Origin of the sequence: Kocuria sp. KSNUG, from assembly GCF_049532735.1 — a bacterium.
GTDB lineage: Bacteria > Actinomycetota > Actinomycetes > Actinomycetales > Micrococcaceae > Kocuria > Kocuria rhizophila.
The window spans coordinates 1957730-2073072 of record NZ_CP150981.1 but is presented as its reverse complement, the minus strand read 5'-3'; the positions used below and the strand labels follow the sequence as shown (position 1 = coordinate 2073072).

Sequence of the window (115343 nt, the reverse complement as noted above, 5' to 3'; positions counted from 1 at the left end):
CAAGCCCATGTCAGTCGGTGCCCGACAGCCGCCCCGCGAGCAGCGCGCAGTGCAGCACGAAGGCGTCCCGGGGCAGCAGGGGGTCCCAGCCGGTGATGTCGCTGACGCGCCGGAGCCGGTACCGCACGGTGTTCGCGTGGACGAAGAGCTCGCGCGCCGTGGCCTCCAGGGAGTGGCCCACGCTGAGGTAGGTGGTGAGGGTGTCCACCAGGCCGGTGGAGGAGGCGGACAGCGGCTCCCACACGGCGTCGACCATGGCGGCGAGCGCCAGCGGGTCCCCGCTGATGGCCCGCTCGGGCCACAGGTCCTCGGAGTCCGTGGGCCGGGGCGCCTGGGGCCAGGCCGCCACCGCTCGCAGCCCCGCGTTGGCGCGGTCCGCCGACTCCTTGGCCTCGAACACGGTGGCCACGGGGGGACCGTGGACCACGGGACCCTCCCCGAACACGCTCGCGAGCCGGGACAGGGACCGGGCCCCGTCCTTGACCCCACCCAGGACGAGGACCAGCCGGTCGGTCTGGATGGCCACCAGGCACTCCGCGGCGTGGCGCTCGACGACGCGCCGGATCCGTTCCACGCCGGCGGGTCCGTTGGTGCTGGGCGCGCGTCCCACCACCACGGTGACGTCCCCCCGGTCCGTCCAGCCCAGCGCGGAGACCCGGGAGCGCAGGTTGTCCGAGTGGTCGCCGCGCAGGATGCCGTCCACCACGAGGGACTCGAGGCGGGCGTCCCACGAGCCCCTGTTCTCGGCGGCCTTGGCGTAGACGTCCGCGGCGGCGAACGCGACCTCGCGGGAGAACCGCAGCACGGCCTCGCGCAGTGCCACCTCGTCGTTGTGCTGCGCGAGCTCCGGGACCTTCTCCTCCACGACGTCCACGACGATCCGCAGCACCTGCAGGGCGTTCTGCAGGGTGATGGACCGGGTCAGCTCCGTGGGGGCCTGCTTGAAGATCTCCGTGAGCACCCACACCGGCTCCTGGGGGTTCTCGTACCAGCGCACGAAGGACGCGATGCCGCGCTGCGCCAGCAGACCCAGCTCGGACCGCTCGTCCGCCCGCAGCTCCGAGAACCACGGCAGGGTGCTCGCGAGCCGCTGCACCGCCACGGTGGAGACCTGCCCCAGGTTGGCCTTGAGGTTCTCCAGGGTCCTGGGGTGCGGGGCGGCCTGCTGCCGGCCGCGCAGGGGCCACGTCACCCGGCGGGAGGTGCGGGACTTGCGGGGTGCGGACCCGGAGGCGTCGGTGGGCATGAGACGAGGGTAGTCGATGCGTCACCGAGCCCGGCCAGGCACCGGCTCGGTCCCCGCCCGGGCACGGAACCTTTCCGAGGACGACGCCGCCCCCGCGCCATGAGGGGCGCGGGGGCGGTGGGTCGGTGGTGCGGGACGGCTCAGGCGTCGCCCCCGGCGTTGCCGGAGGTGCCGGCCGCGGGGTCCGTGAGCTTGTACCGCGTGAGCGCCTCGGCCGGGGCGGACCAGTCGATCTCGCCCCGCTTGGCGAGCATCTCCAGGGTCCGCACCACCATCGAGTGGGCGTCGATGGTGAAGAACCGGCGGGCACCGGCCCGGGTGTCGGCGAACCCGAAGCCGTCGGCGCCCAGGGAGGCCCAGTCGTTGGGGACGTACTGCCGCACGGAGTCCGGCAGCTGGGAGGCGTAGTCGCTCGTGGCGACCACGGGACCCGTGGCCCCGGCCAGAGCCTGGGTGATGTACGGGGTGCGTGCTCCGGACTCGGGATCCAGGAACGCGTCCTGCTCCGCAGCCATCGCGTCGCGGCGCAGGTTGGTCCAGGAGGTCACGGACCACACGTCCGCGGACACGCCCCACTCCTCGGCGAGGATCTGCTGCGCCTCGAGCGCCCACGGCACACCCACGCCGGAGGCCAGCAGCTGGGCGCGCGGGCCCTCGGTCTTCGCGGGCTTGAGCAGGTAGATGCCGTTGACGATGCCGTCCACGTCCACGTTCTCGGGCTCCGCGGGCTGGTGGATGGGCTCGTTGTACACCGTGAGGTAGTACATGACGTTGTGGTCCTCGTCGCCCGTGCCGTACATGTGCTCCAGGCCGCGCTTGACGATGTGCGCGATCTCGTAGCCGTAGGCGGGGTCGTAGTGGATCACCGCGGGGTTGGTGGACGCGAGGATCGGGGAGTGCCCGTCCGCGTGCTGCAGACCCTCGCCCGTGAGCGTGGTGCGACCGGCGGTGGCGCCGATGACGAACCCGCGGGCCATCTGGTCCGCCGCGGCCCAGAACTCGTCACCCGTGCGCTGGAACCCGAACATCGAGTAGAAGATGTAGACCGGGATCATGGTCTCGCCGTGGGTCGCGTAGGACGTGCCCGCGGCGGTGAAGGCCGCGGTGGCGCCGGCCTCGTTGATCCCGGGGTGCAGGATCACACCCTGGGCCGACTCCTTGTAGGCCAGCATCAGCTCGCGGTCCACGGAGAGGTAGTTCTGCCCGTTGGGGTTGTAGATCTTGGCCGTGGGGAAGAACGAGTCCATGCCGAAGGTGCGGGCCTCGTCCGGGATGATCGGCACGATGCGGTGGCCGAAGTCCTTCTCGCGCATCAGGTCCTTGAGGATGCGCACGAAGGCCATGGTGGTGGCCGCCATCTGCTTGCCCGAGCCCTTCTTGCCGGAGGCGTAGGCGCGCTCCGAGGGCAGCGTGATCTCCTTCTGGGGGTGCGGGCGGTCCGGGACAAAGCCGCCCAGCTCCTTGCGGCGCTCCAGCAGGTACTTGATCTCGGGGGAGTCCGCGCCCGGGTGGTAGTACGGGGCGTTGTAGAGGTCCGACTCGAGCTGCTCGTCCGTGATGGGGATGCGCAGGTGGTCGCGGAAGGCCTTGAGGTCCTCCAGCGTCAGCTTCTTCATCTGGTGCGTGGCGTTGCGCGCCTCGAAGTGCGGGCCCAGGCCGTAGCCCTTGATGCCCTGCGCCAGGATCACGGTGGGCTGGCCCTTGTGCTCGAGTGCCGCCTTGTACGCCGCGTAGACCTTGTTGTAGTCGTGGGCGCCGCGCTTGAGGTTCCAGATCTGCTCGTCGGTGTAGTCCGCCACGAGTTCCTTGGTGGCCGCGGACCGGGCGAAGAAGTGGTCGCGCACGAAGCCGCCGGACTCCGCCTTGAAGGTCTGGTAGTCGCCGTCCAGGGTCTCGTTCATGATGCGCACGAGCTCACCGGTGTGGTCCGCCTCCAGCAGGGCGTCCCACTCGCGGCCCCACACCACCTTGATGACGTTCCAGCCGGCGCCCCGGAAGAACGCCTCCAGCTCCTGGATGATCTTGCCGTTGCCGCGCACGGGGCCGTCGAGACGCTGCAGGTTGCAGTTGACCACGAAGGTCAGGTTGTCCAGCTTGTCGTTGGCCGCGAGCTGCAGCACGCCGCGCGACTCGGGCTCGTCCATCTCGCCGTCGCCGAGGAACGCCCAGACGTGCTGCTCGGAGGTGTCCTTGATCCCGCGGTTGTGCAGGTAGCGGTTGAACTGCGCCTGGTACACGGCGTTCATGGGCCCGATGCCCATGGACACGGTGGGGAACTGCCAGAAGTCGGGCAGGCTGCGCGGGTGGGGGTAGGAGGGCAGGCCGTTCGGGGCCTTGGTCTTCTCCTGGCGGAACCCGTCCAGCTGCTCCTCCGTGAGGCGGCCCTCGAGGTACGCGCGGGCGTAGTTGCCGGGGGAGGAGTGGCCCTGGAAGAACACCTGGTCGCCGCCACCGGGGTGTTCGGGTCCACGGAAGAAGTGGTTCAGGCCCACTTCGTAGAGGGTGGCCACGCCGGCGTAGGAGGAGATGTGACCGCCCACCCCGACGCCCGGGCGCTGCGCGCGGTGGACCATGACGGCCGCGTTCCAGCGCAGGAAGGCACGGTAGCGGCGCTCGATCTCCTCGTCACCGGGGAACTCGGGCTCCTGGTCCACGGGGATGGTGTTGACGTAGTCGGAGGTGGTGACCATGGGGACACCCACGGAGTGCGTACCGGCGTGCTGCAGCAGGGCACGCATGACGTACTGCGCCCGCGCGGTGCCCTGCGCCTGGATCAGCGCGTCGAAGGACTCGATCCACTCCTGCGTCTCCTGCGCGTCCGCGTCCTGGAGATTGTTCGTCAAGCCACTCAGAATGTGGTGATTGCTGTCGGAAGACACGAGAACCTCTCTATCGTCAGCTCCGTGTGCTCGGGGTGCCCGGTGGCGGAGCGGTGTGTCAGGCGTCGGGTGGACGGAAACGTCTCCGCCTCCGTGGTTCTTTCATGGTGTCACAGGCTACGGCCCGGGGGATTGCCCCGGCGGCGTTCTGCGCGTCACATCTGCGTGTCCCCGCTCTTCTGCCCGCGCTTCCCGGGGAGCGCCACGCGTGCGGATTTGGCCGCGAGCCCGTGCCGTGGCTTGAACGTGGCGCTAAAGCAGTGTTGTCTTTATTACGCACCGTCGACGCTCCCGTCACGGTGGGTACGGGCCCGGACCACCGACCGGTGGTCACCGGTGACCCGCACAACACAGCTGAGAAGGAGAGACACGGTGAGCGAGGCGAAAGCCCCCGAGGAGAGCATTGCGGAGCAGCTGAACCTGAAGGACGGCGACTACGTCCAGGAGTTCGGCTACGACGACGACGTCGATGCGGACCTGCGGGAGCGGATCGAGGCGGCCATCGGCTCGGAGCTGTTCGACGAGGACGCGCAAGAGGTCGTGGACGCCGTGGTGCTGTGGTGGCGCGACGGCGACGGTGACCTCGTGGACGAGCTCGTCGACGTGCAGACCACCCTCGACGACGGCGGCGTGGTCTGGCTCCTGACCCCCAAGGCCGGCCGCGAGGACCACGTCTCTCCCGCCGACATTCAGGAAGCCGCCTCCACCGCGGGCCTCCACGTCACCAGCGCGGCGCGCGTCTCCTCCGACTGGACCGTCTCGCGACTGGCCCCCAAGCGCAACTTCTGAGGTGCCCGGCCACCCGCCGTCCGCGCCGTGGGAAAGGACCACATGAGCGACATCGGATCCACAGCACCGGACTTCGCGCTGACCAACAGGGACGGCGAGATCCGCACGCTCGCGCAGTTCCGGGGCGCGCCGGTGGTGCTCGTGTTCTTCCCGTTCGCGTTCTCGCCCATCTGCACGGACGAGCTGTGCCACCTGCAGGACCACACCGACACCTTCGAGGAGTTCGGTGCCACGGTGCTGTGCGTGTCCACGGACAGCCACCACTGTCTCGACGCCTTCGCCCGGCAGGAGTCCTACGACTTCGAGATGCTCTCGGACCACTGGCCCCACGGTGAGGTGGCGCGGCGCTACGGCGTGTTCGACGAGCAGGAGGGGTGCGCCCGGCGGCACACGATCACGGTGGACTCCCAGGGCGTGGTCCGGGACGTGAGTGCTGCGGACATGACCGAGTCCCGCTCGTGGGATCGGCTGCGCACCGTCCTCGAGAACCTCCCCCGGTCCTGAGATGCCGGCGCGGGTGCTGCGTGCCGGGTACGGCACGCCCGTGGACCGGGACTTGTTCCCGGACCCCGATGCCCTGGACGCCCGGGCGGGTCTGCGCCCCGTCCACGAGCTGCTCGTGGGACGCAGGATCGCCGTCCTCACGGGAGCCGGAGTCAGCACGTCCTCCGGGATCCCCGACTACCGGGGGCCGGACGCGAAACCCCGCAACCCCATGACCTACCAGGAGTTCATGGCGGACGTGGGCAACCGGCGCCACTACTGGGCGCGCAATCAGTTCGGCTGGCACTTCGTGGCTCGCGCCGAGCCGTCGGCGGCGCACACGGCTCTGGCCACCCTGGAGGCGGCGGGCGCCGTGGACGGGATCATCACCCAGAACATCGACCGTCTGCACCAGAAGGCGGGATCACTCGCGGTCGTGGACCTGCACGGGACCTACGCGTGGGTCGTGTGCACTTCGTGCCGCTCGCGCTTTCCCCGGGAGGAGGTCTCGCGCTACCTCGACGAGCTCAACCCCGGGTTCTACGACGGCATGGATTCCGGGGCGGACGTCGAGTACGCACCGGACGCGGACGCCACCGTGGAGCACACCGCGGGGTTCCGGGTGTGGGACTGCCCGGTGTGCCAGGGGGTGCTGAAGCCGGACGTCGTGTTCTTCGGGGAGAACGCCACGGCACTGAACGTGGCGCTGGCCCGCCGGATGGTGACGCACGCGGACGCGCTGCTGGTGGCCGGCAGCTCCTTGACGGTGAACTCGGGCAGACGCTACGTCCGGCAGGCGGCCCGGGAGGGGAAGCCCGTGGTGATCGTCAACCACGGGGTGACCGGCGCGGACGAGCTGGCCACGCTCAAGGTGGATGCCCAGGTGGGGGAGTTCCTCACGGATCTCGCCGCCCGCCTGGTCCACTGAAGACGGTGCTTGCCCCCACCCGGAGGAGCGCATAGACTCGGACCACGAGACCCCGGGGGTCTGCGGAGGGGAAGCCGCGGACGTCGTCGGGGTCTCGCTCTGTCTCCGGTCTCCCGCCCCGTGCCGGCACGGCGGCGGCACCGACGTCGAAGGCCCCGCATCCGTGAGGACGCGGGGCCTTCGACGTACGGCGGGGTGCTCAGTCGACGGGGTCGATGACCGGCTTGGCGGCCTGGGCGCCGCGGCACTGCTGCGCCCACAGGGCCGCACCCACGATGCCCGCGTTGTTGCGCAGGGCGGCGATCTCCACCGGGGTGCGCAGTTCCAGGTAGGGGAGGAACTTCTCCGAGTTCTTGGACACGCCGCCGCCGATGATGAACAGCGATGGGGAGAACAGGAACTCCACGTGGGAGAAGTAGCGCTGGAGCCGCTTGGTGGCCCACTTCTTCCAGGGCAGCTGCTCGCGTTCGCGCGCGGCCGCGGAGGCTCGCGTCTCGGCGTCGTGGCCGTCGATCTCCAGGTGGCCGAGTTCCGCATTGGGGACCAGCTGGCCGTTGAGGATCATGGCGGAGCCGATGCCGGTGCCCAGGGTGATCACCATGACCAGCCCCTCCTTGCCCTTGCCCGCGCCGTAGTGGGCCTCGGCGAGCCCGGCGCCGTCGGCGTCGTTGAGCGCCTCGACCTCACGCCCCAGGGTCTCGGTCATCAACGCGTCCACGTCCGTGTTGATCCAGGACTTGTCCACGTTCGCGGCGGACAGGGCCACGCCGTTCTTGATGATCGCGGGGAACACGATGCCCACGTTGCTGTCCGGGGCCGGTGCCTCCGGCCGGGACTGCAGCTCGTCCACGATCTGCCGGACCACGTCCGCCACCGCCTGCGGGGTGGCCGGGTGCGGCGTGGGGATGCGGAAGCGCTCGCCCACGAGCTGCCCGGTGGTGAGATCCACGATCCCGCCCTTGGTGCCGGTACCACCAATGTCGATTCCAATGCCGTACTGCGAGACGACACCCTGCGGAGTACCTGAGCTCATGAACGGTCCCTTCGGTTCACGGTCTGACGCTGTTCCGGGGCGGCGGAGTTCTCCCGCCCGCCCCGTGCCTTCGAGTTTACGGGCCGACGTGGGCGGATCACGGGAGGGTGAGGATCTCCACGCCGTCCTCGGTCACGACCATGGTGTGCTCGTACTGCGCGGTGCGCATGCGGTCGTGCGTGGTGATGGTCCAGTCGTCCTCCCACTGGTCCCACGCAATGGTTCCCAGGGTCAGCATGGGCTCGATCGTGAAGATCATCCCCGGGACCATCTCGGTGCTGTAGGACGGGGCGGCGTCGTAGTGCGGGACGATCAGCCCGGTGTGGAACTCGCGCCCCACGCCGTGGCCGGTGAAGTCCCGCACCACGCCGTATCCGAAGCGCTGGGCGTACTTCTCGATGACCCTGCCGATCACGTTGATCTCTCGGCCCGGGCGGACGGCCCTGATGGCGCGGTTGGTGGCCTCGAGGGTGCGCTCGACGAGCAGCCGCGAGTCCTCGTCCACGTCCCCCACCAGGAACATGGCGTTGGTGTCCCCGTGCATCCCGTTCTTGTAGGCGGTGACGTCCAGGTTGATGATGTCCCCGTCCTCGAGCACCGTGGAGTCCGGGATGCCGTGGCAGATGACCTCGTTGAGCGACGTGCAGATGGACTTGGGGAACCCGCGGTACTCCAGGCAGGAGGGGTAGGCCCCGTGGTCGCACATGTACTCGTGGGCGATCCGGTCCAGCTCGTCCGTGGTCACTCCCGGCTTCGCCTCGGCACCTGCGGCCTGCAGGGCGCGCGCCGCGATCTGCCCGGCCTCGCGCACCAGCTCGACCTCCTCCGGGGTGTAGACGTTGGACGCGCTGCCCTCGTCCGGTTCGGTCCGCCCCACGTACTCCGGGCGCTCGATGCCGCGGGGCACGGGCCGCAGCGGGGAGAGCGAGCCGGGGCGCAGCGCGCCGACGGGTGCGGTGGATCCGGGAGCTGGGGCGAGGTTGTGACTGGTCACGATGGGTCGATGCCTCCTGCGGCAGTGGTGTGCTGGTGCGCTCCGGGGCGTCGCGGCCTCCCGGGGACCTGGTTCAGCAACTAGCCTAAGCCTTGGGTCCCGGGCTCGTTCCGCCCGGGTGTTCGCGACCCGCCGCCCGGCGGGCAGACGGCGCGCCGCGCCGGAGAGAGAGGCAGCACATGGCCGAGTACTGGTACAACCTCTACACCAAGCAGGTGGAGGAGGGCCCACAGGACGACTACCGCAAGCTCATGGGCCCCTACGCCACGCGCGAGGAGGCCTCCAGGGCCCTCGAGCACGCCGCTGAGAACACTAAGCGGTGGGACGACGAGGACGCCGCGTTCCAGGGCGACTGAGCCCGGGAGGGGGCGGGCGGCGTCGTCACCCGCGGTAGGTGTGCTCCTCCGCGGGGAACGCGCCCGAGCGCACGTCCGCCACGTAGGCGGACACGGCGTCGCCCGCGACCCGCGCGAGATCCGCGTACTGCCGCACGAAGCGCGGCATGTGCCCGGTGCGCAGCCCCAGCATGTCCTGCCACACGAGCACCTGCCCGGTGGTCACGTTTCCCGCGCCGATGCCCACGGTGGGGATCTCCAGCGCGTCCTCGACCGCGGCGGCGGCGTCCGCGGACACCATCTCCAGGACCACGGCGAAGCACCCGGCGTCCTGCACGGCGCGGGCGTCCCGGAGCAGCTGCTCGGCGGCCCCGCCGCGGCCCTGGATGCGGAAGCCGCCCAGCGCGTGCTCCGACTGCGGGGTGAAGCCCACGTGCCCCATGACCGGGATCCCGGCGCGGACCACCGCGGCGATGTGCTCGGCCACGGCCTCGCCGCCCTCGAGCTTGACGGCGTGCGCGCCGGTCTCCTTCATGATCCGCGCGGCGCTGCGCACGGCCTGGGCGGGTGACTCCTCGTAGGAGCCGAACGGCAGGTCCACCACCACGAGCGCGCGCTGCACGCCTCGCACCACCGCCGCCGCGAACACCACCATGTCCTCCAGGGTGACCGGGAGCGTGCTCTCGTGACCCAGCACGGTGTTGCCCAGCGAGTCGCCCACGAGCAGCACGTCCACGCCGGAGCGGTCGAAGATCCCAGCGGTGAGGACGTCGTAGCTCGTGAGCATCGAGAACTTCTCGCCCGAATCCTTGGCGCGCCGCAGGTGCACGGTGCGCACGCGCTTGACGTTGGCGAGGGCGGGTGTCGCGGGGGTCCCGGGAACGGGCTGGGCATCGGTCATCGCTCCAGCCTACCGGCCCTCGGGAGGGCGCCGCGGGCCGGATCGGCGGGGCGCACGACGCCGGTGGGCCACCTCCCGCACCCCGCGGCACCGCTGGGCGGGGGCCAAGTTCTACGGCCTCCTGCGTGGGCCGGGAGCACCCGGGTTCCCCGGTCGCGTGCACGGGCCCGGAGCACCCGGGTTCTGCGGCCGGTGGGTGCCAGGGTGACCCCGCACCGGGCGGCCTCGACGAGGCGGGTGCCGAGCCCGGAGCGTCCGGACCGGGATGTCGGAGCGGGCCGATACAGTGGGGCCTGGCTCCGTCGGGTGTGCGCACCCGGACGCCGAGCTGGTGAACCGCTGTGCCGCAGCCCCGAGGAATCCGAGGTGGACCCATGGACCGTCAGCAGGAATTCGTTCTCCGCACCATCGAGGACCGGGACGTGCGATTCGTGCGGCTCTGGTTCACGGACGTCGTGGGCACCCTGAAGTCCATCGCGCTGGCCCCGGCGGAGGTGGAGTCCGCGTTCGAGGAAGGTCTCGGCTTCGACGGCTCCTCCATCGAGGGACTGTCCCGCGTGTTCGAGTCGGACATGCTGCTGCAGCCGGACCCCTCCACGTTCCAGCTGCTGCCGTGGCGCGGTGAGGACGAGCCCACGTCCCGCATGTTCTGCGACCTCAAGACCCCGGACGGCGAGCCCTCGTCGGCGGATCCCCGAGGCGTGCTCAAGCGGGTGCTCGCCAAGGCCTCCGACATGGGGTTCACGTGCTACACCGCGCCGGAGATCGAGTTCTACCTGCTGCGCTCCCCGGAGCTGGACCCCCGAACGGGGGAGCCCGTGCCCGTGGACTACGAGGGCTACTTCGACCACGTCCCCGGCGGAGTGGTCCAGGACTTCCGGCGCCGCGCGGTGAGCATGCTGGAGGCCGTGGGGATCTCCGTGGAGTTCTCCCACCACGAGGCCGGGCCGGGACAGAACGAGATCGACCTGCGCTACGCGGACGCCCTGCAGACCGCGGACAACATCATGACCTTCCGCACCGTGGTCCGGGAGGTGGCACTGTCCCAGGGCAGTTACGCCACGTTCATGCCCAAGCCGTTCTCGCGCCACCCCGGCTCCGGGATGCACACGCACTTCTCCCTGTTCGAGGGGGACACCAACGCCTTCTACGAGGCCGGGGCGGAGTTCCGGCTCTCGGACACCGGCCGCCACTTCATCGCCGGACTGCTGCGCCACGCGCCGGAGTTCACCTCAGTGACCAACCAGTTCGTGAACTCGTACAAGCGGCTGTGGGCGGGGGACGAGGCGCCCTCCTACATGTCCTGGGGCCACAACAACCGTTCCGCACTGGTGCGCGTGCCCCTCTACAAGCCGGACAAGGTGCAGTCCTCGCGCATCGAGTACCGCGGCATCGACTCCGCCACCAACCCGTACCTCTCCTACGCGGCGCTGATCGGCGCGGGGCTCAAGGGGATCGAGAACGAGTACGAGCTGCCGCCCGTAGAGATGGACGACGTCTTCTCCATGAGCAGCGCCGAGCGCCGGGCCGTGGGGCACAAGCCGCTGCCGTCCAGCCTGCACGACGCCATCGGGCTCACCGAGGAGTCCGAGTTCATGGCCGAGCTGCTGGGGGAGCAGGTCTTCGAGTACTTCCTGCGCAACAAGCGCCGCGACTGGGACCAGTACCGCCAGGAGGTCTCCCCGTACGAGCTGCGCACCAACCTGGGCATCCTTTAAGGGCCGGCGATGAGCACCGGGAGCGGGGGAACCGCGGGACAGGGCGCCACGGCCAAGGAGCGCGTGGAACAGGTCTCCGCGAAGCAGCTGATCGGCGTGGGCTTCGCGGACGTGACCAACGCGAGGCGGTGGCTGGGCTTCCCCGAGCTCGACGCCGTGGACTTGCCGCGGCTGCTCGAGGGGCTGGCCCACGCGGCGTCGCCGGACGTGGCGCTGCAGCTGATCGTGCGCCTGATCGAGCAGCACCCGGAGGTGGCGCGGCGCGTGACCGGGGATCCCGCGGACTCCGAGACGATGTTCCGGCTGCTGGGGGCCTCCGAGGCACTCGGGGAGTTCCTGCTGCGGGCCCCCGAGAACCTCGACCTGCTGGACATCCGCCCCGAGGACCAGCCGGGCGCCGACCAGCCGGACGCACTGCGCCGAGAGCTGCTCGGGTCCGTGGGCGCGGATCCGGACGCGGAGACCCCCGTGGCCACCGTGACGGGCCAGGACGCGCAGAAGGCGTTGCGCGTGGCCTACCGCCGAGGTCTCGCCCGGGTGGCCATCCGCGACGTGGGCGCCCTGGACCCCGTGGCGTACATGCCCGCCGTGGGTCGTCAGCTCGCGGACCTGGCGGGGGCCGCGCTCGAGGCGGGACTGGCCGTGGCCCGCGCCCAGGTCCACGAGCGCTGGGACCCCGCGCTGGTGGAGCAGGTGCGTCTGGCCGTGATCGGCATGGGCAAGTGCGGCGCGCGAGAGCTGAACTACATCTCCGACGTGGACGTGGTCTACGTGGTGGAGACCCGCGCGTCGGACTCGGGCGAGGCACCCGACGAGAACACCGCCACCGAGATCGCCACGGAGCTCGCGCACCAGCTGGCCCAGGCCATGATGGCCACCGGCCCGGAACCCGCCCTGTGGGAGGTGGACGCGAACCTGCGCCCCGAGGGCAAGGACGGGCCACTGGTGCGCACGCTGGACTCCCACGTGCGCTACTACAAGCGGTGGGCGAAGTCCTGGGAGTTCCAAGCGCTGCTCAAGGCCCGCTGCGTGGCCGGGGACCGCGAGCTGGGGGAGCGCTACGAGGACGCCATCGCCCCCTTCATCTGGTCCTCCGCAGAGCGCGAGGGCTTCGTGGAGTCCGTGCAGGCCATGCGACGCCGCGTCACGGAGAACATCCCCGAGGCGGACCGGGACCGCCAGATCAAGCTCGGGCCCGGCGGACTGCGGGACGTGGAGTTCACCGTGCAGCTGCTGCAGCTCGTGCACGGCCGCGGCGACGAGACGGTGCGGACGCGCGCCACCACGGACTCGCTCGCGGCGCTGTCCTCGGGCGGGTACATCGGGCGCAAGGACGCCGAGGAGTTCGGGCGCAACTACCGGTGGCTGCGGCTGCTGGAGCACCGGATCCAGCTCTTCCGGCTGCGCCGCACCCACCTGATGCCCCGCGACGAGCGGGAGCTGGCGGTGATCGCCCGCTCGATCGACGGGGCCACGGAGGGCAGCCACCCCACGGCGGCCAAGCTCGTGGAGCAGTGGTCGGGGCTCAAGCGCAGCGTGCGCTCGATGCACGAGCGGATCTTCTACCGCCCGATGCTCGCGGCGCTCGCGAACGCCCCGGCAGACACCACGCTGACCACGGACTCCGCGCGGGACCGTCTGGCGGCGCTGGGCTACCAGGACACCCGGGCCGCGATGCAGCACATCGAGGCGCTGTCCCGCGGCGTCAGCCGGCGGGCCGAGATCCTGCGGACCCTGCTGCCGGTGCTGCTCGACTGGCTCGCCGAGGGCGTGGACCCGGACGCCGGTCTGCTCAACCTGCGCCGGGTGTGCGAGTCCCTGGGCACCACCCCGTGGTTCCTGCGCCTGCTGCGGGACTCCAACGCCGCCGCGGAGCGGCTGTGCAGCATCCTCTCCAGCTCCCGCTACGTCTCCGACTTGCTGGAGGTGTCCCCGGAGGCCACCGCCTGGTTGGGGGACGACTCCCTGCTGGCCACCCGCAGCCTGGAGGATCTGGGGGTGGAGATGCGCTCGCAGCTCACCAGGCACCGGGACCCGGACGAGGCCATCCGGGCCGTCCGCCAGATCCGGCGCCGCGAACAGCTGCGCATCGCGCTCGCGGACACGAGCGGCGTCGCCGACGTGGAGACCACGGTGGCTGGGCTCTCCGACGTGGATCAGGCCACCGTGATGGCCGCGCTGCACCTGGCCCAGAAAGAGTACGAGGCTGAGCACGAGGGCGCGCTGCCCGCCCAGCTGCTGGTCGTGGCCATGGGCCGTCAGGGCGGGCGGGAGATCGGCTTCGGCTCGGACGCGGACGTGGTGTACGCCTACGAGCCTGTGGAGGGCGCGGACCCGGGGGAGGCCCAGGCGGCGGCGGAGGCCGTGCTGAACCGCATGGTCAAGCTGCTCAAGCAGCCGTGCACCCCGCCCATCCAGGCCGAACGGGTGCTGGAGATCGACAACGACCTGCGACCGGAGGGCCGCTCGGGCGCCAAGGTGCGCTCGGTGGCCTCCTACGCGGAGTACTACGAGCGATGGGGCGAGACCTGGGAGTTCCAGGCCCTCACCCGCGCCCGGTTCATGGCCGGTTCCGAGGAGGTGGCCCGCGCGTTCTTCCGCGTGGTGGACCGTCACCGCTACCCGGCGGAGTTCACGGACCGCCAGCTCGTGGACATCCGCCGCATGAAGGCCCGGGTGGAGAGCGAGCGCATGCCGCGCGGCGCGGACCCGCTGCGCCAGGTCAAGCTCGGTCGCGGTGGGCTCTCGGACGTGGAGTGGCTCGTGCAGCTGCTGCAGCTGCGCCACGGCCACGAGGTCCCGGAGCTGCGCACCACGTCCACACTGCCCGCCCTGCACGCGGCGGTCGCCGCGGGGCTCGTGGGGCCCGAGGACGCCTCCGTCCTGGAGCACGCGTGGAAGCTCGCCACGGACATCCGCAACGGCAACGTGCTGCGTTCGGGGCGCGCCTCGGACTCGGTGCCTTCCCGGCGCGCGGACCTCGAGGCCGTGGCCCGCTGGATCGGCTACGAACCCGGCTCCGCCACGGTGCTGGAGGAGGACTACCTGCGCATCACCCGGCAGTCCCGCTCGGTCTTCGAGCGGCTGTTCTACGGCCACTGAGGCACGACGCCGCTCGGGGACGTCCCGGGCTCGGCTGCGGGACTCGCTCCGCCTGCCACGAATGGCATGGCCGGCGGACCCGGGGCCCGTACGGTCGAGGCCCGGCCGGTCGGGGTCTCTTCGGTCCTGGGCGTCCCCGGGACGGCATCGGGGGATCGGCAAGCCTCAGAGGGGAGCGGCATGGGCAGTGATGCGGGCGCAGTGGAGCTGCGGAGGGCGTGCGCCGCGGACGTTGGGCAGATCCACGCCGTGGTGGCCGCGGCCTACGAGCCGTACCGTGCACGCATGGACCGGCGGCCGGCTCCCCTCACGGCGGACTACGAGGCTCTCGTGGCGTCCGGATGCGTGACGGTGGCCGTGCGGGCGGGAGAGGTGCTTGGGGTGCTCGTCACGGTTCCGCACCCGGACCACCTGCACGTGGACAACGTGGCCGTGGACCCCGCCGCGCAGGGCACGGGCGTGGGACGGCGGCTGCTGGAGTGCGCCGAGGGCCAGGCGCGGGACCTCGGGCTCGACGAGCTGCGGCTCTACACGAACGCGGCCATGACCGAGAACCTGGAGTACTACCCGCGCCGGGGCTACCGGGAGACCGGCCGTCGCCTGGACGAGGGGTTCGAGAGGGTGTTCTTCTCCCGCCGGCTGCGCTGAGGTGCCGGCGCGGCACGGGGCCCGTGGCGCTGCGCTCACGAGCATTCGACGTGTCCTCGGATCTCAGGGCTGCCTGCCGTGTCGACGGCGCAGGGCCTGATGTCCACGAGACGGATGTGACTCTGCTCGGACCAGGCATGTGATGGTGCCCCAGGAGGGAGTCGAACCCCCGACCAAGAGATTAGAAGGCTCCTGCTCTATCCACTGAGCTACTGGGGCGTGCCGCGCGCAGCGACCACCCAGTTTAGCAACGCGGCGGGTGCCCGCCGCGCACGCCCGCGCGGTGCGCCCTGCACAGCCCCGACAACGACGCCGCCCGGCCGGGAGGTCTCCCCAGATCCGGTGCGCGGCGCTCGCGGCGGCCCCGGTGCACCGGACAGTGGGAGCACCCCGCACCGGGGTTCACCGACCGCACCGGGGACGCCCCGGGAGGTCACGAGACGAGGAGCACCTCATGAGCGAGCACGTCACCCTGCGCGGATTCGTGGGCAAGGACCCGGAGTCGCGACTGTTCGAGGACGGCACCATGGTGGCCAGGTTCCGCCTGGCCACCACCACCCGACGCTTCCACGCCGCCAGCAACACGTGGCAGGACGGGACCACCAACTGGTACACGGTGCGCTGCTTCCGCACCCTGGCCATGCACGTGATGGCCAGCGTGCGCTGCGGGCACCCCGTGGTGGTCACCGGCAAGCTGGGCATCAACGAGTGGCAGTCGGAGACCGGACCCCGCACGGTGGTTCAGGTGGACGCCGCCGCCGTGGGCCACGACCTCAGCTTCGGCACGGCCAACTTCTCCCGCTCGGGCGGGCGGGCCCAGCGCTCCGGCAGCGCCGAGGGCGCACAGGCCCGAGAAGACACCGGTGACGGTCCCGCGGATGGCGCGAGCGGCGTCGTCCAGGGCGAGAACGAGGCGGGAACCGAAGACCGGTACCGGGACGCACAGTCCCTGGGCCTGGGAGAGGACGGGTACGTGGACGTGACCTCCGGCGCAGTGATCGCCGTGGACGCGGACGACCACACGTTCGACGGTCTGGGAGCCCACGGCGATGGCATTGACGACACCGGCGGGACCCGGGATGCCGGTGGGGACGACGAGGACATCGCGCGGGAGAACTCCACGTCCGAGGACCGGGAGCCGGCCGCGGCCGCCTCGTGAGGGGCTTGTCACCGAGGGCCCAGGCGCGTTCCGGGTGGGCGGGGCTTTCTACGGGTGCACCATTCGCGGGGCGCGTCCGAGCCTGCGAGGCCGCCGCACACACGGGGTGTTCCGGTCCCGGCCGGAATGCCTCCCCGCCCACGGTGGCACCGGCCACACCGCCGCAGCCCCCGCGGGGATCGTGGCTCGCGGGGGCACGGCGGCGCGGTAGCCTGGAGGGCATGGCGGAATTTATCTACACCATGAACAAGGCTCGCAAGAAGGTGGGCGACAAGGTCATCCTGGACGACGTCACCATGTCGTTCTTCCCGGGCGCCAAGATCGGCGTCGTGGGCCCGAACGGCGCGGGCAAGTCGACCATCCTGAAGATCATGGCGGGGCTGGACCAGCCCTCCAACGGTGAGGCCCGGCTGAGCCCCGGCTACTCCGTGGGCATCCTGCTGCAGGAGCCCCCGCTGAACGAGGAGAAGACGGTCCTCGGCAACGTGGAGGAGGGCGTGGGCGAGATCAAGGCCAAGCTCGACCGCTTCAACGAGATCTCCGCGGAGATGGCCGAGCCGGACGCCGACTTCGACGCCCTCATGGAGGAGATGGGCAAGCTGCAGGAGGAGATCGACGCCGCGAACGCGTGGGATCTCGACTCGCAGCTCGAGCAGGCAATGGACGCCCTGCGCTGCCCCCCGCCGGACGCGGACGTCAAGGTCCTCTCCGGTGGTGAGCGCCGCCGCGTGGCACTGTGCAAGCTGCTGCTGGAGAAGCCGGACCTGCTGCTGCTGGACGAGCCCACCAACCACCTGGACGCCGAGTCCGTGCTGTGGCTCGAGCAGCACCTCGCGAGCTACCCCGGAGCCGTGCTGGCCGTGACCCACGACCGGTACTTCCTGGACCACGTGGCGGAGTGGATCTGTGAGGTGGACCGCGGTCGCCTCTACCCCTACGAGGGCAACTACTCCACCTACCTGGACACCAAGGCCAAGCGCATGGAGGTCCAGGGCAAGAAGGACGCCAAGCAGGCCAAACGCCTCAAGGACGAGCTCGAGTGGGTGCGCTCCAACGCCAAGGGCCGTCAGACCAAGTCCAAGTCCCGTCTGGCACGGTACGAGGAGATGGCGGCCGAGGCGGAGAAGACCCGGAAGCTGGACTTCGAGGAGATCCAGATCCCGCCGGGACCGCGCCTGGGCAACCAGGTCATCGAGGCCAGCGACCTCAAGAAGGGCTTCGGCGACCGCTCCCTGATCAACGGTCTCTCGTTCTCGCTGCCGCGCAACGGCATCGTGGGCGTGATCGGCCCCAACGGCGTGGGCAAGTCCACGCTGTTCAAGACCATCGTGGGCCTCGAGGAGCTGGACGGCGGCGAGCTCAAGGTGGGCGACTCCGTGCAGATCTCCTACGTGGACCAGGGACGCGCCAACCTGGATCCGGAGAAGACCCTCTGGGAGGTCGTCTCGGACGGACTGGACTACATCAACGTGGGCAAGGTGGAGATGCCGTCCCGCGCGTACGTCTCCGCGTTCGGCTTCAAGGGCCCGGACCAGCAGAAGAAGGCCGGTGTGCTCTCCGGCGGTGAGCGCAACCGTCTCAACCTGGCCCTGACCCTCAAGCAGGGCGGCAACCTGCTGCTGCTCGACGAGCCCACCAACGACCTCGACGTGGAGACCCTCGGCTCGCTCGAGAACGCCCTGCTCGAGTTCCCCGGCTGCGCCGTGGTGGTCTCCCACGACCGGTGGTTCCTGGACCGCGTGGCCACCCACATCCTCGCGTGGGAGGGCACCGAGGAGAACCCGGACAACTGGTACTGGTTCGAGGGCAACTTCGAGGCGTACGAGGAGAACAAGGTGGAGCGCCTGGGCGCCGAGGCCGCGCGCCCCAAGCGCCTCACGCACCGCCGCCTCACGCGCGACTGACGTCTTCGCCCGGTCCGCCGCACGACGACGCCGCCGGTCACCGCCCGCACCACGGTGGGTTCCAGCGATCCCCGCAGCACCCTGCATGCCAGGGAGTTGCGGGGATCGTGTCGTGAGATGAGGTGAGGGTGCGTTCGCAGGGGCCATGAGGCGCGCGGTTCCGTGCACCTCCCACGGTGACCTGGAACACTGGAGGCGCAGCACCCGCGTCCACCTCGGTGCGCGCCCAGCTGATCAGAGGAGCACCATCGTGAAGTTCGTCATCCTGATCCACTCGAACCCGCAGCCCTGGGCGCACCCCACGAGCGAGCACACCCGCGAGTACCAGGCCCTGCCGCGGGAGCAGCAGGACGCCCTCGGCGCCACGTGGGACCGCGTGGTCGGGGAGGCCCAGGCGAACGGGGAGATCGTGTTCGCGTGCCCCCTGGCAGACCCAGCCGCTGCCCGCGTGTACGTGCACCGCGGTGAGCCGGTGGTCACCGACGGGCCGTACGCCCGTGCGGAGGAGCACCTCGCGGGGTTCTTCGTCATCGACGTCGCCTCCCGCGAGCGCGCCGAGCAGATCGCGGCCGCGTTCTCGTGCCCCGGGGACACGGTGGAGCTGCGTCCGGTCATGACCCCGGGCCCCGGGGCCTGAGGACGCCCCGGGGCCGGCCGGGTGACCGGCAGCCCCGGGGAAGCGCGGGCGGCGTTGTCAGCCCTGCGCGTGGCTCGTTGCTCCGCCCAGACGCAGGAACGCGAGTCGCCCGGTCTTGCCCGGCAGGTCGATGGCCGGGCCGAGCTCGAAGCCGGTGGCCTCCAGTCGGGCCAGCGCGCGGTCGTTGGACACGTCCGGTTCGGCGACGATCCGCCGGGCAGTCCCGTGGCGGGCGATCTGCTCGAGAACGAGCCGTCCGAAGGCCCCGGTGAGCCCGGGAGTGCGGTGCTCCGTGGGAGCCAGCAGCACGTGGATCCCGAGGTCCCCGGGTTCCACCCGGTAGGCCGCGCCCACGGGATCGGCGTGCGGCTCGTAGCTCTGGAAGATCCCGGCGGGGGCGCCGTCGAGCTCCAGGAGCCACGCGTGGTGGGTGGGGGAGTCGGCCAGGTAGCCGTAGATCTCCGCGACCTGCTCACGGCTGAGGCCGGTCATGCCCCAGAAGCGCGCGCGGGCTGCGCTGACCCACTCGTGGATCACGGCGGCGTCGTGCGCGGGATCCACCGGGCGCAGACGTGCGTGCGGCCCGGAGGCGCGGTCTGCCGGGTCCTGCGCACTTCCGGGAAGCGTGCCCAGGTCGATCACGCCGCCCGGGGTGCCCACGGCGCCCGCCGGGACGAACGGCAGGGCCTGGTCCACCTCGCCGCGGGACCACCGGTGCACGGGAGCCTCGCCCCGCTGGCCGCGGTCCACGGGGTCGGGGGTGATCCACCACGACGCCGCCGGGTCCGCGAGGTCCCACAGCACCCGGGCCGCGGGCACGCGCAGGCACGCGGGGCCCGCACCGGGCAGGGTGCCGGCGGCGAGCAGGCAGTCGGTGTCCCCGCCCACCGGCACGGGAGCGGCCGGGGTCATGGCGGGGTCGGCGCGCCACGGGCTGAACGCGTGCAGGGTTCCCCACGGCGGCAGCACGGACCCGGCGGGCCCGAGGTGCTCCTGGGCCACCCGTTCCACGGCGGCCAGCGCGCACCCGGTCACGTCCACACCCAGCGCCGGTGCGCGGCGCACGATGTTCTCCACGGCGAGTCCTACGCGCCCGGTGCCGTCCAGGAACGGATCCCACAGGGCGGGCATGCCCGTGGGGCCGGTGAGCGCGGACAGCTCTGTGCCCGCCACGAGTTCCTGCACGAAGGCGTCGCGCCACACCGCGAACCACGAGGCCGTGGTGGAGCCGGCGGCCATGTCCCCGTCCCACGCGAGCAGCCGGGCGCGCACCCAGGAGGCCGTGTGGGAGAGCCGTCGCTCGGGCGCACCGGGGCGGGCCGCACCGGGCGAGTCGGGGGCCGGTGAGGCGACGGCGTGCGAGTCCTCGGCGGACCTCCCCTCCGTGGACCGCACTGGCTCCACGAAGAGACTCCGCAGCAGCCGCGGCCAGTGCGGCGCGGTGGTGTCCAGCTGCGCGGCCAGCAGGTCCTCGTGGCGGATGCTCCCGTGCTCCGCGAGCACGGAGTCCAGCAGGGCGGTGGCACGGTCCGCGCGGTGCGGGGAGGCGCACGCGAGCCGCGCCGCCGAGCCTTCGGCGTCCGACGGGCGCTGGTTCGCCCGCACCGTGATCCCGTGCAGCGCCCGGGGCGGTTCCGCTGCCCCGAGGAACGACCCGGCCACCGTGTGACGGCACGCACCGTCCGTATCCGCGGCAAGGACGTCGTTGCAGGGCACCGCCCACCCGGACTGCGCGGCCATCACGTCGTCCGCGGTGCGCGCGCCGAGCAGCTCCCGGCACGCGGCGAGCGCCCGGGAGGGCACCGGCACGGGGGCGGGGGAGACCACGGTGACGGTTGCGGAGGAGCCGGGGGCGGCGTCGTCGAGCAGGGACTCCTCAGCCTCGGTGCCCGGCAGCACGAAGCCGGCCGCGCAGGAGCGCACGGTGATGGTGAGCTCCACACCGTCGCGGGCTCGCAGCACGGCGCGGCGGGCCGCGAGAGGTTCGCCCGTGTCCAGGACGCGCCAGGCACCGTCCCGGGCCTCGACGGGCAGCTCGGTGAGCGTCTCGGTCACGGTCATGGCGGCGGTGATCGCCCACGCGGCCGTCTCGGTGCGCCCGAAGTGCGGCACACCCGGCAGCCCCACGAGGGCCAGACCGCGCACGCGGAGCCCCGGGGCGGAGAGGCACACGGGCTGGTAGGGACCGGACTCCTCGACGATCCGGTGGGGATCCGCCGCGAGCAGCGGCGCGCCGCTCACGGACAGCTCCCCGGGGACGAGCCACGCACTGGAGCCGGCGGCCGCGGGGGACTCGGCGTCCAGCACGGGAACCCACGCCTCGCCGAGCACGCGCCGCACGCGGCGTCGCCACAGCTGCTCGGGGAGGCTGCCGGTGAGCAGGTGGGTGTCCAGGTGCACCGCGATCGGTGTCCACGGATCCCACGCGCGCACGGGATCCTGGGCCAGACCCGCCTCGCGCACCTCGGGGGTGTCGGCCCAGACCTGCGCCAGTGCCTCGGAGATCCCGCGGGCGTACGCGGCGAAGAACTCTCGGTCCGCCGGCGACGCCGCCTCCCACCAGCGCCGCGCGGTGCCCACCACGTCCGCGGCAAGGCTCAGCGCGTCCGCGTCGAACGCGTCCGGACCCAGCAGCTCGGCGGAGCGGGCCTCGGCCCGGCGGCGCAGCACCTCGACGTGCCATGCACGGTCCAGGCCGGTGACGTACCCGTGGCCGTGAGCCAGTGCGGTGGGATCATCGGACTGGACGTGCGGCACTCCGGCGGGGTCGCGGACGACGCGCCATCCCGGTCCCTCGATCATCGAACTCCTCCTCGGGTGCGCTCGCGGAACGTGGCCAGCGGATTCTCCAGCCGGCCGGCATAGGTCAGGGACTCCGACTGGTTCGCCAGGTCCACCATCTGCTGCGGGTTGCGCAGCTGCAGCCGGTTCAGGCACGAGTGCGCGAAGCTCTCCCGGAACAGCTCCAGCTCCCGCCAGTGCTCGGGGAACCGCTCGCGGTGCTCGTCCAGGGCCTGCGCGGCGATCCGCCAGAACTGCGTCTCCTCCAGGATCCCGGTGGTGTGCAGCAGCACGGCCAGGTGGCGCAGCACGCCGTCGAGCACGTCCGTGTGGACGGCCAGCTCGCGCTCCTGAGGGTCCGTGACGGCGCGGACGCGCTCGATCTCCGCGGGCAGGGGCCGGTCGCTGAGCACCGCGACCTCCTCGCCCAGGTCCTTCCAGAACGCCCCCACGGGAAAGCCGTCCCGCAGCCGCAGGATCACGTTCTCACTGTGGGGCATCATCGCCGTGTCCTGGGACAGCAGCAGGTGGGCCACGGGCACGAGGTACACGTCCAGCAGCGCACGGACCCAGTCCTGCGCCGGGACTCCCGAGCGCTCGATCCACGCCCCGGCCAGCGGACGCCCCGCACGGTCCGTGTGCAGCACCCCCGCCAGGCTCGCGGCGTGCTCGTCCGGTGCCAGCAGGGGCAGCGGGGACTCGCGCCACAGCGCGGCCAGCTGCTTGGTGTGGTCCGAGCGCACCCCGCTGCGGTGGTGCGCGTCCCCGGTGTAGCCCACCGACGCGTGCTCCCGCAGCACCCGGATGCCCCGCTCCCGAAGGAACGGGTCCTCCTGCGTGATTGCGTGCAGCCAGTCGCTGATCGCGGGCATCGCGCGCATGTAGGCGGGGGACAGGCCCCTCAGGAAGCCCATGCTGTGCACGCCCATCGCGGTCTTGGCGTAGTCCCGGTGCGGGTCGGTCACGTCCAGGAACGTGCGCAGGGACTGCTGCGCCCGCCAGAGGTGGTCACCCTCACCCAGCAGCACCAGGTCCCTGCGCAGCACGTCCGGGAGCATCCCCGGCAGGATCCGGTGCTCCCACTGCCACGGGTGCACGGGGATCACGGTGTAGTCGTCCGGGTCCTCACCGGTGTCGCGGAGCACCGCGCGGAAGCGCTCGCGCTCGCCGGCCGTGAGGTGACGGCTCACGTGCTCCTCGTGGTCCAGCTCCGTGCCCAGGGCCACGGTGCACAGGGACCGGCGCGCGGCCAGCCACGTCAGCGGGGTGGGCTCGGCTGCCTCCGGCGCCCAGGCCTCCGCCTCCGCAGCACCCATGCCCACGCGGCCCGAGCTCGCGACGAACCCCGGGTGCCCGCGGTCCAGGAAACGCTCCACCTCGGGCAGCTCGCTGCGGGCCAGCTCCGCCGCGGTGGGCGCGGGAGCCGCGCGACGCCGCGCCATCGAGAACATCGTGGCGGAGAGGTCCTCCAGGTACAGCGGCAGCATCTCGTCACTGAGCCCCAGCACGTCCCTGAGGTCCAGCACGGCCTGCTGGGCGTCCGGCGCGGTGCCGCCCGCCGTCCGGTCGTCCGCGGATGCGGGCACGACGCCGCCCGGTCCCGGCGCCGCCGAGGTCGCAGCACCGCTGTCGCCGGGGCAGACGCCCGGTGCGGGCTGCGGGTCGATGCGGTGCACCGAGTCCGGGTCCACCTCCCAGTGCTCGAGGGGGTGCCGGGTGGCCTCGAAGTACCAGCGCGGGGCGCCCGAGGCGTCCGCCACCGTCCACCCGTCTCCGCAGGGTTCGGGGGTCAGCATCCGCTCGTGGCTGAACTCGGAGAACATCTTGGCGAGCACGTCCCGTTGCAGGGTCTGTGCCTGCTCCCGGCTCAGCGCGGGAGCGTCCGTGGGGTGCGGCGTCGCGCGCCGGAGCTGGTGGGTGGTGTCCTGCGGCTCGGTGGCACCGCTCATCGGGTCACCTCCGTGGTGTCGTGGTCGGCGCGGGTACGAGCGGCTGGCGCGGGGTGCGGGTTCCGCTCCCCGCCGTCCTGGGCCTGTGACGCGTCGGTACCGGCGGCAGGTGGCCGCGGGCCGGTGTCGCGCCGGGGACCGGACCCCGACGCCTCCGGGACGGACACGGCCCCGGGGAGGTCGCGGGCGTCGTCGTGCTCCCCGTCCTTCCAGGGTGCGGGGTCCGCGCGGTCGACGACGCTCACGCACGCCGTCTTGCCCGGCAGCGGGCACTCGCCGACCTCCCGGAACCCGGCCCATCGGTTGATCGCGCGGATCCTCTCGTTGCGCAGGTCCGGCTCCACGAGCACCCGTTGCACCGACGGGTCCGAGAACAGGAACCGGAGGGCCGCGGCCATGACGGCGCGCGTGGTGCCGGGCACGGGGCGGGTGGAGGGGGCGACGAAGAGGTGCAGACCGGCGTCGCCGTCGCGCACGGGCCAGACCGCGGCGAGCGGGCTGCGGGCGGGGTCGTACGTCTCGAGCAGGGCCAGCGGCTCGCCGTGCTCGCTCACGAGCCAGGCGTCCTCACCGGGAGCCGCGGCCATCCGGCGGTACTCGCGCGCGACCTCCTCCGGGGCCGCTCCCACGAGCTCCCACGCGTGGGCGCGCGGCGCGCTGAGCCACGCGTGGAGCAGCGGCAGGTCCGCGTCCACGTCCACCGGCCGCAGCGAGAACGTGCGCCCCTGCGTGTGGAGCGTCAGGGCGCCGTCGTGCCACCGGGAGGGGTCCACCCGGGGGACGGAGGGGGCCTGCGGGATCATCCCGAAGCTCTGGAACGTGGTGTGCGCCTCGGTCGCGTAGGGCTCCCGGCCCGTCACGTGCGCCAGGACGTGCGCGTTGCGCAGCGCACCCATGCCCAGGTCCGGTGCGGTGAGGGCGTGCGTGTGCTCGCCGTGGTTGAGCACGTGCACGGTGCCGTCCGCACTGGCTCTGTGGTGGCGCTCGGGGCTCAGCCGCCCCGCGGAGTCCAGGCAGAGCTGCTCGCGCACCGGCTCGAGCCAGTCCAGGGCTGCCGGGCGGTAGCCGGTGGCGGCCACCACGGCGTCCGTGACCGTCTCCCGCACCCGGTGGTTCTCGGTGCTGCGCCACTGCAGGACCGTGCGCCCGCCCTCGTGCCACGCGCCCGTGAGCTCGGTGGCCGCCACGAGCCGCACGGGTGCGGCACGGGGATCACCCCGGCGGACGTAGAGGGCCTCGTGGACCGCCTCGATCGTGTCGTCGGAGATCCCCCGGTGCAGCTGCGGCTGGGACGCGTTGAGCCGGTCCCGCTCGGCCTCCGGCAGGGACCGGAAGTGGTCCAGGTAGTCCGGGGAGGTCAGCTCCAGGGAGAGCTTGGAGTACTCCATGGGGTAGAAGCGCGGCGAGCGCGTGATCCAGTCCACGGCGGGACCGTCCGGGGTGGCGAGCAGGTCCAGGAACACCTCTGCCGCGGACTGGCCCGAGCCCACCACGCTCACGTGCCCCCGGCTCACCAGGTCCTCGCGCCGCGCGAGGTACTCACCGGCGTGCACCGTGGATCCGGAGACCTCCGTGAGCTGCGCGGGCAGCTGCGGAACCGTCCCGGTGCCCACCACGAGGTGACGGGTCCACCACGCGTGGCGCTCGCCGTGCGCCTCGACCTCCACGCGCCACGGGCCCTCCCCGGCCGGCCGGGTGACCTCCACGACCCGGTGGCCCCAGTGCACGCCGCGCACCCGCTCGGCGGCCCAGCGGCAGTATGCGTTGTAGTCCCGCCGCAGCGGGTAGAAGGACTCCCTCACGTAGAACGGGTACAGCTGGTTCGTCTCCTTGAGCCACTGCAGGAACGAGAAGCGGGACGTGGGATCCGCCATGGTCACCAGGTCCGCGAGGAACGGGACCTGCAGGGTGGCGTCCTCGAAGAGCAGCCCGGGGTGCCAGTTGAAGCCCTCGGCGGCGTCCAGGAACGCGGCGCGCACATCGGGCAGGGGATCGGCCAGGCACGCCAGGCCCAGACCGAACGGGCCCACCCCCACGCACAGCAGGTCCAGGGGGTTCTCCGGGGTGCCCCGGTCCGTGGTCGCTGCGGGGCGGGGCGTGGTGGGAGCGGTGTGTCGGGGGGTCATGCGCAGGCCTTTCCGGTGTGCTCGCGGGTCAGCAGGGACAGGGCGGTCTCGTGGACCAGGTCCAGGACCGCCCGGACGTCCTCGTCGGTGGTCTCGGGGTTCAGCAGGGTGAGCTTCAGGCACGGGCGGCCCTCGATCTCGGTCTCGGCAACGGTGGCGCGGCCGGTGTCCCACACGGCGCGGCGGATCGCGCGGACCCAGCGGTCGGGGTCCTCGGGCCCGTCCTCCCGGGCCGGGGGCTGCCACCGGAAGAGCACCGTGCTCAGGGACGGCTCGCACACCAGCTCAAAGTGGGGGTCCTCCCGCAGGGCGTCCGCCGTGCGCGCGGCGAGGTCGATCACGGTGTCCAGCAGCCGTCCGATCGCGTCCGGGCCCAGGGTGCGCAGCGTGACCCACAGCTTGAGCGCGTCGAAGCGGCGGGTGGTCTGCAGGGAGCGGTCCACCTGGTTGGGCTCGGGGGTGTCCGCGGGGTTGAGGTACGCGGCGTGGTGCGTGCAGTGGCGCAGCGTGCTCCCGTCCCGCACGACCACCGCGGAGCAGCTGACCGGCTGGAACCAGGTCTTGTGGAAGTCCACCGTGACGGAGTCCGCGCCCTCGATCCCCGCGAGCCGGTCCCGGTGGGCGGGGGAGGCCAGCAGTCCTCCGCCGTAGGCGGCGTCCACGTGGAGCCAGATCCGCTGCGCCGTGCACAGCTCGGCGAGCTCGGGCAGGGGGTCGATGACCCCGCGGTCCGTGGTCCCCGCCGTGGCCACCACGGCCATGGGAGTCAGCGACTGCGACTCGAGGTCGGCGACCACGCGCCGCAGGGCGGACACGGACAGCCTGCCGCGGTCGTCCACGGGCACGGGGACCACGCAGTCGTCGTCCAGGCCGAGCACGTGCGCCGCGGTGACCACGGAGAAGTGGCTCTCCGTGCTCGCCAGGATCCGCAACGACGCCGCCCGCACCGGTCGCGGGGCCGCTCCCGGAACGAGCGCGGAGCGTTCGAGGCACTCGTCGCGGGCCAGCATCAAGGCCTGCAGGTTGGAGGTGGTGCCGCCCGGGGTGAACATGCCGTCGGCGCCCTCGGGGAAGCCGATGCGCCCGGCGGTCCACGCGAGCAGCCGCCGCTCCATGACGGTGGCGGCCTTGGACTGGTCCCACGTGTCCAGGGACACGTTGACCGCTGTGGCCAGTGTCTCGGCGGCCACCGCGGGAACCGCCACCGGACAGTTGAGGTGGGCCAGGGTGCGCGGGTGGTGGAACCACACGGCGTGGCGCAGCCACGTGCGGTCCAGCTCGTCCACGGCGGCGTCGAAGTCCCGCAGGGGCGAGTCGAGGTCCACGTGCGCAAGCTCCGTCGCGATCTGCGCGTGGGATGCCGGCTCGTGGGGCTGCTCGGCCGAGGCCATGCGTGCGGCGCCGGCGGCCGCGGCCGTGGTGACGTCCCTCACGAGGTCGGCGACGGTGTCCTGGTGCAGAAGGGGTGAGCTCATGAAACGTGGCTTCTTTCCGTGGGGTGCACTCGTCGGGCGTAATAGGATACGAATGGGTAACCTATTCCACGACAGGTTAGGCTAACCTAAGAAGAAGTCGATGTGTACTCGCGCCCCCGGCAGCGGGAGAGAACGGGATGGACACCCTCCGTCCTCCGGTCGGGGCACCTGGCCCACGGGGCCCACGGGTGCGCACCGTTCCAGAACCCCGCACCGACACACCAGCCGATCAAGGAGAACCACCCCCATGCCCCACTGGGAACGACTGGCCGTGCGCGCGCTCGGGGCCTCGGAGACCGTGCTGAGCGTGGTCGCCCGCGAGGACGTGAGCGACACCTACACGCGCATCACCGTGCGGGACGAGGGCTTCCTGGCCCGGCACACCCCGTTCCCCACGCTGTGGCTGCGGCTGTGGTTCACCTCCGAGGGCAGGGACCACCAGCGGGCGTTCACCGTGATCAACCCCCGCCCGGAGCGGGGCCTGTTCGACATGGAGTTCGCCCTGCACGAGGGCGCGGCCTCCGACTGGGCCCGCACGTGCACCCCCGGGGACACCATCCGGGCCTCGCTGCTGGGCAGCACCCCGCCGTGGCAGCCCAAGCGGGCGCCGCGCCGCGCCTCCGCGGAGTCCCCCTCGCCGTCGCTCGACACCGCCTTCACCGGCCGCACCGTCATCGTGGGGGACCCGGCAAGCCTGCCCGCGGTCAACGCGATGCTCCCCGCCCTGGAGTCCCAGGACGTGGAGGTGTGGTTCGGCTACCGCAACCCGCAGGACGAGAACCTCCCGCTCGACGCCGCACCCCACCACACGGTGCGCCGGGTGCGCCACGAGGGGGAGGGCTCCACCATGGCGGATGCCGTCCTCGCGGACTGGGACACCCGCCGTCCCACGGCACAGGACCGGTTCTGGATCGCCGTGGAGGCCTCCGAGAACCGCCGGCTGAGCACCACCCTGCGGACCCACTACGGGGTTCCGCGCACCCACATCGACGCCACCGCCTACTGGAGGAACGCATGAGCACCCTGACAGCCCCCGAGCCCGTGGCAGCGGTGCGTTCCGGGAACCGACCCTTCTGGCTGCTGCTGTGGGCGCTGTACACCACGCAGTTCATCGGGGCGTCGTTCCTCTCCACCGGGCTGGTGGGCATCCTGCGGGACGGCGGCACGGACCTCGGGACCCTGGGCATGCTGCAGCTGCTCGCGCTCGTGTGGCCGCTGAAGTTCCTGTGGGCGCCCCTGCTGGACCGCTGGTCCCCGGCGCGCTCGCGTGGGCACTACCGCACCTGGCTGCTGGTGCTGCAGCCGCTCATGGTGCTGTCCCTGCTGGCCATGGCGGTGTTCTCGGACCCCCAGGACGGCCTCGGTGTGATCATCCTGCTGGCCGCGGCCTTCGTGCTGTTCTCCGCCACCCAGGACATCGCCGCGGACGCCCTGTCCGTGCGCGGACTCGAGCCCGAGCAGCACGATCTCGGTGCGGGCGTCCAGGTGGGGGCCAGCTACATCGGCACCGTGGTGGGCGGCGGCCTCGCGCTGCTCGTCTACGACGCGTGGGGCTGGCGTGCGGCGGTCGTGATGCTCGCGGCCTGCACCGCGGTGGCCATGGTCCCCGTGCTGCGCCACCGGGAGCAGGAGTACGCGCCCGTGGAGGCGCGGCCCGCGGCCCTGTCCCGGATGTTCGGCGTACTGTCCGTGCCGGGTGGGAAGCGCTGGGCGCTCGTGGCCGTTCCGCTCGTGGCCCTCGGTTCGGCGGCCGTGTGGTCGCTCGTCACGCCCGCGCTCGTGGACGCCGGGTGGTCCCTGGGTTTCATCGGCACCGTGACCTCGGTGATCGCCGCGGCTCCCGCCCTCGCGGCAGCCCTGATGGGTGGTCGACTGTGCCGCACCCGTGGCCGCGGCACCACCCTGCTGATCGGGGCGGCCATCCAGCTCTTCGGCGGGCTCTGCTTCATCCCCGTGGTCTGGTCCGGGGCGGAGCTCGCCCACGGGATGCAGGTGCTGCTGGGGATCGTGGGCGCGTGCTGCGTGCTCGCGGGCTACACGGTGATGAACACCGGCATCTACGCGGTCAACCTGGGCATCGCCCGCCCCGGTCACGCGGGCGCGGACTTCACCCTGCTGAGCTCGATCTCCATGCTGGGCGGCACCATCGGCGCCTCGGCGGGGCTGTTCATCGCCGGCGCCGGGGGCTACGGCACCGCCCTGGTCTTCGGGCTGGCCGTGGCCGTGGCCGGCGTGGTGGCGTGCCGCACCCACCCGCTGCTCTCCGCGAGGCGCTGACCGACGCCGCACCCGCCCGCGCCGCTGCTGGCCCACCGTGCGCGGGCCGCACTCCAGGAGGGGTGTGTGCGGGCCGCACCCCAGGAGGGGGTGTGCTCGCGCGGCACTGCTGGCGGCCGGCCCCGCGCGGGCCGCACCGCGGTGGAGCGTTTCCCGCACCGTACGAACGACGACGCCGCAGGGTCACCCCTGCGGCGTCGTCGTGCTGTGCGCGGTGCAACTCAGTGGAACTCGGGAAGCCGCATCATGCCCTCCTGCACGGTGGTGGCGATCATGGTGCCGTCCCGCGTGAACATCTTCCCGATGGACAGCCCGCGCGCGGAGGACGCGCTCGGGGAGGTCTGGGTGTAGAGGATCCACTCGTCCGCGCGCGCGAAGCGGTGCCACCACATGGCGTGGTCCAGGGAGGCCACGTTCATGCCGCGCTCGCCCCAGGAGCGGCCGTGGCGGCGCAGGATGGGCTCCATCATCGTGTAGTCGGACACGTACGCCAGGGCGGCGCGGTGGATCTGCGGGTCGTCCGGAAGCGGCGCGAGCGCCTTGACCCACACGGCGTTGTAGGAGTCCTGCGCGCCCTGCCACGGCAGGAACAGCGGCTCGGTGATGTAGCGCATGTCGAACGGGCGCTCGAACGCCTGGGCGCGCGCCTCGGGGATGTCCAGCGCGCCCAGGGTCTCCCGCAGGGACGGCAGGGTCTCCGGGTCCGGGACGTTCTCCGGCATCCGGTCCTGGTGCTCCAGGCCCTCGGCGGGCTCCTGGAAGGACGCGATCATGGACAGGATGGTCTTGCCCTCCTGGTACGCGTGGATGCGGCGCGCGGAGAAGGAGCGCCCGTCCCGCACGCGCTCCACGCCGAACGTGATGGGCAGCTCGATGTCCCCGCCGCGCAGGAAGTACGCGTGCAGCGAGTGGATCGCCCGGCCCGGGTCCACGGTGCGCATGGCCGCCATCGAGGCCTGCGCGAGCACCTGCCCTCCGTACACGCGGGCGCGGGGGGTGGTGATGGTGCGTCCCACGAAGATGTCCTCCGTGGTGCGCGCACCGCCGCCGTCGGCGAGATCGAGCATGCGGATGAGGGCTTCCACGGGGTCTTGCGTCGGATCCAAAGTCATGGGCCCACTCTAAACCGGGCGGTGGATGTGGTGTGATGGACGCATGACTTCCCTCGACGTCCCCGTGCAGATGCGATTCTTCGACCAGGACCAGTACGGCCACATCAACAACGTGACCATGCTGCGCTACTTCGAGGACGCCCGCGTGCGGCTCACCGCCTCGCCGATCGCGAAGGACCCGGACCACGGGATCCCCGAGGACACCACGTTCCGGGAGTCCGTGGGGGAGCTGCGCACGGTGGTGGCCCACCAGAGCGTGGACTACAAGGAGCAGCTGTTCTTCCGCATGGACCCGGTGTACGTGCGCACATGGATCTCGCGCATTGGCGGATCCTCGTTCACCATCTCCTACCGGCTGCAGGAGGAGGACGGCTCCCACGTGTACGCGGAGGGGGAGTCCGTGATCGTGGTGATGGATCCGGAGTCGGGCAGGAGCGTGAAGCTCTCCGAGGACCACCGCGCGCTGCTGGCCTCGCTCGAGGACGACGTCAAGTACTCCCACGGGCAATGAGCGCCCCCCGAGATCCCGGCGCGGCGGGCTTCGCGCTGCTCGACCGGCAGGACGCCGCGGACCTGGCCACCTACCTGAGCCGCGCCCGCTCCGTGGACCCGCAGGCGGCAGTCCGGCTGCAGGGCCTGGACCGCGTGCTCGCGGTGTGGGTCTCGGTGGTCCACCCCGCAGGACTGCTGGACACCGCGCCCGTGGTGCTGGGGCTGCGGACCATGCAACTGGCGGAGTCAACGGTGCTGGACCTCACCGTGGCGGCGTCGGCGGTCACGGACCGGCTGGCGCGGGTCGCGGGCGAGCCCCCGGCCGCCGGCGAGGAGGCGGTGTGGCTCAGCGCCCCGCCGCAGCAGGTCTCGGCCGCGTGGGCCGGGATCGTGGCACCGCGCACCGGCTGGAGCGCCGTGGGCTCCGTGGCGGCCCACCGCGCGCACGAGGTGGCCCGGCGGGGGATCCAGACCGTGGCAGACACCGTCCCGGCGGACTCCGGCGCGGCCGTGGTGCAGAAGGTGCGCTCCCGTGTGTGGGGCGCGTCCTCGGACTGGGGCCCGTTGGACGGCCCGGAGATTCCTGACGGCGCCGCCTTCGCCCTGGACGTGCTGGGCTTCCTCCCGTCCTCGGAACCCGTGGTGCGGGTGGCCGTGGAGCAGACGGGACAGTGGGCCCGGCTGAGCACCGGGGCGGGTCACGTGCTCGTCAAGCTGCCCCGCTGAGCCGCCCACCGCGCCAGGCGGAGCACACGCGAGCGGGCCGCGCTCGGGAGCAGTTCCCGGGCGCGGCCAGCTTCGCTGTGCCGGGCGGCCGTGGGGCCGGCCCGGTCGAGGAGTCACCCGGATCTCAGCCCGGACGGTTCACCATGGCGTGGGCGGCGCGGTCGAAGTAGTCCCACATGATGCCGTCGTGCAGCGGTGACAGCTCCAGGGTGTCCATGGCCGCGCGCATGTGCCGCAGCCAGGTCTCCCGCGCCCACGTGTCCACGGGGAACGGTGCGTGGCGCATGCGCAGCCGGGGGTGGCCCCGCTGCTCCGAGTACGTGGTGGGCCCGCCCCAGTACTGCTCCAGGAACATCCGCAGCCGCTCCTCGGCCGGGCCCAGGTCCTGCTCCGGGTACAGGGCCTTGAACTCCGGGTCCTCGGCCACGCGCGCGTAGAACTCGCGGGTGAGCTTCTCGAACGTCTCGTGCCCGCCCACCTGCGCGTAGAAGGAGTCCGACGACGCCGCCTCGGCCGCCTCCCGGGCGTCCCCCACCTGCTGCGGTGGCTGGGTCACGGACGGCCCGGCGGACCGGGAGCCGACCGCTCCGAGGGTGAACGTGCGCCGTCCGCTCGGGGCGGCCGCGTCCGGGGACAGCGGTCCGGGAGTGGAAGGATGCGGTTCCCCTGCGGGGTCGGGGTCCGGGCTCACCGCTCGGAGTCCGAACCGTCGGTCGGACGCTCGGCCCGGGCGGCGGCGTCGACCTGCTGTGCGCGGACACCGCGGCGGGCGGCGTCCTGACGTTCCAGCACGATCCGGCGCAGACCGCTGTGGGCGGGGTCCAGCCCGTCCAGGAACTGCTGGGCGGCGTCCACGGTGTCCGGCGTGGCGCTGCGGGGGAAGAGCCCCACGGCGATCTGCTGGGCCAGCTCGTGGGTGCGCTCCCGCCACACGCTGGTGACCTCCGCGAAGTAGCGGGAGGCGTACGGGGTGAGCAGGGCGTCGTCGTGCACCCGGAAGAAGCCGGCGATCGCGGCCTGCTGCTGGGAGTTGGGCAGGGCGCCCTGCTCCACGACCAGCCGCCAGGTCTCGGCCTTGGCCTCGGGGGTGGGCACGGCGGCGCGGGCGGTGGCGGCGGCGATCGCGCCGGTCTCGGTGTTGTCCTCGCGCAGGGCCGCCTCGATCTCGTCAGTTCCGGCGCGGCCCGCGGCCACGAGCGACGTGAGCACCGCCCACCGGGTGTCGGTGTCCAGCTCGACGCCCTCGGGCACGCCCTCGCCGCGGGAGAAGCCTGCCACGCGGTCGACCTGCGCCTCGGTGCAGGCGCGGCGCAGGAACGCGCGGAAGGACTGCCACTGGTGGTCGGAGCCCGCCGCAGACGCTGCCGTGAGGTCCCACAGGGTGTCCGCGGCCCGTGCGCGCACCTCGTCCGCGTGGTCCGGGGCGAGGTAGCGGTCCAGGGCGGTGTCCAGCTGGCGCAGCTGCACCTGCACGGCCGTGGAGTCGGTCTCGTGGCCCACGTTGGAGAGCACCAGGTCCACGTAGTCGCTCGCGGGGCTCACGCCGTCGTGAACGGAGTCCCAGGCCGCGGCCCACACGAGCGAGCGGGGCAGGGACTCCTCGAAGTCCCCGAGGTGGGTCATGGCGGTGGCCAGGGAGCACTCGTCCAGGCGGATCTTGGCGTAGGCGAGGTCGTCGTCGTTGAGCAGCACCAGGTCCGGGCGCTCACGGCCCACGAGCTGGGGGACCTCGGTGAGCTCGCCGTCCACGTCCAGCTCCACACGGAACGTGCGGGTGAGCCGTCCGGTGTCCTCGTGGTGGTCGTAGAAGCCCACGGCCACGCGGTGGGGCCGAAGGGTGGGGTGGCCCTCCTGGCCGATCTGCTCAATCGCGAAGGAGGTGATCACGCCGTCGTCGTCGGTCTCCACGCGGGGGACCAGCGTGTTCACCCCGGCGGTCTCGAGCCAGCGCTCGGACCAGTCGGTCAGGTCCCGCCCGCTCGCGGCCTCGAGCTCCACCATGAGGTCGGAGAGCTCGGTGTTGGACCACGCGTGCTTGTCGAAGTACCGCTTGAGCCCGGCCATGAACTCCTTCTGGCCCACCCACGCGACCAGCTGCTTGAGCACGGAGGCGCCCTTGGCGTAGGTGATGCCGTCGAAGTTCACGAGCACGGCCTCGAGGTCCGGGATCTCAGCCTTGATGGGGTGCGTGGTGGGCAGCTGGTCCTGCGCGTAGCCCCAGGACTTCTCCCCGGCCACGAACGTGGTCCAGGCGTTGGTGTACTGCGTGTTCTGCGCGCACGCCAGGGTGGACATGTACTCCGCGAAGGACTCGTTGAGCCACAGGTCGTTCCACCAGCGCATGGTCACCAGGTCCCCGAACCACATGTGCGCGAGCTCGTGGAGCACGGTGATGGCGCGGCGCTCCACGAGCGCCTGGGCCGGCTTGGAGCGGAAGATGTAGGACTCCACGAACGTCACCGCACCCGCGTTCTCCATGGCACCCGCGTTGAACTGGGGCACGAAGAGCTGGTCGTACTTCTCGAACGGGTAGGGGGTGTCGAACTGGGACTCGAAGAACTCGAAGCCCTGCTTGGTGACCTCGAACATCTCCTCGGCGTCCATGTGCTCGAACAGGGAGCGCCGCGCGTACAGACCCAGCTCGATGGTGCGGCCGTCGGAGGAGACCAGGCCGTCGTGGGTGCTGAGGTACGGGCCGGCGATCAGCGCGGTCACGTAGCAGGACATCACGGGGGTGGGGGAGAAGTCCCACCGGGCCACACCCTCGGAGACCGCCACGGGCTCGGGGCTGGGCTGGTTGGATACCACGGCCCACTCCGCCGGGGCGGTCACGCAGAACTGGAACGTGGCCTTCAGGTCCGGCTGCTCGAACACCGGGAACATCCGGCGCGTGTCCGCGACCTCGAACTGCGAGTAGAGGTACACCTGACCGTCGGCGGGGTCCACGAAGCGGTGCAGGCCCTCGCCCGTGTTCATGTAGTACATGGTGGACTCGACCACCAGCTCGTTCTGCGCCGCGAGCCCCGGGAGCTGGATGCGCTCGCCGTCGCTGACCTCGGCGGGGTCGAGGGCCGCGCCGTTGAGGGTGACGGACTCCACCGAGGTGGTGATGGCGTCGATGAACGTGCTCGTCCCCTGCTCGGCGGTGAACGCCACCGTGGTGCGCGCGCGGAAGGTCCGGGGATCCTCGGTGAGGTCCAGCTCCACTCGGTACGACTGCACCGAGACGACCTTGGCGCGCTCGGCGGCCTCCGCTCGGGTCAGGTTGGTTCCGGGCACGACGGCGTTCCTCTCCTCGACGACAAGTCCATGCGCACGCGGCGCATTCAGTCATTATGACAGCCGCCACACGTCCCGCTCGACCTCTTGACGGTGCGCACCGCTCCACCCGGGGGCGCGGGGCACGAGTCCGCGCACGGGAGTGTCTGCGACGACCGGGCGCGGCGTCGTGGCCCGCGCCCTCGGCGCTACAGTGGGGGTCACCACCGACCCGCGGCCGTTGCACGGCCGCGCCCATCGAGCCAGGAGTTGCTGACACCCATGCGCGTGCACATCGCCACCGACCACGCCGGCCTCGAGCTCTCGCACCACCTCATGGAGAAGCTCACCGAGCACGGGTACGAGATGATCGACCACGGACCGGTGGAGTACGACGCCGCGGACGACTACCCCGCGTTCTGCATCAGCGCCGCCCTGGGCGTCAAGGAGGACCGGGAGAACGGCCTCGACTCCCTGGGGATCGTGCTGGGTGGTTCCGGCAACGGTGAGCAGATGGCGGCCAACACGGTGGAGGGCATCCGTGCCGCCCTCGTGTGGAACCAGGACACCGCCAAGCTCGCGCGCGCGCACAACGACGCCCAGGTGATGGCGCTCGGCGGTCGTCAGCACGAGTTCGAGGAGGCCCTCGGGCTCGCCCTCACCTTCCTCGCGGAGCCGTTCTCGGGCGACGAGCGCCACGTCCGCCGGATCGCCCAGCTGGGCGAGTACGAGCGCACCGGGGACATCGCGGGCACGCTGTCCGCGGTCACCACGCGCCCCTTCACCGCGAACTGAGCGGGGTCCGCACCGGTGCCCGAGGGCCACTCCGTCCACCGTCTCGCGCGCCAGCTGGCCGATCTCTTCGAGGGTCAGCAGCTGCGTGTGAGCAGCCCGCAGGGTCGCTTCTCCGCGGGTGCCGCGCTGCTCGACGGCCGTGTGCTGACGCGTTCGAGGGCCCACGGCAAGCACCTCTACCTGGACCTCGCCGCGCCGGATGACCCCTCGGACGTCCTCGTGCTGCGCTCGCACCTGGGCATCTACGGCGCGTGGAGCTTTGCGGGGGACGAGACGTTCGCGGCGGCGTCCTCGATCGGCGCACCGCGCCGGCTGGGGGAGCGCGAGAGCGGCTCCGCGGCGGCAACCGTGCAGTACGACGACGCCGGGCGGGTGGTCCCCGACGCCCCCGTGGGTGCGGTGCGGGTACGGCTCGCGGGGGAGCACGGCTGGGCGGATCTGCGCGGCCCCGCACTGTGCGTGGCCGAGACCCCCGAGGAGGCCGGCGCGGCGGAGGCGAAGCTCGGTCCGGACCCGCTGGATCCGCAGGCGGACCCCGAGCCGTTCGTCGCGGCCGCGGGGAGGTCCCGACGGCCCATCGGGGTGCTGCTCATGGAGCAGCACGTGGTGGCGGGGATCGGCAACATCTTCCGGGCCGAGTCCCTCTTCCGCCGCGGGGTGGATCCCGTGGCCCCCGGCACCTCGCTCACGCGCGAGGACCTGCTGGGGCTGTGGGAGGAGAACGTGGAGCTCATGGCGGTGGGCGTGCGGGTGGGCAGGATCATCACCACGGACCCCGCGGACCGTCCCGGGGTGTCCGAGGCCGAGGCCTGGCCCGAGCACGCGAACTACGTCTACCACCGTCACGGGAAGCCGTGCCTGCGGTGCGGGGCCACCGTGCTGAAGAAGGACCTCAACGGCCGGGGGCTGTACTGGTGCCCGAGCTGCCAGGCCTGAGTCCGGGCAGGTCCGGGACCCGGGGGCGGGGGACGCGCGGGGACCCGGGGAGGTGCGCGGGCGCGGTGCGGTGACCGTGCGGCGTCGCCGGAATGCGGAGAACCCCGCAGCGCCGGGCGCTGCGGGGTTCTCCGAGGGTCTGGAGGGGGCGACGGGAATCGAACCCGCGTAGCCAGTTTGGAAGACTGGGGCTCTACCATTGAGCTACGCCCCCGGTGACGTGAAAAGAGTACACGAGGCCCTCCCCGCCTTCCACTCGCCCGCAGTCCCGGGCCCCGATTTCCGGGCGTGGCCCCGCGACACGATAGAGTGGAACGTTGTCGGCCCGCTGCACGTGGTCCGGCGCCCTCGTCCCGCGCTCGCGCGGGATCCCGCGGCCCGCCCGGCGAGCACGCGACCACGGGGTGTAGCGCAGTGGCTAGCGCGCCTGCTTTGGGAGCAGGAGATCGCAGGTTCGAGTCCTGTCACCCCGACGTCTGGGCCCCGCAGCACCCGTGCTGCGGAGCCCGTCGACCCACCGGACCGACCCCGGTCCGTTGCCGTAAGCACCCAACGACCCCAGGAGTACAGCGGAAGTGAAGAGCGCCGTCGAGAAACTCAACCCCACCGAGGCGAAGATCACGATTGACATCGCGTACGCGGATCTGAAGCCCTTCGTGCAGGAGACCTACAAGGAGCTGGCCAACCAGATCCAGATCCCCGGCTTCCGCAAGGGCAAGACGCCCTCCAAGCTCATCGACCAGCGCGTGGGCTTCGACTTCGTGGTGGAGAACGCCCTGAACGAGGGCCTCAACAACTTCTACCAGCAGGCCCTCTCGGAGAACGAGCTGACCCCGCTCTCCCAGCCGCAGGTGGAGGTGCTCTCCAAGCCCGAGGAGAACGACCGCGAGGCCGACACCAAGGTGGAGATCTCCGTGGCCATCCGCCCCGAGATCGAGCTGCCCGACTACAAGGGCCTCGAGGTCGAGGTGGAGGCCCGCGAGGCCACCGCCGAGGACGAGCAGAAGGCCCTCGACGAGCTGCGCGCCCGCTTCGGCACCCTGAAGTCCGTGGACCGCCCCACCGCCGAGGGTGACCACGTGACCCTGGACCTGCAGGCCCTGGTGGACGGCGACGAGGTCGACGCCGCCAACGACCTCTCCTACGAGGTGGGCTCCGGCACCATGCTCGAGGGCATCGACGAGGCCGTGACCGGTCTCTCCGCCGGCGAGGACGCCACCTTCGAGACCACCCTGGCCGGCGGCGAGCACTCCGGCGCCGAGGCCACCGTGAAGGTCAAGGTCACCGCCGTCAAGGAGCGCGAGCTGCCCGAGGCCGACGACGAGTTCGCCCAGCTGGCCTCCGAGTTCGACACCATCGCCGAGCTCAAGGAGGACCTGAAGAAGCAGGCCGCCGAGTCCGCCGTGGTGGAGCAGGGCATCGAGGCCCGCGACAAGGTCCTGGACAAGCTCGTGGAGCTCATCGAGGTCCCCGTGCCCGAGAAGGTCATCGAGGACCAGATCTCCCAGCACTTCGACTCCGAGCAGGCCCAGGCCTCCGCGGAGCCGGGCCACGACACCGAGGAGCACCGCGCCGAGGTCCGCAAGAACGCGGAGACCGCGTTCCGCAACGAGATCATCCTGGACGCCGTGGCCGAGGCCGAAGAGGTCGGCGTGGAGCAGTCCGAGCTGATCGACTACATCATCTCCATGTCCCAGCAGTACGGCATGGACCCGAACCAGTTCGCGCAGATGCTCGACGGTTCCGGCCAGGCCGGGATGATGGTGGGCGAGGTCCGCCGCCGCAAGGCGCTGGCCAAGGTCCTGGAGACCGCCAAGGTCACCGACACCAAGGGCAACACCGTGGACCTGTCCTCCTTCGTGGGCACCGCGGACGAGGACGCCGAGGCCTCCGACAGCGAGTGATCCTCCCCTCCGCCCCGGCGGAGCACGCGTAAGACGACGCCGCGGCCGCCCCTTCACCGGGGGCGGCCGCGGCGTTTCGCCGTGGGCGTGCCACCATGCGCCACCAGCGAACAGCCCCGGGAACAGGGGGTGGGCGGACACGGTGAGCACTACGCTTCTGACTCAGGAAATGTACGTGGGCCCCGCGCTCGTCCGGCGAGCCGCGGCGACCCTTCCAGAAGAAAGAGGGCATTCATGACCTCCACTCCCCACCAGCCGTACGGTGCCGCACCGGCCTCTCCGCGCATGGAGGACATGGCGCCGGGCGGTCAGGACGACTACGTCTACAACCGTCTGCTCAAGGAGCGCATCATCTGGCTGGGCTCCGAGGTGCGCGACACCAACGCCAACCTCATCTGCTCCCAGATGCTGCTGCTCTCCGCCGAGGACCCGGAGGCGGACATCTTCCTCTACATCAACTCCCCGGGCGGCTCCGTGACCGCGGGCATGGCCATCTACGACACCATGCAGCTGATCCCCAACGACGTGGTCACCGTGGCCACCGGCCTGGCGGCGTCCATGGGGCAGTTCCTGCTCTCCTCCGGGGCCAAGGGCAAGCGCTACGCGACCCCCAACGCCCGCATCCTCATGCACCAGCCCTCGGGTGGCATGGGCGGCACGGCCTCGGACATCCGCGTCCAGGCGGAGCTGATCCTCTCCATGAAGCAGCGCCTCGCGGAGCTCACCGCCGAGCAGACCGGGCAGACGCTCGAGACCATCCTGCGCGACAACGACCGCGACAACTGGTTCGACGCCCAGCGCGCCCTGGAGTACGGCTTCTTCGACCACATCGCGCAGTCCGCGAGCAACGTGACCGGCGGCGGCGGCACCATGAAGGACGCGCAGTAGTCGCGCCCCGCCCCGCCACGACACACCCACAGACTTCTCAGGACGGATTCATGAACCTCCCTCACGCCACTGCACCGCAGCTGCCCACCAGCCGCTACGTGATCCCCGACTTCGAGGAACGCACCCCGTACGGCTACCGCCGCCAGAACCCCTACACCAAGCTGTTCGAGGACCGCATCATCTTCCTGGGCGTCCAGGTGGACGACACCTCGGCGGACGACATCATGGCGCAGCTGCTCGTGCTCGAGTCCCAGGATCCGGACCGGGACATCACCATGTACATCAACTCCCCGGGCGGCTCGTTCACGGCCATGACGGCCATCTACGACACCATGCAGTACATCCGCCCGGAGATCCAGACCGTGTGCCTGGGCCAGGCGGCGTCGGCGGCGTCCGTGCTGCTGGCCGGCGGCACCCCGGGCAAGCGTCTCGCGCTGCCGAACGCCCGTGTGCTGATCCACCAGCCCGCCATGGAGGGCCAGGGCGGCGGCCAGGCCTCGGACATCGAGATCCAGGCCAACGAGATCATGCGCATGCGCACGTGGCTCGAGGAGACCATGGCGCTGCACACCAACAAGGGGGTGGAGGAGATCAACCGCGACATCGAGCGCGACAAGATCCTCACCGCCAAGGAGGCGCAGGAGTACGGGATCATCGACCAGGTCCTGGACTCCCGCAAGATCAACAAGCCCTCCACGGTGACCCAGGCCTGACACGGCCTGCCACGGCGTGGAACGCGGCCACGGTGGGCACTCCGGTGCCCGCCGTGGCCGCGTCCCGTTCGAGCGCCGGTGGGGTGCCCGTGACGCCGCGGTGGTGATTGGGCGCACTGCCCGCCCCTCGCCTAGAGTGGTCCCAGCACCCGCCACGACGAACTGTGAGGCTGACACATGGCGCGCATCGGAGAGAGCGTTGACCTGCTCAAATGCTCCTTCTGTGGCAAGAGCCAGAAGCAGGTGCGCAAGCTCATCGCGGGCCCGCGCGTCTACATCTGCGACGAGTGCATCGAGCTGTGCAACGAGATCATCGAGGAGGAGCTCACCGAGGTCCCGGAGACGGACCAGACGGAGCTTCCGCGCCCGCAGCAGATCTACGACCACCTCCAGGAGTACGTGATCGGCCAGGAACCCGCCAAGCGGGCGCTGGCCGTGGCGGTGTACAACCACTACAAGCGCATCCGCGCCGGGGTCTGCGGGCACACGCTCGCGATTGCCGGAGCAGAGGGGGACGAGGAGGCCATCGAGGTGGCCAAGTCCAACATCCTCCTCGTGGGCCCCACGGGCTCGGGCAAGACCTACCTCGCGCAGTCGCTGGCCAAGAAGCTGGACGTGCCGTTCGCGGTCGCGGACGCCACGTCCCTGACGGAAGCCGGGTATGTCGGTGAAGATGTCGAGAATATTCTCCTCAAGCTCATCCAGGCCGCTGATTTCGATCTCAAGAAAGCGGAGCAGGGGATTATTTACATTGACGAGATCGACAAGATTTCTCGTAAATCGGAGAACCCCTCGATCACGCGTGACGTATCGGGCGAAGGGGTCCAGCAGGCGCTCCTGAAGATCCTCGAGGGCACCGTGGCCTCGGTGCCCCCGCAGGGTGGGCGCAAGCACCCCCAGCAGGAGTTCCTGCACCTGGACACCACCAACGTGCTGTTCATCGTGGCCGGTGCGTTCGCCGGTCTCGAGGAGATCGTGCAGCAGCGCACGGGCAAGAAGGGCATCGGCTTCGGCGCACCCATCAAGGACACCACCGAGGTGGACATCGCCGGGCAGGTGCAGCCCGAGGACCTGCTGAAGTTCGGGCTGATCCCCGAGTTCATCGGGCGCCTGCCCGTGGTGACCACGCTGTCCAAGCTCTCGGTGGCGGACATGGTCCGGATCCTCACCGAGCCCCGCAACGCCCTGGTCAAGCAGTACCGCAAGCTGTTCCAGCTGGACGGCGTGGAACTCACCTTCGACCCCCAGGCCCTGGAGGCCATCGCGGAGCTCGCGCTCGAGCGCGGCACCGGTGCCCGCGGCCTGCGGGCGATCCTCGAGGACATCCTCATGCCCGTCATGTTCGACCTCCCGGGCCGGGACGACATCGCCGCCGTGCTCGTGACCGAGGACGCCGTGGCCAAGATCGCGGACCCCGAGATCTTCACGCACGAGATGATCGAGGCCGAGCGGCGTCGCCACAAGTCAGCGTGACGCGCCGCACGAACCAACGAAAGGAACTCTCATGGCTGAGAAGCAGCACGTCGACTTCTGGTTCGACCCCCTGTGCCCGTGGGCGTGGATGACGTCCCGCTGGATGGAGGAGGTCGAGCGCGTGCGCGACGTGGAGGTGGACTGGAAGATCATCTCCCTGGGCATCCTCAACGAGGACAACCCGGACAACCACCACCACGGCCGGCAGGACTCCATGTGGCTCGTGCGCGTGGTCGAGGCCGCCGCGCAGCAGCACGGGGACGAGTACCGCAAGAAGCTCTACGACGCCATGGGAACGCGCCGCCACCCCCGCGGGATGGACAGCCTGGAGCAGATCATCACCGAGTCCCTCGCGGATGTCGGGCTCCCCGCGGAGCTCGCGTCCGCCAAGGACTCCACGGACTACGACGCCGCCCTGCGCGCCTCCACGGACGAGGCACGGGCCGTTGCGGGCAAGGACATCGGCACGCCCGTGATCGCCGTGAACGGCACGGGCTTCTTCGGCCCCGTGTTCACGCCCGCGCCCAAGGGCGAGGAGGCGGGGAAGATCTGGGACGGCACCCTGGCGCTGACGTCCTACCCCGGGTTCTACGAGCTCAAGCGCGGCCGCGAGAAGGGCCCCGACTTCAGCTGAGGTTCCTGACCCGTTCCGCAGACGGCGGGCCCCGGACGATGTCCAGGGCCCGCCGTCGTGGTTTCGGGGAACCGGGTCAGGCCTCCTCGGTCTGCTCCAGCTCCACGTCGCTCACGCTGAGCTCACCCTCGGCGGGGGAGAGCGTGAGGTCCGCGGCGTTGCCCGCGGCCTTGAGGTCCTCCAGCCCGGCCCGCACCTGCTCCAGCTGGGCCGCGGGGGCGCTGACCGTGGCGGAGAGCACCGCGGTGCGCTGCTTGACCTTGGCCTCGGACTTGGACTTGCGCAGCCCGGACAGGGCCTCGCCCACCACGGTGAGCACCTCGGGATCGCCCTCGGCCGCGAGGCTCGCGTAGCCTTCGGTCACGGGCCAGGACGCGCGGTGCACCGAGCCGGTGCGCCACCAGGACCAGACCTCCTCGGTGGCGAACGGGATGAACGGCGCGAAGAGCCGCAGCACGGTGTCCAGGGTGGTGGCCAGCGCGGCGTGCACCGACGCCTGGGCCTCGGCCCCGCGGGAACCGTAGGCGCGGTCCTTCACGAGCTCCACGTAGTCGTCCGTGAACGTCCAGAAGAAGGACTCGATCAGCTGCAGCGCCCGGGCGTACTCGTACTCCCGGAACGCGGCGGTCGCCCGCTCCACCACCGTGGCCAGCTGAGCCAGCAGGGAGCGGTCCAGGCCGTTGGTCACCACGGAGGCGTCCGTGCCGGAGCCCAGCACGGAGGCCTCGGTGACGCCCTGGGCCAGCACGAACTTGGACGCGTTGAGCAGCTTGATGGCCAGGCGGCGCCCGATCTTCATCTGCCCCTCGTCGTACGCGGTGTCCGCGCCCAGGCGCGCGGAGGCCGCCCAGTAGCGCACGGCGTCCGCGCCGTACTTCTCCAGCACGTCCGTGGGGACCACCACGTTGCCCTTGGACTTGGACATCTTCTTGCGGTCCGGGTCCAGGATCCACCCGGACAGCGCCGTGTTGGTCCACGGCACGGTGCCGGCCAGCGTCTCGGCGCGCACCACGGTGGAGAACAGCCACGTGCGGATGATGTCGTGGCCCTGCGGGCGCAGGTCCATGGGGAACGTCTTGGCGTGCAGCTCCTTGTCCACGCCCCAGCCCGTGGCGATCTGCGGTGTCAGGGAGGAGGTGGCCCAGGTGTCCAGCACGTCCGGGTCCGCCATGAACCCGCCGGGCTGGTCCCGCTGCTCCTCGGTGTAGCCCGGAGCGGTGTCCGCGGCCGGGTCCACCGGCAGCTGCTCGGGGGAGGGCAGCACGGGGTGCTCGTAGTCCGGCTCGCCGGAGGCGTCCAGCGGGTACCAGACCGGGAAGGGCACACCGAAGAAGCGCTGGCGGGAGATCAGCCAGTCACCGTTGAGGCCCTCGATCCAGTTCTCGTAGCGCGAGCGCATGAAGGAGGGGTGCCAGGCCATCTCGCGGCCGCGCTGGATCAGCACCTCGCGGCGCTCGGCGTCCCGGCCACCGTTGCGGATGTACCACTGGCGGGAGGTGACCACCTCGAGGGGCTTGTCGCCCTTCTCGTAGAAGTTCACCGGGTGCATGATCTTCTTCGGCTCGCCGTCCAGGTCACCGGACTCGCGCAGCATGTCCACCACGGCCTTCTGCGCGGAGAACACGGTCTTGCCGGCCACCTCCGCGTAGCGCTCGGCGGGGGCGCCGTCCGCGATCCACTCGGGCTGCTCCGCCTGGAAACGGCCGTCACGTCCGATCAGGGCGCGGGTGGGCAGGTCCAGCTCACGCCACCACGTGACGTCCGTGAGGTCGCCGAACGTGCAGATCATGGCGATGCCAGAGCCCTTGTCCGGCTTGGCCAGCGCGTGCGCCTTGACCTCCACCTCCACGTCGAACAGCGGGGAGCGCACGGTGGTGCCGAACAGGTGCTGGTAGCGCTCGTCGTCCGGGTGGGCCACCAGGGCCACGCACGCGGGCAGCAGCTCGGGGCGGGTGGTCTCGATGAACACCTTCTCCCCGTCCGGGCGGTGGAACGAGACCCGGTGGTAGGCGCCCTCGCGCTCCCGGTCCTCGAGCTCGGCCTGGGCCACAGCGGTGCGGAAGGTGACGTCCCACATGGTGGGCGCCTCGGCCATGTAGGCGTTGCCGGCCTCGTAGTCCTTCAGGAACGCAAGCTGCGAGACCTTGCGGGAGTGCGCGTCGATCGTGCGGTAGGTGCGGTTCCAGTCCACGGACAGGCCCAGCGTGGAGAACAGGTGCTCGAACACCTTCTCGTCCTCCACGGCGAGCTCCTCACACAGCTCGATGAAGTTTTGACGGGAGACCACGTCCCAGTCCCGCTGGTTCTTGGCGGGCTTCTCGGGCGGGCGGTAGCCCTCCACGTACGGGCGGCCGGGCTCGCAGCGCACGCCGTAGTAGTTCTGCACGCGGCGCTCGGTGGGCAGGCCGTTGTCGTCCCAGCCCAGCGGGTAGAACACGTTCTTGCCGCTCATGCGCTGGAAGCGTGCGATCACGTCCGTCTGCGTGTAGGAGAACATGTGTCCCACGTGCAGGGAGCCGGACGCCGTGGGCGGGGGAGTGTCGATCGAGTACACGGACTCCCGGTCCGTGTCCTCGCGGAACACGTAGGTCCCGTTCTCGCGCCACTGCGCGGCGTACTTCTCCTCCAGACCCTCCAGGGCCGGCTTCTCGGGAACGCTCACCGTGGCGGTGGTCGCTGCGTGGTCGGGGGTCTCGGGCGTGTCTGTACCCGTCATCTCGTGTGCCATGCGCCCAGTCTCTCACGGGGTTTTTCCCGGCTTCGAATCCCCGGGGGACGACGCCGCCCGATCTCCAGGGCGCGTCAGGGCCCGTCCCCACGGTCGGCGGCAGGCACCAGCGTGACGTTGTCCGGCCCCGCCCCCGGGAACGCCCGCGGGCCCGCGGGCCCGCGGACCCGGCCGGGCGGCGTCGTGCTCCGTAGACTGCGGGGCATGACGCAGAACACGGAATCGGCATACGGCACCCCCGGTACGGCGGGGGCGGGCAAGGTGGCGGTGGTCTCGGGCGCGAGCACGGGGATCGGCGAGGCCACGGTGCGGCGGCTGCGCGCGAGCGGGTGGACGGTGTACGCCGTGGCCCGGCGGGCGGAGCGGCTCGCGGAACTCGCGGAGCAGACCGGGGCGATCGCCGCGCCCACGGACGTGACCGATCAGGGGCAGGTGGACGCGCTGCGGGACCGCGTGCTCGCCGAGCAGGGGACCGTGGACGCGGTGCTCAACATCTCCGGCGGGGCGCGCGGCACGGACTCCGTGGCGGACGCGGACCCGGAGGGCTGGCAGTGGATGTACGAGGTCAACGTGCTGGGTACCCTGCGGGTCACCCGCGCGTTCCTGCCCGCGCTGCGAGCCAACGGGCGGGGCACAGTGCTGAACCTCACCTCCCTGGCCGCGATCCGTGCGTACGAGGGCGGTGCCGGGTACAACGCCGCGAAGTACGCCGAGCGCGCGATGACCGAGGCGCTGCGGCTGGAGGAGGCCGAGCACAACGTGCGGGTCGTGGAGATCGCGCCCGGACTCGTGCACACCCCCGAGTTCTCCCTCAACCGCCTGGGCGGGGACCAGGCCGCCGCGGAGAAGGTCTACGCGGGTGTGGCCGAGCCGCTCACCGGCGAGGACGTGGCGGAGGTCTGCGCGTTCGCGGTGGAGCTGCCGCACCACGTGAACATCGACACGCTGACCCTCAAGCCCGTGGCGCAGGCGGCACCGCACAAGGTGATCCGCGCCACCTCCTGACCCGGGGTCCCGCGTGGCGGCGGGGAAGGTGCTGAGTGGCACGGACAGCCCACTTGCGACCAGTCGAGCGGGTGAATTAGGTTAGGCAAGCCTTATCAAATTCACCGCTCGAGGAGAGCCCATGTCCCGCGACTCGTCCCAGCCCCACCGCCAGCTCAGCCGCCGCACCCTGCTCGGCTCCGGCCTGGCCCTGACCGCCCTGGTGGGGCTCACGGCGTGCTCCACCGGCTCCCGGGACGGCGGCGGCTCGGACGCGGCACCGGGGGCCTCGGCGTCCTCCACTCCCACCGACACGTTCCCCGTGACCGTGAAGCACGCTCTGGGCTCCACCAGCGTGGAGAAAGCCCCCGAGCGCGTGGTGTGCGTGGGCGCGAGCAACACCCAGGACTTCGTGGCCGCGCTCGGCGTGGTTCCCGTGGGCATGACCAAGGTGGCGTGGGGCGGCAACGACAAGGGCTCCACCGACTGGTTCGACGCCAAGGTCTCCGACCTGGGCGGGACGGCGCCTCAGACCATGGACGAGTCCGACGGCGTGAACTTCACGGAGATCGCCCAGCTGAGCCCCGACCTGATCATCGCCGTGAACTCCGGGGTCACCCAGGAGGAGTACGAGCGCCTGACCAAGATCGCCCCCACGGTGGCCTACCCCACGGGCCCGTGGGTGAACTCGTGGCAGGACATGCAGCGGGTGACCGCCCAGGCCCTGGGGCGCTCCCAGGCCGGCAACGAGCTGATCTCCCAGACCGAGGAGCTCATCCGCACCCGCTCCGAGGAGCTCGGCGACGCCCAGGGCAAGAGCTTCATCTACGGGGACGTCTCCCAGGCCCTCGGCTTCTACGGCCCCTCGGACGGCCGCCCCCGCTTCTTCACCGAGCTCGGCCTGACCCTGGCGCCCGTGGTCACCAAGAACGTCTCCGAGAAGGAGTTCTGGCGCGAGTGGCCCAAGGAGCGCGCGGACGAGCTCGAGAGCGACCTCTTCGTGGCCGCGGCCGAGGACGACGCCCAGGCGGAGAAGTTCCGCACCGACTCCGTGCTCAAGACCATCCCGGCGATCGCCGCCGGCCACGGGCTGTTCCTGACCACCAAGCAGGACGTGCTCTCGGGCTACTCGTCCTCGCCGCTGTCCATGCCCCACGCCCTGGACACCCACGTCCCGGCGATCAAGAACGCCCTGGGGGCCTAGCCTCCGTGCCCGCCAGCACCTCCCTCACACGCCCCGGCGCCACCGCCGGTGCCCACGCCCCGGACTCCCGCGCGGGGCGCCCGGGGCGCCGGGTCCTGCCGTGGCTCGTCATGGCGGTCGTCCTCCTCGTGGCGGTGGTCCTGTCCATCTCGTGCGGCTCCCGTCCGATCGACCTCGCGAGCACGTGGCGTGTGGTGCCGCAGGTCTTCGGCGGTGATCCCGGCGCCGTGCCGGGCGTGCCCCCGCTCGACGGCGCCGTGGTGGAGTCCCGTGTGTGGCGCACCGCCGCCGGGGTGCTCACCGGGGCGGCCCTGTCCGTGGCGGGCGCCCTGCTGCAGGGAGCCACCCGCAACCCGCTCGGCGATCCGGGGATCCTGGGGCTCACCGCGGGGGCGTCCTTCGCGGTGGTGACGGGTGGCGCGCTGTTCGGGCTGTCGGGTGTGGCGAACCAGCTGTGGCTGGCCGCGCTGGGCTCGGCCGTGGCCATGGTCGCGGTGTACGGGCTGGCCACTGCCGCCCGCGGCGGGGCGCGTCCCGTGACCCTGGCCCTCACGGGCGCGGCCGTGTCCGCGGGGCTCACCGCGCTCACGAGCGCGATCCTGCTGAGCCACCAGGCCACGTTCGACACCTTCCGGCGCTGGCAGGTGGGAGAGCTCACCCGCCCGGACGGCACGTTCCTGGTGGCGGCCACCCCCGTGGTCGTCGTGGGTCTCGTGCTCGGGTGGTGCCTGGCCCGCTCCCTGGACACCCTCACGCTCGGGGACGCCCTGGGCCGGGGGCTCGGAACCCACCCGGCCCTGACCCGCGGGCTGGTCGGTGTGGCCGTGGTGCTGCTTGCGGGCACGTCCACCGCCCTGGTGGGCCCGCTCGTGTTCTGCGGGCTGCTCGTGCCCCACGCCGTCCGCGTGGTCGTGGGAGTCTCCTACCAGCGGGTGATCCCGGCGTGCCTGCTCGCGGGGCCGGCCATCGTGCTGCTCGCGGACGTCGTGGCCCGCGTGCTGGTCCCGGACCGGGAGATCCAGGTGGGGATTGCGCTCGTCGTGATCGGCGCCCCGGCCCTCGTGGCCGTGCTGCGCGGGAAGACGGTGGCGGCATGAGCGCGGCACTGCAGCTCCCGTCCCGCGCGGAGACGGTCGACGCCGTCCGCTCGGGCCGTACCCGCACGCGTCGCCGCACCCGGCGGGTCACCCTTCTGCTGCTGCTCGTGCTGGCCGTCGCGTCCTTCGCCCGGGTCGCACTCGGCAAGTACGTGGTGGCGGTTCCGGACCTGCTCGCGGTGCTGGCCCACGACTACGAGGGTCCGGCGGACTACATCGTGTGGCAGATCACCCTGCCCCGCACGGTCCTGGGAATCCTCACGGGCACCGCCTTCGGACTCGCGGGCCACCTGTTCCAGCGCGTGCTGCGCAACCCGCTGGCCTCCCCGGACATCATGGGCGTCTCCTCCGGCGCGGGACTCGGTGCGGTGGTCGCGATCACCGCGGGACTGTCCGGGGCCGCGGTGACGGTCAGCGCGCTCGTGGGAGGCTTCGGTCTCATGCTCGCGGTCATCCTCGCCGCCGGGGGCACGCACGCGAGCATCGGCAAGCTCGTGCTCACCGGCGTGGCCGGGGGCGCCCTCACCGGGGCGGCCATCAACGGCGTGCTCACCCGCGCGGACATCTACGCGGCGCAGGACGCGATGCAGTGGCTCACCGGTTCGCTCAACGCCGCCTCGTGGCAGGACATCGCGCAGGTGGGGCTCTGCCTGCTCGTGCTGCTGCCCCTGTGCGCGGTGCTCACGCCCGCCGTGGACGCCCTCGGTACCGGGGATGCGCTCGCCGCTGGGCTGGGCGTGCGGGTGCAGGGCGTGCGGCTCACGGCCCTGGCGCTCGCGGTGACCCTGGTGGCCGTGGCCGCGGCCACCGTGGGGCCCGTGGCGTTCGTGTCCTTCATGGCCGCGCCCATCGCGCGCGGCATCGGTGGCGGCGCCGGGCACGCGCACCACGCGGCCCTCGTGGGTGCGGTGCTCATGGTCGTCTCGGACTACGTGGCCGCCGAGGCGTTCCCGAACCTGGCACTGCCCGTGGGCGTGGTCACCGCGGCCACCGGCGCCCCCGTGCTGCTGTGGCTGCTCATCGGACGAGGAAAGGCGGAGGCATGAACCCCGAGGACAAGCTCAGGGACACCGCGGCGGGCCCGCGGCACGATGCCCGGCCCGCAAAAGCGGCGAGCGCCGCGCGGACCGGCCGGGCGGCCTCGTCCGAGGTGGCCGTGCGCGGACTGCGGGCGGGCTACGGCGGCGCGTCCGTGCTCACGGACGTGGATGTCACGTTCCCCGCGGGGCGCGTCACGGCGCTCGTGGGCGCCAACGGCTGCGGCAAGTCCACGCTGCTCCGCACGTGCGCGCGCCAGCTGGCACCCACCGCCGGAGAGGTGCTCGTGGGCGGAGAGGACGTCCGCGGCTGGCACCGCACCCGTTTTGCGCAGACGGTGGGCTTCCTGCCGCAGGACCCCGTGGCGCCGGAGGGCGTGAGCGTGCGGGAGCTGGTCTCACGCGGTCGCCACCCGCACCGCGGGGCCTTTGGGCGCTGGCGCGCGGAGGACGACGCCGCCGTGGCAGAGGCGCTCGAGCTCACCGGTCTGTGCGATCTCATGGACCGCCACGTGACGGACCTCTCCGGAGGCCAGCGACAGCGCGTGTGGATCGCCCTGGCCCTGGCCCAGCAGACCGAGGTGCTGCTGCTGGACGAGCCCACCACCTACCTGGACATCGCCCGGCAGGTGGAGATCCTGGACATCCTGTGCGAGCTGCAGCGTGCCCGGGGGATCACCCTGGTGATGGTGCTGCACGAGCTGTCCCTGGCCGCGCGCTACGCGGACGTGCTCGTGGCCATGAAGGCCGGCGAGGTGGTGGCCCGCGGTGGTGCGGTCGAGGTCATGACCGACGAGGTGGTCGGTCGCGTGTTCGAGATGGCCGCCCGCGTGCTGCACGATCCCGTGACCGACGCCCGCGTGGTGATCCCGCTGTCGGCGGGCCGGTCGCGAGCCACGGGGACGGCTGAGGCCGAGACCCCGGCGGATGCCGCGGCCGGAACGGCGGCTCGGACGGCGGCCGGACCCACGTCCGGGCCACGGACCGGGACGGCCCGGCCGCACCCGGACGTCCGGGACGAGAACGAGGAGAACGGGGAGGTGCCCGCATGACCCAGCTGGCGTGCGTGGACGCCACGGTCACCCGGCGCGAGGAGCTCAGCGAGCACCTCGTTCGGGTGCACGTGGCGGGGGAGCAGCTGAGGACCATGCCGTGGGGTGAGCAGGGCCCCGGGCCCCGAGCGGACTCCTACGTCAAGGTGCTCATCCCGCCCGGCGGTGGCGCGGTGGACGTGGACGTCGCGGACATGGCCCGCTGGCGCCGCGAATTCATGGCCGCCCCGCGCGAGGAGGCCGGCTGGATGCGCACCTACACCGTGCGGGACGCCACCACGGTGGAGCTCGCGGGGGAGCGGGTGCCGGAGCTCGCGATCGACGTGGTGCTGCACGGGGACCCTGAGCACGGCATGGGCCCGGGAGCCGCGTGGGGCGACACGGTCCGCGCCGGGGACTCCGCGCGGCTGCTCGTACCCTCCGGCGACTCCGCGTGGTGGGCGGCATGGGATGACGGCCGTGCGGCCGGTCAGGACGTGGTGATCGCGGGGGACGAGACAGCCCTGCCCGCGATCTCCGCGATCGTGGACGGCGTGGAGCAGCGGGTCCGGGTCAACCGCCCGGCGGGCGGGGCATACGAGCCCCCGCGCTCCATCACCGTGGCCGTGGAGGTCCCCGAGGAGGTCGACGCCGTCCCGGGTGCGGGTCCGCGGGCACTGGCCCGGGCGGCGTCGTGCGACGAGCACGGCGCCCACCGCGTGGTCCTGGACGGCGGCACCGAGCTGGTCTGGACCTGGCTGCCCCGCGGCACCCGCGAGCGCAACCTGGCCCTGGAGCTGTGGCTGTGGGAGCGGCTCGCGGAGCATGCCCGCCGGTACTGGGCGGTGGGCCACACGGAGCTGGCCTCGTGGCAGGACGAGTCCGAGTTCGTGTGGGCCACGGCGCGCCCCGAGGGCCGCGGCACGTACTGGTTCCTCGCGGCGGAGTCCTCGGCCGTGAAGTCCATGCGCCGGATGTGCGTGAGCGGCGGGGTGCCCAAGGCGGACATCTCGTTCATGGGCTACTGGAAGCAGGGCGCCGCGACCGAGTGAGGCCCGTCCGGGGGAGTGTGACGCCCCGTGACGGCCCGGGTACGAGGGCACGGACCCGCACGTAGCATGGCGGTTTCCGTTCCGCCGTCGCCTCAGGAGTGCCCCGCCCATGACCTACCCCCTGGGTCTGAACCTCACCGGCCGCCGGGTGCTCGTGGTGGGTGCCGGGCCGGTGGCCGCGCGCCGGGTGCCCGCGCTGCTCACCGAGGGTGCGGCCGTCGAGCTCGTGGCTCCGGACGCGCACGAGGACCTGCGGGCGCTCGCCGAGGCTGGGGAGCTGACATGGCACCGCCGGGGCTTCCGCCCCGAGGACGTGGCCGGCGCGTGGCTCGTGCTGGCCCACACGGACTCGCCCGCCGTCCAGGACCTCGTGACCCGCACCGCCGAGCAGCACCGGGTCTTCTGCGTCAAGGGTGGCGACGCCGCGGCGTCCAGCGCGTGGGTCCCGGCCGTTGCTCGCGCGCACGGGGTCACGGTGGCCGTCAACGCGGGCGGCGACCCACGCCGGGCCAAGGCCGTCACCGCGTGGATCGCGGCACGCCTGGAGACCGGGGAGATCCCGGTCAGGCCGCGGCGCTCGCGGGAGGGCGCATCGTTGCCAGGAGGGACCGACGGGCCCGCGGCCCCCAGCTCCGCGGGCCTGTCCCCGCACCACGGCGGCCCTGTGGCGCCGGGCCCCCGCCCTGGCCGGGCTGACGAGACATGCATCGGCGACGTCCCTGCGCAGCTCGGTTCCCGGTCCAGCGACCACCTCGAACCGGACGCCCAGCAGCCGGGAACCGTGGCCCTCGTGGGCGGTGGACCGGGGGACCCCGGGCTCCTCACTGTGCGGGGCCGCCACCTTCTGGCTGGCGCGGACGTGGTGGTCGCCGACCGGCTGGGCCCCACGGACCTGATTCCGGTGCTCGCGGAGCACGCGGAGATCATCGACGTGGGCAAGCGCGCCGGCTACCACAAGGTCACGCAGGACCGCATCAACCAGACGCTCGTGGACCAGGCGCGGGCGGGGCGCCGGGTGGTGCGGCTCAAGGGTGGGGACCCGTACGTGTTCGGCCGCGGCGGGGAAGAGGTGGAGTTCTGCCACGCCCACGGGATCGCCACCGAGGTGGTCCCCGGGGTCACCTCCGCGATCGCCGTGCCCGCGGCCGCCGGGATCCCCGTGACGCACCGGGACATGGCCCACGGCTTCACGGTCATCACCGCCCACGAGGAGCTGCGCCACGTCCCGTACCGCGAGGGGCACACCCTGGTCCTCATGATGGGGGTGCGGGGACTCGCGCGCACAGCGGAGACGCTGCTCGCCGCGGGCTACCCCCGGGACCTGCCCGTGGCCGTGGTGGAACGCGGTTGGACCCCCACCCAGCGCAGCACGCTCGCGCCGTTGGTGGACATCGCCCGCACGGCGGCGGAGCGCGGGGTGCGGGCGCCGGCCGTGATCCTCGTGGGGCGGGTCGCGGAACTCGGACGCACCGACCCGAAAACCTGACCGCGCCCGTGGGCCGCCGCGGACACCTGCTGCAAGCGGCCCCGGGTTCGTGGTGCCGGGGCCCACGCTGAGGGGCATCTCCCGGCACCGGTGGGGACGACGCCGCCCGGCGCGCTACCATGGTCTCGTGCGCCTCGTGCGCGCGGGCGCTGATCCGGCCATCACCGGGGAGCCCCTCCGGAAGAACGGAACCCCGCGGGGATCTCAGTAGAACCGGACGACTCGGGCCCGTGACAGCCCCCAATGAGCGGCTCGCGGCGTCGTCGGCATCCCCAGCGGCGCGGCGGACAAGCGAGGTGGTACCGCGCCACCGGCGCCCCGTGCGCCAGGGCGTCCTCGCATCCTGAACCACCGGCACCTCAGGATGGAGCACCGTGACCGACTCATTCGTGTACCCCAAGGCGAGCACCGACCCCGACGCCCAGGGCGTCCCCGCGGCCCCGCGTCTGCCCGCGGTCGAGGAGCGCGTCCTCGACTACTGGAAGCGTGACGACACCTTCCAGGCGAGCATCGACCAGCGCGACAGCGGCACGGACGGCTCCAACGAGTTCGTCTTCTACGACGGCCCTCCCTTCGCCAACGGCCTGCCGCACTACGGCCACCTGCTCACCGGCTACGTCAAGGACCTCGTGGCGCGCTACCAGACCCAGCAGGGTCGCCGCGTGGAGCGCCGCTTCGGCTGGGACACCCACGGGTTGCCCGCAGAGCTCGAGGCCATGAAGCAGCTCGGCATGACCGACAAGCAGGACATCGAAGCCATGGGCATCGACACGTTCAACGACGCCTGCCGCGCCTCCGTGATGAAGTACGCCTCCGAGTGGCAGGACTACGTGACCCGCCAGGCCCGCTGGGTGGACTTCGACAACGACTACAAGACGCTGAACCCGGAGTACATGGAGTCCGTGATCGGCGCGTTCAAGGCCCTGGACGACAAGGGCCTGGTCTACTCCGGCTACCGCGTGCTGCCGTACTGCTGGAAGGACGAGACGCCGCTGTCCAACCACGAGCTGCGCATGGACGACGACGTCTACCAGATGCGCCAGGACACCTCCGTGACCGTGGCGTTCCGGCTCTCCGAGGACACCGCGTGGGCCGCGCACCCGGAGGTCGCCGCCGAGCTCGCGGGCGCGGAGGCCATCGCGTGGACCACCACGCCCTGGACCCTGCCCACCAACGAGGCGCTCGCGGTGGGCCCCGCCATAGACTACGTGCTGGTGCCCGGTGCCGGTGAGCTGGCCGGACGCCGCTTCCTCGTGGCGGCAGAGCTCGCGGGCAGCTACGCCAAGGACCTCGGCTACGGGGACGCCGAGGACCCGGCCGCCGCCGTGGCCGAGGCCGTGACCGCGCACTACACGGGCGAGCAGCTCGCGGGCATCCGCTACGCCCCGCTGTGGGACTACTTCACGGACGACGAGCGCTTCGGCACCGCCCAGGCCTGGCAGATCCTCGTGGCGGACTACGTGACCACCACGGACGGCACGGGCATCGTGCACCAGGCTCCGGCCTATGGCGAGGACGACCAGCAGGTGTGCGCCGAGCACGAGATCCCCGTGGTGCTCTCCGTGGACGAGGGCGGGCGCTTCTACGACCTCTTCACGGACGAGTCCCTCGCCGCCGGGGCGCCGCTCGCGGAGCTCGCCGGGCACAACGTGTTCGACAAGGAGGTGGCGCGCACCGTGATCCGGGACCTGCGGGCCCGCGGCGCGCTGCTGCGCGAGGCCTCCTACGAGCACTCCTACCCGCACTGCTGGCGCTGCCGGAACCCCCTGATCTACCGCGCGGTGTCCTCGTGGTTCGTGAGCGTCACGGCCATCAAGGACCGCATGCTGGAGCTGAACCAGCAGATCAACTGGATCCCCGGCAACGTCAAGGACGGCCAGTTCGGCAAGTGGCTGGAGAACGCCCGGGACTGGTCCATCTCCCGCAACCGCTACTGGGGCTCGCCCATCCCCGTGTGGGAGTCGGACGATCCCAACCACCCGCGCCGCGACGTCTACGGCTCCCTCGCGGAGCTGGAGGCGGACTTCGGGCGCCTGCCCCGCAACGCCGACGGCGAGGTGGACCTGCACCGGCCGTGGATCGACGAGCTGACCCGCCCCAACCCGGACGACCCCACGGGGAAGTCCATGATGCGCCGCGTTCCCGAGGTGCTGGACGTGTGGTTCGACTCCGGGTCCATGCCCTACGCGCAGGTGCACTACCCCATGGAGAACCGCGAGTGGTTCGAGACCCACAACCCCGGTGACTTCATCGTGGAGTACATCGGCCAGACCCGCGGCTGGTTCTACACGCTGCACATCCTGGCCACCGCACTGTTCGACCGCCCGGCGTTCCGCAACGTGATCTCCCACGGCATCGTGCTGGGCTCGGACGGACAGAAGATGTCCAAGTCCCTGCGCAATTACCCGGACGTCAACGAGGTCCTGGACCGGGACGGCTCGGACGCCATGCGCTGGTTCCTGATGTCCTCGCCCATCCTGCGCGGCGGGAACCTGGTGGTCACCGAGCAGAGCATCCGTGACGGCGTGCGGCAGATGATCCTGCCGCTGTGGAACGTCTACCACTTCTTCGGCCTCTACACGAACGCCGCCCGCGGGGGAGAGGGCTACGACGCCCAGCCGCGGTACGAGGCCGAGCACGTGATGGACCGCTACATCCTGGCCGAGACCGGCGCCCTGGTCACGGACACCAAGCGGCTCTTCGACGAGTACGACATCTGGGCCGCCGCCGAGCGTCTGCGCGCCTACATGGACACGCTCACCAACTGGTACGTGCGCCGGTCCCGCGAGCGCTTCTTCGAGGAGGACACCGAGGCGTTCGACGTGCTCTACACGTGCCTCGAGACCGTGTGCCGCGTGGCCGCCCCGCTGCTGCCGCTCGTCACCGAGGAGATCTGGCGCGGGCTCACCGGCGGGCGCTCGGTGCACCTGACCGACTGGCCGGACGCCTCCCTGTTCCCGCGGGACGAGGCCCTGCTCACCGCCATGGAGCGCACGCGCGCCATCTGCTCTGCGGGCTCCGCACTGCGCAAGGCCAGCAGCCTGCGCGTGCGCCAGCCGCTCGCCGGCATGACCGTGGCCGTGCCCGGGGCACAGGCGCTCGAGGGCACGTTCCAGGAGATCGTCGCGGACGAGCTGAACCTCAAGTCCGTCACGCTGGTGGACGCGGACGAGGTCTCGGCCGCCGACTACGGCATCTCGCAGGAGCTCAAGGTCAACGCGCGCGCCGCCGGTCCCCGGCTCGGCAAGCAGGTGCAACAGGTCATCCGGGCCACCAAGGCGGGCGACTGGTCCGTGACCGAGGACGGCGGCGTCGTCGCCGGCTCGGTGGCGCTGGAGGAGGGCGAGTACGAGCTGGTCACGGTGGTCGACGACGCCGCGGCGTCCTCCGCGCGCGCCGTCACCGTGCTGCCCGGCGGCGGTTTCCTGGTGCTGGACACCGAGCTGACCGACGAGCTGCGCGCCGAGGGCGTGGCCCGGGACATGGTCCGTGCGATCCAGCAGGCCCGCAAGGACGCCGGGCTGGTGGTCTCGAACCGGATCCGCACCACGGTCCACGCCGACGCCGCGACGCTGGCCGCGGTGGACGCGCACCGCGAGCTCGTGCAGGGGGAGACCCTCACCCGGGAGCTGGAGCTGGTCGAGGCCACGGACCTGGACGTCACCGTGGCGGTGGTGGACGCATGAGCGGCGCCACCGAGCACGAGAACTTCGCGTCCGTCGAGGAGATCTACCAGGGACTGCTGGCCCGGGCGCCGGAGCACAGGATGGCGCCGCGCCTGGACGCCGTGCAGCTCGCGGTCTCCGCGCTGGGGGACCCGCACCGCAGCGCCCCCGTGGTGCAGGTGACCGGGACCAACGGCAAGACGTCGACGGCGCGCATGGTCGAGTCCCTGCTGCTCGCGCACGACCTGCGGGTGGGCCGCTACACCAGCCCGCACCTGGAGCGCGTGACCGAGCGGATCAGCATCGACGGCGAGCCCGTCTCCGACGAGACCTTCGTGCGGATCTACACGGAGATCGCCCCGTACCTGGACCTCGTGGACCGCCACCTGGAGGGCGAGGGCGCCCCGCGCCTGACGTACTTCGAGACCCTCACGGTGCTGGCGTTCGCGGTGTTCGCGGACGAGCCCGTGGACGTGATGGTCCTGGAGGTCGGGATCGGCGGCTCGTGGGACGCCACCACCGTGGCGGACGCGGCGGTCTCCGTGGTCACGCCCGTCGACCTGGACCACACGGACATCCTCGGTGACACCGTGGAGGACATCGCCCGGGAGAAGGCCGGGATCGTCAAGCCGGGCGGGTTCCTCGTGAGCTCCGCCCAGCAGCCGGGTGCGGCCCAGGTGCTGCTCGAGCGCGCGCAGGAGCTGGGAGTTCCCTTCCGCTTCGAGGGCGTGGAGTTCTCCGTGACCGCGCGCACCACCGCCGTGGGCGGGCAGGTCATCACCGTCCAGGGCCTCGCGGGCGAGTACCCGGACGTGATGCTCCCGCTGTTCGGCGCGCACCAGGCGCAGAACGCGGCGGTCGCGATTGCCGCGGTCGAGGCGCTGCTGGGCGGTGGCGAGAAGCCGCTGAACCCCGAGCTCGTGAGCGAGGGTCTGGGCGCGGTGTCCTCGCCCGGACGCCTCGAGCTCGCGCGCAAGGCCCCGCCCGTGGTCCTCGACGCCGCCCACAACCCGCACGGGCTCGTGGCCTCCGCCGCGGCCGTGCGCGAGGGGTTCACGTTCAGCAAGCTCAACCTCGTGGTCGGGGTGCTGGGGGACAAGGACGTGGAGACCATGATGCGGGTGCTCGCGGACGAGTACCACGAGTTCGAGCTGGAGCTGTGGTGCACCGCGTCCCACTCCCCGCGGGCGGTGCCCCCGGCGGAGCTCGCGGAGATCGCCGTGGACATGGGCTTCGACGAGGACGTGGTGCACGTGGCCGATCGCCTGGACGAGGCGTGCTCCGAGGCCATCCAGGACGCCGCGGCCCGCGAGCAGTTCGACGGCGCAGTGCTCGTCACCGGCTCCATCACCGTGGTGGGTGAGGCCCGTGCGCTGCTCGGCCTGTGACCCGTCGCCCGCACCCCTCGTGACCGCACCCCTGGAAGGAGCCGCATGGCCCGCATGACCAAGGCCCAGCGCGAGTGGCGCCCCGGCCAGCCCAAGAAGCCCCGCTCGATCCGCATGATGTTCGCGTCCTGCGTGCTGTGCATCGAGGCGTTCATCGTGTTCTTCGCCGCGCTCACGGCCTACGGGCTGTTCACGCAGGACTGGAGCACACCCCAGAAGCTGTGGCTCATGGGCGGCTCCGTGGTGCTTGCCCTGCTGTTCGTCCTGCTGTGCGCGGTGCTGCGCAGGCCGTGGGGCTACGCGGCCGGATGGGTGCTGCAACTCGTGCTGATCGCCACCGGCTTCGTAGTCCCCGCCATGTTCTGGATCGGGGCGCTGTGCGCGCTCGCGTGGTGGTACGCCGTGGTCAAGGGCGGGCGCATGGACCGGGAGAACGTGCAGCGCGCCGAGGAGCAGCGCCGCTGGGAGGCGGAGAACCCCCGGGTGTGAGCCACTCGGGCGGGCGCGGCCCCACGAGCGGTCCCGCGTTCGCTAGGCTCGGTCCCGAACCGGGTGCGGGGCCCACCAGGGCTCCCGCACCTCCACCCCGACACCAAGGAGACCCATGTCCCAGCGCACCCTCGTCCTCGTCAAGCCGGACGGCGTCGAGCGCGGCCTCACCGGTCAGATCCTGGCCCGCATCGAGGCCAAGGGCTACACCCTCGCGGAGCTCAAGCTCGTGCACGCCACCCGGGAGATCCTGGAGCAGCACTACGCCGAGCACCAGGGCAAGCCGTTCTTCGAGCCGCTCGTGCAGTTCATGCTCTCGGGCCCGGTGGTCGCCGCCGTGGTGGAGGGCGACCGCGTGATCGAGGGCTTCCGCAGCCTCGCCGGGGCCACCGAGCCCACCACGGCCGCCCCGGGCACCATCCGCGGGGACCTGGGCCGCGACTGGGGCGAGAAGGTCCAGAAGAACCTCGTGCACGGCTCGGACTCCCCGGAGTCCGCCGAGCGCGAGATCGGCATCTGGTTCGCCTGAGCCACACCCGCACCACCACGGCGCGTGCCAGACCCTCGGGCTTGGCACGGGCCGTTGGCCTGCGGGAACGACGACGGGGCGGCACCCACGCTGGGTGCCGCCCCGTCGTCGTCGTGCCCGGGACTCGTCAGCCGAGGATCGCCGGGGCGAAGCGGACGGCCACCACGCCGAAGACCACCACGAGCACCGCGGTGCCCAGCAGCCAGGCCCACGCGGTGGAGCCGGCGCCCTCCCGGCCGGCGCCACCGAGCATTCCGGCACGGCGCATCCGTGCCGTCGTGTGGGCCAGCAGGTAGGTCTGCGCGCACCACACGATCATGCAGTACAGGCACAGGGCGTTGATGTGGAACGTGGTCTGCCACCACAGCCACAGGGTGAACACGGAACCGGCGGCGATCCCGAGCCACAGCAGCCACCAGAACCAGCGGGCGTAGCGCGCCCCGGCCAGCACGCCCACCGCCACGGCGAGCACCACGGCGTAGGCCACGATCCCGATGAACGGGTTGGGGAAGCCGAACAGCTCCGCCTGCGGGGTGCGCATGACCGTGCCGCAGGCCAGCCACGCGTTGATGTCGCAGCTCGCCCGGTGCCCGGCGTCCTGGTACAGGGCCAGCCGCTCGGCCACGAGCTCCGCGGACGCCGCGAAGCCGATCAGGGAGAGGACCACGGCCAGCACCCCCAGGTGCGGTCCGAGCGCGTCACGGGTGGCGGAACCGTGTCCGAGGGGGTACCGCTCGGGTGTCCCGTGGCGGTGGTGGGTGCGGGGCGGGATGCTGAACTCACGCGCCCGATCGTAGACCACCGGCCGGGGGACGTGCCGCGCGGAGGTGCGCCTCCGGTGGCTCCCACCGCGGTGGAGCTGTGGCGTGCACCACCAGGATGCGCGGCCACAGGGGACGACTGTGAGATACTGGTGCGCGGTCGGTCCTCAAGCCGCACGTGAGGCACCGGCCCGGCAGGAGCACCGACAACCATCGGTACGGACCCGCGGCTCTCACAGGATCGAGCGCGTCCGCCACCGGTTCAAGTTCGCGGTCCCACGGACCGAGCGACTCGGGCATCCGCCGGCTCGCGGACAGCGCGCCCCACAGGCCGCGCCCGCGGGTACGACACCGACTTCCGGCGGCCGCGTGGAGAACACCGGCTCGACCGACCGAGCACACCTCGGGCCCGGGTGCGGACGGTGCCCCGAGCAGGAGCACAACTGCACATGGAACCTGAACAGGACACCACCGCACAGACCCCCGAGGCCACGGTGACCCCCGTGGACGGCACGAGCCAGGCGATCGCCACGGCCGCCGCCGTCGACGCCGGCGAGGTCCCCGCCGCTCCGGAGCCCGCCGCCGAGAAGGCGGCCGAGGAGACGAACGAAGCAACCGCGGCCCACCAGGCGGACGACGACGCCGCGGCGGGCCAGGACACCGGGTCCCAGAAGACGGAGACCGCGGAGCAGGACGGTGCCGCGGCGGAGAAGGCCACCGATGCCTCGGCCGAGAACACGGCGTCCGACGACGACGGCTCCGCGCAGGAGAGCACCCAGCCCCCCACGCAGGACGACTTCGGAGCCTTCGGCCCCGGTGCCTCGTTGCTGTTCCGCGCCCCGGACCCGGAGGAGATCCGCCGTGCGGCCGAGGCGCAGAAGGCCCGCCTGCGCGAGGCCGCCCAGGAGCGCGATGCCGAGCGCGCGGCGCACCGCGACGAGGACGAGGACGACGAGAACGGGAGCGTCTCGAGCAGGCGGCGCCGGCGGCGTCGTCGCGGGGACGAGGACATGGAGCTCGTGGACGACTCCGACGGCTCCGTGACGCGGGTGCGCGCCCCGCGCGGCGCGTCCGAGGGCACGGGCAGCGACGAGGTGGTCGGTGTCCGGGGCTCCACGCGCCTGGAGGCCAAGCGCCAGCGCCGTCGCGAGTCCCGCCAGTTCGGCCGCCGCCGCCACGTGATCACCGAGGCCGAGTTCCTGGCCCGCCGCGAGTCCGTGGAGCGCAAGATGCTGGTCCGTCAGAAGGAGGACCGCATCCAGATCGGCGTGCTCGAGGACGGGATCCTCGCGGAGCACTTCGTCTCCCACACCACGCAGGACTCGCTGATCGGCAACGTGTACGTGGGCAAGGTGCAGAACGTCCTGCCGTCCATGGAGGCCGCGTTCGTGGACATCGGACGCGGGCGCAACGCCGTGCTCTACGCCGGCGAGGTGGACTGGGACGCCGCGGAGCTGGGCAACAAGCCCCGCAAGATCGAGAACGCCCTGAAGCCCGGCAGCACGGTGCTCGTGCAGGTCACCAAGGACCCCGTGGGGCACAAGGGCGCCCGGCTCACCAGCCAGGTGTCCCTGCCGGGGCGCTACCTCGTGTACGTGCCCGGCGGGTCCATGACCGGGATCTCCCGCAAGCTCCCGGACGTGGAGCGCCAGCGGCTCAAGAAGATCCTCAAGGACCGGCTGCCCGAGGGCGCGGGCGTGATCGTGCGCACCGCTGCGGAGGGCGCGTCCGAGACCGAGCTGACCAACGACATCAACCGGCTGCGCTCCCAGTGGGAGCAGATCCAGGAGAAGGCGGGCTCCACCAAGACCCTGGCGCCGGAGCTGCTCTACGCCGAGCCGGACCTCACCATCAAGACGGTCCGCGACGTGTTCAACGAGGACTTCACCGCCATGGTGGTCCAGGGCGAGCAGGCGTGGGACAACATCGAGGCGTACGTGACCTACGTGGCCCCGGACCTGCTGGACCGGCTGCAGCGCTGGACGGAGGACGAGGATCTCTTCGAGCACATGCGCGTGGAGGAGCAGATCCAGAAGGCCCTGGAGCGCAAGGTGTTCCTGCCCTCCGGCGGCTCGCTCGTGATCGACCGCACCGAGGCCATGACCGTGGTGGACGTCAATACCGGCAAGTTCACCGGTTCCGGCGGCAACCTCGAGGAGACCGTCACCAAGAACAACCTCGAGGCCGCCGAGGAGATCGTGCGCCAGCTGCGGCTGCGGGACATCGGCGGGATCATCGTGGTGGACTTCATCGACATGGTCCTGGAGTCCAACCGGGACCTCGTGCTGCGCCGGCTCGTGGAGTGCCTGGGCCGTGACCGCACCAAGCACCAGGTGGCGGAGGTGACCTCCCTGGGTCTCGTGCAGATGACGCGCAAGCGCATGGGCACCGGCCTGCTCGAGGTCTTCTCGGAGCCGTGCGAGGAGTGCGCGGGCCGCGGCGTCGTTGTCCACGACCACCCCCTCAAGGGTCGCTCCACGGCCACCGCGCCGGACCACCGCGGCGGCAACCGCAACGAGCGCAAGCGCTCGCGGCAGAAGCAGAACCAGCCGCAGGACAAGCCCCGGTCCAACAACCGGGGTGGCGCGGACGACCAGCAGCAGGCCCGGGACGAGGCCGCCCGCACGGCGTTCGCGAACATCGCGGCCGCCTCCTCCCACGAGGACGACGACGCCCAGGGCGCCTCCCGCGGCGGAGCCGAGCACAAGGACTCGACCGGCCAGCACGCGGAGCACGGGAACCAGGGCCCGGAGCAGGCGTCCGAGCACGGTTCGGCGGACTCCGAGAGCGGGCGGCGTCGGAAGAAGCGCCGCGGCAAGCGCAGCCGCGGTCGCGGGAACCAGGGCGAGGACACCGCCACCGAGAACGGTGGGAACGGTGCCTCCGAACCCCGCGGCGAGCACGCCGCGGGTGACGCCGGGTCCAGCCTGACGATCCACGGTGAGGTCATCGAGCTCCCCCAGGGGCAGAAGGACGAGCGCGCGGAGCAGGAGGCGCTCACCCTGGACTCGCTCTCCGCGGCCTTCTCGGCCGAGGACTCCGGCGAGGACGCGTCGCAGGACCGCGCCGGGTCCGGTCGCGGCTCCGCACGGCGGGGCGGGGAGGGCTCGAAGGGCCGCGGGGGACGTTCTACGGGCCAGCGCGGCCGGGGTCGCGGCAACGGCGCGGCGTCGTCCGACCCCGAGCAGACCCGGCCCGAGCAGCCCGAGGGCTCCGCGCCGGAGCGGGACGCGCAGAAGCAGGCGCCGTCCGAGAGCGGAGCTGGAGAGCAGGCCCCGTCCGGGCGCGTCACGGCGGCACAGTCCGCCACTGACGCCGCTCCCGCCAAGCGGCGCCGCGGTTCCCGCCGCGCCGTGGCTCCCACGGCCGCACCGGGTGCCGGAAGCGTGGAGACTCGTGAGTACGACGCCGCCGAGCGCTCGGCCACGCGGTTCACCGCCGCGGCAGCGCCCGTGGGCTCGGCCTCCTCGGACGGTCAGCCCACCATCGTGGGTGTGGGCGTGAGCGCCCGGGACATCACGATGACCCCCAAGGGGGACTGAGGCCCCGCGCGGCGCTCCCGGGAGGGCCGCGGGGAGCACCCACCACAGGAGCGCTCGGACTCGTCCGGGCGCTCCTGTGGCATGATCGGGACCACGTGCACGGGGTGCCGCACGGCGGCTGAGAACACACCCGTAGAACCTGATCTAGCTCGTACTAGCGAAGGGAATGTCGTGAACCTCACGCCTTCTGTCCCCGCCCCCCGCGTCCTCTCGATCGCCGGCACGGACCCCACGGGTGGTGCCGGGCACGCCGCAGACCTGAAGTCCATCGCCGCCATGGGCGGCTTCGGGCTGAGCGTGGTCACCGCGGTGGTCGCGCAGAACACGCAGGGCGTGGTGGCCGTCCACACCCCACCCGTGTCCGTGCTGCAGGCGCAGCTGGACGCCGTGGCGCAGGACGTGGAGCTGGATGCCGTGAAGGTCGGGATGCTCGGCTCGGTGGACGTCATCGAGACGGTGGGGGCGTGGCTCGCGGCCCACCGTGTGCCCGTGGTCGTGATCGACCCCGTGATGGTGGCCACCGCCGGCGGGCGGCTGCTCGCATCCGACGCCGAGGACGCACTGCGCGGCATCCTGCACCACGCGGACCTGATCACCCCCAACCTGCCCGAGCTCGCCGTGCTCGCGGAGCGGCCCGTGGCCACCACGTGGGACGAGGCCCTCGAGCAGGGCCGGGCCGTGGCGGAGACGTTCGGCACGCGGGTGCTGGTCAAGGGCGGGCACCTGAGCGGGGAGTCCACCCCGGACGCCCTCGTGGTCCCGGGCCGGACCGATCCCGTGGCCCAGTACTCGGGGACGAGGGTGGCCACGCGCAACACCCACGGCACCGGGTGCTCGCTGTCGTCCGCGGTGGCCACGGTCGTGGCGCGCACGGGGGACTGGGCACAGGGCATCGACACCGCCCGCCGCTGGCTGCGCGGTGCGCTGCGTGCGGCGGACTCCCTGCACGTGGGCCACGGCAACGGCCCGGTCCACCACTTCCACCACGTCCAGGACCTCGTCACGGACCCCGCCTTCGTGGCCGCGGCGTCGTGCGGGGACACCGAGGAGCCCGGCAGCCGCTTCACCGACGAGCTCTGGGAGGCGAGCGCGCCGATCCGCGAGCGGATCGCGGTCCTGCCCTTCGTGGTGGGGCTGGGGGACGGCACGCTGGAGCGGGACGAGTTCGAGCGCTACCTGGACCAGGACATGCAGTACCTGGACGCCTACTCGCGGGCCCTCGCGCTGCTCGCGGCGGCGGCACCCGAGGAGAGCACCCGGGAGTTCTTCGCCACGGCGGCGGCCGCCGTGGTCACGGGGGAGTCCGCACTGCACCGCGCGCGGCTGGACGGGCGCGCCCCGCAACCGCCCTCCGGGACCACGAGCGCGTACGCGGACTTCCTGCTCGCCCGCACGGGGCAGGACGGGTTCGCGGTGGGTGCCGCCGCGGTCCTGCCCTGCTACTGGCTCTACGCGCACGTGGGGGCGGCGCTCACGGCGCGGGCACGCCGCACGGGGCTGCAGGGGCATCCGTACGCGGACTGGCTCGAGACCTACGACGACCCGCAGTTCCACGCCGCCACGGAGGTGGCCCGTGCCGCCGTGGACCGCGCCGCCGAGCAGGCGGACACCGCCACGCGCGAGGCCATGCGCCGCGCGTTCCTGCGCGCGTGCCACCTGGAGCTCGAGTTCTTCGCACAGACCTCGGCCGCCACCGCACGCCAGGAGGGCTGATCCCGCACGGCGGAGAGCCCGCGAGTGGCGTGACTTCCGGGGATCGGGTAGTCTGGACTGTCGGTGCCGGACACCGGTGTGCGCATAGTCGTTTTCATGCGCCCGGACTCGGCACACTCGGGTGAACTTCCTGTTCTCGGTGCGACAGCCACGCAGAGAGCGGGTCGGTCACAGACCACCGCGGCGTGATGTCTCGACATTCGCAGTCCGGCAGGAGCCCACCCGACCTTTACACGCAGTCCATAGATGTCGAGAGAAGTGAGTTCCCAAGTGGTGTACGCGATTGTCCGCGCAGGCGGCCGCCAGGAGAAGGTTTCCGTCGGAGACCTCGTGACCCTTGACCGCGTCGCCGGCGAGGCAGGCAGCACCGTAGAGCTTCCTGCGCTGCTGCTGGTCGATGGGGACAAGGTCACCTCCGACTCCAAGACCCTGGCCGACGTCAAGGTCACGGCCGAGATCGTCGAGGACCTGCGCGGTCCCAAGATCTCGATCATGAAGTACAAGAACAAGACCGGCTACAAGAAGCGCCAGGGCTTCCGTGCTGAGCTGACCACGGTCAAGATCACCGGCATCGACGCCTGATTTCCCGGTCCCCCATACATTTCCAACGAAGGTAGGCACACACCATGGCACACAAGAAGGGTGCGAGCTCCACTCGCAACGGCCGTGACTCCAACGCCCAGTACCTGGGTGTCAAGCGCTTCGGCGGCCAGTCCGTCAACGCCGGCGAGATCATCGTCCGCCAGCGTGGAACCCACTTCCACCCGGGCCTGAACATGGGCCGCGGCAAGGACGACACCCTGTTCGCCCTGGCCGCCGGTGTCGTCGAGTTCGGCACCCGTCGTGGCCGCCGCGTGGTCAACATCCAGACCGCCGAGTAGTCAGTTCTTCCGGACCCCAGGGTCCACCCGCCGTCACCGCAGCGTGACGGCGACCACTGGAGGGTGGGCGCGTCACGCGCTCACCCTCTAGTCTTTTCAGGACAGCCCCGTCTCCCCGCCCCGCGCGGGGGACCCCAGAATCCGAGGAGCCACGTGGCCAGTTTTGTTGATCGAGTCATCGTCCACGCCACGGGCGGCAACGGCGGCCACGGCTGCGTCTCCGTCAAGCGCGAGAAGTTCAAGCCGCTCGGCGGCCCGGACGGCGGCAACGGCGGGGACGGCGGCTCCGTGATCCTGCGGGTGGACGGGCAGTCCACCACCCTGCTGGGCTTCCACCACGCCCCGCACCAGAAGGCCCCCAACGGGGAGCCCGGCAAGGGGGACATGCGCCACGGCTTCAAGGGCCAGGACCTCGTGCTCTCCGTGCCGGACGGCACCGTGGTCAAGGACCGCGAGGGCAACGTGCTCGCGGACCTGCTGGGGGAGGGCAGCGAGTATGTGCTGGCCTCCGGCGGCATGGGCGGGCGTGGCAACGCGGCGCTCGCGTCCCCCAAGCGCAAGGCTCCCGGTTTCGCGCTGCTCGGCACCCCGGGTGAGGAGCAGGAGGTGGAGCTGGAGCTGAAGTCCATTGCGGACATCGCGCTCGTGGGCTTCCCCTCCGCCGGCAAGTCCAGCCTGATCGCCGCGATGAGTGCCGCGCGGCCCAAGATCGCCGACTACCCCTTCACCACGCTGGTCCCCAACCTGGGTGTGGTCCAGGCCGGCGACACGCGCTTCACCGTGGCGGACGTTCCCGGTCTGATCCCGGGCGCGTCCGAGGGCAAGGGACTCGGCCTGGAATTCCTGCGCCACGTGGAGCGCTGCGCCGCCCTGGTGCACGTGATCGACTGCGCCACCCTGGAACCGGGCCGCGACCCGCTGAGCGACCTCGACGCGCTGGAGGCGGAGCTCGCCCACTACGCGCAGGACATCGAGGACGACGACCCGTCCTCGATCCCGCTCACCGAACGGCCCCGCCTGGTGGTGCTCAACAAGGTGGACGTGCCCGAGGCCCGGGAGCTCGCGGACTTCGTGCGCACCGAGCTCGAGGAGCGCGGCTACCCCGTGTTCGAGATCTCCGCGGCGTCCCACGAGGGGTTGCGGGAGCTGAGCTTCGCGATGGCTCGCCTGGTCTCGGAAGCACGGGCCCAGGAGGAGGCGCGTGAGGAGCGGCGTCGCACCGTGCCGGTGCTGCAGCCCGAGCCCGCGCGGCGTCGTCGTGGCAGGGACCGCCACGAGTTCGTGATCACCCGCGAGGACCGTGCCGAGGAGCCGCTGTACCACGTGCGGGGCGAGAAGCCCGAGCGCTGGGTGCTGCAGACGGACTTCAACAACGACGAGGCCGTGGGCTACCTCGCGGACCGCTTCGCCAAGCTGGGCATCGAGGACGAGCTGTTCCGGATCGGTGCCAAGCCGGGCAACGCCGTGCTGATCGGACCCGAGGAGAACGGCGTGGTCTTCGACTGGGAGCCCACCATGGTGGGCGGCGCCGAGCTGCTGGGCGGACCCCGCGGTTCGGACCTGCGCCTCGAGGAGACCTCCCGACCCACCCGCCGCGAGAAGCGGGAACAGTTCTACGACCGCATGGACGCGAAGTCCGAGGCCCGCGCGGAGCTCGAGCAGGAGCGCCGCGCCGGGATCTGGACCGAGTCCGTGGATGCACGAGATCGCCGCCGCACGTCCGAGACGAAGGAGACGAACGAGAAGTGACCCACCACGAGAAGACCCACACCGAGACCATCGACGTCTCCGCCGTGGAGCAGCAGGCCTCGAAGTCCGCGATCCAGCTCAGCACGGAGAGCCGCGGCAAGAACCGGCGCTCGGCCATCGAGAGACGCGAGGAGCTGCCCAAGGCGCGGCGCGTGGTCGTGAAGGTGGGCTCCTCGTCCCTGACCTCCATCGAGAACTCGATCGACGAGAACGCCCTGCGCTCGATCGTGGACGCCCTCGGACGCATCAAGGCCCAGGGTGTGGAGGTGGTGTTCGTGTCCTCGGGCGCCATCACCGCCGGGCTGCAGCCCCTGGGGCTGTCCAGGCGGCCCAAGGACCTCGCGACCAAGCAGGCCGCGGCGTCGGTGGGCCAGGGTCTGCTGATCTCCCGCTACACCGAGCACTTCGCGCGCTACGACGTCACGGTGGGGCAGGTGCTCGTGACCGCCGAGGACCTCATGCGCCACTCGCAGTACAAGAACGCGCACCGCCAGATCGAGCGGCTGCTGGACCTGGGGATCCTGCCGATCGTCAACGAGAACGACGCCGTGGCCACCCACGAGATCAAGTTCGGCGACAACGACCGGATCGCAGCACTCGTGGCGCACCTGATCAAGGCCGACGCGCTGCTGCTGCTCTCGGACGTGGACGCGCTCTACACCCGCCCGCCCAAGGACGGCGGCGAGCGCATCCCCACCGTCACGGACCCCATCGCGGACCTCGAGGGCGTGGAGATCGGCACCGTGGGCCGCGCTGGAGTGGGCTCCGGCGGGATGGTGACCAAGGTGCAGGCCGCGCGCATCGCGGCGGCGTCGGGCATCCCGGCGCTCGTGACCTCCGCGGCGAACATCGAGAGCGCACTGGCCGGGGAAGACGTGGGCACGTGGTTCGCCACCACTGGCGGGCGACGCAACGTGCGCCTGCTGTGGCTCGCGCACCTCGCGGACATCAAGGGCACCCTCACCCTGGACGACGGCGCCGTGGAGGCCGTTCGCGGCCGGCGCTCCCTGCTCGCGGCGGGGGTCACCGCGGTAGAGGGCACCTTCAGCGCGGGAGACCCCGTGTCCATGGTGGACTCGACCGGCACCGAGGTGGGCCACGGGCTCGTGAACTACGGCTCGGACGAGATCCCCGGGATGCTCGGCAAGCGCACCTACGAGCTGGGGGAGGAGTTCGGGGAGGACTACGCGCGCGAGCTCGTGCACGTGGACAACCTCGTGAACCTGCGCCCCCGCTCCGCCCGCACCAAACTCACGTGAGCACCCCGGGCTGACACCGGAGACCCGCGGCGGCAGAGTGAAGGGCACTGTCCTGCCCGGTCCCGCCGCCGCTTCCGGACACCGCAGCCGCCGGACCCGTACGACACCGACCGCACCGCCCGCCACACACCCGCAGGAGGAACCATGGCCGAGAACACGTCCGTACTGACCGCCCAGGAGACGTTCGGGGACGATCCCGTCACCGGAGTGGGCCTGATGGCCGACGACGCCCGCGTGGCCGCGCGCACCCTCGCCAGGGCACCGCGTGCCTGGAAGGACCGGGCGCTGCACCTCATGGCGGACCGCATCGAGTCGCGCCGCGACGTGATCCTCGAGGCCAACGCCCGGGACCTGGAGCGCGGTCGCGAGGCCGGCACCTCTGCGGCGCTGCTGGACCGCCTCAAGCTGGACGCCGCGCGCATCACGGGACTCGCGGACGCGCTGCGCGAGCTGGCCGCGCTGCCGGACCCGGTGGGCTCCGTGGTGCGTGGTCAGACCCTCGCGAACGGGCTGCGGATGCGCCAGGTGCGCGTGCCCATGGGCGTGGTGGGCGTGATCTACGAGGCACGCCCCAACGTGACCGTGGACATCGCCGGGATCGCCGTGAAGTCCGGCAACGCCGTGCTGCTGCGCGGCGGCTCCGCGGCGTTCGACTCCAACCGGGCCCTCGTGGGTGTCCTGCGGGACGCCCTCGCGGACGCCAAGCTGCCCGTGGACTGCGTCCAGACCGTGGACGACTACGGCCGGGACGGCGCCAACGCCCTGATGGGTGCCCGCGGCAAGGTGGACGTGCTCATCCCGCGCGGCGGGCGCGGCCTGATCCAGTCCGTGGTCACGAACGCCACGGTGCCCGTGATCGAGACCGGGGAGGGCAACGTGCACGTGCTCGTGGACGCCTCCGCCCCCGCGGAGACGGCCACCCGGCTGGTGGTCAACTCCAAGACCCACCGCACCTCCACGTGCAACTCCGCGGAGACCCTCCTGCTGCACGCGGACGCGCAGGAGACCGGCAAGGAGGTCCTCGCCGCACTCGACAAGGCCGGTGTGACCCTGCACGTGGACGACCGCGCCGCGGCGCTGCTGCCCCCGGGCTCGGACCATCTCAAGGCCACGGACGAGGACTGGGCCACCGAGTACCTGGACATGGACATGGCGGTGAAGGTCGTGGACTCGCTGGACGACGCACTCGAGCACATCCGGCGCTACTCCACGGGCCACACCGAGGCGATCATCACCAACGACCTCGCCAATGCCGAACGGTTCACCGCCGAGGTGGACTCCGCCGCGGTCATGGTCAACGCGTCCACGCGGTTCACGGACGGCGGCCAGCTGGGACTCGGTGCGGAGATCGGGATCTCCACGCAGAAGATGCACGCGCGCGGCCCCATGGGCCTGGAGGAGCTGACCACCACCAAGTGGGTGGTCCAGGGTGACGGTCACGTGCGCCCCTGAGACGTACCATGGAACGGACGTGGCGCGACAGACGTCCGCCGCACCACACCACCGGCGCCGCCGGTCCGAGAAGGGAAACGCATGAGCTCGCTGCACCTGCTGTCCAACGCCACCCTCGTGGCCTCCGAGGGAGCCCACCACGTGAACGAGGAGCTGCTCTCCATGGCGCCGGTGTTCGGCATCGTGGCGTTCGTGCTCTTCGTGGTGAGCCTGCTGGCCGCCATGTCCTTCTCCTCCCGCGGCAAGGCCCCCGTGGTCGGGGAGTACCACGATCCCTCGCAGCTGCCCGCGGACGAGCAGGCCATGCTCGACAGCGTGCACGCCGCACCGCGTCACTGACGCCGGACCGCCTGGAGTGAATCCCACGAGTGCCCCGGTGGTCACGGCCGAGATGGACCTGACCATTCCCCCGCGCATCCCGGGCAGGACCCGGCTGGGGGTCATGGGCGGCACGTTCGACCCCATCCACCACGGGCACCTCGTGGCCGCGTCGGAGGTCGCGGCGGTGTTCGACCTGGACGAGGTCGTCTTCGTGCCCACGGGTGAGCCGTGGCAGAAGGCGGGGCAGGACGTCACGGACGCCGAGCACCGCTACCTCATGACGGTGGTGGCCACGGCGTCCAACCCGCGCTTCACCGTGTCCCGGGTGGACGTGGACCGTCACGGGCCCACGTACACGATCGACACGCTGCGGGACCTGCACGCCCAGCGCCCGGACGCCGAGCTGTTCTTCATCACGGGCGCGGACGCCATGGCGGAGATCCTCACGTGGAAGGGCGCCGAGGAGCTGTGGCGCCTGGCCCGGTTCGTGGGCGTGACCCGCCCCGGGCACGTGCTCTCCGCCCCCGTGGGGTCGGAGAGCGTGTCCCTGCTGAACGTCCCGGCCATGGCGATCTCCTCCACGGACTGCCGCGCCCGGGTGGCCGCGGGCAAGCCGGTCTGGTACCTCGTGCCGGACGGCGTGGTGCAGTACATCAACAAGTACGGTCTCTACTGCAGCGGGACCGCTCCCAGCAGCACGTCCGGCCACGCGTCGGCGTCGGACGCGGGCCCCGTCGCGGACACGAGTCCCTGCGGGGCGCCCGACGCCGCCCCGTCCCGTTCCGCCCCCACGGATCCGCCCGGGCCGTCACGCCCGGGCCAGAGGAGCCCCTCGTGAGCACACCCCCCGACAAGCACGACGACGAGTCCCCCGAGTGCCCCTGGGCCTCCCACCCGGCCACGAGTGAGCACGAGCGGCTCTCGCCGCCCGCACCCATGATCGAGCTGGACACGCCGCCGCAGGAGAACGCCGTCAAGCCCCTCGGGCCCCGCCGGCTCGCGCGGCTGCAGCGTGAGATGGCCGAGCACGCGCGGCAGCTGCAGGAGACGACGGCGCAGAACGGGGGCGAGCAAGTGGACGACGCCCTGCTCGCAAAGCAGCATCGGCTCGCCGAGCTGGCCCTGCGTGCAGCCGCGGCGAACGAGCAGGACCGGCGGGACGCCGACCGCGCGGCCGCAGCCCGGCCCACCACGCCGGGGGAGACGAACCCCGGGGGTGGGACACCCGGGCGGGGAGCCGCTCCTGCCGCGTCGGAGCCGGCCGGCAACGAGTACTTCACCATCACGTTCCCGGGCGCGGCGCAGGCCACGGCCGGTGGGATGGATCTGGGATCGCGCGTGGCGGATCCCGCCTCCCTGCCCGCCTCCGCGGTGCACTACGGTCCGGTGACCACGCAGATCCCTGCGATCCCGTCTCCGCCGCCCGCCGAGGAGCCCACCACCGGTGCGCAGCGGACCTCGGACGGCACCGCCCGGTCCGACCACGACCACGACCACGGGACTCCCGCGGGGAGCAGCGGCCCCGAGGAGGAGCTCCCCGGTGGCGATCGCGGCCACGGCACGGAGGCGGCCGGCAACGAGCACGCTCCCGCGGCGTCGTCGGAAACCACCGAACGCACTGTGGACACCCCGGCACCCGCCGGACCGGTGCGCGCCGTGGACGCCGAGGGTCTCGAGCTGCTCGAACCCAAGGAGTACACCCGGGGGTCCGCAGCGCCCAAGGTGCTGATCACCCTGCTGCTCGTGGTGCTCGCCGCCCTGGCGGTCGTCCTCGTCATGTTCATCCTCTAGACCCACCAGAAAGGACAGCACACTCCTGTGACTGCCACCACCGAATCCACCGCCCTCGTGCGCGCCGCCGCCGCGGCCGCGGACCAGAAGAAGGCCGAGAACATCGTCGCCTTCGACGTGTCCGAGAGCCTGGCCATCACGGACGTGTTCATGGTCGCGTCCGCACCCAACGAACGCCAGGTCTCCGCCGTGGTGGACGCCGTGGAGGAGGCGCTGATCGAGCGCTTCGACCGCCGCCCCCTGCGCCGCGAGGGCAAGGGCGAGGGCCGCTGGGTGCTGCTCGACTTCGGCGACGCCGTGATCCACGTGCTCCACGACGAGGACCGGGCGTTCTACGCGCTCGAGCGCCTCTGGGGGGACAGCCCCGCCATCGACGTCCAGCTCCCGCAGGCACCCGCCGGAGCCACTCCGGGTGCTGGCGATGACGCCGCCACGCGGGCCGGCTGAGCCGCCTCCCGCTGATTTGCGCGTGCCGTCGCATCCTGTCTAGGATGATCGAGTCGTTGACGGGGAGACCGGAAACGCGGACGCCGCCGCACGGTGGCCCGGAGGAAGAATCCGGGTGAACGAGCAGTGACGGAAGCGTGGTAAAGTTTCGCCGGAAGCACGGGGCTATGGCGCAGCTGGTAGCGCACCTGCATGGCATGCAGGGGGTCAGGGGTTCGAGTCCCCTTAGCTCCACAGAAGCACGAAATCCCCTCACCGGTCACGGTGGGGGGATTTTCGCGTTCGGAGCGGGCGCGGTGCTCGATAGGGAGGGCCCGACCGTGACTCGCGTGGTCGTCCCACCTGCGCGGGCGTGCCGCGTGACCGCCGATGGGAGGGACCCGCATGACCGAGCACGCCGCAGGGGAGCGGCTGGCGCCACGGCTCGGCGAGCGGCCTCGTGACGGGGCACGGCACTCGGACGTGGTGTTGCCGCGGCGCCGGGAGCGCACGGGGGACAACCGGCCCGGCGGCCGACCGGCGGCGGGTGCAGACGGTCAGGGGCTGGAGGGCGTCCACCGGCTCAGTGAGGCTGCCACGGCCGCGGTGGGGCGTTGCCGTGCGTGACACCCTGGAACGCGCCCAGGTCCCGCTGTGCCTCGCGGCCATCGCCGTGGGCGCGGCCCTCGGGTGGGTGGCGCCAGCGTTGGGCTCGGCCGCCGCGCCGGCGGTGACCCCCGTGCTGGCCCTGCTGCTGTACGCCACCTTCCTGGGCATCCCGCTGCGAGGACTCGGGGTCGGCCTGCGGGACGGGCGCTTCCTCGGCTGCGTGCTGGTCGTGGACTTCGTCCTCGTGCCGGTCGTGGCCCTGGCCGCGGTCCGGACGGCCGGTCTCCAGGGGCCGCTGCTCGCGGGCGCCCTGCTGGTGCTGCTCGCGCCGTGCGTGGACTACGTCATCGCGTTCACCCGCTCCGCCGGCGGTGCAGCGGACCGGCTGCTCGCCACCGCGCCCGTGCTCGTCCTCGTGCAGGCCGCCGCGCTGCCGCTGCTGCTGGGGTGGATCCTGGGGGACGACGCCGCCGCGCAGCTGGTCTGGGGGCCGTTCGTCGAGGCGCTCGTGACACTCGTGCTGGTGCCTCTGCTCGCGGCCGCGGCCACCCAGTGGGCCGTGCCGCGGTGGCGCGCCGCACGCGTCTGGGAGCACGGTGTGGCCACGGCGATGGTGCCACTCATGATGCTGACACTGGGGACCGTGGTGGCCTCCCAGATCGGGGACGTGGGCGCCCGGGCTCTCGAGCTCGTGCCCCTCGTGCCCGTGTACGTGGGGTTCGCAGCGGTCATGACCGCGCTCGGGTGGGGAGCGGGCCGAGCTGCGGGCCTCGGTGTCCCCGAGCGCCGCGCCGTGGTCTTCACGGGGGTCACCCGCAACTCGCTCGTGGTCCTGCCGCTCGCGCTGGCCGCGGCGGACGGTTCCGTGCTGGTCCCGCTGGCCGTGGTCACCCAGACCCTCGTGGAGCTGCTCGTGATGGTGGCACTCGTGTGGCTCGTGCCACGGCTGGTGCCCGCGGCGGTCGGGGCCGGTTGACCCGGCGCCGATCCGGTACCGGGGCGTTGCCGCACCAGCATCGACGTGCTGCCACGCTGGCACCGGCCGGTGGCGTGTTGTCCGCGGAGTACCATGACCGCCATGCCCCGATCCTCGCGCCAGCAGCACACCCCGGCTCCCGGGTGGCGTCCCGTGGTCGTGGCGACGGTCGTGATCGTGGTGACGGCGCTCGTGGCCGGTGCGGTGCTCCTCGTGGTGAACCCCTTCCGTGACGCGGAGGCCCCCACCACCGACTGCACGCGCTACGGTCTCGCCGCAGATGATCCCAGGGCCCGTCCGCACACGGTCACCCGTGCCACGCGTGACACCGGGGAGGACCAGACGCAGGCCGGGGCACTCGGTCGTCTGGACCAGTCCTTCACGGACCGTGGGGTCACCAGCAGCTACCACCTGATCGACGGCGGGGTGGACGCCACCCGCCCCGTGGGACTCGTCGTGGACCTGCACGGAGACGGCGGGGCCGAGTTCTACGACCCTGGCGGCCGGAGCACGTGCCTCGCGGCCGTGGCCGCCTCCCACAACGCGCTGCTCGCCGTGCCGCTGTCACCGGACGACCGGGGGGAGCGCACGTGGTGGCAGGACCTCAAGACCAACCTCGCATGGCTGCGCGCCCTCACCGAGGACGAGCTGCTCGTGAGGGCCCCCGTGGACCCCGGACTGGTGACGTGGATGGGCTACTCCGGCGGCGCGGAGATGCTCAGCTACGGGGTGCTCGCGGACGCGCGGGACCTCGTGACGGGCGGCGCCGTCATGGTGGGTGGCGGTGGGGCTCCGGACAGCCTGACCACCCGGACCACGGAGCAGCACAAGCGGGACATGCGGCTGTGGTGGTTCACAGGATCTAAGGACACGGGCACCGATCCCGAGGCCGATTTCGACGCCGTGGGCGCCGCGACCGAGGGGCAGCGCTTCTACGAGCAGCGGGGATTCACCCGCACACGACTGGAGATCCTGCCGGGCCACGACCACTTCGACATGCCCGACGCCGCCATCCTGGACGAGCTCCTCACAGCGGAAAGCTCTCCCGGACCGTCCCCGGGATGAGGCCGGGGCGGGGGCCCCGTGCCCGGACGAGCACCGCGCTCCGGGGAGCCGTCAGGGCATCTTCGGACAACTCCATGCATTGGTCCGAGTATTGGACCGCCCACGCCCCCTCCCGTATTCTGGCCTCACACACTGGGCCGGCAGGGGGATGTCAACGCTGGGCACCACGGCGCGTTCACGGGATGTCGCGCCGCCGTCAGGGTCGGGGGACCCGGGCGGCTTGATCCGAACACCCGCGCGGACGCGACCTGACCGAGGCTCACGTCCGTCTCCTCCTGTGCCACGGGTCCTTAGCGAGGGGGAGCACAACAGCAGTGGACAGCCACAATCTCAGCGGCGAGGCCCACGAGGCCGGCGCCCCACGGGGCGCAGCCCCCGACAGAGCGGTCTATCCGGTGGAGGAACCACCGGCTCCGCGCACCCTGGTGGACATCGTCCTCGACACCGTCGCGCAGTTCCCGGACGCGATCGCCCTCGAGGATGAGCACGAGTCCGTCCCCTACGGAGAGCTCGAGGACCGGATCGAGGTCCACGTCCAGCGCCTGTGGGACATGGGCGTGGGTCGAGGGGACCGGGTCGGCATCCGCGTTCCCTCCGGCGGGGCAGACCTCTACGTGGCCATCCTGGCCACGCTGTTCGCGGGCGCGGCCTACGTGCCGGTGGACTGGGACGACCCCGACGAGCGGGCCCACACGGTGTGGGAGGAGGCCGGCGTGGCTGCCGTCTTCGGGGAGGGTCTCGAACTGACGCGCCGCTCGGCCGTCTCCACGGGCGAGCGGACGGAGACCCCGCGCACGCGGGACGACGCCTGGATCATCTTCACCTCGGGCTCCACGGGCAAGCCGAAGGGCGTGGCCATCAGCCACCGCTCCGCCGCGGCCCTCGTGGACGCGGAGGCCCAGATGTACCTGCAGCGCCGCCCGCTCGGGCCCGGCGACCGCGTGATGGCGGGGCTGTCCGTGGCGTTCGACGCCTCGTGCGAGGAGATGTGGCTGGCCTGGCGCCACGGCGCCACCCTGGTGCCCGCACCTCGGAGCATCGTGCGCTCCGGGCCGGACCTCGGCCAGTGGATCGTGGACAAGCAGATCACCGCCGTCTCCACCGTGCCCACGCTGGCCTCCCTGTGGCCCAGCGAGGCCCTGGACCGCGTGCGGCTGCTCATCTTCGGGGGCGAGGCGTGCCCCCTGGAGCTCACGAAGCACCTCGTGCGTCCCGGGCGTGAGGTGTGGAACACCTACGGCCCCACCGAGGCCACCGTGATCGCCACCGGCGCCCTGCTGACCGGCGAGGCGCCCATCCGCATCGGCCTCGCCGTGCCCGGGTGGGAGCTCGCCGTCGTGGACGCCCAGGGCGAGCCCGTGGCCTGGGGCGAGACCGGTGAGCTGATCATCGGCGGCGTGGGCCTGGGCCGCTACCTGGACCCCGCCAAGGACGCCGAGAAGTACGCCCCGCTGGAGTCGCTCGGGTGGGAGCGCGCCTACCGCTCCGGCGACGTGGTGCGCGCGGACCCCGAGGGCATCGTCTTCGCGGGCCGCGCCGACGACCAGGTGAAGGTCTCGGGTCGACGCATCGAGCTCGGCGAGATCGACACCCAGATGACCCAGGTGCCAGGCGTGAAGCTGGGCGCGTGCGCCGTGCACTCCACTCCGGGCGGCGGCAGCGTGATCGCGGGCTACCTGGTGCCCGAGGACGAGGGCTCCGTGGACCTCTCGGAAGCGCGCCGCTGGCTCGTGGAGCGGCTCCCGGGAGGGATGGTCCCCGCGCTGTGCCTCATGGACGAGCTGCCCATGAAGACCTCCGGCAAGGTGGACCGCAAGGCCCTGCCGTGGCCGCTGCCCACCACCAACGACGACGGCTCCGCGCCCCTCGAGGGTGACCTCGCGTGGCTCGCGGAGCTGTGGGCTGACCAGCTCGGGCCCCTGCCGTTCGCCGCGGACAGCGACTTCTTCGCGATGGGTGGCAGCTCGGTGGCCCTCGCGCGTCTGGTCTCGGCGCTGCGCCGGAGCCACCCGGACACGGAGATCGCCAAGATCTACGCCCACCCCACCCTCGAGTCCATGGCGGGCTACCTGGCCACGCTCGGGGAGTCCCACGACGTCAAGCGCGATCCGGACCCCGTCCCCGCGGCCGCCGGCTGGTTCCAGGGGGCCTTCATCCTGGCGTTGAACGTGCTCAACGGCTTCCGCTACGTCCTCGGCTCGCTGATCGTGGTGTGGCTGCTCGCGGTCGTCGCCGACGCCGGGTGGGTGCCCACCCCGCCGCTGCTGCCCCTGGTCGTGGGCTGGCTCGTGATGTTCTCGCTGCCGGGACGCGTGCTCGTGGGCGCGGCCACCGTGCGTGCGCTCACCGCCGGTCTCAAGCCCGGGCACTACCCGCGGGGGAGCTGGAACCACCTGCGGGTGTGGGCCGCCGAACGCGTGGTGGTCTACAACAAGTACGACGTCCTCACCGGCACACCCATGGCGCGCACCCTGCACCGGCTGTTCGGCAACACGGTGGGCCGGGACGCGCACCTCTACAACACCCCGCCGGTCACCGGCCTGGTGCGCGTGGGGGACCACGCCACCGTGGAGTTCGAGGCGGACCTCTCCGGCTACTGGCTGGACGGCGACGTCTTCCACGTGGGCGCGATCGAGATCGGGGAGCACGCACGCGTGGGCACCCGCACCCTGGTGGATCCCGGGATGCACGTGGGTGCCGGTGCCGAGGTGCTGCCGGGGTCCCACGTGAGCCGCGCGGTGCCCGCGGGGGAGCTGTGGGGCGGCTCGCCCCTGCGCCACCACGGCAACGCCGGAACCACCTGGCCGGAGGACTCCCCGGAGGTCACGGGCGGGATGCGCACCTGGGGGGCGCTCACCAGCCACCTGGCGTTCTCCGGAGGCGCGGTCCTGGTGGGGCTGCTGCCCTTCCTGGCGCTGATTCCCGGTGCGCTGATCGTGCTCACCCGCGTGGTCACCATCCAGGAGTACGAGGTCGTGTTCCCGATCGTGGCCGTGTGGGTTCCGGTGTTCACCGTGGTCACGGCCGTGGTGTGGCTGCTGCTCGTGGTGGGCCTGGTGCGCCTGGTCTCCGGGATGATCGTCCCCGGGTACTTCCCCCAGAACGGACCGGTGGGGTGGGCCATGTGGCTCACCGAGACGCTCATGCAGCGCACGCTGATCTCCACCTACCCGATCTACGCCTCGTGCATCACCCCGTGGTTCATGCGGCTGCTCGGCGCCAAGGTGGGGCGCAACGTGGAGATCTCCACCGCGGAGACCATCCCGCACCTCACCACGCTGAAGGACGGCTCGTTCCTCGCCGACCACGCCCTGGTGACGTCCCACCGCGCGGGCTTCGGCTGGTTGCACATCGGCACGTCCGTGATCGGTGAGCGCACTTTCGTGGGCAACTCCGGGATCGTGGGACCGGACCGGGATCTGCCCGCGGACGCACTGGTGGCCGTGCTCAGCTCCGCACCCCACCGCGCACCGGCCGGGTCCTCCTGGCTGGGCCGCACTGCGGCGCCGATCGCGCGCGCCAAGACGGAGGCGGATGCCGAGTCCACGTTCCAGCCGCAGCGGCGGCTCAAGGCGGCGCGGGCGTTCGTGGAGCTCTTCCGCTTCCTGCCCGCCATGGTCTCGGCGTGGCTGGACCTGGTGATCGTGTACGTGCTCACGGACATCTACATGTCCCACGGGATGGGGTGGAGCGGTGTGATCGCCGCCTTCGCATGGTCCGGTGTGGTGCTCACCGTGGCCAGCACCGTGGCGTGCCTGGTGCCGGTGCTCGTGAAGTGGGCCCTGATGGGTCGCTTCCGGGAGAGCGAGCGCCCGCTGTTCAGCTCCTTCGTGTGGCGCAACGAGCTCACGGACGTGTTCGCCGAGTCCCTGGCCGTGCCCTCCATGATCCGCCTGAGCGTGGGCTCGCCCCTGTTCAACGTGTGGGCCCGGCTGATGGGAGCGCACATCGGCCGCGGCGTGTGGTGCGAGACCTGGTGGCTGCCCGAGTTCGACCTGGTGCGCCTCGAGGACAACGTGTCCGTCAACCGCGGCACGGTCCTGCAGACCCACCTGTTCCACGACCGGATCATGCGCATGGAGCCCGTGACCATGCGGCGGGGCTCCACGCTGGGCCCCAACAGCTTCGTGCTGCCGGGCGCCACGATCGAGGAGCGCACCACCGTGGCACCGGGATCCCTGGTCATGCGCCAGGAAACCGTGCCCTCGGACGGCAACTGGGGCGGCAACCCCATCCGCCACCTCGAACCGGGGGACCAGGTGGTCAGCGCGCAGGTGCTGCCCACCGCGGCCCCCGCCACGCGCCGGGGATCCCACGCCGCGGCGTCGGGACCCGAGACCATCACGCAGCACAGCACGGGGTCCACCGCCATGGCCCCCGCACCGACCGCGCTCCCCGCCGGGGACCGCGCCGTTGAGCACCAGGGAGCCACCGAATGACGCAGCAGAGCATGAACGAGAACGTGGCCGAGGGGGATCTGCCCCCCGGACAGCGGCCCCAGCCCGGACCCCGCCCGCCGCGCGAGGTGTGGCTCGGGGACCGCGGGGACGAGGGCCGCACCGCCGCGGAGAGCGGACTGTGGACCTCGGCCACCCCGGTGGTCACCGCACCTCCGCGTTCCACGTCCGCCCCGCGCCAGGGCGCGGCCACCCGCAACGTGTCCAGCGCGGACGGGCGCCGCACCACGCGGCGCATCATGGGCGTGGACGTGGCCCGGGGCTTCGCCCTGGTGGGCATGATCGCCGTGCACGTGCTGCCCGCGGTCGCTGACGTGGAGGGCAATCCCTCCCTGGAGTGGCGGCTGTTCGCGGGGCACTCCGCGGCACTGTTCGCGACCCTCGCCGGGGTGAGCCTGGCGTTCATGACCGGGGGGCGCAACCCGCGGCGTGGCCGGGACGGGACGCGGGCACGGGTGTCCATCCTGGTGCGCGCGCTGGTGCTGTTCCTCATCGGGCTGAGCATCAACCTGCTGGAGCTGCCGGTCTACAACATCCTCATCTACTACGGCCTGATGTTCCTGGTGGCCATACCGTTCACACTGCTGAGCGTGCGGTGGCTGCTGGTGTCCTCGGCGGTCTTCGCCGTGGTGATGCCCTTCGTGATGCAGTGGTCCCTGTCCGTCCTGCCCGCGCACGTGTACGGCAACCCCGGGTTCGCCGAGCTGCTCACCGATCCGGGGGCCGTCCTGGCTGAGCTGTTCCTCACGGGCACGTACCCCGCCCTGCCGTGGATGACGTTCATCTGCCTGGGCATGGCCCTGGGCCGGCTGCCGCTGTCCCGGGACCGGGTGCAGGTGGTGCTCGTGATCGTGGGCGCCGTGGTCGCGGCCGCGGCCCGTGGAATCTCCATGCTGATGCTCATGCGCTTCGACCTGGAGAACGCCCTGATCGAGGCCACCCCGTGGATGACCTCTGACGACGTGTGGAACATCCAGGTCTACGGTCCGGACCCCCAGCTGCCGGACACGTCGTACCTGTGGCTGCTGCTGTCCGGGCCGCACACCAACACCCCGTTCGCGCTGCTGGAGAGCGCCGGACTGGCCATGGTGGCCCTCGGCGCGTTCCTGCTGCTGTGCCGCGTGATCGGCAAGTGGCTGACCTGGCTGGGCGCCATGGGCTCGATGACCCTCACGCTCTACGTGAGCCACCTGGTGCTGCTGGCGTTCGTGTGGACGGACACCACGCCCTGGTTCTGGTTCATCGTGCAGGTGGTCGTTGCCGCGCTGTTCGCGGTGGCCTGGCAGCAGGCCGTGGGCAACGGTCCGCTCGAGCGCCTGGTCACCCGGGTGTCCAAGGGAGCTGCCGCCGCGGTCGTGCCGCCCGAGAAGGCGCCCCCGCGGCGTCGGGCGCAGACGCCCCGGCGGTAGCCGGCCGCGCAGCCGACCTGCAGACGGACCCTCAGCCCACCGGGCGGGGGTCCGTCTGCCACGCCACGGCCAGCCGGGCGTTCTCCGCGGAGCGGGTGCGCACGTCGCTCACGGTCCACCCGTGGCCGTAGTCGGCGCGCGCCGCCGGGCCGATGCGGATGCCAGCAGGGTCACGCGACAGCCCGGTCTCCCACCCCTTCACGAGCGCCTCCACACGCACCCAGGTCCGGGTCACGTCCGCGGCCCGACGCCGCCCGCGCAGCCTCGCGAGCCGCTCCCGGTCCGCGGGGTGCAGGACGTCGAGCAGCACACCCGCCTCCACGTCGCTCTGGATCCGTTCCACGTCCACGCCCACACGACGCTGGGCCGTGACGAGCGCGACCACACCCGCGGTGCGCGAGACGGAGAAATGGACGGGCTGCACGGGAGCCGTCACGGGCGACCACGCGAAGCCGGTGCCGCTCCCCGCGGGGGCCGGGAGGGCGTCGTCGTCCGCGCTGGAGACCGACGCCGCCCGGCCGTGGATCGGACGCGGCGCGCCGGTGCGTGGGTCGTGGGTCACCGGCACCTCGTGGGGCCGGCATCCCAGGCGGTGCGCGAGGACGTGGCGCAGCGCCACCCGTGACACCGTGAACAGTTCGCGGGCGCGGGCCTCCTGGACGGTCTCCGCCCGCGCGAGCTCGAGCTCGCTCAGACACCCCGACGCCGAGAACGCCCAGGGGGCGAACTCCGCGAGGGGCAGCACGTGCAGGGTGAGGTCCGCCGGAGCCCCCGGGACCCTGCGTCGGTGGTCCGCCCACACCGGCTGCCGCAGGGCAGTGGTCCCCGCGCTCACCTCGTGCCCCCGTCGGACTCCGCCAGGGCCCGGTGCAGCAGCTCGGGGTGCTCGAGCAGGCCGTGGTGGCCACCGGGGACGGTGAGCGTGGCGCACTCCGCGTCCGTGCTCCGCGCCCAGCCGGCCATGGACCGCGCCGAGGCCGTGCGGTCCTGCTGGGCGCACACGAGCAGCACCGGGGTGCGCAGCCGCGGGGGAGCGGCGTCGTGGGACAGGGAGGCCCGCAGATCCGCGCGCAGCGGGGCGAGGACCATGGCCCGCAGATCGGGGTCGCGCAGCAGCTCCTCCGGGGTGCCCCCGAGCTCCTGGAGCCACGCCGCGAGGGCGGCGTCGTCCTCCAGGACGGCACGGAGTTCGGGATCGGGATCCGGTGGGACGCTCTTGGCGGAGAGCACCACCCGCCGCAGCCGGCCGGGTCGCTCGCGGTCCACGGCCGCGGCGAACTCCGCGGCGAGCAGAGCCCCGAAGGAGTGGCCCAGGACGGTGGTGGGCAGCTCGTCGGCGTCGAGCACGGGCAGCAGCAGCTCGAGCGCCTCGGCCACCGCGGTGCGCACGTCCACGGGCGTGGGGTCCGCCATGCGGGACTCGCGCCCCGGGCGGCGGTGGACGAGGACCTCCGTGCCGGGCGCCTGGAAGACCCGCCCGGACAGGGCCCCGGCCCCGGCGTGCGGGAAGACGACGAGACGGCGCTGCGGGGCGGCGTCGCCGGTGAACCAGCGCGCCAGGGCCGTGGTGGGGGGAGGGGTGGTGGCCAACGTCCCGGACCTCCTGAATCCGTGGGGGGGGTAGGTGCCGCCGCCGCGTGACCCGGTGCGGGGGCTGCCGGGCGGGGGAGCAGCGGTGCGGGCGGCGCGCTCCGGACGTCTCGACGGGGTAGGCGGACGCGGACCGCGGTGCGGGCGGGGGCGGTGGTGCTGCGAGGGTGGTGCGGGGGGGTGGTGCTGGGTGGTGCCGTGAATCGGATGGGGCTGTGACTGCCGGGTGGTGGTGCTGCGGGGTGGTGGTGCTGCGGTGGGAGGGGATCGCGCGCCGGGAGGTCGTAGGCTCGAGGAACCAGAGCCCTGCACCTCCCGCGGTGCGGGCGTGACACCACAGTACCCAACCGGGCACGCCGCCGTACGGGAACCGGGATGCGGGCCCGGGCCGGGCCCCTGGAACGGCCCCGCCGGCGGAGGCGCGGTCCGGGAGGGTGCGGACGAGACGGAGAGGACATCTCATGGCGGCCAAGAAGCACTCGGCACCGGCCACCCCGGCCACCCGGGCCCTGGAGGCGGCGGGAATCCCGTTCGAGGGACTGCCCTACGAGCACGACCCCCGGGCGGAGTCCTACGGGAACGAGGCGGCACAGGCCCTGGGACTGCCCCCGGAAAGCGTCTTCAAGACCCTGGTGGTGGCCCTGGACCACGGTGGCTTCGGGGTGTGCGTGGTGCCGGTCTCCGCGCGGGCGGACCTCAAGGCGGTCGCCGCGTCGCTGGGCGCCAAGAAGGCGCACCTCGCCGAACCCGGGGACGTGCAGCGGCTGAGCGGCTACGTGCTCGGCGGGGTGAGCCCACTCGGGCAGCGCACCACGCTCCCCACGGTCGTGGACGAGAGCGCACGTCGTCTGGAGCGCGTGTACGTCTCCGGCGGCCGACGTGGTTTCGATGTGGGGCTGGCGCCGGAGGACCTCGTGCGGGCCACCGGGGCCGTGTTCGCGGCGGTGGGGCAGAACCCGGGGTAGGAGAGTCGAGCGTCCTGGGCGCCGCGCTCGCCGCGCCGGGGATGCTCAGGCCACCCGCACCGTCCCCCGACGGGGCCGGTCGCTTATGCGTGTCGGACGGCCTTGGCACCGTCTCAGGAGTCGAATAAAGTTTCGAATACCTGGGGAAGGTGAGCCATCATGACGGTGCTGGACGCGGTGGAGATCGAGCGCCACGAGGACCCGTGGGAGGCGGTCCCCGTGATCGGTGGAACCCTCGTGGACGCGAGGGCCGAGGGGGCGGGGGAGGCCGTCGTGCCGGATGCCACGGGGGAGTTCTCAGTGCACTGCGACTCCTCCGGGAATCCGTGTGAGCTGTTCTACCGTGGCCGCGGTCAGCGCGTGCTGCAGCCCGTGATCCACTGGTACGAACGCTGCAACTGGTGGGATCTGGCGGATCGCGTCCCGCGCGAGAGCTCCACCAGTGCGGTGGACCGGGAGCGCTGGCGGGTCCAGGCCGTGGAGGCCGGCGCCGCGGTGGCGCGCACCTTCGAACTCACCCGGGACCAGTCCACGGGCCGGTGGGGACTGCTCCGTGTCAGCTGCTGAGACCCCCGTGCGGCACCGGGCGGTGGAAGCCCCGCACGGGTCTGTGGTGGTTGACAAACATTCGAACAAAGTTTCGAATATGGGCATGTGGTTCCCTCACCTTCACGTGGCCTCGGCCTTCAGCGCGCACTACGGTGTGGCGCGTCCCGAGGAGCTCGCGGAGACGGCGGCCGGGCAGGACGCCCAGATCCTGGCCTGCACGGACCGGGACGGCCTCTACGGTGCGGTCAAGCACGTGCTGGCCTGCCGGGCCCACGGCATCACCCCCGTGCTGGGGGTGGACCTCGCGCTGCTGGGGGCCACGCCGCCACGGTCCTCGGAGGGGCAGGGCGTCCGCGGCCCCGGAACTGCGCGCGGAGCGTCCCCCGGAGGGGGTGCGCCCCGGCGGGACACCGCGTCCCGAGGACGGAGCGCATCCCGCCGGGTGGCCCCGCCGTCCGGGACGGGGCCCGGGCGGCGTCGCCCCGTCGCGCCCCGGGTGGTCGGACGCGTGGTCGTGCTCGCCACGGGCCACAACGGCGGGGCCGGGTACGCCGCCCTGTGCCGGCTGGTCTCGGCCGCGCACCGCGCCCACGACCGCAGCGCGGCGCACCCCGTGGGGCTCACCCCCGAGCAGATCGCCCGTCACGTGCACCGCGCCGCCCGTGGCGGGGAACCGGGACTCGTGGTGCTCGTGGGGCCGGACTCGGACGTGGGCAGACTGCTGGCCCGTCGGCACTACCGGGCCGCCCGGAACGCGCTGTCCCGCTGGCAGGCGCGAGTGCCTCCCGGGGCCCTCGTGGTGGAGACCACCACCCACCTGGCACCCCAGGGTGCGCCGCTGAGCACGGGTCACGCCGTGCGCATGTACGAGATCGGGCACCAGGCGGGAGTGCCCGTGGTGCTCAGCAACGCCGTGCGCTACGCCCACCCGGGGCAGGCCGTGACCGCGGACGTCCTCGACGCCGCCCGCACGCTGATGTCCCTCGACGAGCTCGCCGGGGCGGAGCGCGGCGTGCTGCAGCCCAACGGCCAGGGCTGGCTCAAGGACGGTGACCGGATGGCGCGCCTGGCCCACGAGATCACGAGCGCCGCGGACCAGGGGGCCACCGGGCCCGCGGGACTGCTCGCGGACACCCACCACCTGGCGCAGCGCTGCGCCCTGGACCTCCAGGAGGACCTGGGGGTGGGCAGGCCCGTGATCCCCGAGGCCTCCGTCCTCGGGCTGCGGGGGGACCCGGACCGCGAACTCGCCCGCCGCTGCTACGCCGGTCTCGCCCGGCTGCACGGCGGCGAGGACTGGGACCGCACCGTCCCCGGGCTCAACCGAGAGTCCCTGCGGGGGCGTCTCGAACGCGAGCTGGACGTCATCTCCCGGCTGGGCTTCGCCGGGTACTTCCTCACCGTGGGAGAAGTCTCGGACCTGATGAGCGCCATGGACGTGCGCCACGCCGCGCGCGGCTCCGGGGTCTCCTCCCTGGTGGTGCACCTGCTCGGGATCTCCCCGGCGGACCCCCTCGAGTACGACCTCGTCTTCGAGCGCTTCCTCTCCCCGCTGCGCCCCAACCTCCCGGACATCGACATCGACATGGAGAGCGCGCGGCGCCACGACGTCTACCGGCGGATCTTCGAGCGCTTCGGCGCCCGCCGGGTCACCCTCATGAGCATGCAGAACGCCTACCGCTCCCGCGGGGCCGTCCGCGACGCCGGGCTCGCCCTCGGTCTCGGGGCCCAGGACGTGGACCACGTGGCCGGCCAGCTGTGGCGCGTTCCCGGGGGCACGCTGCGCGAGGAGATCTCCCGCCGTCCCGAACTGGCACCCCTCGCGGAGCAGCTCAGGGACAACCGGCAGATGGACCTGCTCGTGGACCTCACCGAACGCCTCGACCGGCTGCCCCGCCACATCTCCATGCACCCCTGCGGGGTGATCCTCTCCGACACCACCCTGCTGGAGCGCACCCCCGTGCAGGCCAGCGGGATCGGACTGCCCATGTCCCAGTACGACAAGCACGACATGGACCCCATGGGGCTGATCAAACTCGACATCCTGGGCGTGCGCATGCAGTCCACCCTGGCCCACGCCGTGGCCGAGATCACCCGGTTGCACCCCCACGAACCACCCCCGGACCTCGACACCATGCCCCGGGACGACCCCGACACCTTCCGTCTCATCAGCTCCACCCACACCCTCGGGTGCTTCCAGATCGAGTCCCCGGGCCAGCGCGAGCTCATCGGGACCATGGGACCCGAGGAGTTCAACGACCTCGTCGTGGATATCTCCCTCTTCCGCCCCGGACCCATGCAGGCCAACATGGTCCGCCCCTACCTCAACGCCCGGCACGGCTGGTCCACCCCCGTCTACCCCCACCCGGACCTCGAGGAGATCCTCGCCGAAACCCGCGGCGTGGCCGTCTACCACGAGCAGATCATGCGCATCATGGACCGCATGACCGGGTGCGGACTCGGACAGGCGGACGTCTGGCGGCGACTGCTCGGATCCCCCTCCGAGGGCCCCGTGGAAACCGCGTTCCGGGACGGCGCACGCGCTCGCGGCTACTCCCCGGCGGTGGTCGACACGGTGTGGGAGATCCTCCACGCCTTCGGCAGCTTCGGGTTCTGCAAGGCCCACGGAGTGGCCTTCGCGGTCCCCACCTACCAGTCGGCGTGGTTGAAGACCCACCACCCGGAGGCCTTCATGGCGGGCGTCTGGGAGCACGATCCCGGCATGTACCCGGCGCGGCTGCTCGTGGGGGAGGCCCGCCGCATGGGGATCCCCGTCCTGGGCCCGGACATCAACCGCAGCGGGGAGTGCCACCGCGTGGAGCCGGTCACCCCGCGTCCCGGGACCGTGGCCTCCGGGGACCTGGATGCGGGAATCCCCCACACCCAGGACGGGGCGTGGGGGATCCGGATGTCCTTGGGCGCCATCACCGGCATCAGCGCCGCCGAGGTCGAGCGGCTCCTGGCGGGACAGCCGTACGGGAGCCTCGCCGAGGTCCGGTCCCGGGCCCGTCCCTCCCGCAGGACCCTGCAGAGACTGGCCACCGCCGGGGCCCTCGACAGCCTCCTGCGCGATGCCGGGGCCCGTGCCTCGCGCACGGACATGGTGCGGTTCCTCACGGACCGGGCGGACCGCCCGGCCGTGGCGCGCGGAGCCACGAGCGGGGCGCAACCGGGTGAGGGGCAGCTGGCTCTTCCCCTGGGGGACGTGGACCTGACCTCCCTGCCGGCCCGGCTCCCGGAGCCGTCCCCGCAGGAGAGGGTGAGAGCGGAGATGGAGACCATGGACATCGAGGTCAGCGCCCACCTGATGGACTCCCACGCGGAGCTCATGCGCTCCTACGGGGCCACCCGCGCCGAGGACCTGCTGGGACTGCGCAGCGGCAGCGAGGTGGTGGTGGCCGGGGTGCGGGTGTCCACCATGACCCCGCCCATGCGCAGCGGCAGACGCGTGGTGTTCATCTCCCTGGACGACGGCTCCGGGGCCGTGGACTGCACGTTCTTCGACGAGGCCCAGGCCGAGTCCGGGGAGGTGCTCTTCGCCCCGACCCTGCTGCTGGTCCACGGCCACACCCGGCGCACGGGGCCGCGGGGGATCGGCATCCAGGCCGCCCGGGCGTGGGACCTCTCCCGGCCGGAGACCCTCCCGGACCCCCGCACGCTGCTGGGTTCCCGGCCTGCCGCGTCCCGCCCACCACGGGAGCAGGGCCCCGGCCACACCCGGCGGCTCCGCGAGCACGGACCGGGGAACGGGGCGGCGGCCGCACCCGGCAGAGTCCTGCGAAAGGCAGGCACACCATGACACGGAGCGTGAGCGCGCAAACGCGCGACAGTACACGCCCGGGCCTGTGGAACACTGTGAGCCATGGCGAAGAACAGTGGTGGCGGGGACCTGCTGCCGTCCGTGGACCAGGTCACGGAAGAAGCGATCAACGTCGGCTACCGCTTCGACCAGAAGCTGCAGCGGTGGCGCCAGGGCCGGGCAGTGCAGCGGGGGGACATCCCCACCATGCTCGCCTTCGACGGCTACGGCAGTCCGCGCTACGTGCGCGCGCTGGGTCGCGTGCTGCTCAAGACCCGCTCGCTCGTGGACGAGACGGACGACGCCGCAGAGTCCATCCGCGGCTGGCGTTCCTTCTCCTCCGTGCCCTACGCCTTCGCCCACGTCAACGTGTGGCTGGGGGACCACGAGTTCCACTTCGTGGCGGACAGAGGCGGTGTGATCGACGTGGACCTCAACGTCTCCATGGCGCCCGGGGTGCACACCATCTACATGCAGGCCGAGGGCTCCACCGTCACCGAGGCCACGATCACCGTGGTCTCGGACCAGCAGCACCTGGGCGTGGTGTGCGACGTCGACGACACGGTGATGGTCACGGCCCTGCCGCGGCCCATGCTCGCCGCGTGGAACTCCTTCGTGGCCAACGAGCACGCGCGCATCCCCACCCCGGGGATGTCCACCATGATGGACCGGCTGCGGCGCAGGCACCCGCACGCCCCGTTCCTGTACCTCTCCACGGGCGCGTGGAACGTGGCACCCACGCTGCGCCGGTTCCTCACCCGCAACGCCTACCCCTCCGGGGCGCTCCTGCTCACGGACTGGGGGCCCACCACCGACCGGTGGTTCCGCTCGGGTTCCCAGCACAAGGTGCAGAACCTGCAGCGCCTGGCCGAGAGGTTCCCCCACGTGAAGTGGATCCTGATCGGGGACGACGGCCAGCACGATCCGCAGATCTACTCGGGTTTCGCCCAGCGCTATCCGGAGTCCGTCGCGGCCATCGTGATCCGCAACCTGTCGCCCACGGAGGCCGTCCTGGCCTCGGGTGCGCGCGTGACCGACCGGCACCGGGTCACGGTGCCCCAGGGTGTCCTGTGGATCGAGGCCAACGACGGCGCCTCCATCTCCGACCAGCTCCGGGACGCCGGACTGCTCTGACCACCGGGCTGCCCACGCACCGTGGGCCGAGGTGCCGGGTCGCGCCCGGACCACCTGCGCTGTCCCCTGCGCTGCTCCCGCATCCTCCGCAACCCTGCCCGGAAAGTTTTTCGGTGACTTCCGGAACACCTCTTGTCCACACCTCGGGGGTCCGGGACCGCGGGATCACGCGGTCCCGGAGCTCGTGTCCTGTGGACAAGGCGGGGGAAAACCCGGGTGCCCCTGTGGAACACGCGACCACATCATGTTGGGTGCCCTACCCACGCGCGACACTAGATGTAGTATTGATCCAGATGTTCCACCGTCTGGCGCACCGCCCCGGTCACCCACCGCGAGGCTTCGGAAGCGCCGGAGAAATCGGTACTTCCCGCAAGGAGAATGGGCTATGTCAATCACCGTGTATTCCAAGCCGTCGTGCGTCCAGTGCAACGCCACCTACCGCGCCCTCACCAAGAAGGGCATCGACTACACGGTGGTGGATGTCACCGAGGACTCCGCCGCGTACGACCACGTGGTGGGTCTGGGCTACCAGCAGGTGCCCGTCGTGGAGACCGGCTCGGACCACTGGTCCGGCTTCCGCCCGGACAAGATCAACTCCCTGGCTCTGCTGCTCTCCGCCTGAGCGCACGGCGCCGCGGGAGACCGCAGTTCCGCCACCCGCGCAGGACCGGGCGGGATCAGGGTGCGTCCCCGGCACGAACCCAGGCCCCCTGCGAACGACGCTCCCGGTGGAGAACGCTCGCGGAGGAGGGTCACCGGGTGGCCCGTCTCCCCGGCCGGCGGCGACTTCGGGCCCACCCGGGGCGGAGAACATCTCCGAGAGTACAAGCCCGAACCGGAGACGATTCCGGACCGGAGACGAATCCGAACCGGAGACGAATCCGGACCGGTCAGCGTCCCGCCCCGGTCGGCCTCCCGGACCGGCGCCTCCGGGCCAGGTCCCCGGGGCCCCGCCGATGCCCCGTATCGGAAACAGCACACAACACCCTCCCGAAGAATCGAAGTGACCCGGCATGAGCGCACTGGCCTCGGTTCTCGCTCAGGCGCAGGAGCGGGATCGTCATCGCATTCCGATCGTGGCGGACGAGGACGCACCACTGGTGGTGTATTTCTCCTCCGTCACACGCAACACCGACCGGTTCATCGCCAAGCTTCCGGTGCGATCCGTCCGGTTGCCCCTCAAGACCTCTGAGCCTGCTCCCCGCATCACGGAGCCGTACGTGCTGGCAGTGCCCAGCTACGGACGCCCCGGGGGAGCGGGGTCCGTTCCCCCGCAAGTCGTCAAGTTCCTCAACGACGCCCCGTCCCGTCAGCACCTCACAGGTGTGCTCGGTGCGGGCAACACCAACTTCGGCCCGCTGTTCTGCGTGGCTGCGGAGAAGGTGGCCGCCAAGTGCCAGGTCCCTCTGCTCTACAAGTTCGAGCTGATGGGCACGGACGAGGACGTCGAAAAAGTCACCCAAGGATTGGAAGAGTTTTGGCAAGCATTCACGCAACCCCGGGAGTGAGCGTCGAGCCCGGCCACGAGGATCCCACCTGCCCGGAGCAGTACCGGGGTCTGGGCTACCACGAGCTCAACGCCCTGCTGAACCTCTACGACGCCGAGGGCCGCATCCAGTTCGAGGCGGACCGGCAGGCGGCGAGGCAGTACTTCCTGCAGCACGTCAACAAGAACACCGTGTTCTTCCACGACCTCGAGGAGAAGCTCAAGTACCTGGTGGACCACCAGTACTACGAGGCCGAGGTGCTGGACAAGTACAGCTTCGAGTTCGTCAAGAAGCTGTCCAAGCAGGCGTACGGCTACAAGTTCCGCTTCCAGACCTTCCTGGGGGCGTTCAAGTTCTACACGTCCTACACGCTGAAGACCTTCGACGGTCAGCGCTACCTGGAGCGGTTCGAGGACCGCGTGGTGATGGTGTCGCTGTACCTCGCGGACGGGGACGAGGCACTGGCCGAGCGGCTCGTGACGGAGATCATCTCCGGTCGTTTCCAGCCCGCCACCCCCACGTTCCTCAACGCGGGCAAGAAGCAGCGCGGCGAGCTCGTCTCGTGCTTCCTGGTGCGCTTCGAGGACAATATGGAGTCCATCGGGCGCAACATCAACTCGGCGCTGCAGCTGTCCAAGCGCGGCGGTGGTGTGGCGTTCGCGCTGAGCAACCTGCGCGAGTCGGGTGCTCCGATCAAGATGATCGAGAACCAGTCCTCGGGTGTGATCCCCGTGATGAAGCTGCTCGAGGACTCCTTCTCCTACGCGAACCAGCTGGGTGCTCGCCAGGGCGCCGGTGCGGTGTACCTGCACGCGCACCACCCGGACATCCTCAACTTCCTGGACACCAAGCGGGAGAACGCGGACGAGAAGATCCGCATCAAAACCCTCTCCCTGGGCGTGGTCATCCCGGACATCACGTTCGAGCTGGCCAAGAACAACCAGGACATGTACCTGTTCTCCCCCTACGACGTGGAGCGCATCTACGGCGTGCCCTTCGCGGACGTGAACGTGAGCGAGAAGTACCACGAGATGGTGGACGACTCCCGCATCACCAAGCGCAAGATCAACGCCCGCGAGTTCTTCCAGACCGTGGCGGAGGTGCAGTTCGAGTCCGGCTACCCGTACATCATGTTCGAGGACACCGTGAACCGGGCCAACCCGATCGACGGCAAGATCATCATGTCCAACCTGTGCTCCGAGATCCTGCAGGTCTCCGAGCCCTCCACGTACAACGAGGACCTCACGTACGCCGAGGTGGGCAAGGACATCTCCTGCAACTTGGGCTCGATGAACATCGCGATGGCCATGGAGTCCGAGGACTTCGGCGCCACGATCGAGACCGCCATCCGGGGTCTGACCGCGGTCTCGGACATGTCCAACATCGACTCTGTCCCCTCGATCCGCCGCGGCAACCAGATGTCCCACGCGGTGGGTCTGGGTCAGATGAACCTGCACGGCTACCTGGCCAAGGAGCACATCTTCTACGGCTCGGAGGAGGGTGTGGACTTCACCGACATGTACTTCTACGCGGTGACCTACCACGCCATCCGCGCGTCCAACCTGATCGCCAAGGAGCGCGGGGAGTCCTTCGTGGGCTTCGAGAAGTCCGACTACGCCAACGGCACGTTCTTCGACAAGTACACCGACCGTGCGTGGGAGCCGGCCACGCAGCGGGTCCGAGAGCTGTTCGCACAGGCCGGAATCACGCTGCCCACGGTCGAGGACTGGAAGCAGCTGCGCGAGAAGGTCATGGCGGACGGGATGTACAACCAGAACCTGCAGGCCGTGCCGCCCACGGGCTCCATCTCCTACATCAACAACTCCACGTCCTCCATCCACCCGATCGCCTCGCGGATCGAGATCCGCAAGGAGGGAAAGCTGGGCCGCGTCTACTACCCGGCGCCCTTCATGGACAACGAGAACCTGGAGTACTTCCAGGACGCGTACGAGATCGGCTACGAGAAGATCATCGACACGTACGCCGCGGCCACCCAGCACGTGGACCAGGGCCTCTCGCTGACGCTGTTCTTCAAGGACACCGCCACCACGCGTGACATCAACCGCGCCCAGATCTACGCGTGGCGCAAGGGCATCAAGACCATGTACTACTCGCGGATCCGCCAGCTTGCGCTGGAGGGCACCGAGGTCGAGGGCTGCGTGTCCTGCATGCTGTGACGCGCCGTCGTGCCCCGTGAGCACCGGGGAACGACGCCGCCGCGTGACGTCCCGCACGTGCCTCACCCTGCTCCGCTGCCCCGTTCGACCGGCCGGTCGTGCGGGGCAGCGGCGTCCCCGGGCTCGCCGAGCGCGCGCCCGCCCGTCCCACCACGACAGGAGGATCCACGCATGACCCAGCCCCAGCCGAGCACACCCGAGAGCGCACCGCAGTGGTTCACCGCCCGGCAGATCCTCGACGCCGTGAGCCCACGTCGCGCCCGTCAGCTGCTGGCCGAGACGCTGCAGGACGGCTTCCGCCCCGAGGAGGATCCGGCCCGCGACAACGTGACGGCGGGGGAGGGCCACATGCTGCTCATGCCCTCCGTGCTGGGACCGTGGAGCGGCATCAAGGTGGCCTCGGTCTCCCCGGGGAATCCGCAGCGGGGCCTGCCACGGATCCAGGCAACCTATCTGCTGCTGGACACCGCCACCCTCACCGTGCGCGCCATGATGGAGGGCAATGCGCTCACCACGCTGCGCACGCCCGCGATCTCCGCACTGGCCGCCGACCACCTGGCGGCCCCGGACGCCCGCACCCTGATGGTGTTCGGCACGGGCCCGCAAGCGCTGTCCCACATCGAGGCGTTTGCGGACGTGAGGGCTCTCGACGACGTGGTCGTGTGCGGGCGGTCCCCGGAGAAGGTCGATGCGGCCGTCGAGCACGCGCGGTCCCTCGGACTGACGGCCCGTGCGGGTGACGCGGACGAGGTGGGCTCGGCGGACATCGTGGTGTGCGCGACCTCCGCGTCCCAGCCGCTGTTCGACGGGACGCTGGTTCGGGACTCGGCGTGCGTCGTCGCCATGGGCTCCCACGAGCCCGGAGCTCGGGAGCTGGACGACGCGCTGATGGCCCGCGCCCAGGTGGTCGTGGAGGACCGCGGGACGGCGCTGCGGGAGGCGGGGGACGTGATTCAGGCCGTGGCCCACGGCGCGCTGGCGGAGGAGACGCTCGTGCCGCTCGCGGACGTGGTCGCGGGACGCGCAGCCGTGGCCGAGGACCGGCCCCGCGTGTTCAAGTGCGTGGGGATGAGCTGGCAGGACCTCGCAGTGGCGGCCGGCGTGCTGGAGGCCGCAGACACGCCGTGACTCCTGTCCGGGCGCGGCCCACAGGGCCGCGCCGGATGGGAGCACCAGAACCCACGCGCACCAGGGACGTGACGGGGCAGTGACCGGACATGAGAAAACCCCGGAACCAGAGTTCCGGGGTTGCTCCTGGTGCGCGATACTGGGATCGAACCAGTGACCTCTTCCGTGTCAGGGAAGCGCGCTACCGCTGCGCCAATCGCGCTCAATGTTCAGTGAATTGAACGAGGTGGTTGCACCGAGGTGGAGACGGGATTCGAACCCGCGTTGACGGCTTTGCAGGCCGCTGCCTAACCACTCGGCCACCCCACCGGGGACCAGATCCTTGGAGGACAAGGTCTCAGGTCTCGACCAGGGTCGAAAACTGCGAGCGGACGACGGGAGTCGAACCCGCGACCCTCACCATGGCAAGGTGATGCTCTACCAGCTGAGCTACGTCCGCATTGTTGGTCGATCGGAAACCTGGTCTGCGGTTCTCCGTTCTTCCGAGCGGAAACTGTATCACAGGTTTTCGCGCTACCCGCTTGCTGCGACTTCCGGGTGTTTCCATCCGGTGGGCCTGGCCTGCGGGGCGTTGCCAACGAGGAAGAACATTACCCACACGCCCGGGTCCGGGCAAATCGTCGTCGCCGGCCACGGGCCATCCGGGGGAGGGGGGTGGATTTGCCGATCGCGGATCATGTGTTCTAGAGTCTTCAACGTTGCAAGCGCGATTGGCGCAGCGGTAGCGCGCTTCGTTCACACCGAAGAGGTCACTGGTTCGATCCCAGTATCGCGCACGGAACGACGAGAAACCCGGTCCCGGGAGGGGCCGGGTTTTTTCGTGTCCGCGCTGTGTTCGCGCCGTGTCCGTGTCTGCGCCCGTTCCTACGCTGGGCCCATGACGCAACCCCGTTTGGCCCAGTCCACGCCCACCGGTCGCATGTACGCGCGCAGGGAGGGCGGGGACCTGGAGGTTCCGTCCATCACCACGATCATCGGCTGCGAGGCCAACGACCTGGGCGGCTGGTACGGCTACAGCGCGGCCCAGGCCCTCGCGGCGGACCCGCAGCTGCCGGACGCCCTGCGGGACTCCCGGCGCCGCCGTGCCCTGGTCAACCACGCCGCGAAGGCCGCTGAACGGCACAGGGACCAGGCCGCGCAGCGGGGGGACCGCGTGCACGACTACTGCGAGCAGCTCGCGCTGCGTGCCATGGGCCGGGACCACCAGGTGGAGCGTGCCCGTGCGGACCTGGAGGAGCACCACGAGGCACGGTTCGCGGACAGTGCGGACCAGTGGTGGCAGCTCTACCGCCCGGAGCCGCTCGCGGCGGAGATCACCGTGTGGAACTCCACGGTGGGCTATGCCGGGACCCTGGATCTGGTGGCGCGGATCGGCGGCAAGGTCTGTCTGATCGACTACAAGACCAAGGGGACGGACCGCACCGGGCGTGTGAAGGCGCCGGATCCCAAGGTCGTGACCCAGCTGGTTGCCGGGCTCAAGGCGGAGGAGTCCCTCGTGGACGCCGCCGCCGGGCAGTGGGAGCCCTGGGCGTACGGGGATGCCGAGGTGCTCATGGCCGTGGCCATCGGGGAGACCGAGGCGCTGACCGTGCAGGCGGTGGCCGAGCACTTGCCGGCGCACTGGTACAAGTTCTGCGCCCTGGCCAAGGTCTGGGTGCGGTCCGCCCAGCTGGACGCGGCAGGCCCGCAGCTGCGCAGCATCGCCCCGCCGCCGCTCGAGGGTCAGCCCACGGGCCGGGTGGCGGGGGGAGCGGCCCCGGAGACCCGGACCGTAGCCGGGCCCGCCGTAGACTGAGACGAGCTGTTCACATCCACCCCACCCTCGCGAGGAGAGCATCACACGGTGAGTATTCTGCGCATCCGAACCATCGGGGACCCGGTGCTGCGGACCCCCGCCCAGGAGGTCACGGAGTTCGACGAGTCCCTCCGGACGCTCGTGCGGGACATGCTCGAGACCATGTACGCCGTGGGCGGGGTGGGTCTCGCCGCCCCCCAGGTGGGCGTGGGGCTGCAGGTCTTCACGTGGGGCATCCACGGGGACGAGGGCCACGTGGTCAACCCGCGGCTGAGCGTGGGGGACGAGCCGCAGGAGGGCGGCGAGGGCTGCCTGTCCGTGCCGGGCCTCTCGTACGAGACCCCCCGCAGGGACAGCGCCACGATCACGGGCGTGGACATGCACGGCAACCCCGTCCACCGCGAGGCCACGGGACTGCTGGCCCGCTGCTTCCAGCACGAGACCGACCACCTCTTCGGCCGGCTGTACGTCGACCGCCTGGAGGGGGAGGAGCGCAAGGACGCCATGAGGCAGCTGCGCAGCGACGCGTTCCGTGCCACGGCCGAGCGGATCGCGCGGGAGCGGGACGAGCAGCGCGGCGCCCCGGGCGTGGCTCCCGGCGCCTCCTCCCAGTCCTCTGGTGCCGCTGCCTTCCGTGCGGTCCACCGTTCCGCCGCCGGCCCGGAGCACGACGCCGCCGCGCCGGGTTCCGCGTTCGCCCGCTCGTCCTCCGCCTCCCACGCTGACGGCGCCCGCGGAGTCAGTGCCTTCCACCGGGCGGGAGGAACCCGATGAGCCAGGAACCGTTGAAGGTGCTCTACGCGGGCACCCCGGACACCGCGGTCCCGCCCCTGGAGGCGCTGCACGAGGATCCCCGGCTGCAGGTGGTGGCCGTGCTGACCCGCGAGGACGCCCCCGTGGGCCGGAAGAAGACCATGACGCCGTCTGCAGTGGCGCGCCGGGCCGAGGAGCTGGACCTTCCCGTGCTCAAGGCCAACCGGGTGGGCCCGGAGCTGCACGACGCCCTGCGGGCCACGGGAGCGAGCATTGCCGCCGTCGTCGCCTACGGGGCCCTCCTGCCGCAGGCCGCGCTGGACGTGTTCGAGCACGGCTGGATCAACCTGCACTTCTCCCTGCTCCCGCAGTGGCGCGGGGCGGCTCCCGTCCAGCGAGCACTGATGGCGGGCGACCGCGTGGTGGGCGCCTCCACGTTCGTGCTGGACCAGGGGATGGACACCGGCCCGGTGGTGGGAACCCTCACGGACGAGGTCTCCGAGGAGGACACCGCCGGCACCGTCCTGGACCGGCTCGCGCACACCGGGGCCCCGCTGCTCGCCGAGTCCCTGCTGGGGGTGGCCTCGGGTGCCGTGCACCCGGAACCTCAGCGTGGTGAGGCCAGTGCGGCGCCCAAGCTCACCGGCCCGGACGCCCGGATCACGTGGTCACACCCTGCCGTGGTGGTGGCGCACCACGTCCGCGGCGTCACCCCGGAGCCCGGGGCGTGGACGGAGTTCGACGGCCAGCGCGTCAAGGTCGAACGCGTGGTGCCGGCACCCCAGGTCACGGGGATCACCCCGGGTCACGTGGAGATTCGGGACCGGCAGGTCTTCGCCGGGACCGGGTCCTACGCGGTGGAACTGACCCGCGTGCAGCCCGCAGGCAAGAAGCCCATGGCGGCCCTGGACTGGGCCCGTGGCAAGCAGCACATGGAACAGGTGGCGTTCGTATGAGTCAGGACCGCAGCACCCACGGACAGGGTGGGCAGGAGGACGGCCACGACCGTCCAGGACGGGCCGGTCGAGGCGGCTCCGGCGGCCGTGGAGACGGCCCCCGGGCGGCGCGGGACTCCTTCCGCTCCCGCGGCGGCACCGACCAGGGGCGGGCCGGGAACCCGCGGAGCGGACCGGGGGACCGGCGTGGCGGAGCGACCGGCTCCGCGGGTCGCCCCGTCGACCGCCCGAACCGGGAGGGACAGGGCGGGTCGGGGCCGGGTAGCTCCCGCCGCAATGCCAAGGGCCACGAGCGCAACCGGCGTGCCCAGCACGAACGGTCCTACTCCGCGCAGGCCCCGGGCCAGCGGCGCCGCCACTCCGATCCGGCGCGGCTGGCGGCGTTCCGAGCGTTGCGCGCGGTGAACTCCGAGGACGCCTACGGCAACCTGGTGCTGCCCGGCCTGGTGCGGGAGCTGCGCCTCGACAAGCGGGACGCCGCGTTCGCCACGGAACTGGCCTACGGCACCATGCGCTGGAGCGGCACGTGGGACGCCGTCCTGGCCGGCTGCGTGGACCGCCCTCTGGAGCAGCTGGACCCCGCGGTGCTGGACGCCCTGCGGCTGGGCGCCCACCAGCTGTTGGCCATGCGCGTGCCCGACCACGCGGCCCTGGACGCCACCGTGGGGCTCGTGCGGGGTGAGATCGGGCAGGGTCCGGCCGGGCTCGTCAACGCGGTGCTGCGCAAGGTGGCCCGGCGCACCCAGGAGCAGTGGCTCGAGGCACTCGAGAGCGAGCAGCCGGACGAGTGGCGGCGGATGAGCATCCGCTACGCGCACCCCGTGTGGGAGATCCGTGCGCTGCGCCGCGCGCTGCGGGCCAACGGTCGGGATCCCGAGGAGATCACGGATCTGCTGGCCGCCGACAACGAGGCGCCGCGCGTGCACCTCGTGGCCCTGCCGGGCCTCGGCTCGCTCGAGCGCGCCCTGGAGGACGGCGCCGAACCCGGGGACCTCGTACCCGGCAGTGCCGTCAGCGGCGGGGGAGACGTCCACCGCGTGCCCGGCGCCCGTGAGGGAGTGGTGCGCGTCCAGGACGCGGGCTCGCAGCTGGTTGCACGGGTGCTGGCCCGGGCCGAGGTGACCGGAGACACCGGGCACTGGGCGGACCTCTGCGCCGGACCCGGCGGCAAGGCCGCGCTGCTCGCGGCGCTGGCCCACGAGCAGGGCGCTTCCCTGCTGGCCAACGAGGTCAGCGAGCACCGCGGCGAGCTCGTGCGCCAGGCGCTGCAGCCCGTGCCCCGTGAGGCGTGGGAGCTGCGGACCGGGGATGCGCGGGAGATACCGCAGGAGCGGGCGGGGGTGTTCGACCGTGTGCTCGTGGACGTCCCGTGCACCGGTCTGGGTGCGCTGCGCCGCCGCCCGGAGGCCCGCTGGCGGCGCACCCCGTCCGACGTGGCGAATCTCGCCGGGATCCAGCGCGAGCTGCTCGACGCCGCGGTGGCGGCCGCCCGCCCCGGCGGCGTGGTGCTGTACGCCACGTGCTCCCCGCACACCGCAGAGACCCACGACGTCCTCCAGGATCTGCTGGAGAAGCGCACGGACGTGCAGGTCCTGGACACCGCCGCGCTGGCCGTCGAGGCGGCCCTGCCGGGTGCCCTGGAGGACGCGCGCTCCGTGCGCCACGAACTTCCCGGTGGCGGCACGAGCGTCCAGCTGTGGCCGCACGTGCACGGCACGGACGCGATGTACATGGTCGCGCTGCGTCGCACGGCCTGACCCCGGACCGCTTCTCTCCACCGCCCTCGCCAGACCGCTTCCCGCAGGAGGAACCCATGACCCGCTGTGACATCCACCCGTCCATCCTCTCCGCGGACTTCTCCCGCCTGGGTGAGGAGCTGCAGCGCATCAGCACGGCGGATGCCGCGCACGTGGACGTGATGGACAACCACTTCGTCCCCAACCTCACCCTGGGGCTGCCCGTGGTGGAGCGGCTGCAGGCGGTCTCGCCGGTGCCGCTGGACCTGCACCTGATGATCGAGGACCCGGACCGCTGGGCTCCCGCCTACGCGGAGGCCGGGTGCGCGTCCGTGACGTTCCACGCGGAGGCCGCCATGGCCCCGGTCAAGCTGGCCCGGGAGCTGCGCTCCGCGGGCGCGAAGGCGGGTCTCGCGGTACGTCCGGCCACGCCGATCGAGCCGTACCTGGACCTGCTGCCCGAGCTCGACATGCTGCTCGTGATGACCGTGGAGCCGGGCTTCGGCGGCCAGACGTTCCTGGACGTGACGTTGCCCAAGATCCGCCGCGCGGCCGACGCGCTGCGCGCTCACGGGGGCACCGTGGCCCTGCAGGTGGACGGCGGGATCACCGAGGAGACCATCGTGCGCGCGGCCGAGGCGGGCGCTGACACCTTCGTCGCAGGATCCGCCGTGTACGGCAAGGAGGACCCCGCCGCGGCGATCGCCGCCCTCCGGGAGACCGCGCGTCCCCACATGGGCTGACGGGCGGACGGAGCCCCGCCTCCCGTGCCCGTGCTGTCGGAGGTGCGTGGCATACTGTGCCCAGCAACGTGTTCCGGGGTCGGTGCAATTCCGAACCGGCGGTGACAGTCCGCGAACCGTGAACACCGTGACCGTGGTGCCGGGCCCCTCCGAGGGTCGGGATCGCGGCCACGGAGTGAACGGCCGAACCGGTGGAATTCCGGTGCCGACAGTACAGTCTGGATGGTAGGCACACGTGGGCACCGCGGTCCCGCGGCGCACCCTGTCCTGGGTGGGCCGTCCTGGGCGTTGTCGTGGTGCCATCCGCCGCACGGTCTCGGCCGTGGGCGTGCTCCTGCTCCCCGGAACCACCGATTCGTGGCGGGTGAGGAGGAGACACCGTGGAGGTCCTGCGTTGGTTGTTCGACGCGCAGTTGCGCGTGGGGGACGGCTTCATCCTGTGGCGTGAAGTGATCGGCAACGTGTTCGGTCTGCTGTCCGCCGTGGGCGGGATGCGACGCAAGGTGTGGGCCTGGCCCGTGGGGATCGTGGGCAACGCCATCCTTCTCACGGTGTTCCTGGGCGCGGTCTTCGAGACCCCCAATCCCGTGAACCTGCTGGGGCAGGCCGGGCGTCAGGTCATGTTCATCGCGGTGTCCGTGTTCGGGTGGGTGCAGTGGCACCGCTCGCGGGGCGCCTCGCAGGAGGCCGTGACCCCGCAGTGGGCCGGCACCCGCCAGCGCGTGTTCCTGATCGCCGCCCTGCTGCTCGGCACGGCCGTGCTCACGCCCATCTTCCGCGCCCTGGGGTCCTACGAGCCCGTGTGGGCGGACGCCTGGATCTTCATGGGCTCCCTGCTCGCCACGTGGGGGATGGCCAAGGGCTGGGTCGAGTTCTGGCTGTTCTGGGTGGCGGTGGACATCGTGGGCGTGCCCCTGCTGTTCTCCGCGGGCTACTACGCCTCGGGGATCATGTACCTGGTCTACGGCGGCTTCACCCTCGCGGGCTTCTTCGTGTGGTGGCGCGTCAACACGCGCCAGCGCAGGGCGGCCACCATCGGCACCGGGTTCCCGGACCTGCACCTCTCGGTCGGGGACGACCGGCCGTGACAGGCTCCTCCGGTCTCCCCGCGGCAGGACCCGGCCCGCACGGCGACGCCGGGCTCCCGCACCCCGCACGCATGTCACCGAGCGCGGCGGGTGCCCCCGGTCTCCCGGCGGCAGGACCCGATGCGCACGACGACGCCGGACTCCCGGCTCGCGCACACACGTCACCGCGCGCGGCAGGCGCCCCTGCGCCGTCGGACCCCGCGGCCGGTCGATGCCCGGAACGGGGATTCACCGCGGCGGAGACGTTTGCGATGCGGCTGGCCCTGGACGCCGCCGCGCGCGGGGTGCGGGGCGCCAACCCGGTGGTGGGCGCCGCGCTGTTGTCCGCTGAGGGCGAGGTCCTGCACGTGGGGCACCATCGGGGCGCCGGGACCGCCCACGCCGAGGTCGCCGTCCTGGACGCCGCGCGGGAGGCGGGGACCCCGCTGGGGAACGCCACCCTGCTCGTGACGCTCGAACCGTGCCACCACACGGGCCGCACCGGACCGTGCACGGAGGCCATCCTGCGAGCCGGGATCGGCCGGGTGGTGCACGCCGTGGCGGACACCACGGACGCGGCGCGCGGCGGTGCCGCGTGGTTGCGGGAGCACGGCGTCGATGTCCGGGAGGGGCTGCTCGCGGCCGAGGCGCAGGAGCTGAACGAGCGCTGGTTCCGCGCCCAGCAGCAGCGTCGCCCGTTCGTGAGCCTGAAGATCGCCCAGAGCATCGACGGCCGCGTGGCCGCCGCTGACGGCACGAGCCAGTGGATCACTGGTGCGCCGGCCCGCGCGGAGGGCCACCACCTGCGCACCCGCGTGGACGCGGTCCTCGTGGGTGGGGGGACACTGCGCAGTGACGACCCCTCCCTCACGGCGCGCACCGCCGCAGGAGAACTCTCCACCAGGCAGCCCCTGCGCGCGGTGATGTCCACCCGACCGGTGCCGGAGGCGGCCCGGATCCGCGGGGCCGACGGCCGCTTCGTCCACCTCGACACCCACGACCCCCGCGAGGCGCTGACCCGCCTGCGGGACCGGGGCGCTGCCCACGTCCTGGTGGAGGGCGGCCCCACCGTGGCGGCGGCTTTCCTCGCGGCGGACCTCGTGGACGAGCTGTGGCTCTACCAGGCACCTCTGCTGCTGGGGGAGGGTGCGTCCTCGGTGGCCGGACTGGGCATCGGGACGCTCGCGGCGGCGTCGTCGTGGCGCGGTGATCCCGTGGGGGTGCCGGACGGGCCGGTGGGCGCCGTGGGTGAGAACCTGCGGTGGCACCTGCGCCCGGCCCCGTCATGACGGCGCCGCGCTGACGGCCCAGTGCTGACGACCTCGCGCTGAGGATCCGGTGCTGACCGGCCGCGCCGACAGCTCGGGCCGACGACGCGCGGGGAGCTCGTGACGCTCGGGCCCCCGGCACCATGTCGGCCGGACCGTGGCCCTGTGCCACGGCGGCAGCGCCCCCACCGGAAAATCTCGAACGACCGCGCACCGCTGCGCGGATCATCACCGCCACAGGAGAGTTCTCGTGTTCACAGGAATCGTCGAAGCCCAGGCCACCGTGCAGCGTGTGGAGCACACGGCACAGGACGCCGCGCGGCTCCACCTCACGGCGGGTCCGCTCGTGACGGACCTGCACCGCGGCGGGTCACTCGCCGTGAACGGTGTGTGCCTCACAGCCGTGCCCGTTGACGGGTCGGACGGCACGGACTTCACTGCGGACGTCATGGGGGAGACCCTGCGCCTGACCACCCTCGGCGAGCTGCGGGACGGCGACACCGTGAACGTGGAACGCTGCACGGCGGCCGGCCGGCGCCTGGACGGGCACGTGGTCCAGGGTCACGTGGACGGCGTGGGCCGGGTCGTGTCCCGCACCCCGCACAGCGGCTGGGACACCGTGCGCGTGGCCGTGCCCAGGGAGCTCGCGCGGTACATCGCCGTGAAGGGCTCGATCGCGGTGGACGGGGTCTCCCTCACCGTCACCGCCGTGAGCCGCCCCGAGGAGGACGAGGCGTGGTTCGAGGTGGGCGTGATCCCCGAGACCCTGCGGGTGACCACCCTCGGCACGCGCGCGCCGGGTGATCCGGTCAACCTGGAGGTGGACGTGCTCGCCAAGTACGCCGAGCGGTTGGCCGCGTGCGCCGCCGAGCCCGCGACGGACGAGGTGCGCCTCGACCCCGTGCCGGACGCGGTCGCCGCGATCGCCTCGGGTGCGGCCGTGGTGGTCGTGGATGACGAGGACCGGGAGAACGAGGGCGACCTCGTCTTCGCCGCGCAGCACGCCACCCAGCCGCTCATGGGCTTCACGGTGCGCCACAGCTCGGGCGTGGTGTGCGTGCCCATGCCGGGGGAGCGGGCCGACGCCCTGGGACTGCCACCCATGACGGCGCACAACGAAGACAGCAAGGGCACGGCCTACACCGTCACGTGCGACGCCCGCGTGGGCATCACCACCGGCATCAGCGCCCGGGACCGGGCCCTGACCACCCGCCTGCTCGCCCTGCCCGGCACCGCCGCGCCGGATCTCACCCGCCCCGGGCACATCCTCCCGCTGCGGGCCGTCCCCGGCGGTGTGCGGCAGCGCCCGGGGCACACGGAGGCGGCCGTCGAGCTCGCCCGCCTGGCCGGGTGCGAGCCCGTGGGTGCCATCGCGGAGGTCGTCGACGACGCCGGCCAGCCCCGCCGCGCGCCCGACCTGCGCCGCTTCGCGGACGAGCACGGCCTCCTGATGATCAGCATTGCGGACCTCGTGCACCACCTGGACGACGCCGAGGCGCTCGCCGCGCGCGAGGACGGTGCGGCACGGGGACTCACCGCGTGAGCGCCGCAGAGCACCGCACGGCACAACAGCACGGACACCCGGACGAGCACTGCCCCGTGGACGGGCACCGCCCCGCCACGGCTCCGGCGCCCGGCCCCGTGCTGGAGCACTCGGAACCGGTCACGATCCCCACGGACCACGGGTCCTTCTCGGTGATCGGGTGGCGGGTGCCCGAGGGCCCCGGCGTCCCCGCCACCGAGCACGTGTCGCTGACGGCGCCCCCGCCGCCGGGCCAGGAGTCGCTGCCCCCGCTCGTGCGGCTGCACTCGGAGTGCCTCACCGGGGACGTCCTCGGGTCCTGGCGCTGCGACTGCGGACCCCAGCTGCACCTGGCGCTGGAGCGGATCCACGCCCACGGCGGCACCGTGCTGTACCTGCGCAACCACGAGGGCCGCGGCATCGGCCTGGTCAACAAGCTGCGGGCGTACAAGCTCCAGGACGCCGGCGCGGACACCGTGGACGCGAACACGATGCTCGGGCTGCCCGCCGAGGCGCGGGACTACACGGCGGCGGCGCGGATCCTCACCGCCATGAACCTCACCTCGATCCGCCTGCTCACCAACAACCCGGACAAGGTCAGCAAGCTCGAGGCCCTCGGGATCACCGTGGTGGACGCGGTGGCCCACCAGGTGCCTGCCCGGACAGAGAACGTTGACTACCTGCGCACCAAGCGCGACCGCATGCACCACCACCTCACCCACCTCGCACCAGGAGAGAACTCATGAGCGGACACGGAGCACCCACCACCGATGCCACAACCCTCGACGCCACCGGCCTGCGCGTGGCCGTGGTGGCCGCCAGCTGGCACACCACCATCATGGACGGGTTGCTCCGCGGCGCCCGGCGCGCGCTCGCGGACGCCCGCACCGGGCAGGTGCTGGAGGTCCGCGTGCCCGGAAGCTTCGAGCTGCCCGTCGCCGCGAGCCGTCTGGCCGGTGACGTGGACGCGGTGGTCGCGCTCGGCGTCGTGATCCGCGGTGGAACCCCGCACTTCGACTACGTGTGCCACGCGGCCACCTCCGGACTCACCGAGGTCTCCGTGCGCACCGGGACCCCCGTGGGGTTCGGGCTGCTCACGTGCGACACCGAGCAGCAGGGCCTGGACCGCGCCGGGCTCGACGGCTCCCAGGAGGACAAGGGCTACGAGGCCGCCCACGCTGCCCTGAGCACCGCGCTCACCCTGGCCGCGCACGGGAGCTGACCCCGCCGAGGACCGCGACCCCGGCCCCGCGCGGTGAGCCCCACCGTGGGGCCGGGGCCCGCGTTCGGGGGAGCAGCACGCACGCATTACCCTGGAACGGTGAAAACCTTCGACGCCCTCTTCACCGAACTCAGCACCAAGGCGGCCCAGCGCCCCGAGGGCTCCAAGACCGTCGCGGAGCTGGACTCCGGCGTGCACGGCATCGGCAAGAAGATCGTGGAGGAGGCCGCCGAGGTCTGGATGGCGTGCGAGCACGAGACCCACGAGGAGGCCGCCGAGGAGATCTCGCAGCTGCTCTACCACCTCCAGGTCATGATGATCGCCAAGGGCATGACCCTCGAGGACGTCTACAAGCACCTCTGAGCCCGCACCGCGCGGCGTGAGCACACCGCCGCGCTCGCGGGTCCCCACCGTCCCAGTCCGCTTTCGCGGGAAGGAATCCCATGCTGAGAGTCGCCGTGCCCAACAAGGGCGGGCTGTCCGAGTCCGCCACCACCATGCTCACGGAGGCCGGCTACCGGCAGCGGCGCAGCAGCCGCGAGCTCGTGCTCGTGGACAACGACAACGGGGTGGAGTTCTTCTACCTGCGCCCCCGTGACATCGCCATCTACGTGGGCGGGGGCACCCTGGACCTCGGGATCACGGGCCGTGACCTGCTCCTGGACTCCGGAGCCGAGGCCGCCGAGGAGCTGTGCCTGGACTTCGCCCGCTCCACCTTCCGCCTGGCCGGACCGCTGGGGCAGTTCACCTCGGTGCAGGACCTGCAGGGCAAGCGGATCGCCACGAGCTACCAGCTGCTGCTCGAGCACTACCTCGCCGAGCGGGGCGTCGATGCCGAGGTGGTGCGCCTGGACGGCGCCGTGGAGTCCGCCATCCGGCTGGGTGTCGCGGACGCGATCGCGGACGTCGTGGAGACCGGCAACACCCTGCGGGCCGCGGGACTCGAGATCTTCGAGGAGCCGATCATGACCTCCGAGGCGCTGCTCATCCGGCGCGGGGACGAACCGGAGCCCGAGGGGCTGAGCGTGCTGCGGCGTCGTCTGCAGGGCGTGCTCGTGGCACGGCAGTACGTGATGATGGACTACGACATCCGCGAGGAGCTGCTGCCCGCGGCGGTGGAGATCACCCCCGGCATGGAGGGCCCCACCATCTCCCCGCTGGGCCGGGACGGCGCGGTCGCGGTGCGCTCGATGGTCCGCAAGGCGGACACCAACAAGGTCATGGACGCGCTCTACGAGGTGGGGGCCCGGGCCATCCTGGTCTCCCCGATCCAGGCGGCGCGGATCTGACGCGCGCCCCGCCGCGATTTGTGCGGCGGAGGCGGGCACGGTGCGGCAGCACGAACGAACGACGAAGGGCGGCGCAGATGGGTGTGGCAGTACGGGTGATCCCCTGCTTGGACGTGGATGCCGGGCGCGTGGTCAAGGGTGTGAACTTCGAGAACCTGCGGGACGCCGGTGATCCCGTGGAGCTGGCGGCCCGCTACGACCTCGCGGGCGCGGACGAGCTCACGTTCCTGGACGTCACGGCGTCCTCGGGCGAGCGGGACACCATGTACGACGTGGTGGCGCGCACCGCGGAGAAGATGTTCATCCCCCTCACGGTGGGCGGCGGCGTGCGGACCCCGGAGGACGTGGACCGGCTGCTGCGATGCGGCGCGGACAAGGTGTCGATCAACACGGCGGCGGTGACACGACCGGAGGTCATCGACGAGATCACCCGGCGCTTCGGCAACCAGGTGCTCGTGCTCTCGCTGGACGCCCGCCGCACCGGCAGCACCGCCTCCGGTTTCGAGGTCACCACGCGCGGTGGCCGCACCCTCACCGGGATCGACGCCCTGGACTGGGCGCGGGAGGCCGAGCGGCGCGGTGTGGGGGAGATCCTGCTCAACTCGATGGACGCGGACGGCACGCGGGAGGGTTTCGACCTGGAGATGATCGCCGCCGTGCGCGCCGTGGTGGGCGTCCCGCTGATCGCCTCGGGTGGCGCGGGTGCCCCCGAGCACTTCCCGCCGGCCGTCGCGGCCGGCGCGAACGCGGTGCTCGCCGCCTCGGTGTTCCACTTCGGACCGGACCACGCGATCGAGGACGTCAAGAACGCCCTGCGCGCCGCGGGCCACGAGGTGCGCTGATGGTCGGCACGGACACTCCCCGCGCGGAGCACGACCGCCCCGCCCTGGACCCGGCGATCGCGGCCCGCCTGAAACGCGACACCGCGGGTCTCGTGGCCGCCGTGGTGCAGCAGCACGACACCGGCGAGGTGCTCATGCTCGGCTGGATGGACGACGAGGCCCTGCGCCGGACCCTGACCGAGGGCCGGGTGACGTTCTGGTCCCGTTCGCGCCAGGAGTTCTGGCGCAAGGGGGACACCTCCGGCCACGTCCAGCGGGTGCACTCGGTGCACCTGGACTGCGACGGCGACGCTCTGCTCGTGAAGGTCGACCAGACCGGCGCGGCATGTCACACCGGTACCCGCACGTGCTTCGACGGGCGGAACCTGAACGCGGAACAGGCGGTCCAGTAGTGCAGGAGCTCGGCACCATCACCCCCACCCTCGAGGAGTTCCGCGAGTTCGCGGCCTCGCGCCGCGTGGTCCCCGTGCGGATGTCCGTGCTCGCGGACGCCCTGACCCCCGTGGGCCTCTACCGGGCGCTCGTCACGCGCGACGGCGCCGCCCGCCCGGGCACGTTCCTGCTGGAGTCCGCGGCCGAGGGCGGCGTGTGGTCGCGCTACTCGTTCGTGGGCGCCGGATCCGTGGCCACGCTCACCGCCCGGGACGGTCGGACCCACTGGATCGGGGACGCGCCGTCCGGCGCACCCACGGACGGTGACCCGCTCGAGGCGCTGCGCGCGACCATGGAGCTGCTGCACACCGAGCCGTTCGAGGGCGTTCCCCCGCTCACGAGCGGCATGGTCGGGTTCGTGGGCTGGGAGGCCGTGCGGCGCTGGGAGAAGCTGCCGCACCCGCCCGAGGACGACCTCCACGTCCCCGAGCTGGCCATGAACCTGGTCTCCGACATGGCCGTGCACGACAGCAAGGACGGCACGGTCCTGCTGGTGGCCAACGCCGTGAACGTCAACGGCACGGACGAGAACGTGGACGCGGCCTACCACGACGCCGTGGCGCGCCTGAAGTCGATGCTGCGCCGCCTGGCCACCCCCCTGGAGCGCACCACGGTGTCCGTGGCGCCGCCCGGCCCCGTGGACCTCGAGGCCGCGGTGGAGCAGTCCTGGGACCGGGAGCTGTTCATGTCCGCGATCGACCGCGGCAAGCAGGCCATCGTGGACGGCGAGATCTTCCAGGTGGTGGTCTCGCGCCGCTTCGAGACGGAGTGCGGCGCCGACTCGCTGGACGTGTACCGCACCCTGCGCCGGATCAACCCGAGCCCGTACATGTACCTCTACTCGTTCGAGGACGCGCACGGCAGGCCCTACTCGATCGTGGGGTCCTCGCCGGAGGCCCTCGTCACGGTCACGGGGCGCCAGGCCGTGACCCACCCGATCGCGGGATCGCGCCCGCGGGGGGCCACCGTGGACGAGGACCTCGCGCTCGGGGAGGACCTGCTCGCGGACGAGAAGGAGCGCGCGGAGCACCTCATGCTCGTGGACCTCGCGCGCAACGACCTCTCCAGGGTGGCCGAGCCCGGCAGCGTGGACGTCAGCGAGTTCATGGAGATCGAGCGCTTCAGCCACGTCATGCACCTGTGCTCCACCGTGGTGGCGCGGATGCGGGAGGACGTGACGGCCTACGACGTCCTGGCCGCCACCTTCCCCGCGGGAACGCTCTCCGGAGCCCCCAAGCCCCGGGCGCTGCAGCTGCTCGACGAGTACGAGCCCCTGCGCCGCGCGGTCTACGGCGGGGTGGTGGGCTACATGGACTTCGCCGGGAACATGGACATGGCCATTGCCATCCGCACCGCGCTGCTGCTCGAGGGCCGGGCCTACGTGCAGGCCGGCGGGGGTATCGTGGCGGACTCCGACCCCGAGTCCGAGGCCCAGGAGTCGCTCAACAAGGCCACCGCCCCGCTGCGCGCCGCCCTGATCGCCCAGTCCCTGCGACCGCTCGCACCCTGAGCGCACCCGCACCGCACCCCCAGAGGAGCCGACCTTGCTGCGTCGCACCGCCCCCGCCGTCCTGAGCACGCTGCTGTGCGCGCTCGCGCTGTTCGGCACCACCACCCAGGCCTGGATCCACGCCGCCGTCACCACGTCCCTGCAGCCGGTCACGGTGGACGTCACGGGTGCCGACGCCGCTCCGGCCGTCACGGCCCTGGGTCTCGTGGCCGCCGTGGCCGCGGTGGCCTCCGCGCTGGGAGGGCGGATCCTGCGGACGGTCGTGGGCGTCGTCGTGGTCCTCGCCGGTGCGGGCGCGGTGGCCGCGGTGCTCGCCGTCACGGCGGACCCGCGAGCGGCGGCCCAGCCCACCGTGGGCGCCCAGACCGGCGTGATCAGCGGCGGCGGCGAGTACACCATGACCGCATGGCCGTGGGCCGGCGTGGCGGCGGCGGTCCTGCTGGGGCTGTGCGGGATCTGGCTCGTGCTCGTGGCCCAGAGGGTGCGCCGCCGGGCCACCCAGCGCTTCGACCGCGCGCCGCTCACGAGTACCGCCGGTCCGCGGCAGACCGAGCATGACGTGGTGGCCGAGGGATCGACGAGCGCGGTGGGCTCGTCGTCGTCGACGCCCGGTGAGACCCAGGCGGCCGACCACGCGGACGACATCGACACGTGGGACGCCCTGACCCGCGGCGAGGATCCCACGCGGAACACGTGAGACGCTGCCGCTGACCGGGCCCGGGTAGTGGCACAATGGGCACGGAGAAGACTCGGCCTCGCACCGCACGCGAGTACGGCACAACCAGAGCCTCGGGCTCAACCGTCACGGGAGAGTGGACACGCATGTCGAACACCGATCAGATCATCCTGGACCACACCGCCGCGGTGGGGCACGGCAACACCGTGGCCGCGTGGGCCTGCGTGGCCGTGATGACCGTGGGCGTCATCGTCGGCTGCGTCGGGTTCATCAACGCCTCCGTGGCCGTGACCGTGGTGGGCATCGGGTTCATCGTCGTGGGTCTCGTCGTGGGCGGCGTGCTCAAGGCCATGGGCTACGGCAAGGGCGGGGCGAAGACCACCGCGCACTGACCGCCGCGCCCGCTCGCGGGCACGGTCAGGTTGGACGTCACCGGATGATGGCCGGCTCCTGGACACGGGGAGCTGGCCATCGTCATCAGCGTGGCGGGTGGGCGGCGCCGCCCCCGCTCGCCGACAGTCAAGGGAGTCTCATGACGCAGCAGCACACCGGCACGGTGCTGGACCGGATCATCGAGGGGGTGCGGGAGGACCTCGAGACGCGCAGGTCCGCGGTGAGCCTTCACGAGGTGCAGCGGGCGGCGGCCGAACAGACGCCGGCGCTGGACGCCGAGGCGGCGCTGCGGGGCTCGGACCCCGCCGCCGTGCAGGTCGTCGCCGAGGTCAAGCGCTCCAGCCCGTCCAAGGGGGCACTCGCCGAGATCTCGGACCCGGCAGCCCTCGCGGCCGCCTACGAGCGCGGCGGCGCCTCCGCGATCTCGGTGCTGACCGAGCAGCGCCGCTTCGGAGGCTCGTTGCAGGACCTGGATGCCGTGCGCCGCGCGGTGGGGATCCCGGTGCTGCGCAAGGACTTCGTGGTGGAGGACTACCAGGTGTGGGAGGCCCGGGCCCACGGGGCGGACATCGTGCTGCTCATCGTGGCCGCGCTGGACGACGACACCCTGGCCAGGCTGCTCGAGCTCACGCACCACCTGGGCATGCACGCCCTCGTGGAGACGCACACGGAGGCGGAGATCGACCGCGCGGTCGCCGCCGGGGCCCGCATCATCGGCGTCAACACCCGGGACCTCAAGACCCTCGAGGTGGACGTGGACACGTTCGGCCGCCTGGCGCGCCGGCTGCCCCGGGAGGCCGTGCTCGTGGCCGAGTCGGGAATCGTGGGCGAGGACCAGGTGCGGCTGTACGCCGGGCACGGGGCCAACGCCGTGCTCACGGGGGAGGCACTCGTGACGGCCGAGGATCCCTCCCAGCGGATCTCACGGTTCCGCGAGGTGGGTGCCCTGGCACGGGGCGAGTTCCTGGACGGCGCCACACCTCCCGCGGCCCAGGCGGAGCACGCCGCCTCGCAGGCCGCCGCCGACACCGACCCCGCCGAGGACACCGGTTCCCTGCGCCACGCGCCGGGCCCCTACTTCGGGGACTTCGGCGGGCGCTGGATGCCGGAGTCCCTCGTGGCGGCCCTCGACGAGCTCACGGAGACGTTCGAGAAGGCCCGCGCGGACGACGAGTTCCAGGCCGAGTTCCAGCGGCTGTGCCGGGACTACGCGGGCCGCCCCTCCCTGCTCACCGAGGCCGAGCGCTTCGGCGCCGAGCTGGGTGTGCGGGTGTTCCTCAAGCGCGAGGACCTCAACCACACCGGATCCCACAAGATCAACAACGTCCTCGGGCAGGCGCTGCTGGCCCGCCGCATGGGCAAGACCCGCCTGATCGCGGAGACGGGCGCGGGCCAGCACGGCGTGGCCACCGCGACCGCCGCCGCACTGTTCGGCATGGAGTGCACGGTGTACATGGGGGAGGAGGACACCCGGCGCCAGGCGCTGAACGTCGCGCGCATGCGACTGCTGGGCGCCGAGGTGGTGGCCGTGACCAACGGCTCACGCACCCTCAAGGACGCCATCAACGAGGCCCTGCGGGACTGGGTGGCCTCCGTGGACACCACCCACTACCTGCTCGGCACTGCCGCCGGTCCGCACCCGTTCCCGGCCATGGTGCGCTACTTCCACGAGCAGATCGGGGAGGAGGCGCGGGCGCAGATCCTCGAGCAGGCCGGGCGCCTTCCGGACGCCGTGACCGCGTGCGTGGGCGGCGGCTCCAACGCGATCGGGATCTTCCACGGCTTCCTGGACGACGCCTCCGTGCAGCTCTACGGCAACGAGGCCGGGGGCGACGGCGTGTCCACCGGCCGCCACGCCGCGACCATCTCCCTGGGCCGCCCGGGTGTGCTGCACGGGGCGAAGACCTTCCTGATGCAGGACACGGACGGCCAGACCGTGGAGTCCCACTCCATCTCCGCGGGCCTGGACTACCCGGCCGTGGGCCCGGAGCACTCCTACTTGCACTCGATCGGCCGGGTGGCGTACGAGGCCGTCACGGACCAGCAGGCCATGGACGCGTTCCGGCTGCTGTGCCGCACCGAGGGGATCATCCCCGCGGTCGAGTCCTGCCACGCGCTGGCGGGTGCCCGTGAGGTCGCCTCCCGGTGGGTCGCGGAGCTCGGGCCCGAGGCCGCCGCCCGGAAGATCATCGTGGTGTCCCTCTCCGGGCGCGGCGACAAGGACGTGGCCACGGCCGCGGAGTGGTTCGACATGCTCCCGGACGACAGCCACGAGGAACGCGTCGCGCAGAAAGGCGAGCAGCTGTGAGCACCACCGCACCCCCCGAGAACTCCGAGAACTCCGAGAGCACCGCCGGGAGCCTGACCGGGCGGATCGTGCCGCAGAACCTGTCCCGGGCGGGGGACTCACCCCTGTCCCGCAGGATCGAGCAGTGCCGGGAGCAGGGCCGACCCGCCCTCGTGGGCTACCTCCCCGCGGGGTACCCCACGGTGGCGGAGTCCGTCGAGGCGGCCGTGGCCCTCGGGCGCAACGGCGCGGACGTCATCGAGATCGGGATCCCCTACTCGGACCCCGTGATGGACGGGCCCGTGATCCAGGCCGCCACCACCGAGTCCCTGGCCAACGGTTTCCGTGTCTCGGACGTGTTCACCGTGGTGCGCGCCGTGGCCGAGCAGACGGACGCCGTTCCGGTGGTCATGACCTACTGGAACCCCGTGCTGCAGACTGGCGTGGACGAGTTCGCCCGCCGGCTGAGCGAGGCCGGGGGAGCGGGGATCATCACCCCGGACCTGATCCCGGACGAGGCCGGTGAGTGGTTCGCGGCGTCCGAGGAGCACGGGCTGGACCGGATCTTCCTGGTGGCCCCGTCCACCACGCGCGAGCGCATGGACATGACCGTGCACGCGTCGTCGGGCTTCGTGTACGCGGTGTCCGTGATGGGCGTGACGGGTGCGCGGGACAGCGTGTCCTCCGCCGCGGAGGACGTGGTGGCGCGTGCCCGTGCGGCCGGCGCGGAGCGGGTGTGCGTGGGCCTGGGAGTCTCCACCCGCGAGCACGTGCTGGAGATCGGCGGGTACGCGGACGGCGTCATCGTGGGCACGGCGCTCGTGCGGGCGCTGCGGGACGGCGGTCCCGACGCCGTGGGACGACTGGCCGCCGAGCTCGCGGGACGAGCGTGATGGGCCTCGCGGTCCCGGCGTCCATCCCCTCGCCGGAGATCAGCAGCATCCACATCGGCTTCCTCACCATCCACTTCTACGCGCTGTGCATCCTGCTGGGCATGGCGCTGGCCGTGTGGCTGACCATGCGGCGCTGGACCCGGCGCGGGCAGGACCCGGACGTGCTGTGGGACATCGTCTTCTGGGCGGTGCTCGCCGGCATCGTGGGCGCCCGCGCCTACCACGTGCTCATCACCGACCCCAAGGGCTACTTCGGCCCGGGAGCGGACCCGTGGGACGTCTTCCGGATCTGGGAGGGCGGGATCGGCATCATGGGTGCGGTCACCGCGGGAGCCGGTGCCGCGTGGCTGGTGTGCCGCCGCTACGGTCTGCCGCTGCACATCTTCGCGGACTGCGTGGCCCCGGGACTGCTGCTCGCCCAGGCCATCGGCCGCTGGGGCAACTGGTTCAACCAGGAGCTCTTCGGCAAGCCCACCACGCTGCCGTGGGGCCTGGAGATCTCCCCGAGCTCCCCGAACTTCCCTCCGGGGCTGCCCCCGGACACGCTGTTCCACCCCACGTTCCTCTACGAGAGCCTGTGGGACCTGCTGGGTGTGGTGATCCTGCTCCTCGCCGAGCGCCGGATGCGCGAGACCCACGGCCGGGTCTTCGCGCTCTACATGGTGTACTACGGCGTCGGGCGGCTGTTCATCGAGATGTTCCTGCGCGTGGATCCCGCCCTCATGGTGCTCGGGGTGCGCGTGCACGTGTGGACCTCCCTGCTGATCGTGCTGGGCGGTCTGGTGCTGTTCGTCGTCCTGGGGCGCCGTGCCCGGCGGAGTGGGTCCACCACGCCGTCCGCCACGCTGCCGGGTTCCGCTCCGACCGCCGGCTGAGCGCACCGCGCACCGCCGCGGCCACCGCCCCGGGTCACCGGACCGTCCATCCGGTGACCCGGGGCGGAGCCGTGTCCGGCATCCGGACAGTGTCCACATGCTGGAATCGGCGGGGCGGGCCCGGCTGTGACCTGAGCAACGTGCTACGTTACCGGAGCACCGCGTGGGAACCGCCATCCCGGGCTCCAGCCGGTGCCGATCCACGGCTTCCCACGCAGCCGCATCCTTTCCGCAACGGGGCGGACACAGGCGTCACCTGGATCCCACGACGCCCGCCGCGCACCCACCGAGTGTTCCCGGGCATCGTCGACGCACCAGACCAGCCCACCCCTTGGTGAGGAGCTCCGTCATGAGTCAGCAGCACACGCCCCACGAGGCGTCCCGCGAGCACGAGCCCGCAGACCACGCGCCCACCGGCACCGGACCGGAAGTCGTGTCCCCCTTCGAGCGGTTCTCCGCCGTGCCCCAGGGCCAGGGGCTGTACCGCGCGGAGGACGAGAAGGACGCGTGCGGCCTCGCCGTGGTCGCCACCCTGAACGGCACGGCCTCCCACGACATCGTCGACGCCGCGCTGACCGCGCTGCGCAACCTCGAGCACCGCGGCGCGGTGGGCGGGGACGAGGGCACGGGCGACGGCGCCGGGATCCTCACGCAGATCCCGCACGACTTCCTGCGGCACAGCGTGGACTTCCGTCTGCCGCCGCGTGGTTCCTACGCCGTGGGCACGGCGTTCATGCCCACGGGCGGGGCGCACCTGTCCGAGCTCAAGGAAGCCCTCGAGGACCTTGCGCGCGGCGAGCAGCTCGCCGTGCTGGGCTGGCGGGACGTCCCGGTGGTCGAAGAGGCCGTGGGGGCCTCC

At 71.9% G+C, this 115343-nt stretch carries 92 protein-coding genes, 8 tRNA genes and 2 riboswitches (1 of these 102 cut by a window edge); of the genes, 79 read left to right on the top strand and 21 right to left on the bottom strand.

Features of this window, described 5'->3' with window-relative positions; translation table 11 throughout:
• Positions 1 to 10 precede the first annotated feature (10 nt).
• Complete coding sequence (locus AABM36_RS09025; protein WP_423445897.1) at positions 11 to 1246, bottom strand: PucR family transcriptional regulator; 1236 nt, start codon at positions 1244 to 1246, stop codon at positions 11 to 13.
• 140 nt (positions 1247 to 1386) lie between these two features.
• Complete coding sequence (gene aceE, locus AABM36_RS09020) at positions 1387 to 4125, bottom strand: pyruvate dehydrogenase (acetyl-transferring), homodimeric type (RefSeq protein WP_423445895.1); 2739 nt, start codon at positions 4123 to 4125, stop codon at positions 1387 to 1389.
• Between the two features lie 372 nt (positions 4126 to 4497).
• Here aceE and AABM36_RS09015 point away from each other — a divergent pair, with 372 nt between their 5' ends.
• From AABM36_RS09015 to AABM36_RS09005, 3 genes are read left to right on the top strand one after another with little or no spacing between them, the layout of a single operon-like run.
• The gene (locus AABM36_RS09015; protein ID WP_019308992.1) at positions 4498 to 4914 is read left to right on the top strand and encodes a DUF3052 domain-containing protein; all 417 of its coding nucleotides are present in this window, start codon (positions 4498 to 4500) and stop codon (positions 4912 to 4914) included.
• A 42-nt stretch (positions 4915 to 4956) separates the two neighbouring features.
• Positions 4957 to 5418, top strand: a complete 462-nt coding sequence (locus tag AABM36_RS09010) for a redoxin domain-containing protein (RefSeq protein WP_423445893.1) — start codon at positions 4957 to 4959, stop codon at positions 5416 to 5418.
• 1 nt (position 5419) lies between these two features.
• On the top strand, positions 5420 to 6325 hold the full coding sequence (locus tag AABM36_RS09005; RefSeq protein WP_423445891.1) for a Sir2 family NAD-dependent protein deacetylase: 906 nt from the start codon (positions 5420 to 5422) through the stop codon (positions 6323 to 6325).
• Between the two features lie 199 nt (positions 6326 to 6524).
• Here AABM36_RS09005 and ppgK read toward each other — a convergent pair whose 3' ends face one another.
• A complete protein-coding gene (gene ppgK, locus AABM36_RS09000) occupies positions 6525 to 7358 on the bottom strand; it encodes a polyphosphate--glucose phosphotransferase (protein ID WP_423445889.1) in 834 nt (277 codons plus the stop codon).
• A gap of 97 nt (positions 7359 to 7455) precedes the next feature.
• Complete coding sequence (map, locus tag AABM36_RS08995) at positions 7456 to 8352, bottom strand: type I methionyl aminopeptidase (RefSeq protein ID WP_423445887.1); 897 nt, start codon at positions 8350 to 8352, stop codon at positions 7456 to 7458.
• 179 nt (positions 8353 to 8531) lie between these two features.
• Between map and AABM36_RS08990 the strand changes: the two genes are divergently transcribed.
• The gene (locus AABM36_RS08990; protein WP_124108990.1) at positions 8532 to 8708 is read left to right on the top strand and encodes an SPOR domain-containing protein; all 177 of its coding nucleotides are present in this window, start codon (positions 8532 to 8534) and stop codon (positions 8706 to 8708) included.
• A gap of 25 nt (positions 8709 to 8733) precedes the next feature.
• Here the strand turns inward: AABM36_RS08990 and panB are convergent, their stop codons facing one another.
• Positions 8734 to 9588 (bottom strand): 3-methyl-2-oxobutanoate hydroxymethyltransferase, encoded by an 855-nt coding sequence (panB, locus tag AABM36_RS08985; RefSeq protein ID WP_423445885.1) that lies wholly within the window; start codon positions 9586 to 9588, stop codon positions 8734 to 8736.
• Between the two features lie 374 nt (positions 9589 to 9962).
• Here panB and AABM36_RS08980 point away from each other — a divergent pair, with 374 nt between their 5' ends.
• The 3 genes from AABM36_RS08980 (at position 9963) to AABM36_RS08970 (ending at position 15056) form a co-directional block, all read left to right on the top strand.
• The gene (locus AABM36_RS08980) at positions 9963 to 11306 is read left to right on the top strand and encodes a glutamine synthetase family protein (RefSeq protein ID WP_423445883.1); all 1344 of its coding nucleotides are present in this window, start codon (positions 9963 to 9965) and stop codon (positions 11304 to 11306) included.
• 9 nt (positions 11307 to 11315) lie between these two features.
• Positions 11316 to 14408, top strand: coding sequence for a bifunctional [glutamine synthetase] adenylyltransferase/[glutamine synthetase]-adenylyl-L-tyrosine phosphorylase (locus AABM36_RS08975; RefSeq protein WP_423445881.1), 3093 nt, complete (start codon positions 11316 to 11318; stop codon positions 14406 to 14408).
• A 180-nt stretch (positions 14409 to 14588) separates the two neighbouring features.
• Positions 14589 to 15056, top strand: coding sequence for a GNAT family N-acetyltransferase (locus tag AABM36_RS08970; RefSeq protein WP_423445879.1), 468 nt, complete (start codon positions 14589 to 14591; stop codon positions 15054 to 15056).
• A 143-nt stretch (positions 15057 to 15199) separates the two neighbouring features.
• Here AABM36_RS08970 and AABM36_RS08965 read toward each other — a convergent pair.
• Positions 15200 to 15275: transfer RNA gene (locus AABM36_RS08965), tRNA-Arg, on the bottom strand.
• 235 nt (positions 15276 to 15510) lie between these two features.
• Between AABM36_RS08965 and AABM36_RS08960 the strand changes: the two genes are divergently transcribed.
• From AABM36_RS08960 to AABM36_RS08950, 3 genes are all read left to right on the top strand, one after another.
• Entirely contained in the window at positions 15511 to 16215 is a 705-nt protein-coding gene (locus tag AABM36_RS08960) for a single-stranded DNA-binding protein (protein ID WP_423445877.1), read from the top strand.
• 221 nt (positions 16216 to 16436) lie between these two features.
• Complete coding sequence (ettA, locus tag AABM36_RS08955) at positions 16437 to 18119, top strand: energy-dependent translational throttle protein EttA (RefSeq protein ID WP_124108994.1); 1683 nt, start codon at positions 16437 to 16439, stop codon at positions 18117 to 18119.
• A 250-nt stretch (positions 18120 to 18369) separates the two neighbouring features.
• The gene (locus tag AABM36_RS08950; protein ID WP_423445875.1) at positions 18370 to 18756 is read left to right on the top strand and encodes a YciI family protein; all 387 of its coding nucleotides are present in this window, start codon (positions 18370 to 18372) and stop codon (positions 18754 to 18756) included.
• 57 nt (positions 18757 to 18813) lie between these two features.
• Here AABM36_RS08950 and AABM36_RS08945 read toward each other — a convergent pair whose 3' ends face one another.
• Genes AABM36_RS08945 through AABM36_RS08930 form a run of 4 tightly spaced genes read right to left on the bottom strand, consistent with a single transcriptional unit; the run spans position 18814 to position 27087 of the window.
• Positions 18814 to 21558: a GNAT family N-acetyltransferase gene (locus AABM36_RS08945; RefSeq protein ID WP_423445873.1), complete on the bottom strand. Its 2745-nt coding sequence runs from the start codon at positions 21556 to 21558 to the stop codon at positions 18814 to 18816.
• Positions 21555 to 23486 (bottom strand): IucA/IucC family protein, encoded by a 1932-nt coding sequence (locus AABM36_RS08940; RefSeq protein ID WP_423445871.1) that lies wholly within the window; start codon positions 23484 to 23486, stop codon positions 21555 to 21557. The genes AABM36_RS08945 and AABM36_RS08940 overlap by 4 nt, the downstream gene beginning before the upstream one ends.
• The gene (locus AABM36_RS08935) at positions 23483 to 25612 is read right to left on the bottom strand and encodes a GNAT family N-acetyltransferase (protein WP_423445869.1); all 2130 of its coding nucleotides are present in this window, start codon (positions 25610 to 25612) and stop codon (positions 23483 to 23485) included. Before AABM36_RS08935 ends, AABM36_RS08940 begins: the two co-directional genes overlap by 4 nt.
• Positions 25609 to 27087, bottom strand: a complete 1479-nt coding sequence (locus AABM36_RS08930) for a pyridoxal phosphate-dependent decarboxylase family protein (RefSeq protein ID WP_423445867.1) — start codon at positions 27085 to 27087, stop codon at positions 25609 to 25611. Before AABM36_RS08930 ends, AABM36_RS08935 begins: the two co-directional genes overlap by 4 nt.
• A gap of 247 nt (positions 27088 to 27334) precedes the next feature.
• On the opposite strand from AABM36_RS08930, the gene AABM36_RS08925 reads away from it, so the two are divergent.
• Together AABM36_RS08925 and AABM36_RS08920 are read left to right on the top strand one after the other, a co-directional pair.
• On the top strand, positions 27335 to 28105 hold the full coding sequence (locus AABM36_RS08925; RefSeq protein ID WP_121240884.1) for a siderophore-interacting protein: 771 nt from the start codon (positions 27335 to 27337) through the stop codon (positions 28103 to 28105).
• Entirely contained in the window at positions 28102 to 29364 is a 1263-nt protein-coding gene (locus AABM36_RS08920) for an MFS transporter (RefSeq protein WP_121240882.1), read from the top strand. The genes AABM36_RS08925 and AABM36_RS08920 overlap by 4 nt, the downstream gene beginning before the upstream one ends.
• Before the next feature lie 221 nt (positions 29365 to 29585).
• Here AABM36_RS08920 and AABM36_RS08915 read toward each other — a convergent pair whose 3' ends face one another.
• A complete protein-coding gene (locus AABM36_RS08915) occupies positions 29586 to 30476 on the bottom strand; it encodes an acyl-CoA thioesterase (RefSeq protein WP_121240880.1) in 891 nt (296 codons plus the stop codon).
• A gap of 43 nt (positions 30477 to 30519) precedes the next feature.
• Here AABM36_RS08915 and AABM36_RS08910 point away from each other — a divergent pair, with 43 nt between their 5' ends.
• Both AABM36_RS08910 and AABM36_RS08905 read left to right on the top strand, forming a co-directional pair.
• Positions 30520 to 30987 (top strand): acyl-CoA thioesterase, encoded by a 468-nt coding sequence (locus AABM36_RS08910; RefSeq protein WP_121240878.1) that lies wholly within the window; start codon positions 30520 to 30522, stop codon positions 30985 to 30987.
• Complete coding sequence (locus AABM36_RS08905; RefSeq protein WP_121240877.1) at positions 30984 to 31694, top strand: hypothetical protein; 711 nt, start codon at positions 30984 to 30986, stop codon at positions 31692 to 31694. Before AABM36_RS08910 ends, AABM36_RS08905 begins: the two co-directional genes overlap by 4 nt.
• 124 nt (positions 31695 to 31818) lie before the next feature.
• On the opposite strand, the gene AABM36_RS08900 is transcribed toward AABM36_RS08905, so the two are convergent.
• Positions 31819 to 32250: a globin gene (locus AABM36_RS08900; RefSeq protein WP_423445863.1), complete on the bottom strand. Its 432-nt coding sequence runs from the start codon at positions 32248 to 32250 to the stop codon at positions 31819 to 31821.
• A gap of 131 nt (positions 32251 to 32381) precedes the next feature.
• Positions 32382 to 34973: an aminopeptidase N gene (gene pepN / locus AABM36_RS08895; protein ID WP_121240875.1), complete on the bottom strand. Its 2592-nt coding sequence runs from the start codon at positions 34971 to 34973 to the stop codon at positions 32382 to 32384.
• A gap of 261 nt (positions 34974 to 35234) precedes the next feature.
• On the opposite strand from pepN, the gene AABM36_RS08890 reads away from it, so the two are divergent.
• Together AABM36_RS08890 and AABM36_RS08885 are read left to right on the top strand one after the other, a co-directional pair.
• Complete coding sequence (locus AABM36_RS08890) at positions 35235 to 35747, top strand: ribose-5-phosphate isomerase (protein WP_121240873.1); 513 nt, start codon at positions 35235 to 35237, stop codon at positions 35745 to 35747.
• 15 nt (positions 35748 to 35762) lie between these two features.
• A complete protein-coding gene (locus AABM36_RS08885) occupies positions 35763 to 36683 on the top strand; it encodes a DNA-formamidopyrimidine glycosylase family protein (protein ID WP_121240871.1) in 921 nt (306 codons plus the stop codon).
• Between the two features lie 140 nt (positions 36684 to 36823).
• On the opposite strand, the gene AABM36_RS08880 is transcribed toward AABM36_RS08885, so the two are convergent.
• A tRNA-Gly gene (locus tag AABM36_RS08880) sits at positions 36824 to 36897 on the bottom strand.
• 186 nt (positions 36898 to 37083) lie between these two features.
• Here AABM36_RS08880 and AABM36_RS08875 point away from each other — a divergent pair.
• The 6 genes from AABM36_RS08875 to AABM36_RS08850 all read left to right on the top strand — a co-directional run bounded on the left by AABM36_RS08875 (position 37084) and on the right by AABM36_RS08850 (position 42295).
• Positions 37084 to 37156: transfer RNA gene (locus AABM36_RS08875), tRNA-Pro, on the top strand.
• A gap of 102 nt (positions 37157 to 37258) precedes the next feature.
• Positions 37259 to 38587 carry a trigger factor gene (gene tig / locus AABM36_RS08870; protein WP_121240869.1) on the top strand — a complete coding sequence of 443 codons (1329 nt, stop codon included), beginning with the start codon at positions 37259 to 37261 and terminating at the stop codon, positions 38585 to 38587.
• A 234-nt stretch (positions 38588 to 38821) separates the two neighbouring features.
• Positions 38822 to 39475, top strand: a complete 654-nt coding sequence (locus AABM36_RS08865; protein WP_121240867.1) for an ATP-dependent Clp protease proteolytic subunit — start codon at positions 38822 to 38824, stop codon at positions 39473 to 39475.
• A 50-nt stretch (positions 39476 to 39525) separates the two neighbouring features.
• Positions 39526 to 40188 carry an ATP-dependent Clp protease proteolytic subunit gene (locus tag AABM36_RS08860; protein WP_121240865.1) on the top strand — a complete coding sequence of 221 codons (663 nt, stop codon included), beginning with the start codon at positions 39526 to 39528 and terminating at the stop codon, positions 40186 to 40188.
• Positions 40189 to 40365: 177 nt separating this feature from the next.
• A complete protein-coding gene (gene clpX, locus AABM36_RS08855; protein ID WP_121240862.1) occupies positions 40366 to 41661 on the top strand; it encodes an ATP-dependent Clp protease ATP-binding subunit ClpX in 1296 nt (431 codons plus the stop codon).
• A gap of 31 nt (positions 41662 to 41692) precedes the next feature.
• Positions 41693 to 42295: a DsbA family protein gene (locus AABM36_RS08850; RefSeq protein ID WP_423445858.1), complete on the top strand. Its 603-nt coding sequence runs from the start codon at positions 41693 to 41695 to the stop codon at positions 42293 to 42295.
• A gap of 76 nt (positions 42296 to 42371) precedes the next feature.
• Here the strand turns inward: AABM36_RS08850 and valS are convergent, their stop codons facing one another.
• Positions 42372 to 45023, bottom strand: coding sequence for a valine--tRNA ligase (gene valS, locus AABM36_RS08845; RefSeq protein WP_423445856.1), 2652 nt, complete (start codon positions 45021 to 45023; stop codon positions 42372 to 42374).
• Positions 45024 to 45227: 204 nt separating this feature from the next.
• On the opposite strand from valS, the gene AABM36_RS08840 reads away from it, so the two are divergent.
• From AABM36_RS08840 to ndk, 11 genes are all read left to right on the top strand, one after another.
• On the top strand, positions 45228 to 46028 hold the full coding sequence (locus AABM36_RS08840; protein ID WP_423445854.1) for an SDR family oxidoreductase: 801 nt from the start codon (positions 45228 to 45230) through the stop codon (positions 46026 to 46028).
• Positions 46029 to 46149: 121 nt separating this feature from the next.
• Positions 46150 to 47211 (top strand): ABC transporter substrate-binding protein, encoded by a 1062-nt coding sequence (locus tag AABM36_RS08835; protein WP_423445852.1) that lies wholly within the window; start codon positions 46150 to 46152, stop codon positions 47209 to 47211.
• Positions 47212 to 47216: 5 nt separating this feature from the next.
• Positions 47217 to 48308, top strand: a complete 1092-nt coding sequence (locus AABM36_RS08830; RefSeq protein WP_124109819.1) for a FecCD family ABC transporter permease — start codon at positions 47217 to 47219, stop codon at positions 48306 to 48308.
• Positions 48305 to 49354 (top strand): FecCD family ABC transporter permease, encoded by a 1050-nt coding sequence (locus AABM36_RS08825; RefSeq protein ID WP_423445849.1) that lies wholly within the window; start codon positions 48305 to 48307, stop codon positions 49352 to 49354. Before AABM36_RS08830 ends, AABM36_RS08825 begins: the two co-directional genes overlap by 4 nt.
• Positions 49351 to 50397: an ABC transporter ATP-binding protein gene (locus AABM36_RS08820; protein WP_423445847.1), complete on the top strand. Its 1047-nt coding sequence runs from the start codon at positions 49351 to 49353 to the stop codon at positions 50395 to 50397. The genes AABM36_RS08825 and AABM36_RS08820 overlap by 4 nt, the downstream gene beginning before the upstream one ends.
• Positions 50394 to 51428, top strand: a complete 1035-nt coding sequence (locus tag AABM36_RS08815) for a siderophore-interacting protein (protein WP_121240848.1) — start codon at positions 50394 to 50396, stop codon at positions 51426 to 51428. The genes AABM36_RS08820 and AABM36_RS08815 overlap by 4 nt, the downstream gene beginning before the upstream one ends.
• A gap of 109 nt (positions 51429 to 51537) precedes the next feature.
• The gene (cobA, locus tag AABM36_RS08810) at positions 51538 to 52914 is read left to right on the top strand and encodes a uroporphyrinogen-III C-methyltransferase (RefSeq protein WP_121240846.1); all 1377 of its coding nucleotides are present in this window, start codon (positions 51538 to 51540) and stop codon (positions 52912 to 52914) included.
• A gap of 374 nt (positions 52915 to 53288) precedes the next feature.
• The gene (gene ileS, locus AABM36_RS08805; protein ID WP_423445845.1) at positions 53289 to 56600 is read left to right on the top strand and encodes an isoleucine--tRNA ligase; all 3312 of its coding nucleotides are present in this window, start codon (positions 53289 to 53291) and stop codon (positions 56598 to 56600) included.
• Entirely contained in the window at positions 56597 to 57967 is a 1371-nt protein-coding gene (locus AABM36_RS08800; RefSeq protein WP_423445843.1) for a bifunctional folylpolyglutamate synthase/dihydrofolate synthase, read from the top strand. The genes ileS and AABM36_RS08800 overlap by 4 nt, the downstream gene beginning before the upstream one ends.
• A 45-nt stretch (positions 57968 to 58012) precedes the next feature.
• A complete protein-coding gene (locus AABM36_RS08795) occupies positions 58013 to 58456 on the top strand; it encodes a DUF4233 domain-containing protein (RefSeq protein ID WP_019309032.1) in 444 nt (147 codons plus the stop codon).
• A 115-nt stretch (positions 58457 to 58571) separates the two neighbouring features.
• A complete protein-coding gene (gene ndk / locus AABM36_RS08790) occupies positions 58572 to 58985 on the top strand; it encodes a nucleoside-diphosphate kinase (RefSeq protein WP_012398194.1) in 414 nt (137 codons plus the stop codon).
• Positions 58986 to 59112: 127 nt separating this feature from the next.
• Here ndk and AABM36_RS08785 read toward each other — a convergent pair whose 3' ends face one another.
• Entirely contained in the window at positions 59113 to 59787 is a 675-nt protein-coding gene (locus tag AABM36_RS08785) for a vitamin K epoxide reductase family protein (protein ID WP_423445841.1), read from the bottom strand.
• Between the two features lie 408 nt (positions 59788 to 60195).
• On the opposite strand from AABM36_RS08785, the gene AABM36_RS08780 reads away from it, so the two are divergent.
• The 16 genes from AABM36_RS08780 (at position 60196) to AABM36_RS08705 (ending at position 81396) form a co-directional block, all read left to right on the top strand.
• Entirely contained in the window at positions 60196 to 63288 is a 3093-nt protein-coding gene (locus AABM36_RS08780) for an Rne/Rng family ribonuclease (protein ID WP_423445839.1), read from the top strand.
• A 90-nt stretch (positions 63289 to 63378) separates the two neighbouring features.
• Positions 63379 to 63472, top strand: a riboswitch (TPP riboswitch).
• Complete coding sequence (locus AABM36_RS08775; protein ID WP_406925295.1) at positions 63460 to 65001, top strand: bifunctional hydroxymethylpyrimidine kinase/phosphomethylpyrimidine kinase; 1542 nt, start codon at positions 63460 to 63462, stop codon at positions 64999 to 65001. (Overlaps the previous riboswitch by 13 nt.)
• A 270-nt stretch (positions 65002 to 65271) precedes the next feature.
• Positions 65272 to 65583 carry a 50S ribosomal protein L21 gene (gene rplU, locus AABM36_RS08770; protein ID WP_039101259.1) on the top strand — a complete coding sequence of 104 codons (312 nt, stop codon included), beginning with the start codon at positions 65272 to 65274 and terminating at the stop codon, positions 65581 to 65583.
• 44 nt (positions 65584 to 65627) lie between these two features.
• The gene (gene rpmA, locus AABM36_RS08765; protein ID WP_012398199.1) at positions 65628 to 65882 is read left to right on the top strand and encodes a 50S ribosomal protein L27; all 255 of its coding nucleotides are present in this window, start codon (positions 65628 to 65630) and stop codon (positions 65880 to 65882) included.
• Positions 65883 to 66035: 153 nt separating this feature from the next.
• Positions 66036 to 67631: a GTPase ObgE gene (gene obgE, locus AABM36_RS08760; protein WP_406925294.1), complete on the top strand. Its 1596-nt coding sequence runs from the start codon at positions 66036 to 66038 to the stop codon at positions 67629 to 67631.
• Positions 67628 to 68890, top strand: a complete 1263-nt coding sequence (proB, locus tag AABM36_RS08755) for a glutamate 5-kinase (RefSeq protein WP_406925293.1) — start codon at positions 67628 to 67630, stop codon at positions 68888 to 68890. The genes obgE and proB overlap by 4 nt, the downstream gene beginning before the upstream one ends.
• A gap of 144 nt (positions 68891 to 69034) precedes the next feature.
• Positions 69035 to 70342, top strand: coding sequence for a glutamate-5-semialdehyde dehydrogenase (locus AABM36_RS08750; protein ID WP_406925292.1), 1308 nt, complete (start codon positions 69035 to 69037; stop codon positions 70340 to 70342).
• Between the two features lie 81 nt (positions 70343 to 70423).
• Positions 70424 to 70681, top strand: a complete 258-nt coding sequence (locus AABM36_RS08745) for a hypothetical protein (RefSeq protein ID WP_039101256.1) — start codon at positions 70424 to 70426, stop codon at positions 70679 to 70681.
• Positions 70682 to 70733: 52 nt separating this feature from the next.
• Positions 70734 to 71501: a nicotinate-nucleotide adenylyltransferase gene (gene nadD, locus AABM36_RS08740; protein WP_259897774.1), complete on the top strand. Its 768-nt coding sequence runs from the start codon at positions 70734 to 70736 to the stop codon at positions 71499 to 71501.
• Positions 71498 to 72454, top strand: a complete 957-nt coding sequence (locus AABM36_RS08735; protein ID WP_423445835.1) for a hypothetical protein — start codon at positions 71498 to 71500, stop codon at positions 72452 to 72454. Before nadD ends, AABM36_RS08735 begins: the two co-directional genes overlap by 4 nt.
• A 27-nt stretch (positions 72455 to 72481) precedes the next feature.
• Entirely contained in the window at positions 72482 to 72901 is a 420-nt protein-coding gene (rsfS, locus tag AABM36_RS08730; RefSeq protein WP_121240823.1) for a ribosome silencing factor, read from the top strand.
• A 161-nt stretch (positions 72902 to 73062) separates the two neighbouring features.
• A tRNA-Ala gene (locus AABM36_RS08725) sits at positions 73063 to 73135 on the top strand.
• Between the two features lie 364 nt (positions 73136 to 73499).
• Positions 73500 to 74465, top strand: coding sequence for a bile acid:sodium symporter (locus AABM36_RS08720; protein ID WP_121240821.1), 966 nt, complete (start codon positions 73500 to 73502; stop codon positions 74463 to 74465).
• 102 nt (positions 74466 to 74567) lie between these two features.
• Complete coding sequence (locus AABM36_RS08715; protein WP_423445833.1) at positions 74568 to 75530, top strand: hypothetical protein; 963 nt, start codon at positions 74568 to 74570, stop codon at positions 75528 to 75530.
• A gap of 395 nt (positions 75531 to 75925) precedes the next feature.
• On the top strand, positions 75926 to 79969 hold the full coding sequence (locus AABM36_RS08710) for a Pls/PosA family non-ribosomal peptide synthetase (RefSeq protein ID WP_235005057.1): 4044 nt from the start codon (positions 75926 to 75928) through the stop codon (positions 79967 to 79969).
• The gene (locus AABM36_RS08705; protein ID WP_239356247.1) at positions 79966 to 81396 is read left to right on the top strand and encodes a DUF418 domain-containing protein; all 1431 of its coding nucleotides are present in this window, start codon (positions 79966 to 79968) and stop codon (positions 81394 to 81396) included. The genes AABM36_RS08710 and AABM36_RS08705 overlap by 4 nt, the downstream gene beginning before the upstream one ends.
• Before the next feature lie 31 nt (positions 81397 to 81427).
• Here AABM36_RS08705 and AABM36_RS08700 read toward each other — a convergent pair whose 3' ends face one another.
• Both AABM36_RS08700 and AABM36_RS08695 read right to left on the bottom strand, forming a co-directional pair.
• The gene (locus AABM36_RS08700) at positions 81428 to 82231 is read right to left on the bottom strand and encodes a 4'-phosphopantetheinyl transferase family protein (RefSeq protein WP_259919435.1); all 804 of its coding nucleotides are present in this window, start codon (positions 82229 to 82231) and stop codon (positions 81428 to 81430) included.
• Positions 82228 to 82986, bottom strand: a complete 759-nt coding sequence (locus AABM36_RS08695) for a thioesterase II family protein (RefSeq protein WP_423445831.1) — start codon at positions 82984 to 82986, stop codon at positions 82228 to 82230. Before AABM36_RS08695 ends, AABM36_RS08700 begins: the two co-directional genes overlap by 4 nt.
• Positions 82987 to 83447: 461 nt before the next feature.
• Here AABM36_RS08695 and ybaK point away from each other — a divergent pair, with 461 nt between their 5' ends.
• The 8 genes from ybaK to AABM36_RS08655 all read left to right on the top strand — a co-directional run bounded on the left by ybaK (position 83448) and on the right by AABM36_RS08655 (position 94225).
• On the top strand, positions 83448 to 83951 hold the full coding sequence (ybaK, locus tag AABM36_RS08690) for a Cys-tRNA(Pro) deacylase (protein WP_019309054.1): 504 nt from the start codon (positions 83448 to 83450) through the stop codon (positions 83949 to 83951).
• 159 nt (positions 83952 to 84110) lie between these two features.
• Positions 84111 to 84518 carry a DUF6504 family protein gene (locus AABM36_RS08685; RefSeq protein ID WP_019309055.1) on the top strand — a complete coding sequence of 136 codons (408 nt, stop codon included), beginning with the start codon at positions 84111 to 84113 and terminating at the stop codon, positions 84516 to 84518.
• An 85-nt stretch (positions 84519 to 84603) separates the two neighbouring features.
• A complete protein-coding gene (locus tag AABM36_RS08680) occupies positions 84604 to 88299 on the top strand; it encodes a DNA polymerase III subunit alpha (RefSeq protein WP_050899423.1) in 3696 nt (1231 codons plus the stop codon).
• A 63-nt stretch (positions 88300 to 88362) separates the two neighbouring features.
• On the top strand, positions 88363 to 89433 hold the full coding sequence (locus AABM36_RS08675; protein ID WP_019309057.1) for an App1 family protein: 1071 nt from the start codon (positions 88363 to 88365) through the stop codon (positions 89431 to 89433).
• Between the two features lie 385 nt (positions 89434 to 89818).
• The gene (gene nrdH / locus AABM36_RS08670) at positions 89819 to 90055 is read left to right on the top strand and encodes a glutaredoxin-like protein NrdH (RefSeq protein ID WP_019309058.1); all 237 of its coding nucleotides are present in this window, start codon (positions 89819 to 89821) and stop codon (positions 90053 to 90055) included.
• Between the two features lie 391 nt (positions 90056 to 90446).
• Positions 90447 to 90941, top strand: a complete 495-nt coding sequence (gene nrdI, locus AABM36_RS08665) for a class Ib ribonucleoside-diphosphate reductase assembly flavoprotein NrdI (RefSeq protein WP_029603097.1) — start codon at positions 90447 to 90449, stop codon at positions 90939 to 90941.
• Positions 90938 to 93097 carry a class 1b ribonucleoside-diphosphate reductase subunit alpha gene (gene nrdE / locus AABM36_RS08660; RefSeq protein ID WP_019309060.1) on the top strand — a complete coding sequence of 720 codons (2160 nt, stop codon included), beginning with the start codon at positions 90938 to 90940 and terminating at the stop codon, positions 93095 to 93097. Before nrdI ends, nrdE begins: the two co-directional genes overlap by 4 nt.
• A gap of 171 nt (positions 93098 to 93268) precedes the next feature.
• Positions 93269 to 94225 carry an ornithine cyclodeaminase family protein gene (locus AABM36_RS08655; RefSeq protein WP_019309061.1) on the top strand — a complete coding sequence of 319 codons (957 nt, stop codon included), beginning with the start codon at positions 93269 to 93271 and terminating at the stop codon, positions 94223 to 94225.
• 127 nt (positions 94226 to 94352) lie between these two features.
• Here the strand turns inward: AABM36_RS08655 and AABM36_RS08650 are convergent.
• The 3 genes from AABM36_RS08650 to AABM36_RS08640 all read right to left on the bottom strand — a co-directional run bounded on the left by AABM36_RS08650 (position 94353) and on the right by AABM36_RS08640 (position 94664).
• Positions 94353 to 94427, bottom strand: a tRNA-Val gene (locus tag AABM36_RS08650).
• A 36-nt stretch (positions 94428 to 94463) separates the two neighbouring features.
• Positions 94464 to 94534 (bottom strand) — tRNA-Cys (locus tag AABM36_RS08645).
• A 57-nt stretch (positions 94535 to 94591) separates the two neighbouring features.
• Positions 94592 to 94664 (bottom strand) — tRNA-Gly (locus AABM36_RS08640).
• 265 nt (positions 94665 to 94929) lie between these two features.
• On the opposite strand from AABM36_RS08640, the gene AABM36_RS08635 reads away from it, so the two are divergent.
• The 22 genes from AABM36_RS08635 to gltB form a co-directional block, all read left to right on the top strand.
• A tRNA-Val gene (locus AABM36_RS08635) sits at positions 94930 to 95001 on the top strand.
• Between the two features lie 101 nt (positions 95002 to 95102).
• On the top strand, positions 95103 to 96020 hold the full coding sequence (locus tag AABM36_RS08630) for a hypothetical protein (protein WP_019309062.1): 918 nt from the start codon (positions 95103 to 95105) through the stop codon (positions 96018 to 96020).
• 48 nt (positions 96021 to 96068) lie between these two features.
• A complete protein-coding gene (def, locus tag AABM36_RS08625) occupies positions 96069 to 96794 on the top strand; it encodes a peptide deformylase (protein ID WP_019309063.1) in 726 nt (241 codons plus the stop codon).
• An 11-nt stretch (positions 96795 to 96805) separates the two neighbouring features.
• Positions 96806 to 97729: a methionyl-tRNA formyltransferase gene (gene fmt, locus AABM36_RS08620; RefSeq protein WP_029603098.1), complete on the top strand. Its 924-nt coding sequence runs from the start codon at positions 96806 to 96808 to the stop codon at positions 97727 to 97729.
• On the top strand, positions 97726 to 99486 hold the full coding sequence (locus AABM36_RS08615; protein ID WP_019309065.1) for an RsmB/NOP family class I SAM-dependent RNA methyltransferase: 1761 nt from the start codon (positions 97726 to 97728) through the stop codon (positions 99484 to 99486). The genes fmt and AABM36_RS08615 overlap by 4 nt, the downstream gene beginning before the upstream one ends.
• A 56-nt stretch (positions 99487 to 99542) precedes the next feature.
• Positions 99543 to 100208: a ribulose-phosphate 3-epimerase gene (rpe, locus tag AABM36_RS08610; RefSeq protein WP_121240791.1), complete on the top strand. Its 666-nt coding sequence runs from the start codon at positions 99543 to 99545 to the stop codon at positions 100206 to 100208.
• Positions 100209 to 100273: 65 nt separating this feature from the next.
• Positions 100274 to 100446, top strand: a riboswitch (FMN riboswitch).
• A 142-nt stretch (positions 100447 to 100588) separates the two neighbouring features.
• Positions 100589 to 101296, top strand: a complete 708-nt coding sequence (gene pnuC, locus AABM36_RS08605) for a nicotinamide riboside transporter PnuC (RefSeq protein WP_121240789.1) — start codon at positions 100589 to 100591, stop codon at positions 101294 to 101296.
• A 251-nt stretch (positions 101297 to 101547) separates the two neighbouring features.
• Positions 101548 to 102564 (top strand): bifunctional diaminohydroxyphosphoribosylaminopyrimidine deaminase/5-amino-6-(5-phosphoribosylamino)uracil reductase RibD, encoded by a 1017-nt coding sequence (gene ribD, locus AABM36_RS08600; protein WP_121240787.1) that lies wholly within the window; start codon positions 101548 to 101550, stop codon positions 102562 to 102564.
• 229 nt (positions 102565 to 102793) lie between these two features.
• Positions 102794 to 104086: a riboflavin synthase gene (locus AABM36_RS08595; RefSeq protein ID WP_121240785.1), complete on the top strand. Its 1293-nt coding sequence runs from the start codon at positions 102794 to 102796 to the stop codon at positions 104084 to 104086.
• A gap of 98 nt (positions 104087 to 104184) precedes the next feature.
• Complete coding sequence (gene ribA, locus AABM36_RS08590; protein WP_121241222.1) at positions 104185 to 104811, top strand: GTP cyclohydrolase II; 627 nt, start codon at positions 104185 to 104187, stop codon at positions 104809 to 104811.
• Positions 104808 to 105287, top strand: coding sequence for a 6,7-dimethyl-8-ribityllumazine synthase (gene ribH / locus AABM36_RS08585; RefSeq protein ID WP_121240783.1), 480 nt, complete (start codon positions 104808 to 104810; stop codon positions 105285 to 105287). Before ribA ends, ribH begins: the two co-directional genes overlap by 4 nt.
• Positions 105288 to 105386: 99 nt before the next feature.
• On the top strand, positions 105387 to 105650 hold the full coding sequence (locus AABM36_RS08580; protein ID WP_121240781.1) for a phosphoribosyl-ATP diphosphatase: 264 nt from the start codon (positions 105387 to 105389) through the stop codon (positions 105648 to 105650).
• An 80-nt stretch (positions 105651 to 105730) separates the two neighbouring features.
• The gene (gene hisG, locus AABM36_RS08575) at positions 105731 to 106576 is read left to right on the top strand and encodes an ATP phosphoribosyltransferase (protein WP_121240779.1); all 846 of its coding nucleotides are present in this window, start codon (positions 105731 to 105733) and stop codon (positions 106574 to 106576) included.
• Between the two features lie 77 nt (positions 106577 to 106653).
• The gene (gene hisF / locus AABM36_RS08570) at positions 106654 to 107418 is read left to right on the top strand and encodes an imidazole glycerol phosphate synthase subunit HisF (protein WP_121240777.1); all 765 of its coding nucleotides are present in this window, start codon (positions 106654 to 106656) and stop codon (positions 107416 to 107418) included.
• Positions 107418 to 107810: a phosphoribosyl-AMP cyclohydrolase gene (gene hisI, locus AABM36_RS08565; protein ID WP_121240775.1), complete on the top strand. Its 393-nt coding sequence runs from the start codon at positions 107418 to 107420 to the stop codon at positions 107808 to 107810. Before hisF ends, hisI begins: the two co-directional genes overlap by 1 nt.
• Positions 107810 to 109360 carry an anthranilate synthase component I gene (locus tag AABM36_RS08560; RefSeq protein WP_121240773.1) on the top strand — a complete coding sequence of 517 codons (1551 nt, stop codon included), beginning with the start codon at positions 107810 to 107812 and terminating at the stop codon, positions 109358 to 109360. The genes hisI and AABM36_RS08560 overlap by 1 nt, the downstream gene beginning before the upstream one ends.
• A 34-nt stretch (positions 109361 to 109394) precedes the next feature.
• Positions 109395 to 110057 (top strand): Trp biosynthesis-associated membrane protein, encoded by a 663-nt coding sequence (locus AABM36_RS08555; RefSeq protein WP_121240771.1) that lies wholly within the window; start codon positions 109395 to 109397, stop codon positions 110055 to 110057.
• 125 nt (positions 110058 to 110182) lie between these two features.
• A complete protein-coding gene (locus AABM36_RS08550; RefSeq protein ID WP_121240769.1) occupies positions 110183 to 110428 on the top strand; it encodes an HGxxPAAW family protein in 246 nt (81 codons plus the stop codon).
• A 44-nt stretch (positions 110429 to 110472) separates the two neighbouring features.
• Positions 110473 to 112737, top strand: a complete 2265-nt coding sequence (locus AABM36_RS08545; RefSeq protein WP_423445821.1) for a bifunctional phosphoribosylanthranilate isomerase/tryptophan synthase subunit beta — start codon at positions 110473 to 110475, stop codon at positions 112735 to 112737.
• The gene (gene trpA / locus AABM36_RS08540) at positions 112734 to 113609 is read left to right on the top strand and encodes a tryptophan synthase subunit alpha (RefSeq protein ID WP_423445819.1); all 876 of its coding nucleotides are present in this window, start codon (positions 112734 to 112736) and stop codon (positions 113607 to 113609) included. The genes AABM36_RS08545 and trpA overlap by 4 nt, the downstream gene beginning before the upstream one ends.
• On the top strand, positions 113609 to 114484 hold the full coding sequence (gene lgt, locus AABM36_RS08535; protein WP_121240765.1) for a prolipoprotein diacylglyceryl transferase: 876 nt from the start codon (positions 113609 to 113611) through the stop codon (positions 114482 to 114484). Before trpA ends, lgt begins: the two co-directional genes overlap by 1 nt.
• A 349-nt stretch (positions 114485 to 114833) precedes the next feature.
• Positions 114834 to 115343: the beginning of a glutamate synthase large subunit gene (gltB, locus tag AABM36_RS08530; protein WP_423445817.1), read on the top strand. It continues 4185 nt past the right edge of the window; only the first 510 of its 4695 coding nucleotides appear in the window; its start codon is at positions 114834 to 114836; its stop codon lies off the right edge, out of view.

Excerpts from the sequence above, each read along its gene's own strand:
- AABM36_RS09025 (WP_423445897.1), bottom strand. The coding sequence starts at position 1,246 with ATGCCCACCGACGCCTCCGGGTCCGCACCCCGCAAGTCCCGCACCTCC.
- AABM36_RS09010 (WP_423445893.1), top strand. The coding sequence starts at position 4,957 with ATGAGCGACATCGGATCCACAGCACCGGACTTCGCGCTGACCAACAGG.
- AABM36_RS09005 (WP_423445891.1), top strand. The coding sequence starts at position 5,420 with ATGCCGGCGCGGGTGCTGCGTGCCGGGTACGGCACGCCCGTGGACCGG.
- ppgK (WP_423445889.1), bottom strand. The coding sequence starts at position 7,358 with ATGAGCTCAGGTACTCCGCAGGGTGTCGTCTCGCAGTACGGCATTGGA.
- AABM36_RS08990 (WP_124108990.1), top strand. The coding sequence starts at position 8,532 with ATGGCCGAGTACTGGTACAACCTCTACACCAAGCAGGTGGAGGAGGGC.
- panB (WP_423445885.1), bottom strand. The coding sequence starts at position 9,588 with ATGACCGATGCCCAGCCCGTTCCCGGGACCCCCGCGACACCCGCCCTC.
- AABM36_RS08980 (WP_423445883.1), top strand. The coding sequence starts at position 9,963 with ATGGACCGTCAGCAGGAATTCGTTCTCCGCACCATCGAGGACCGGGAC.
- AABM36_RS08975 (WP_423445881.1), top strand. The coding sequence starts at position 11,316 with ATGAGCACCGGGAGCGGGGGAACCGCGGGACAGGGCGCCACGGCCAAG.
- AABM36_RS08970 (WP_423445879.1), top strand. The coding sequence starts at position 14,589 with ATGGGCAGTGATGCGGGCGCAGTGGAGCTGCGGAGGGCGTGCGCCGCG.
- AABM36_RS08960 (WP_423445877.1), top strand. The coding sequence starts at position 15,511 with ATGAGCGAGCACGTCACCCTGCGCGGATTCGTGGGCAAGGACCCGGAG.
- ettA (WP_124108994.1), top strand. The coding sequence starts at position 16,437 with ATGGCGGAATTTATCTACACCATGAACAAGGCTCGCAAGAAGGTGGGC.
- AABM36_RS08945 (WP_423445873.1), bottom strand. The coding sequence starts at position 21,558 with ATGATCGAGGGACCGGGATGGCGCGTCGTCCGCGACCCCGCCGGAGTG.
- AABM36_RS08940 (WP_423445871.1), bottom strand. The coding sequence starts at position 23,486 with ATGAGCGGTGCCACCGAGCCGCAGGACACCACCCACCAGCTCCGGCGC.
- AABM36_RS08935 (WP_423445869.1), bottom strand. The coding sequence starts at position 25,612 with ATGACCCCCCGACACACCGCTCCCACCACGCCCCGCCCCGCAGCGACC.
- AABM36_RS08930 (WP_423445867.1), bottom strand. The coding sequence starts at position 27,087 with ATGAGCTCACCCCTTCTGCACCAGGACACCGTCGCCGACCTCGTGAGG.
- AABM36_RS08925 (WP_121240884.1), top strand. The coding sequence starts at position 27,335 with ATGCCCCACTGGGAACGACTGGCCGTGCGCGCGCTCGGGGCCTCGGAG.
- AABM36_RS08920 (WP_121240882.1), top strand. The coding sequence starts at position 28,102 with ATGAGCACCCTGACAGCCCCCGAGCCCGTGGCAGCGGTGCGTTCCGGG.
- AABM36_RS08915 (WP_121240880.1), bottom strand. The coding sequence starts at position 30,476 with ATGACTTTGGATCCGACGCAAGACCCCGTGGAAGCCCTCATCCGCATG.
- AABM36_RS08910 (WP_121240878.1), top strand. The coding sequence starts at position 30,520 with ATGACTTCCCTCGACGTCCCCGTGCAGATGCGATTCTTCGACCAGGAC.
- AABM36_RS08905 (WP_121240877.1), top strand. The coding sequence starts at position 30,984 with ATGAGCGCCCCCCGAGATCCCGGCGCGGCGGGCTTCGCGCTGCTCGAC.
- AABM36_RS08890 (WP_121240873.1), top strand. The coding sequence starts at position 35,235 with ATGCGCGTGCACATCGCCACCGACCACGCCGGCCTCGAGCTCTCGCAC.
- AABM36_RS08865 (WP_121240867.1), top strand. The coding sequence starts at position 38,822 with ATGACCTCCACTCCCCACCAGCCGTACGGTGCCGCACCGGCCTCTCCG.
- AABM36_RS08860 (WP_121240865.1), top strand. The coding sequence starts at position 39,526 with ATGAACCTCCCTCACGCCACTGCACCGCAGCTGCCCACCAGCCGCTAC.
- clpX (WP_121240862.1), top strand. The coding sequence starts at position 40,366 with ATGGCGCGCATCGGAGAGAGCGTTGACCTGCTCAAATGCTCCTTCTGT.
- AABM36_RS08850 (WP_423445858.1), top strand. The coding sequence starts at position 41,693 with ATGGCTGAGAAGCAGCACGTCGACTTCTGGTTCGACCCCCTGTGCCCG.
- valS (WP_423445856.1), bottom strand. The coding sequence starts at position 45,023 with ATGGCACACGAGATGACGGGTACAGACACGCCCGAGACCCCCGACCAC.
- AABM36_RS08840 (WP_423445854.1), top strand. The coding sequence starts at position 45,228 with ATGACGCAGAACACGGAATCGGCATACGGCACCCCCGGTACGGCGGGG.
- AABM36_RS08835 (WP_423445852.1), top strand. The coding sequence starts at position 46,150 with ATGTCCCGCGACTCGTCCCAGCCCCACCGCCAGCTCAGCCGCCGCACC.
- AABM36_RS08825 (WP_423445849.1), top strand. The coding sequence starts at position 48,305 with ATGAGCGCGGCACTGCAGCTCCCGTCCCGCGCGGAGACGGTCGACGCC.
- AABM36_RS08820 (WP_423445847.1), top strand. The coding sequence starts at position 49,351 with ATGAACCCCGAGGACAAGCTCAGGGACACCGCGGCGGGCCCGCGGCAC.
- AABM36_RS08815 (WP_121240848.1), top strand. The coding sequence starts at position 50,394 with ATGACCCAGCTGGCGTGCGTGGACGCCACGGTCACCCGGCGCGAGGAG.
- cobA (WP_121240846.1), top strand. The coding sequence starts at position 51,538 with ATGACCTACCCCCTGGGTCTGAACCTCACCGGCCGCCGGGTGCTCGTG.
- AABM36_RS08800 (WP_423445843.1), top strand. The coding sequence starts at position 56,597 with ATGAGCGGCGCCACCGAGCACGAGAACTTCGCGTCCGTCGAGGAGATC.
- AABM36_RS08795 (WP_019309032.1), top strand. The coding sequence starts at position 58,013 with ATGGCCCGCATGACCAAGGCCCAGCGCGAGTGGCGCCCCGGCCAGCCC.
- ndk (WP_012398194.1), top strand. The coding sequence starts at position 58,572 with ATGTCCCAGCGCACCCTCGTCCTCGTCAAGCCGGACGGCGTCGAGCGC.
- AABM36_RS08780 (WP_423445839.1), top strand. The coding sequence starts at position 60,196 with ATGGAACCTGAACAGGACACCACCGCACAGACCCCCGAGGCCACGGTG.
- rpmA (WP_012398199.1), top strand. The coding sequence starts at position 65,628 with ATGGCACACAAGAAGGGTGCGAGCTCCACTCGCAACGGCCGTGACTCC.
- AABM36_RS08750 (WP_406925292.1), top strand. The coding sequence starts at position 69,035 with ATGGCCGAGAACACGTCCGTACTGACCGCCCAGGAGACGTTCGGGGAC.
- AABM36_RS08745 (WP_039101256.1), top strand. The coding sequence starts at position 70,424 with ATGAGCTCGCTGCACCTGCTGTCCAACGCCACCCTCGTGGCCTCCGAG.
- nadD (WP_259897774.1), top strand. The coding sequence starts at position 70,734 with ATGGACCTGACCATTCCCCCGCGCATCCCGGGCAGGACCCGGCTGGGG.
- AABM36_RS08715 (WP_423445833.1), top strand. The coding sequence starts at position 74,568 with ATGCCCCGATCCTCGCGCCAGCAGCACACCCCGGCTCCCGGGTGGCGT.
- AABM36_RS08705 (WP_239356247.1), top strand. The coding sequence starts at position 79,966 with ATGACGCAGCAGAGCATGAACGAGAACGTGGCCGAGGGGGATCTGCCC.
- ybaK (WP_019309054.1), top strand. The coding sequence starts at position 83,448 with ATGGCGGCCAAGAAGCACTCGGCACCGGCCACCCCGGCCACCCGGGCC.
- AABM36_RS08685 (WP_019309055.1), top strand. The coding sequence starts at position 84,111 with ATGACGGTGCTGGACGCGGTGGAGATCGAGCGCCACGAGGACCCGTGG.
- AABM36_RS08680 (WP_050899423.1), top strand. The coding sequence starts at position 84,604 with ATGTGGTTCCCTCACCTTCACGTGGCCTCGGCCTTCAGCGCGCACTAC.
- AABM36_RS08675 (WP_019309057.1), top strand. The coding sequence starts at position 88,363 with ATGGCGAAGAACAGTGGTGGCGGGGACCTGCTGCCGTCCGTGGACCAG.
- nrdH (WP_019309058.1), top strand. The coding sequence starts at position 89,819 with ATGTCAATCACCGTGTATTCCAAGCCGTCGTGCGTCCAGTGCAACGCC.
- nrdI (WP_029603097.1), top strand. The coding sequence starts at position 90,447 with ATGAGCGCACTGGCCTCGGTTCTCGCTCAGGCGCAGGAGCGGGATCGT.
- AABM36_RS08655 (WP_019309061.1), top strand. The coding sequence starts at position 93,269 with ATGACCCAGCCCCAGCCGAGCACACCCGAGAGCGCACCGCAGTGGTTC.
- AABM36_RS08630 (WP_019309062.1), top strand. The coding sequence starts at position 95,103 with ATGACGCAACCCCGTTTGGCCCAGTCCACGCCCACCGGTCGCATGTAC.
- AABM36_RS08615 (WP_019309065.1), top strand. The coding sequence starts at position 97,726 with ATGAGTCAGGACCGCAGCACCCACGGACAGGGTGGGCAGGAGGACGGC.
- rpe (WP_121240791.1), top strand. The coding sequence starts at position 99,543 with ATGACCCGCTGTGACATCCACCCGTCCATCCTCTCCGCGGACTTCTCC.
- ribD (WP_121240787.1), top strand. The coding sequence starts at position 101,548 with ATGCGGCTGGCCCTGGACGCCGCCGCGCGCGGGGTGCGGGGCGCCAAC.
- ribH (WP_121240783.1), top strand. The coding sequence starts at position 104,808 with ATGAGCGGACACGGAGCACCCACCACCGATGCCACAACCCTCGACGCC.
- hisG (WP_121240779.1), top strand. The coding sequence starts at position 105,731 with ATGCTGAGAGTCGCCGTGCCCAACAAGGGCGGGCTGTCCGAGTCCGCC.
- hisF (WP_121240777.1), top strand. The coding sequence starts at position 106,654 with ATGGGTGTGGCAGTACGGGTGATCCCCTGCTTGGACGTGGATGCCGGG.
- hisI (WP_121240775.1), top strand. The coding sequence starts at position 107,418 with ATGGTCGGCACGGACACTCCCCGCGCGGAGCACGACCGCCCCGCCCTG.
- AABM36_RS08550 (WP_121240769.1), top strand. The coding sequence starts at position 110,183 with ATGTCGAACACCGATCAGATCATCCTGGACCACACCGCCGCGGTGGGG.
- AABM36_RS08545 (WP_423445821.1), top strand. The coding sequence starts at position 110,473 with ATGATGGCCGGCTCCTGGACACGGGGAGCTGGCCATCGTCATCAGCGT.
- lgt (WP_121240765.1), top strand. The coding sequence starts at position 113,609 with ATGGGCCTCGCGGTCCCGGCGTCCATCCCCTCGCCGGAGATCAGCAGC.